The sequence below is a fragment of the Wolbachia pipientis genome, assembly GCA_023052945.1.
In the GTDB taxonomy this organism is placed as follows: domain Bacteria; phylum Pseudomonadota; class Alphaproteobacteria; order Rickettsiales; family Anaplasmataceae; genus Wolbachia.
In genome coordinates this window covers 230,686-346,028 of record CP095495.1, presented here as the reverse complement: position 1 = coordinate 346,028, position 115,343 = coordinate 230,686, and the positions used below count along the sequence as shown (strand labels likewise).

Annotated in this window: 94 protein-coding genes, 4 tRNA genes, 1 other RNA gene and 15 pseudogenes (2 of these 114 only partly in view); 65 read left to right on the top strand and 49 right to left on the bottom strand. The window is 34.8% G+C overall.

Translation table 11 applies throughout. From position 1 onward, the window contains the following. Window positions 1-51, bottom strand: the start of a protein-coding gene (locus tag MWH06_01620; GenBank protein ID UPA55368.1) for a transposase. Its footprint begins 765 nt before the window's first position; the window shows 51 of its 816 coding nt (coding positions 1-51); it begins with the start codon at window positions 49-51; its stop codon lies off the left edge, out of view. A 176-nt stretch (window positions 52-227) separates the two neighbouring features. Between MWH06_01620 and topA the strand changes: the two genes are divergently transcribed. Next, window positions 228-2,678 carry a type I DNA topoisomerase gene (gene topA / locus MWH06_01615; GenBank protein UPA55367.1) on the top strand — a complete coding sequence of 817 codons (2,451 nt, stop codon included), beginning with the start codon at window positions 228-230 and terminating at the stop codon, window positions 2,676-2,678. 834 nt (window positions 2,679-3,512) lie between these two features. Continuing rightward, window positions 3,513-4,784 carry a terminase gene (locus MWH06_01610; protein UPA55366.1) on the top strand — a complete coding sequence of 424 codons (1,272 nt, stop codon included), beginning with the start codon at window positions 3,513-3,515 and terminating at the stop codon, window positions 4,782-4,784. A gap of 16 nt (window positions 4,785-4,800) precedes the next feature. On the opposite strand, the pseudogene MWH06_01605 reads toward MWH06_01610, so the two are convergent. Both MWH06_01605 and MWH06_01600 read right to left on the bottom strand, forming a co-directional pair. Continuing rightward, a pseudogene (locus MWH06_01605) lies at window positions 4,801-5,615 on the bottom strand (transposase family protein). 41 nt (window positions 5,616-5,656) lie between these two features. Further along, window positions 5,657-6,181: an IS982 family transposase gene (locus MWH06_01600; GenBank protein ID UPA55365.1), complete on the bottom strand. Its 525-nt coding sequence runs from the start codon at window positions 6,179-6,181 to the stop codon at window positions 5,657-5,659. Window positions 6,182-6,784: 603 nt separating this feature from the next. Between MWH06_01600 and MWH06_01595 the strand changes: the two genes are divergently transcribed. The 5 genes and pseudogenes from MWH06_01595 to MWH06_01575 all read left to right on the top strand — a co-directional run bounded on the left by MWH06_01595 (window position 6,785) and on the right by MWH06_01575 (window position 9,535). Continuing rightward, entirely contained in the window at window positions 6,785-7,009 is a 225-nt protein-coding gene (locus MWH06_01595; GenBank protein UPA55364.1) for a hypothetical protein, read from the top strand. A gap of 29 nt (window positions 7,010-7,038) precedes the next feature. Continuing rightward, a complete protein-coding gene (locus MWH06_01590) occupies window positions 7,039-7,299 on the top strand; it encodes a transposase (GenBank protein ID UPA55363.1) in 261 nt (86 codons plus the stop codon). Between the two features lie 14 nt (window positions 7,300-7,313). Continuing rightward, window positions 7,314-8,195 (top strand): IS3 family transposase, encoded by an 882-nt coding sequence (locus MWH06_01585; protein UPA55716.1) that lies wholly within the window; start codon window positions 7,314-7,316, stop codon window positions 8,193-8,195. A gap of 83 nt (window positions 8,196-8,278) precedes the next feature. Next, window positions 8,279-8,931: pseudogene (locus MWH06_01580) on the top strand (transposase). 163 nt (window positions 8,932-9,094) lie between these two features. After that, complete coding sequence (locus MWH06_01575; protein ID UPA55362.1) at window positions 9,095-9,535, top strand: Hsp20/alpha crystallin family protein; 441 nt, start codon at window positions 9,095-9,097, stop codon at window positions 9,533-9,535. Window positions 9,536-9,581: 46 nt separating this feature from the next. Here MWH06_01575 and MWH06_01570 read toward each other — a convergent pair. Then, a pseudogene (locus MWH06_01570) lies at window positions 9,582-9,812 on the bottom strand (exopolysaccharide biosynthesis protein). A 322-nt stretch (window positions 9,813-10,134) separates the two neighbouring features. Here MWH06_01570 and MWH06_01565 point away from each other — a divergent pair. Continuing rightward, window positions 10,135-11,712, top strand: coding sequence for a hypothetical protein (locus tag MWH06_01565; protein UPA55361.1), 1,578 nt, complete (start codon window positions 10,135-10,137; stop codon window positions 11,710-11,712). A gap of 471 nt (window positions 11,713-12,183) precedes the next feature. Continuing rightward, window positions 12,184-15,027, top strand: coding sequence for an ankyrin repeat domain-containing protein (locus tag MWH06_01560; GenBank protein ID UPA55360.1), 2,844 nt, complete (start codon window positions 12,184-12,186; stop codon window positions 15,025-15,027). A gap of 281 nt (window positions 15,028-15,308) precedes the next feature. Here MWH06_01560 and MWH06_01555 read toward each other — a convergent pair. The 4 genes and pseudogenes from MWH06_01555 to MWH06_01540 all read right to left on the bottom strand — a co-directional run bounded on the left by MWH06_01555 (window position 15,309) and on the right by MWH06_01540 (window position 18,249). Then, window positions 15,309-15,503, bottom strand: a pseudogene (locus MWH06_01555) (recombinase family protein). 40 nt (window positions 15,504-15,543) lie between these two features. Beyond that, the gene (locus MWH06_01550) at window positions 15,544-16,425 is read right to left on the bottom strand and encodes an IS3 family transposase (GenBank protein UPA55715.1); all 882 of its coding nucleotides are present in this window, start codon (window positions 16,423-16,425) and stop codon (window positions 15,544-15,546) included. Window positions 16,426-16,439: 14 nt separating this feature from the next. Then, window positions 16,440-16,700, bottom strand: coding sequence for a transposase (locus MWH06_01545; GenBank protein ID UPA55359.1), 261 nt, complete (start codon window positions 16,698-16,700; stop codon window positions 16,440-16,442). A gap of 175 nt (window positions 16,701-16,875) precedes the next feature. Next, the gene (locus MWH06_01540; protein UPA55358.1) at window positions 16,876-18,249 is read right to left on the bottom strand and encodes a hypothetical protein; all 1,374 of its coding nucleotides are present in this window, start codon (window positions 18,247-18,249) and stop codon (window positions 16,876-16,878) included. Window positions 18,250-18,674: 425 nt separating this feature from the next. On the opposite strand from MWH06_01540, the gene MWH06_01535 reads away from it, so the two are divergent. The 9 genes and pseudogenes from MWH06_01535 to MWH06_01495 all read left to right on the top strand — a co-directional run bounded on the left by MWH06_01535 (window position 18,675) and on the right by MWH06_01495 (window position 26,126). Then, window positions 18,675-18,932, top strand: a complete 258-nt coding sequence (locus tag MWH06_01535) for a hypothetical protein (GenBank protein UPA55357.1) — start codon at window positions 18,675-18,677, stop codon at window positions 18,930-18,932. Next, complete coding sequence (gene ltrA / locus MWH06_01530; GenBank protein UPA55356.1) at window positions 18,871-19,929, top strand: group II intron reverse transcriptase/maturase; 1,059 nt, start codon at window positions 18,871-18,873, stop codon at window positions 19,927-19,929. The genes MWH06_01535 and ltrA overlap by 62 nt, the downstream gene beginning before the upstream one ends. 361 nt (window positions 19,930-20,290) lie before the next feature. Next, window positions 20,291-21,612, top strand: a pseudogene (locus MWH06_01525) (IS110 family transposase). Beyond that, entirely contained in the window at window positions 21,605-22,150 is a 546-nt protein-coding gene (locus MWH06_01520; protein UPA55355.1) for an ATP-binding protein, read from the top strand. The pseudogene MWH06_01525 and the gene MWH06_01520 overlap by 8 nt, the downstream one beginning before the upstream one ends. Before the next feature lie 84 nt (window positions 22,151-22,234). Beyond that, on the top strand, window positions 22,235-22,795 hold the full coding sequence (locus MWH06_01515; protein UPA55354.1) for a hypothetical protein: 561 nt from the start codon (window positions 22,235-22,237) through the stop codon (window positions 22,793-22,795). 240 nt (window positions 22,796-23,035) lie between these two features. Continuing rightward, window positions 23,036-24,232 (top strand): cell division protein FtsZ, encoded by a 1,197-nt coding sequence (gene ftsZ, locus MWH06_01510; GenBank protein ID UPA55353.1) that lies wholly within the window; start codon window positions 23,036-23,038, stop codon window positions 24,230-24,232. Further along, window positions 24,232-24,630, top strand: a complete 399-nt coding sequence (locus MWH06_01505) for an EVE domain-containing protein (protein UPA55352.1) — start codon at window positions 24,232-24,234, stop codon at window positions 24,628-24,630. The genes ftsZ and MWH06_01505 overlap by 1 nt, the downstream gene beginning before the upstream one ends. A gap of 168 nt (window positions 24,631-24,798) precedes the next feature. Then, window positions 24,799-25,251, top strand: coding sequence for an rRNA maturation RNase YbeY (gene ybeY, locus MWH06_01500; GenBank protein ID UPA55351.1), 453 nt, complete (start codon window positions 24,799-24,801; stop codon window positions 25,249-25,251). A gap of 86 nt (window positions 25,252-25,337) precedes the next feature. Then, the gene (locus tag MWH06_01495) at window positions 25,338-26,126 is read left to right on the top strand and encodes a succinate dehydrogenase iron-sulfur subunit (GenBank protein ID UPA55350.1); all 789 of its coding nucleotides are present in this window, start codon (window positions 25,338-25,340) and stop codon (window positions 26,124-26,126) included. Window positions 26,127-26,129: 3 nt separating this feature from the next. On the opposite strand, the gene MWH06_01490 is transcribed toward MWH06_01495, so the two are convergent. The 4 genes and pseudogenes from MWH06_01490 to MWH06_01475 all read right to left on the bottom strand — a co-directional run bounded on the left by MWH06_01490 (window position 26,130) and on the right by MWH06_01475 (window position 29,556). After that, window positions 26,130-27,266 carry a hypothetical protein gene (locus MWH06_01490; protein ID UPA55349.1) on the bottom strand — a complete coding sequence of 379 codons (1,137 nt, stop codon included), beginning with the start codon at window positions 27,264-27,266 and terminating at the stop codon, window positions 26,130-26,132. Between the two features lie 42 nt (window positions 27,267-27,308). Beyond that, a complete protein-coding gene (locus MWH06_01485) occupies window positions 27,309-28,088 on the bottom strand; it encodes a GNAT family N-acetyltransferase (protein ID UPA55348.1) in 780 nt (259 codons plus the stop codon). 82 nt (window positions 28,089-28,170) lie between these two features. Further along, window positions 28,171-28,502: pseudogene (locus MWH06_01480) on the bottom strand (phosphatidylglycerophosphatase A). Between the two features lie 76 nt (window positions 28,503-28,578). Next, window positions 28,579-29,556, bottom strand: coding sequence for an NAD(P)H-dependent glycerol-3-phosphate dehydrogenase (locus MWH06_01475; protein UPA55347.1), 978 nt, complete (start codon window positions 29,554-29,556; stop codon window positions 28,579-28,581). 325 nt (window positions 29,557-29,881) lie between these two features. On the opposite strand from MWH06_01475, the gene MWH06_01470 reads away from it, so the two are divergent. Then, on the top strand, window positions 29,882-30,652 hold the full coding sequence (locus tag MWH06_01470) for a response regulator transcription factor (protein UPA55346.1): 771 nt from the start codon (window positions 29,882-29,884) through the stop codon (window positions 30,650-30,652). Between the two features lie 48 nt (window positions 30,653-30,700). On the opposite strand, the gene rnpB is transcribed toward MWH06_01470, so the two are convergent. The 3 genes from rnpB to MWH06_01455 form a co-directional block, all read right to left on the bottom strand. Next, window positions 30,701-31,049: RNase P RNA component class A (rnpB, locus tag MWH06_01465), an RNA gene on the bottom strand. Between the two features lie 157 nt (window positions 31,050-31,206). Beyond that, window positions 31,207-31,479, bottom strand: a complete 273-nt coding sequence (locus tag MWH06_01460; GenBank protein UPA55345.1) for a hypothetical protein — start codon at window positions 31,477-31,479, stop codon at window positions 31,207-31,209. A gap of 174 nt (window positions 31,480-31,653) precedes the next feature. Then, a complete protein-coding gene (locus MWH06_01455; protein ID UPA55344.1) occupies window positions 31,654-32,469 on the bottom strand; it encodes a transposase in 816 nt (271 codons plus the stop codon). Between the two features lie 181 nt (window positions 32,470-32,650). Here MWH06_01455 and nuoE point away from each other — a divergent pair, with 181 nt between their 5' ends. The 3 genes from nuoE (at window position 32,651) to MWH06_01440 (ending at window position 36,075) form a co-directional block, all read left to right on the top strand. Continuing rightward, entirely contained in the window at window positions 32,651-33,151 is a 501-nt protein-coding gene (gene nuoE, locus MWH06_01450) for an NADH-quinone oxidoreductase subunit NuoE (protein UPA55343.1), read from the top strand. After that, window positions 33,152-34,369: a tRNA guanosine(34) transglycosylase Tgt gene (gene tgt, locus MWH06_01445; protein UPA55342.1), complete on the top strand. Its 1,218-nt coding sequence runs from the start codon at window positions 33,152-33,154 to the stop codon at window positions 34,367-34,369. A 143-nt stretch (window positions 34,370-34,512) separates the two neighbouring features. Continuing rightward, window positions 34,513-36,075: a hypothetical protein gene (locus MWH06_01440; GenBank protein UPA55341.1), complete on the top strand. Its 1,563-nt coding sequence runs from the start codon at window positions 34,513-34,515 to the stop codon at window positions 36,073-36,075. 103 nt (window positions 36,076-36,178) lie between these two features. On the opposite strand, the gene MWH06_01435 is transcribed toward MWH06_01440, so the two are convergent. From MWH06_01435 to MWH06_01425, 3 genes are all read right to left on the bottom strand, one after another. Next, complete coding sequence (locus MWH06_01435; protein ID UPA55340.1) at window positions 36,179-37,450, bottom strand: insulinase family protein; 1,272 nt, start codon at window positions 37,448-37,450, stop codon at window positions 36,179-36,181. Window position 37,451: 1 nt separating this feature from the next. Further along, window positions 37,452-38,060, bottom strand: a complete 609-nt coding sequence (locus MWH06_01430; GenBank protein ID UPA55339.1) for a superoxide dismutase — start codon at window positions 38,058-38,060, stop codon at window positions 37,452-37,454. Between the two features lie 186 nt (window positions 38,061-38,246). Next, window positions 38,247-39,062 (bottom strand): transposase, encoded by an 816-nt coding sequence (locus MWH06_01425; protein ID UPA55338.1) that lies wholly within the window; start codon window positions 39,060-39,062, stop codon window positions 38,247-38,249. A gap of 726 nt (window positions 39,063-39,788) precedes the next feature. Between MWH06_01425 and MWH06_01420 the strand changes: the two genes are divergently transcribed. From MWH06_01420 to priA, 4 genes are all read left to right on the top strand, one after another. Next, window positions 39,789-40,103, top strand: coding sequence for an IS630 transposase-related protein (locus MWH06_01420; protein UPA55337.1), 315 nt, complete (start codon window positions 39,789-39,791; stop codon window positions 40,101-40,103). A 52-nt stretch (window positions 40,104-40,155) separates the two neighbouring features. Beyond that, window positions 40,156-40,320, top strand: coding sequence for a transposase (locus tag MWH06_01415; GenBank protein UPA55336.1), 165 nt, complete (start codon window positions 40,156-40,158; stop codon window positions 40,318-40,320). Next, window positions 40,289-40,630, top strand: coding sequence for a transposase (locus MWH06_01410; protein ID UPA55335.1), 342 nt, complete (start codon window positions 40,289-40,291; stop codon window positions 40,628-40,630). Before MWH06_01415 ends, MWH06_01410 begins: the two co-directional genes overlap by 32 nt. Before the next feature lie 87 nt (window positions 40,631-40,717). Beyond that, entirely contained in the window at window positions 40,718-43,042 is a 2,325-nt protein-coding gene (priA, locus tag MWH06_01405; GenBank protein UPA55334.1) for a primosomal protein N', read from the top strand. Window positions 43,043-43,059: 17 nt separating this feature from the next. Here the strand turns inward: priA and petA are convergent, their stop codons facing one another. The 6 genes and pseudogenes from petA to MWH06_01375 all read right to left on the bottom strand — a co-directional run bounded on the left by petA (window position 43,060) and on the right by MWH06_01375 (window position 48,624). Beyond that, a complete protein-coding gene (gene petA, locus MWH06_01400) occupies window positions 43,060-43,659 on the bottom strand; it encodes a ubiquinol-cytochrome c reductase iron-sulfur subunit (GenBank protein ID UPA55333.1) in 600 nt (199 codons plus the stop codon). Between the two features lie 92 nt (window positions 43,660-43,751). Further along, window positions 43,752-46,454 (bottom strand): DNA gyrase subunit A, encoded by a 2,703-nt coding sequence (gene gyrA, locus MWH06_01395; GenBank protein UPA55332.1) that lies wholly within the window; start codon window positions 46,452-46,454, stop codon window positions 43,752-43,754. Window positions 46,455-46,506: 52 nt separating this feature from the next. Beyond that, window positions 46,507-46,579, bottom strand: a tRNA-Val gene (locus MWH06_01390). Window positions 46,580-46,660: 81 nt separating this feature from the next. Further along, a pseudogene (locus tag MWH06_01385) lies at window positions 46,661-47,537 on the bottom strand (tetratricopeptide repeat protein). A gap of 164 nt (window positions 47,538-47,701) precedes the next feature. Next, complete coding sequence (locus tag MWH06_01380; GenBank protein ID UPA55331.1) at window positions 47,702-48,076, bottom strand: DUF1284 domain-containing protein; 375 nt, start codon at window positions 48,074-48,076, stop codon at window positions 47,702-47,704. Between the two features lie 23 nt (window positions 48,077-48,099). Continuing rightward, entirely contained in the window at window positions 48,100-48,624 is a 525-nt protein-coding gene (locus tag MWH06_01375) for a biotin transporter BioY (protein ID UPA55330.1), read from the bottom strand. An 85-nt stretch (window positions 48,625-48,709) separates the two neighbouring features. Between MWH06_01375 and MWH06_01370 the strand changes: the two genes are divergently transcribed. From MWH06_01370 to dnaN, 5 genes are all read left to right on the top strand, one after another. Further along, entirely contained in the window at window positions 48,710-49,297 is a 588-nt protein-coding gene (locus MWH06_01370; GenBank protein ID UPA55714.1) for a nitroreductase family protein, read from the top strand. After that, entirely contained in the window at window positions 49,278-50,066 is a 789-nt protein-coding gene (dapF, locus tag MWH06_01365) for a diaminopimelate epimerase (GenBank protein UPA55329.1), read from the top strand. Before MWH06_01370 ends, dapF begins: the two co-directional genes overlap by 20 nt. Window positions 50,067-50,945: 879 nt before the next feature. Further along, window positions 50,946-51,839, top strand: a complete 894-nt coding sequence (locus MWH06_01360; protein UPA55328.1) for an RNA polymerase factor sigma-32 — start codon at window positions 50,946-50,948, stop codon at window positions 51,837-51,839. 186 nt (window positions 51,840-52,025) lie between these two features. Then, entirely contained in the window at window positions 52,026-52,328 is a 303-nt protein-coding gene (locus tag MWH06_01355; protein ID UPA55327.1) for a hypothetical protein, read from the top strand. A 123-nt stretch (window positions 52,329-52,451) separates the two neighbouring features. Beyond that, entirely contained in the window at window positions 52,452-53,609 is a 1,158-nt protein-coding gene (dnaN, locus tag MWH06_01350) for a DNA polymerase III subunit beta (protein UPA55326.1), read from the top strand. Between the two features lie 88 nt (window positions 53,610-53,697). Here the strand turns inward: dnaN and truA are convergent, their stop codons facing one another. Continuing rightward, window positions 53,698-54,435, bottom strand: coding sequence for a tRNA pseudouridine(38-40) synthase TruA (truA, locus tag MWH06_01345; GenBank protein UPA55325.1), 738 nt, complete (start codon window positions 54,433-54,435; stop codon window positions 53,698-53,700). Between the two features lie 141 nt (window positions 54,436-54,576). Here truA and recA point away from each other — a divergent pair, with 141 nt between their 5' ends. From recA to MWH06_01325, 4 genes and pseudogenes are all read left to right on the top strand, one after another. After that, window positions 54,577-55,644 (top strand): recombinase RecA, encoded by a 1,068-nt coding sequence (recA, locus tag MWH06_01340; GenBank protein UPA55324.1) that lies wholly within the window; start codon window positions 54,577-54,579, stop codon window positions 55,642-55,644. 164 nt (window positions 55,645-55,808) lie between these two features. Beyond that, on the top strand, window positions 55,809-56,501 hold the full coding sequence (locus MWH06_01335; protein ID UPA55323.1) for a phosphatidylserine decarboxylase: 693 nt from the start codon (window positions 55,809-55,811) through the stop codon (window positions 56,499-56,501). After that, window positions 56,498-57,268, top strand: coding sequence for a CDP-alcohol phosphatidyltransferase family protein (locus tag MWH06_01330; protein ID UPA55322.1), 771 nt, complete (start codon window positions 56,498-56,500; stop codon window positions 57,266-57,268). Before MWH06_01335 ends, MWH06_01330 begins: the two co-directional genes overlap by 4 nt. A gap of 31 nt (window positions 57,269-57,299) precedes the next feature. Further along, window positions 57,300-57,488 (top strand): annotated as a pseudogene (locus MWH06_01325) (hypothetical protein). Between the two features lie 61 nt (window positions 57,489-57,549). Here MWH06_01325 and MWH06_01320 read toward each other — a convergent pair. Next, a pseudogene (locus MWH06_01320) lies at window positions 57,550-58,364 on the bottom strand (transposase). A 76-nt stretch (window positions 58,365-58,440) separates the two neighbouring features. Between MWH06_01320 and MWH06_01315 the strand changes: the two are divergent. The 3 genes and pseudogenes from MWH06_01315 (at window position 58,441) to plsY (ending at window position 61,928) form a co-directional block, all read left to right on the top strand. After that, window positions 58,441-59,602, top strand: a pseudogene (locus MWH06_01315) (alanine:cation symporter family protein). A 1-nt stretch (window position 59,603) separates the two neighbouring features. After that, window positions 59,604-61,070 carry an alanine:cation symporter family protein gene (locus MWH06_01310; protein UPA55321.1) on the top strand — a complete coding sequence of 489 codons (1,467 nt, stop codon included), beginning with the start codon at window positions 59,604-59,606 and terminating at the stop codon, window positions 61,068-61,070. A 279-nt stretch (window positions 61,071-61,349) separates the two neighbouring features. Beyond that, window positions 61,350-61,928 carry a glycerol-3-phosphate 1-O-acyltransferase PlsY gene (gene plsY / locus MWH06_01305; protein UPA55713.1) on the top strand — a complete coding sequence of 193 codons (579 nt, stop codon included), beginning with the start codon at window positions 61,350-61,352 and terminating at the stop codon, window positions 61,926-61,928. Here plsY and MWH06_01300 read toward each other — a convergent pair. The 3 genes from MWH06_01300 to MWH06_01290 all read right to left on the bottom strand — a co-directional run bounded on the left by MWH06_01300 (window position 61,919) and on the right by MWH06_01290 (window position 64,844). After that, window positions 61,919-63,796, bottom strand: coding sequence for a hypothetical protein (locus MWH06_01300; GenBank protein ID UPA55320.1), 1,878 nt, complete (start codon window positions 63,794-63,796; stop codon window positions 61,919-61,921). The two genes, plsY and MWH06_01300, sit on opposite strands and share 10 nt — an antisense overlap. A 52-nt stretch (window positions 63,797-63,848) precedes the next feature. Continuing rightward, a complete protein-coding gene (locus MWH06_01295; GenBank protein UPA55319.1) occupies window positions 63,849-64,760 on the bottom strand; it encodes a cation diffusion facilitator family transporter in 912 nt (303 codons plus the stop codon). 11 nt (window positions 64,761-64,771) lie between these two features. Further along, window positions 64,772-64,844 (bottom strand) — tRNA-Val (locus MWH06_01290). 267 nt (window positions 64,845-65,111) lie between these two features. Between MWH06_01290 and MWH06_01285 the strand changes: the two genes are divergently transcribed. Then, entirely contained in the window at window positions 65,112-67,553 is a 2,442-nt protein-coding gene (locus MWH06_01285; protein ID UPA55318.1) for a hypothetical protein, read from the top strand. A gap of 261 nt (window positions 67,554-67,814) precedes the next feature. Then, window positions 67,815-69,038: a hypothetical protein gene (locus MWH06_01280; protein UPA55317.1), complete on the top strand. Its 1,224-nt coding sequence runs from the start codon at window positions 67,815-67,817 to the stop codon at window positions 69,036-69,038. A gap of 272 nt (window positions 69,039-69,310) precedes the next feature. On the opposite strand, the gene MWH06_01275 is transcribed toward MWH06_01280, so the two are convergent. Beyond that, a complete protein-coding gene (locus tag MWH06_01275) occupies window positions 69,311-70,306 on the bottom strand; it encodes an IS481 family transposase (protein UPA55316.1) in 996 nt (331 codons plus the stop codon). Window positions 70,307-70,471: 165 nt separating this feature from the next. On the opposite strand from MWH06_01275, the pseudogene MWH06_01270 reads away from it, so the two are divergent. Further along, window positions 70,472-70,756 (top strand): annotated as a pseudogene (locus MWH06_01270) (integrase core domain-containing protein). Window positions 70,757-71,020: 264 nt separating this feature from the next. On the opposite strand, the gene MWH06_01265 reads toward MWH06_01270, so the two are convergent. The 3 genes and pseudogenes from MWH06_01265 to MWH06_01255 all read right to left on the bottom strand — a co-directional run bounded on the left by MWH06_01265 (window position 71,021) and on the right by MWH06_01255 (window position 73,634). Beyond that, window positions 71,021-71,257: a transposase gene (locus MWH06_01265; GenBank protein ID UPA55712.1), complete on the bottom strand. Its 237-nt coding sequence runs from the start codon at window positions 71,255-71,257 to the stop codon at window positions 71,021-71,023. Between the two features lie 54 nt (window positions 71,258-71,311). Continuing rightward, window positions 71,312-72,640: an IS4 family transposase gene (locus MWH06_01260; GenBank protein ID UPA55315.1), complete on the bottom strand. Its 1,329-nt coding sequence runs from the start codon at window positions 72,638-72,640 to the stop codon at window positions 71,312-71,314. A gap of 179 nt (window positions 72,641-72,819) precedes the next feature. After that, window positions 72,820-73,634, bottom strand: a pseudogene (locus MWH06_01255) (transposase). 77 nt (window positions 73,635-73,711) lie between these two features. On the opposite strand from MWH06_01255, the pseudogene MWH06_01250 reads away from it, so the two are divergent. Then, window positions 73,712-74,879 (top strand): annotated as a pseudogene (locus tag MWH06_01250) (IS4 family transposase). Between the two features lie 50 nt (window positions 74,880-74,929). Here the strand turns inward: MWH06_01250 and MWH06_01245 are convergent. Further along, a complete protein-coding gene (locus MWH06_01245) occupies window positions 74,930-75,433 on the bottom strand; it encodes a hypothetical protein (GenBank protein ID UPA55314.1) in 504 nt (167 codons plus the stop codon). A gap of 115 nt (window positions 75,434-75,548) precedes the next feature. Here MWH06_01245 and rimM point away from each other — a divergent pair, with 115 nt between their 5' ends. From rimM to MWH06_01230, 3 genes are all read left to right on the top strand, one after another. Continuing rightward, a complete protein-coding gene (gene rimM, locus MWH06_01240; protein ID UPA55313.1) occupies window positions 75,549-76,055 on the top strand; it encodes a ribosome maturation factor RimM in 507 nt (168 codons plus the stop codon). A gap of 62 nt (window positions 76,056-76,117) precedes the next feature. Beyond that, on the top strand, window positions 76,118-76,684 hold the full coding sequence (efp, locus tag MWH06_01235) for an elongation factor P (GenBank protein ID UPA55312.1): 567 nt from the start codon (window positions 76,118-76,120) through the stop codon (window positions 76,682-76,684). Between the two features lie 8 nt (window positions 76,685-76,692). Then, complete coding sequence (locus MWH06_01230) at window positions 76,693-77,391, top strand: inositol monophosphatase family protein (protein UPA55311.1); 699 nt, start codon at window positions 76,693-76,695, stop codon at window positions 77,389-77,391. Here the strand turns inward: MWH06_01230 and hemA are convergent. The 3 genes from hemA to htpG form a co-directional block, all read right to left on the bottom strand. After that, window positions 77,383-78,585 (bottom strand): 5-aminolevulinate synthase, encoded by a 1,203-nt coding sequence (gene hemA, locus MWH06_01225; protein UPA55310.1) that lies wholly within the window; start codon window positions 78,583-78,585, stop codon window positions 77,383-77,385. The genes MWH06_01230 and hemA overlap by 9 nt on opposite strands. Before the next feature lie 68 nt (window positions 78,586-78,653). Continuing rightward, window positions 78,654-81,722, bottom strand: coding sequence for a hypothetical protein (locus MWH06_01220; protein UPA55309.1), 3,069 nt, complete (start codon window positions 81,720-81,722; stop codon window positions 78,654-78,656). A 37-nt stretch (window positions 81,723-81,759) separates the two neighbouring features. After that, complete coding sequence (gene htpG, locus MWH06_01215) at window positions 81,760-83,664, bottom strand: molecular chaperone HtpG (GenBank protein UPA55308.1); 1,905 nt, start codon at window positions 83,662-83,664, stop codon at window positions 81,760-81,762. A 1,082-nt stretch (window positions 83,665-84,746) separates the two neighbouring features. On the opposite strand from htpG, the gene MWH06_01210 reads away from it, so the two are divergent. The 3 genes from MWH06_01210 to MWH06_01200 are packed head-to-tail and all read left to right on the top strand — an operon-like array spanning window position 84,747 to window position 88,313. Continuing rightward, window positions 84,747-85,856 (top strand): PQQ-binding-like beta-propeller repeat protein, encoded by a 1,110-nt coding sequence (locus MWH06_01210; GenBank protein UPA55307.1) that lies wholly within the window; start codon window positions 84,747-84,749, stop codon window positions 85,854-85,856. Beyond that, window positions 85,849-87,237: a dihydrolipoyl dehydrogenase gene (gene lpdA / locus MWH06_01205; protein ID UPA55306.1), complete on the top strand. Its 1,389-nt coding sequence runs from the start codon at window positions 85,849-85,851 to the stop codon at window positions 87,235-87,237. Before MWH06_01210 ends, lpdA begins: the two co-directional genes overlap by 8 nt. A 2-nt stretch (window positions 87,238-87,239) precedes the next feature. Continuing rightward, complete coding sequence (locus tag MWH06_01200; protein UPA55305.1) at window positions 87,240-88,313, top strand: tyrosine-type recombinase/integrase; 1,074 nt, start codon at window positions 87,240-87,242, stop codon at window positions 88,311-88,313. A gap of 43 nt (window positions 88,314-88,356) precedes the next feature. On the opposite strand, the pseudogene MWH06_01195 reads toward MWH06_01200, so the two are convergent. After that, window positions 88,357-88,524 (bottom strand): annotated as a pseudogene (locus tag MWH06_01195) (IS66 family transposase). A gap of 76 nt (window positions 88,525-88,600) precedes the next feature. Here MWH06_01195 and MWH06_01190 point away from each other — a divergent pair. Beyond that, complete coding sequence (locus tag MWH06_01190) at window positions 88,601-89,383, top strand: transposase (GenBank protein ID UPA55304.1); 783 nt, start codon at window positions 88,601-88,603, stop codon at window positions 89,381-89,383. 61 nt (window positions 89,384-89,444) lie between these two features. Further along, window positions 89,445-90,533 (top strand): IS481 family transposase, encoded by a 1,089-nt coding sequence (locus tag MWH06_01185; GenBank protein UPA55303.1) that lies wholly within the window; start codon window positions 89,445-89,447, stop codon window positions 90,531-90,533. A 560-nt stretch (window positions 90,534-91,093) separates the two neighbouring features. On the opposite strand, the pseudogene MWH06_01180 reads toward MWH06_01185, so the two are convergent. The 3 genes and pseudogenes from MWH06_01180 to MWH06_01170 all read right to left on the bottom strand — a co-directional run bounded on the left by MWH06_01180 (window position 91,094) and on the right by MWH06_01170 (window position 94,203). Then, window positions 91,094-91,639: pseudogene (locus tag MWH06_01180) on the bottom strand (Rpn family recombination-promoting nuclease/putative transposase). Between the two features lie 200 nt (window positions 91,640-91,839). After that, window positions 91,840-93,753: a UvrD-helicase domain-containing protein gene (locus MWH06_01175; protein UPA55302.1), complete on the bottom strand. Its 1,914-nt coding sequence runs from the start codon at window positions 93,751-93,753 to the stop codon at window positions 91,840-91,842. 129 nt (window positions 93,754-93,882) lie between these two features. Next, window positions 93,883-94,203 carry a hypothetical protein gene (locus tag MWH06_01170; protein ID UPA55301.1) on the bottom strand — a complete coding sequence of 107 codons (321 nt, stop codon included), beginning with the start codon at window positions 94,201-94,203 and terminating at the stop codon, window positions 93,883-93,885. 296 nt (window positions 94,204-94,499) lie between these two features. Here MWH06_01170 and MWH06_01165 point away from each other — a divergent pair, with 296 nt between their 5' ends. From MWH06_01165 to ccmE, 7 genes are all read left to right on the top strand, one after another. After that, window positions 94,500-95,087 (top strand): NADH-quinone oxidoreductase subunit J, encoded by a 588-nt coding sequence (locus MWH06_01165; protein ID UPA55300.1) that lies wholly within the window; start codon window positions 94,500-94,502, stop codon window positions 95,085-95,087. After that, entirely contained in the window at window positions 95,078-95,386 is a 309-nt protein-coding gene (gene nuoK, locus MWH06_01160) for an NADH-quinone oxidoreductase subunit NuoK (GenBank protein UPA55299.1), read from the top strand. The genes MWH06_01165 and nuoK overlap by 10 nt, the downstream gene beginning before the upstream one ends. Before the next feature lie 4 nt (window positions 95,387-95,390). After that, window positions 95,391-97,238, top strand: a complete 1,848-nt coding sequence (nuoL, locus tag MWH06_01155; protein UPA55298.1) for an NADH-quinone oxidoreductase subunit L — start codon at window positions 95,391-95,393, stop codon at window positions 97,236-97,238. 3 nt (window positions 97,239-97,241) lie between these two features. Next, the gene (locus tag MWH06_01150; protein ID UPA55297.1) at window positions 97,242-98,684 is read left to right on the top strand and encodes an NADH-quinone oxidoreductase subunit M; all 1,443 of its coding nucleotides are present in this window, start codon (window positions 97,242-97,244) and stop codon (window positions 98,682-98,684) included. After that, the gene (locus MWH06_01145; GenBank protein ID UPA55296.1) at window positions 98,681-100,066 is read left to right on the top strand and encodes an NADH-quinone oxidoreductase subunit N; all 1,386 of its coding nucleotides are present in this window, start codon (window positions 98,681-98,683) and stop codon (window positions 100,064-100,066) included. Before MWH06_01150 ends, MWH06_01145 begins: the two co-directional genes overlap by 4 nt. Before the next feature lie 4 nt (window positions 100,067-100,070). Then, complete coding sequence (locus MWH06_01140; GenBank protein ID UPA55295.1) at window positions 100,071-100,940, top strand: biotin--[acetyl-CoA-carboxylase] ligase; 870 nt, start codon at window positions 100,071-100,073, stop codon at window positions 100,938-100,940. 117 nt (window positions 100,941-101,057) lie between these two features. Then, window positions 101,058-101,450, top strand: a complete 393-nt coding sequence (gene ccmE, locus MWH06_01135) for a cytochrome c maturation protein CcmE (GenBank protein UPA55294.1) — start codon at window positions 101,058-101,060, stop codon at window positions 101,448-101,450. 147 nt (window positions 101,451-101,597) lie between these two features. On the opposite strand, the gene MWH06_01130 is transcribed toward ccmE, so the two are convergent. The 3 genes from MWH06_01130 to MWH06_01120 all read right to left on the bottom strand — a co-directional run bounded on the left by MWH06_01130 (window position 101,598) and on the right by MWH06_01120 (window position 103,764). Further along, window positions 101,598-101,897 carry a hypothetical protein gene (locus tag MWH06_01130; GenBank protein ID UPA55293.1) on the bottom strand — a complete coding sequence of 100 codons (300 nt, stop codon included), beginning with the start codon at window positions 101,895-101,897 and terminating at the stop codon, window positions 101,598-101,600. 109 nt (window positions 101,898-102,006) lie between these two features. Further along, a complete protein-coding gene (locus MWH06_01125) occupies window positions 102,007-103,464 on the bottom strand; it encodes an MgtE intracellular N domain protein (protein UPA55292.1) in 1,458 nt (485 codons plus the stop codon). Window positions 103,465-103,688: 224 nt separating this feature from the next. Then, window positions 103,689-103,764 (bottom strand) — tRNA-Ala (locus tag MWH06_01120). Between the two features lie 435 nt (window positions 103,765-104,199). On the opposite strand from MWH06_01120, the gene MWH06_01115 reads away from it, so the two are divergent. From MWH06_01115 to MWH06_01095, 5 genes are all read left to right on the top strand, one after another. Beyond that, window positions 104,200-104,275: transfer RNA gene (locus tag MWH06_01115), tRNA-Lys, on the top strand. Window positions 104,276-104,569: 294 nt separating this feature from the next. Further along, on the top strand, window positions 104,570-104,854 hold the full coding sequence (locus tag MWH06_01110) for a transposase (protein UPA55291.1): 285 nt from the start codon (window positions 104,570-104,572) through the stop codon (window positions 104,852-104,854). A 443-nt stretch (window positions 104,855-105,297) separates the two neighbouring features. Then, window positions 105,298-106,113, top strand: coding sequence for a transposase (locus tag MWH06_01105; protein ID UPA55290.1), 816 nt, complete (start codon window positions 105,298-105,300; stop codon window positions 106,111-106,113). A gap of 290 nt (window positions 106,114-106,403) precedes the next feature. Continuing rightward, complete coding sequence (gene mraY / locus MWH06_01100; GenBank protein UPA55289.1) at window positions 106,404-107,384, top strand: phospho-N-acetylmuramoyl-pentapeptide-transferase; 981 nt, start codon at window positions 106,404-106,406, stop codon at window positions 107,382-107,384. A gap of 6 nt (window positions 107,385-107,390) precedes the next feature. Next, window positions 107,391-107,987, top strand: a complete 597-nt coding sequence (locus MWH06_01095; GenBank protein ID UPA55288.1) for a ribonuclease HII — start codon at window positions 107,391-107,393, stop codon at window positions 107,985-107,987. Window positions 107,988-107,994: 7 nt separating this feature from the next. Here MWH06_01095 and virB9 read toward each other — a convergent pair whose 3' ends face one another. The 3 genes from virB9 to MWH06_01080 form a co-directional block, all read right to left on the bottom strand. Then, window positions 107,995-108,780, bottom strand: coding sequence for a P-type conjugative transfer protein VirB9 (virB9, locus tag MWH06_01090; protein ID UPA55287.1), 786 nt, complete (start codon window positions 108,778-108,780; stop codon window positions 107,995-107,997). Window positions 108,781-108,967: 187 nt separating this feature from the next. Further along, window positions 108,968-109,423, bottom strand: coding sequence for an outer membrane lipid asymmetry maintenance protein MlaD (locus MWH06_01085; GenBank protein ID UPA55286.1), 456 nt, complete (start codon window positions 109,421-109,423; stop codon window positions 108,968-108,970). Window positions 109,424-109,425: 2 nt separating this feature from the next. Then, window positions 109,426-109,740 carry an NADH-ubiquinone oxidoreductase subunit NDUFA12 family protein gene (locus MWH06_01080; GenBank protein UPA55285.1) on the bottom strand — a complete coding sequence of 105 codons (315 nt, stop codon included), beginning with the start codon at window positions 109,738-109,740 and terminating at the stop codon, window positions 109,426-109,428. Between the two features lie 64 nt (window positions 109,741-109,804). Here MWH06_01080 and MWH06_01075 point away from each other — a divergent pair, with 64 nt between their 5' ends. Genes MWH06_01075 through purF form a run of 3 tightly spaced genes read left to right on the top strand, consistent with a single transcriptional unit; the run spans window position 109,805 to window position 113,831 of the window. Continuing rightward, a complete protein-coding gene (locus MWH06_01075) occupies window positions 109,805-111,271 on the top strand; it encodes a cation:proton antiporter (protein UPA55284.1) in 1,467 nt (488 codons plus the stop codon). Window positions 111,272-111,316: 45 nt separating this feature from the next. Next, window positions 111,317-112,420: a rod shape-determining protein RodA gene (gene rodA, locus MWH06_01070; GenBank protein UPA55283.1), complete on the top strand. Its 1,104-nt coding sequence runs from the start codon at window positions 111,317-111,319 to the stop codon at window positions 112,418-112,420. A 25-nt stretch (window positions 112,421-112,445) separates the two neighbouring features. Beyond that, on the top strand, window positions 112,446-113,831 hold the full coding sequence (gene purF, locus MWH06_01065; GenBank protein UPA55282.1) for an amidophosphoribosyltransferase: 1,386 nt from the start codon (window positions 112,446-112,448) through the stop codon (window positions 113,829-113,831). Here the strand turns inward: purF and MWH06_01060 are convergent. Together MWH06_01060 and ruvB are read right to left on the bottom strand one after the other, a co-directional pair. After that, window positions 113,813-114,352 (bottom strand): DNA-3-methyladenine glycosylase, encoded by a 540-nt coding sequence (locus tag MWH06_01060; GenBank protein ID UPA55281.1) that lies wholly within the window; start codon window positions 114,350-114,352, stop codon window positions 113,813-113,815. The genes purF and MWH06_01060 overlap by 19 nt on opposite strands. A 391-nt stretch (window positions 114,353-114,743) precedes the next feature. After that, on the bottom strand, window positions 114,744-115,343 hold the 3' portion of the coding sequence (gene ruvB / locus MWH06_01055) for a Holliday junction branch migration DNA helicase RuvB (protein ID UPA55280.1). The gene runs 381 nt beyond the window's last position; the window shows 600 of its 981 coding nt (coding positions 382-981); its start codon lies beyond the right edge, outside the window; the stop codon is at window positions 114,744-114,746.

Here is a 115,343-nt window from a genome sequence, read left to right as displayed (position 1 = left end):
ATTACGAAAGTTTCTTGGGTATTTTTTCATATTATAGTAACTAAAGCTCATTTTTTTCCTTACTTGATCTGCTTATTCTTCTTCTACCTCTCTCACATCATTTTTTCAATCACCTTTTTCAGCAGGTCTCTACTCTGTAAAATTCACAAGACCTATTAAAATATTTTTTTACTTTTCATCGTATATTTCTCAACATATTATCTTTAAATACTAAAATAATTAACAATATGGCATTATTAATAGTTGAATCACCTGCGAAAGCAAAGACAATAGGTAAATATTTGAGTAAAGAGTTCAAAGTAGCTGCATCTTTTGGCCATGTGAGAGATCTTCCAGTGAAGAACGGTTCTGTTGATCCGGATAACGATTTCGCCATAAAGTATGAGATTATTGAAAGGGCAGAAAAATATGTAAAAGAGTTGGCAAAGGAAGCAAGTAAAACATCAGACATATACCTTGCAACAGATCCAGATAGAGAAGGAGAAGCAATAGCTTGGAATGTGATAGAGGCACTAAAGGAAAGGAAAGCAATCAATGATGAAAGTAACATTCATAGAGTAGTCTTTAACGAAATAACAAAAAGAGCAGTGCAAGAAGCTATAAAAAATCCACGTGGAATAAACATGGACTTAGTGCGCGCACAGCAAGCACGCAGAGCTTTGGATTATCTAGTTGGATTTAGCTTGTCACCGCTGTTGTGGACAAAATTGTCGGGAAGTAAGTCTGCAGGGCGAGTGCAGTCTGTTGCATTAAAGCTTATATGCGAACGAGAAGATGAAATCAGTAAGTTTATAACACAGGAGTATTGGAGCATAAAGGCAGAAATGCAAAATAGCAAAGATGAGGCTTTTTTTGCTATGCTAAGCCACTATGACAATAAAAAGCTAGAAAAATTTGATATTAAGAATGAAGAAGAGGCAAAGAACCTAGTTGAGGAGATCGAGTCAAGGCAGTATGCTGTAAGTACAGTAGAACGCAAGCAAGTTAAGAGAAACCCGCTTCCTCCATTTATCACCTCAAGTCTTCAGCAAGATGCAGTGAATAAACTGTATTTTAATGTGAAAAATGTTATGCGAGTAGCGCAAAATTTATATGAAGGTATCAATATTGGTGGTGAAACCGTAGGGTTGATAACTTACATGCGTACAGATGGGTTTCATATTGCAGATGAGGCTATAAACTCAATTAGAGGGTCAATTAAGTCGTTATATGGTGATAAATATTTACCGCAGTCTCCTCGTAAATATGTAAAAAAGGTCAAAAATGCTCAAGAAGCACATGAAGCAATCCGGCCAACTGATATTAATAGAACGCCGGGTAGTATTAAGGATTACTTAACGCCAGAGCAATTTAAATTGTACGATTTAATCTGGAAAAGAACCATTGCAAGTCAAATGGAATCGGCGATTCTTGATCAAGTGGTAGTTGAAATTAGTTCTATTGACCAGAAAGTGATTCTGCGAGCAAGTGGATCAAGTATATTCTTTGATGGTTTTTATAAAGTCTATCAAGATAACATGGAAGCCGAAAATGAAGGTCTGCTACCTGCCATGAAGGAAGGGGAAGCGTGTAAGCTGATTTTAGTTGAGCCAAAACAGCATTTCACTCAACCGCCACCTCGTTATAGTGAAGCAAGTATCGTTAAAAAAATGGAAGAAATCGGTATAGGTCGCCCGTCAACTTATGCAACAATTATTTCGGTATTACAAGATCGTGAGTATGTTTCATTGGATAACAAAAGATTTATTCCAAGCAGCCGCGGTAAAATCGTTACTATATTTTTAGAAACTTTTTTTCAGCGTTGTGTAGAGTATGATTTCACAGCACAAATGGAAGAAAAGCTTGATTTAATCTCAAATGGACATGCAGATTGGAAAAAAGAATTGAGCCATTTTTGGGTGCCATTTTTTGGTCATGTAAACTCTGTCAAGCAAATGACGCATGATGAAGTTTTCAGCGGCATTCACGATTTGGTAATCGATTGGTTTTGTTCAGAAGAAGGAAAAAAAGAGGTGAATACGAAATGTCCTGATTGCTTAGGTGGCATATTGAAATTGAACTTTGGGCGAACAGGAGTGTTCCTTGGATGTTCTAACTATCCTGAATGCAACCATACAAAAGAAATTACGGGCAGTAATGACAATTCAGAATATCCAAAAAGTTTAGGTATAGATGATATAACAGGACAAGAGGTAGTAATTAAAAAAGGTCCTTTTGGGCTTTACCTGGAGTTTAATAGTGAGCCTGGAAAGAAAAAAACGGTTTCTATACCAAAAGATATAAATGTTAATGACATTGATCTAAATACCGCTACTCAGTTGCTCTCCTTGCCAAAAATAATTGGAGAACACCCAGAAACCGGAAAGGAAGTAAAAATAGGCCTTGGACGATTCGGGTACTATATTTTCTATGATGGTAGATACTTTTCTCTTAAGAAAAGCTCCAAAGAGGTGCTGAATACAGAATTGAGCGAAGTTGTACAAATTATTGCAAACAGTCCACGCAAAGAGTTAAAGTCTCTCGGGGTTAATGAAAAAGGAAAAGAAATCTTTATCTGCAAAGGCAGGTACGGGTTCTATATAAAATGCGATAGAACAAACGTTGCTTTGGGTAAGAATGCAGATATTGAAAGCATAGATTTGAAGAAGGCTTTAGAGTTGATTAAGAATAAAAAGTAGACTTCCTGCATAACCAATAACGAACTTTTATTGGGAATAGAGACGAAAAAACTTCCTTGACAAACTCCGCCAGCCCCCTTATCATGAAAGTGAAGCTATTAACGAACTTTTATTGGGAATAGAGACGAAAAAACTTCCTTGACAAACTCCGCCAGCCCCCTTATCATGAAAGTGAAGCTATTAACGAACTTTTATTGGGAATAGAGACGAAAAAACTTCCTTGACAAACTCCGCCAGCCCCCTTATCATGAAAGTGAAGCTATTTTATTTAACTTCGCAATCTCTGCAGCAGATTAAAATGACAAGAAAGCTTGTATTTGGCGTACTATTGTTTAATTTTTTGCACTATGTGCACCGTATGTCTTTATAAAATTTCTAGGTTTTTACCTACATAAGCTGAAACGCGCTTATAAAGCGTTCAAGACATCACCCAACGTCAAATTTTAAAATAGAGAGTGCAATAACTAGCTACCACGGGTTTTCTATGTCTTTTTTTCTGCCTAGTAAATTTCTTAAATATTAAAGCTAAGGTTAGTTGCCGTTTAAAAGCAGCTAAATTGCAGCGTTTAAGACTTAAAAAACGCCAATACTGAAAATAGACAATGACTAGGGCTTCTTTTGCCTTTTTTTTCGTTTGGTGAATTTCTTAAATATTTATGGCTAAAGTAATTTAGGCCTACCGACAACCGTCATCCCGCTGCTTGTTAGCGGGATCTATGTGAGATACCGTGAATAAATCATGGTATGACGTCTCGCTTGCAACCTATAGCCTTGTCATTCCAGTGCTCCTTTTTTTGTCATTCCAGCGTCACGCGCTGGTTTCAACATTATATCATGAACAAAATCAACTTTTTAAAATTCATTGAACTGTGCTTTCAAACGGTGGTACCGGGGTGTGAGTATAATAATTATCGGTACATAAAAGTCATAGCAGATAGGCTAGAAGCAGCGAGTACTGGTGAAGTGAGACGAATAATATTCAATATGCCTCCGCGTTCAATGAAATCTATGTGTGTGAGTGTTGCGTGGCCCGCGTGGATACTGGGAAATCAGCCAACTGCAAGAATAATAGTTGCAAGTTACTCTCGGCTGCTCAGCGAAAAGCACTCGCTCGATACGAGGTGTATAATGCAGTCTAGTTGGTATAGAGAGCTGTTTCCAGAGGTAGAACTATCCAAAGATCAGAATACCAAATACAAATTTCAAACAGTGCAGAGAGGATACAGAATCGCAACATCAGTTGGAGGGACATTGACCGGTGAGGGTGGAGATTTTATCATCGTGGATGATCCGCTCAGTTCTGCTCAAGCTTTGAATGAAATGTTTAGAAAGCGTGCTACAAACTGGTTCGATCAGACTTTAGTAACCAGGCTCAACAATAGAAAAAAAGGAGTCATCATTCTTGTGATGCACAGGCTCCACCAGGAAGACCTAACGTGGCATCTTCTCTCCAAACTAAAAAACATATGGAACCATACTTGTTTACCGATGATATCTGAAAATAAGGAGATTATCTATTCAATCAAAAAACCAGCGCCTCCTGTTCCTGTCATCCAAGTAACTATAAATGAGCGCATCGGGTGGCTGTATAATAAACCAGCATCACGCATTGCACCTGCAAGGATTTTATACTCAAGAGAAGAAGGTCAGTTGCTATATCCCCTAGATGGAGGAAAAGAAGAAATTGAGATGATAAAGGTTGAACTTGGGAGCTATGCTTTTGCTGCTCAATATCAACAAAACCCTCTGCCACTTTCAAGTGGTATAATTAAACGAGAGTGGCTGAAGCGCTATAGAAATTTTCCTGATAGTCTCTCATATGTCACTCAGAGCTGGGACACTGCAGTTTCAACAAGCAGCATGAGCAACTTTAGCGTCTGCACTACCTGGGCAAAAACAGACAACAAATTCTATTTACTTGATGTATATCGCGCAAAGCTTGAGTATCCAAAGCTTAAAGAGCAAGTTTTGTCACTAGCTGCAAGATGGACACCACACGCAATTTTAATCGAAGCAAAAACAAGTGGTCAGCAATTGGTGCAAGAGCTAAAAACAAACAGTAGACCTGCTGCGAATCAAGCGATAAAAAAAAGGAAAGGAAGGTGACTAAAATCAAGGTTAACTAAAAGGCGTGCTTAAGATTTACAATACCAGCAATAATATTGAACCTCAGGTTATATTTTTTCTGAAAATTGCGATAAACATTCGACATAATCTTAAATATCTTTATCTCTCGGATCTTGTTTTCTACTCTCATTCTAAATGATGCTAATCTTCTATTATGCTCTGGAGTTAATGGCTTTTTACGATACTTTTTATATGGAATTATAACATTGCTTTGCAATTTTTGCCAACCTTGATATCCAGAATCGGCATGTTTTATGCTATCAAGTGGTAAATATTTTTCTTGTTTCCTTATGCGGAAATCACTAATTCTACCACGGTATGACTTTGACACTGATAAAATTCTTCCTCCTTCTTCGATAATAATCTCAGTTTTCATAGTGTTGGTTCTTTTTTTCTTGAATATGATTTCTTCCGTTTTTTACTATCTTCTGGTCTCTGTATTTGCTGTTCTGTAACATCAGCCAAAATCTTCAGTATTTTTTCTGGCGTCATACTTCTATCTTTTGTTATAGTCACTTTTTTGGCGAGTAATGGCTCTATTCTCTTAAGTAACCTACATACATTTGCGTTGTGTACATTGAATAGGCATCCTAAAAATCTATGTGTTATGTAAGTGCGATAGTACAAAATTACGCAAAACAACTTATCTTCCAGAGTTGGTAGTTTTGATCTTCTACCATGACACTTTTTCTGTTTTTCCCATCCAGACCTCACTTTTTCCACTACTTTTTCGAACTCCTCTATAGTTAAACCTGTTATATTACGAAAGTTTCTTGGGTGTTTTTTCATATTATAGTAACTAAAGCTCATTTTTTTCCTTACTTGATCTGCTTATTCTTCTTCTACCTCTCTCACATCATTTTTTCAATCACCTTTTTCAGCAGGTCTATAGAAATAGAGGGCTTTTTCGATTGCATAGAATAGGAAATCAGAACAGAAAAAACATGAATTAGGAAATTTGTTGGCGATCTGTGTCTTGTGTGCTCAATCTCAAATTTGTTTTTCAAGGAGTCAAAAACAGTCTCAATAATCGATCTTTCCCTTAGTAAAATCTTCTCTTGAAGTGAAATGAGAACGTTTTTCATACCTTTTTTTACTTTAGTGACGAGTTTTAGGCCTCTATCAAAGAGTTTCTCAAAGAGCTCTTTCTTTATATAGCCCTTATCTCCAAACAAAAGTCCGGTCAGTCTTTTAGTGAGAGTTGGCAAAGGTTTTCTGTCATCAACGTTACCTTTGGTTAGAGTAAGTGCTTGAATTTCTCCAATTTCATTAATTACCAAGTGCAATTTAAAGCCAAAAAACCAACCGTATGTGCTCTTACTAATTTCTGCCAAACCATCAAAACTTTGTTTTTGGAGATCCTTTTTTTGTGACAAACAGCGATTGTAGAAGTGTCTATGTAGGAAATACCTGTCATTTTTGCTTGTTTGCAGAACCATTGCAAAAGTAATGCTAAATACCATAAAACCCGTGATTTAAGAGCGATAAATCGGTCATATGTTGGCAATTTAGAAAACTCAGATTTATAAAGTGGCAGATAAAGTAGGTAAAAAGCTTTGAAACTTTTGCAAGGGGATTGATGGTATAATAGAATTACGGTGAGAATTTCCGGAGTGGTAATTCCTGGTATTCTAGTGGGTTTTCTGCCTTTTGATAGGAGCATATTGGCAAAATTATCATCGACTGTGCGACAAAAATCCTCGACGCAACAGTAAAGTTCTGTAATATCTTTCTTCATGGGTAACCTCTTAATTATTGCTAAAATACCCGAGCTTACCCTATTTCTCTCTTCTTAGCTGCACTTTTATCTCTTTCTTTAATCCATAGTTGGGGTTATTACAGAAACTAAAACACTGCAAGATAGTAAAAATATTATGTTTAAACTAGTTTGACTTATATTATATACTGTGGATAATATATCATCTATTTATGATTATATTAATATAAGGAAAATGTTATAATCTGGAGGGTAAGTAGTTATGCTAGGCAATGATAATACAAGCTACAGTTTAATTTCTGCAGTTCGTGAAGGAAGACTAGAAAGAGCAAGGGAGTTAATTAATTCTTTTGGGCTGTCTTACTCACAAGCATGGTCAGAAGGATATGTTTTACTTCGTGATGCTATTGAGAATAAACATACAGCGGTTACTAAACTACTGACCTTACCCAGGAAAAGTGGAGAGAAAGTTGAGACGTTTTTATAGTAAAAAATGTTTTCATAAAGAGGTGCAATATGACAAATGGAAGAGAGTATACAGCAGAGTTCAAAGAAGAAGCTGTAAAACTTTTCAGAGAAAGGGGAGAAACAATTTCACAAATAGCAAGGGATCTAGGTATAAATCCCGGTATATTAGGTAAGTGGATAAAGAAGTATAACGAGAAAAAGTCAGCAGTAAATGCATTTCCGGGCAGGGGTAACGTAGCGCCTTATGATAAAGAGAGATTTGACTTAAAGAGAGAGTTAGCAAGAGTAACAAGGGAAAGAGACATTTAAAAAAAAGCCCTGGGATATTTTGCCAGTCAAAAAGAGTAAAATATCTTTTTATAAAAGAGCATAGCAATTGCTATAAAGTACAAGAATTATGTAGAATTTCTGGTGTATCTGCTAGTGGTTATTACAAATGGCTTGCTAAAAAAATAAGCAATAGGGAATTGGCAAAAAAAGATCTATTAGCAGATATTCAAAAAATACATCAAGTTTCTAAATGCAGATATGGTGCCCCTAAAATTCATGTTGAATTGAAAGCTTTAGGTAAAAATTACAACATCAAAACAGTGCAAAATGTTATGAAAGAAAATGGCATTAAGGCTATACTTAAAAGAAAATTTAAAACCAAGAAACGGCAAACTGACAATAGAGTCATAGTTCCCAATATATTAGATCAAAATTTTATTACCGATCAACCAAATAAAGTGTGGGTGACTGATATTACTTATATAAGAACCAAGAAAGGATGGCTATATTTGGCAGTAGTAATCGATCTATATTCACGTATGGTAGTTGGCTGGTCGATGAGTAGCTCAATAAATAAACAGTTGGTTATTGACTCTTTGTTAATGGCCATTTACAAGCGTAACCATCCCAAGAATCTACTATTACATAGCGATCAAGGTTCACAATATACTTCAAAAAATTACCAAAATCTACTAGCTATAAAGAACATAGTTCCTAGCATGAGTCACAAAGGCTATTGTTACGACAATTCCGTTGTAGAAAGTTTCTTTAGTTCTCTGAAAAGAGAGTTATTAATAAATACTGCTAAGTACTCCAAACAGTCTATTAAAACTGCTATATTTGAATATATAGAAATTTTTTATAACAAACAACGCAGACATTCTACTATTAACTATTGCATCCCTGAGCTTTTTGATTCATCATTCTCTTTGTAAAAACATTCCCAACTTTCTCTCCACTTTTCCTGGGTAAGGTCAGTAATTAGTGTTATAAAGAATTGAGTTGTTTACTCCTTTAAAATAAGTTGTTTTGCGTAATTTTGTACTATCGCACTTACATAACACATAGATTTTTAGGATGCCTATTCAATGTACACAACGCAAATGTATGTAGGTTACTTAAGAGAATAGAGCCATTACTCGCCAAAAAAGTGACTATAACAAAAGATAGAAGTATGACGCCAGAAAAAATACTGAAGATTTTGGCTGATGTTACAGAACAGCAAATACAGAGACCAGAAGATAGTAAAAAACGGAAGAAATCATATTCAGGAAAAAAAGAACCAACACTATGAAAACTGAGATTATTATCGAAGAAGGAGGAAGAATTTTATCAGTGTCAAAGTCATACCGTGGTAGAATTAGTGATTTCCGCATAAGGAAACAAGAAAAATATTTACCACTTGATAGCATAAAACATGCCGATTCTGGATATCAAGGTTGGCAAAAATTGCAAAGCAATGTTATAATTCCATATAAAAAGTATCGTAAAAAGCCATTAACTCCAGAGCATAATAGAAGATTAGCATCATTTAGAATGAGAGTAGAAAACAAGATCCGAGAGATAAAGATATTTAAGATTATGTCGAATGTTTATCGCAATTTTCAGAAAAAATATAACCTGAGGTTCAATATTATTGCTGGTATTGTAAATCTTAAGCACGCCTTTTAGTTAACCTTGATTTTAGTCACCCTCCTTTCCTTTTTTTTATCGCTTGATTCGCAGCAGGTCTATAGTAAGACAGCTTTTCATATCTAACAAACTTTAGATTTAGGATTGAAATTAGTAAGTGGAATTATTATGTAATGCATATATTAGTAAAAGGAGGTACAACGTGAGTAATATAGTTCATTTAAATAAAAACAATAACCGTGATGGTGTAAGAGGATTACAAAGAGCTGTTGATAACATATTTGATAGCTTCTTTACAGGATGGGACTCAGAGCTTTCCAGAAGAGGTAGACCAGCTTGCGATTTTTATGAAACAAATGAAAGCTATTGTCTGTCACTAGAGTTACCTGGTATTTCCAAAGAAAGCATAGACATTAGTATATCTGGCGATAGCTTAATAGTGAAGGGTGAAAAGACGTGTGATAATGAGTCAAAAGATAAGCAATTTTATCATCGAGAAAGATACTATGGCTCTTTCTATAGGTCTATTCAGCTTCCAGTAAATGTAGAGCAAGATAAGGTATCTGCTAATTTCTCAGATGGGGTATTGCATGTAACCATACCTAAGTCAGAGAAACACATTAAGAAAATTGATGTAAAGTAAATAATAGCAGGCTTCTAGTTCGAGGCTTAATTTATTATAGATGGAGTAAGATTAAAGGTATGGAAAGTATAGTTGTATAGCCAAGTGGAACTGGTATGGGTACAGACAGTGGCAAGGAGAAAATAATTATTAAAATACCAAAACCACATTCTTGTAGAGCTGTTTTAATTTCAAACAACGTCACTTTATCACTATTAGTATTACCAGTATCTGCAACTTCTTGTAGAATATCAGATGCTAATTTTTTATCCTCAGTCAAATTCTCACTTTTTTGCACAATCACTCTTTAACAAAATCATTTCTAATGAATAGCATAATTACTCTTATATTCCAATATTGTTCTTGATTTGATACTATTCTTAGAATAACTCACTGACATTTTGTATATAGCCTTATCAGCTGTGCATTTACGTTGACAAAGTCTCTTGAGACATTTACACTTATTACGCTCAAGAGTCATAAATCTCAGTTTCTAAAGTCCTAAAAATCATGTCAAGCCAAATTGTTTTAAGATATATCAATACTAGCAATTAAATTAATACTAACTTAATAATCAAAGATGTACAATCTAATATATTTGATTAATAGTGAGGTTAAAAATGTTATCCAATCAAACAAATTCAGATTATATTACAACTCAACAAGAAAATGATCTTGGTCTAAATAAAATTATTGAAGATCAATCAAATGTAGAGATTGTTAATAATCACAAAAAGCTAAAGGAAAGAATCACTGACCTGTTAAAAGGAGATACAGAATTCTCTCGAATGAAACAAGGAGATAAGGCTCTTGTAATAGGTGCAGCAAGTGGGTTATTTACAGCAATGCTACCACTTTTGGTGGTTGGTACAATACTTGCCATACCAGGTGCTATAGTTGGTCTTACTTTATATTTTGCTGTAAAAGTTGCTATAAAAGCAGTTCAATCTGGATATAAGGGTCTCAAATGGTCATCTGAAAAAACGGTTGAAGGGGCGAAGCATATTGGCGAGAAAATTAAAGATGGTGCTATGTACGCTAAGAATTCGCTGAAAGAAGCTGCAAGTTCTGTAGGACAGGCAACAAGAGAAGGAACTAGTTCTGCATTAAAAACAATGGGGAATAGCGTTCAAAAACTTGGGAGAAAGATGAGTAATAGTGGTGCAAGCGTATCTAGTTTAGATGGCATCCCATATTCAATAGACAATGAAGATCAAACTGTTGTTTTAAAAACAGAAGAAAAAACGAAAAACTTCAATAGTGTGAAGGAGATGCTTGTTAATGAAATTTTGAAAGATAAGACTGTAAATAAATCTGCTTTAACTAAGGAAATATTCTCCCAATTGAAGGAAAAAATATTGGAAAAAGCTTATTCTATTAATGGTCAACAAAGTTTCAAAAAGGACCAGTTAATCAATGAATTGAAACAGCAAGCAGATTTTGTCAATAAACTGGACGATAAGAAGTTGCAAAATTTATTGGCTCAAAATGATAACAATCTCTATGAAATTTTCTCTGAATATCATGATGAATTTAAGAGAATTATAGGAGAATGTAAAATAGAGCATAAACTCTCTAACTCCATAGAGAACCTTAATAAAGTAGCAAGAAAGTATGGTGAAAGCAAAGAAGCAACAAAAGATACTAATGTTAAATATCAAATTTTAGGTGCAACACCAGCTGCAACAACTGAAGGTAGAACAGGAGCAACGCGACGTAATAGCACTGGTAACCTTACTAATGATGCATTCACTTCAGAATTACCAACTATAAGTGCCTCACTAACTAATTTAAATAAGCTTAAGTACTCATTGCTACAAAATTCTCTAAGTGAAGATGTTTTCAATCATCCTATTGCAAAACAAAGTCTTGATAGTAGAGCTCCAATTCGTAGTAATTCTGATAGTAGCTTAGGTCCTGATAGTAGCTACTTAAGTACTAGTAGTAAGTTGAGTGATATGGATGACAGTATTGCATCTAAAAGCAGTTCTTTTATTTACCGTAGTGGTTCTGATAGTGGATTCAATTCACCCAATTCTTCTCCACAACATGTAATATTCACTGAGAAAAATGGCAAATTAAAAACCCAAGCTAATTTAAGAAATACAGGTTCTTTGGAGAAATTGGTGGGACCTTCTTCAGAAATAACTGGTGACATTGATTTGGAACATCAAGCTTCAAAAATAAATGGGAAGTAAACAATTCATCTTCTTCAAAAGGATGTTACTTATTTAGTAATGTCCTTTTATTTCTTACATTCACTTTACAATGCAGGTTTTGGATCCTATAGCACTTCTTATAATAATGATCTGAACGGAGATGAAAACATCTTTATAGCTATTGTAAGCAAGGATTGTATTATTATAATCTGCTCGGATTATTTCAGAAAGAGCTATAGTTAGCAAGCCATAAAGTAGGTAGCCTATCAATTTTTGGTTATGCTTACGTGCAAGCTGTATATTATAAATAATCGACTCTATACTTTCACTAAAGTTATTCTTCCAAAAAGACTGCGCATTGCTTTAACCGTATCATAATATTTTGCATATAAATCTATTCCTAAGAATTCAAAATATAAATGAGTTAATAGATTATGCTTAAATCAGTTGTACCTATGACATATAGTACGTATAATATATCATATGTTTGTTTTAGTAGGGGGTATAGGTATGTTTAATTCAAAGCAGGTAGTACAACATAGCTTATTTGGCAGTAATGGTTTTAAAAATACTCTATCTTGTGAATTTGAAGGTTTGCCCGAAGAAGTATCTGAGGTTATCAATGAAAAAAGTCAAGCAATAGATAGTTTAGAAAGTGAGAGAGAAAAGCTACTACAAGAAAATTGTGATCTTAAAAGGAGTATAGATTCACAGAAACACTATCAGGAAATAGCGCAAGAGTACGATGAAGAAGTAAGTTTACTTACCAAGGAAAAGCAAATCATAGAAAGGAAAATTAAAGATAGTGAAGTCAAAATGGAAAAATTGCAAAACGAAATATATAAAGTCCAAGAAGAAAATGAAGAATTAAAACAACAGGTAAAGAAATTAGATGCAGAACTACAAATTAGGAATTTTCAGATTCATCTCTTAAATCAGGAACTAAAAGATAAAAAAGATGAAATTTATTTCATGAATACAGCAAATGAAAAGCTAAACAAAGATTTAGATCAAGATGAGGTTTTAATGAATCAGTTAAAAAAGAAGAAAAAGCAGTTGGAAGATTTAGTAGAGAATTTTACAAAGGAATTCTCAGATGGTAATAAGGATTTATCAGAAATTGAACACCTAAGAAGTTATCTAAATAAAAAGACATTAGAAAATCAGAATTTGATTAGAGAGTTGAGTATATTACAAAAAGAAAATGATGATTTAAAATCTAAGCTTCTATATCTTCAGCAAAAAAGGTCATTATTGGATGAGCTAAGTGAGTCAAATATTAAGGTAGACAGATTCAATCAGAAGGAGAATGGCTATGATAAAAGTGGGTATAATCAGAAAGAAATTTACAAAGAAGATGAATTACTAGATAAAGGTTATGATTCTTTTGACCAAAGGATAGAATCAGAGTTGAGTACTAGGCAAGAGTATTCAGAAATAGGTAATCCGGAAACAGAAACAACTGAATCACCAGTAGATAGTTATTATGAATTCATTAAGGAAGGTTTACTTTGGGCTGATAGAAGTTTGATAGATGATAAAAAGTATCTGGAAGATCTAGTAGACGAGTGGTTTATTCATTCACCTAACTTAAAACTGGAAGAGAGTCAAAAAAAGCTAAATCAAGCATTACTAAATAGTATTCTAAAAGATTTCAATCTGAAGAATTATTACTCATTTTCAAATCTTAAGCACTTTTTAGAAAGTAATGAGAAAAATGAAGACCTTAGGCACGTTCTTAATCTAAAAAGAGGACATCTAGGAACAACAATATTGAACGTGTTTCTCGAATACGACGAAGTTATTCCTTCTCTTCTCAAAGCTGGTGCTGATCTAAATATGCAGGATAATAAAGGTAAAACACTTTTGCATGATACTGCTATTTATTCTAGTGGATATGAAGATCTTGGGTATCTCTTAGATGCAAAAGCTGATCCAAATATACAAGATGAAAAAGGTAACACACCTTTACACTATTATGCTGCTAAGTGTAGTGATCAAAGCAGAAAAACTATGGATTTGCTCATAAGCAAAGGAGCTGATTTAAGCATAAAAAATAACGATGGAAAAACTCCACTGCAAGTTGCAATTGATAATGACAACATTATAGGATGTTTATTAACTAATAGTCAAAAAAAATTAAGAGAGCAACTAGGTAAAATGCTTCTCGCTACAAGTTCTGATGAAGATTGGGATAATGCTTATGATCCAGAGGTTGAAAATCTAAGAAAGTTTTTAAATCAATATGAAAATGACAACGACTTAAAGATAGTTTTAAATGTTAAGGATGATAGTTCAGTACTTCTTGATTCGCCATCTCGTCAATTTCCTAATGTAAAAGCCTTGCTCTTAAAAGCAGGAGCAGCTGATTTTATAGGTAAAAAACAAGACAATTATGAAAAATGCGATAGTTTTTTATCAGAGATTTATCAAATAAATTACCTTGCTAAACGCAATGAGTTTTTAAGTAAGGTAGTAAAAGCTAAAAGCATGATTGAATTACAAGAAGTTGTAAATGAAGTCATATCTTCTGGAATAAGACTAAATCTGGCCAAGGATGAAGAGTATTATTGCACAGATGAAATACTAGAAAAAATTGTTCAACTAGGAGAAAATTATGAAATTGCTAGTAATATAGTATGTACATTAATATCAAGAGGAGCAAAGTTAAAAAGGTTAGAAAGTTTAAAAGTCATTGATACAATAGAATTAAAGTTCAAAGCTCATAAGGCTAATATGATCAGTGCTCATTTAGAGTATGTTAGTAATACTGAGGAATTTTTTAGAATTGCAAAGGCTGCTACCAGCGGTCAACTATATGATGGAAAAATCGATAATAATGTATCTTACTTAGAATACTCAGAGGATAGTATAATAGATGTCGCAAGAATCACAGATAGAACAAGAAATCTGGAACTAATTCAGGAATCATATAGAAGGGATATAATAAAAATTGGCAAAAGTGAGGTGGAAATTATAACCGAAAACGGCATAAGGTATTACACAGATCTTACAGAAGGCAGCAGTATAGTATTAACTTTCTATACCAGTTTGGGAAATATAGACGTTAGACTGTATCCTGACGTACAAGATAAAAGCAAAATTATAGTAGAAGTGAGTAATAGAGAGGAAATATTAGAAAAATTCAAAGGTCGCGAAGAAGAGTTAGGCAATGATTGCGGGCTCGGTGAGTATTGGGTCTACTATGCTATTAAGCGAGGATATTTTGAAAGATCTGGAAAATTAATGCATTCTGAATCAATAAGTCAATCTAATGAAAAAACGCCTTTGACAAAGCTTGACAAAATAATAGGAGTTTCAAGTTTCAAAGAAACAGTAAGTCGTTGTATATAGTAAGAACAGTAAATTCCATCTACCAATAGCAGGCTACCAGCCAGACTTTGTAGCATTAGCGGTTTTTCTTTTTCACCTGTAGTATTTTCTTTGCCAGATTTACTATCAAAATATGATTTGGAAGAAAGTTTATTAGAAGGGTTTTGTCTTGCACAGTGATTTCTATTTTAGCTTTTTTACACACGAATTAAAGATCTTTACTATTTTCATTATATAATTAAGTTTTTAACTGATTTACCAAAATTTTTAAAGTGTCAGTTTTCTGGCGCATACTGTTGCTTTTATAAATTAAGACCATGGAATTTCTTCAATTGCTCACTCCACAACATCGGTATTTCCTTCAAATCAGCTAACCTCAAACTCCTTGGTTGCCTCCCATTTACTATATCTTCTTTAATCTTTGGTGCTAAATAATTCAGCCTTAAAATTTGTTGCACACGTCTTGTACCTATATTAATTTTGGCACTCAGCTCTTGACCTTACCCAGGAAAAGTGGAGAGAAAGTTGGGAATGTTTTTACAAAGAGAATGATGAATCAAAAAGCTCAGGGATGCAATAGTTAATAGTAGAATGTCTGCGTTGTTTGTTATAAAAAATTTCTATATATTCAAATATAGCAGTTTTAATAGACTGTTTGGAGTACTTAGCAGTATTTATTAATAACTCTCTTTTCAGAGAACTAAAGAAACTTTCTACAACGGAATTGTCGTAACAATAGCCTTTGTGACTCATGCTAGGAACTATGTTCTTTATAGCTAGTAGATTTTGGTAATTTTTTGAAGTATATTGTGAACCTTGATCGCTATGTAATAGTAGATTCTTGGGATGGTTACGCTTGTAAATGGCCATTAACAAAGAGTCAATAACCAACTGTTTATTTATTGAGCTACTCATCGACCAGCCAACTACCATACGTGAATATAGATCGATTACTACTGCCAAATATAGCCATCCTTTCTTGGTTCTTATATAAGTAATATCAGTCACCCACACTTTATTTGGTTGATCGGTAATAAAATTTTGATCTAATATATTGGGAACTATGACTCTATTGTCAGTTTGCCGTTTCTTGGTTTTAAATTTTCTTTTAAGTATAGCCTTAATGCCATTTTCTTTCATAACATTTTGCACTGTTTTGATGTTGTAATTTTTACCTAAAGCTTTCAATTCAGCATGAATTTTAGGGGCACCATATCTGCATTTAGAAACTTGATGTATTTTTTGAATATCTGCTAATAGATCTTTTTTTGCCAATTCCCTATTGCTTATTTTTTTAGCAAGCCATTTGTAATAACCACTAGCAGATACACCAGAAATTCTACATAATTCTTGTACTTTATAGCAATTGCTATGCTCTTTTATAAAAAGATATTTTACTCTTTTTGACTGGCAAAATATCCCAGGGCTTTTTTTTAAATGTCTCTTTCCCTTGTTACTCTTGCTAACTCTCTCTTTAAGTCAAATCTCTCTTTATCATAAGGCGCTACGTTACCCCTGCCCGGAAATGCATTTACTGCTGACTTTTTCTCGTTATACTTCTTTATCCACTTACCTAATATACCGGGATTTATACCTAGATCCCTTGCTATTTGTGAAATTGTTTCTCCCCTTTCTCTGAAAAGTTTTACAGCTTCTTCTTTGAACTCTGCTGTATACTCTCTTCCATTTGTCATATTGCACCTCTTTATGAAAACATTTTTTACTATAAAAACGTCTCAACTTTCTCTCCACTTTTCCTGGGTAAGGTCAGTTTATACTTGCCAATGTTTTAGAGATATTTTACTAACATAAAGCGAAGTACTCCGGTTTATAGCTGCTTTCTTTTTATATAGTGAAATTTGGCTATTTTCAACTAATACTATAAATTACATCTTTGTAGTTATGAGATTCAACCACTACTTGCTCTAGCGTTAAACTGCTGCATTTAGCATCTTTACTATGGTTTTCTTCAAGCACTTTTGTCCTTGCTTCCTTTATTTCCTCAATGAACTTTCCATTAACTTTTTCTGGTTCAATTCTTTCCTCACAATATACAAGATTTGTGCAATTTGTTTTTCTGTAATAATGTACTCCAAGGAATATCAATGATAGTACAAGTATACTTGAGCCTACAAGTAGTGATAGCCCTACGTTATTAATCAAAGCGTTCTGGTAAAACTTCTGTACACTACTAATACCACCTTCTACATACAGTAATAAAGGCAATACTATATTTGCAGCAACCAAACTGCTTAATAATGCTGTAAATAATGGCCTATCTTTGATTACTGATTCTACTTTATTTCTTCTACTAATGACTTTGTCGTCAATATTAATGAAGTTGTTCTTACCTTTCCAAGCGTTAAGTGTAAAATGTGAATGAGTACCATTGCTGTATTCCAGTTTGACTGATTTTATTACTTTATCTTTTGGTTGATACTTTAGCACCTGATTCAAAGTTTCATTCGCATTCTTTCCCCCTATTTGACACTCTTCAGTATCTCTAAATTGCTTTATTCCACAAAATATTGTGCTAATTGCAAGCAATGAAGTAATCGCTATCATCGGCATAGTAATGTAGAGAGGGCTGTTTGCAAAAAACGTGACAAATTTTGCTTTGTCTTGTACACCTGCAGATGCGCTAAGTAAAATCACAGTTACACCGAAAATTAGAAATTCCTTCTGCTGCACTGCATATTTTACTCTTGGCAAAACTCTATTTGTTTTCTTTTCTTTTTTAATTAACGGAGTTTCTTCATTATCATTTTTTTCTGGTGAGCTAGTTGAAAGTGTAACTATACTATCATGATTTAATGATATATCCTCACATCCTTGAACACCACAAGACTCACTCATTTCTGTTACTTGAGAGTTTGATCTTGTCATCTCTGCACTTCTATTGTCTATTCCACTATCACTTCCTTCCAAACTATTTTTTAAAAATTTTGTATTCAGATCTCTAGGTTCATCAATTATATCTTCTGATCCTTTCTTAATTGGTGTTTCTTCAGAATTTGACTTTTCCATCTCCGGACTTTGATCGTTTATTTCACCATCTAAACCTCTTTTCAAGAATTTTTTACTTTTGTCTATAGTTGCATACATAGGTTCTCCTATAGCTTCTTGCTCATCACATTTTTCTCCATTTAATTGGAAAGAAGAATGTGGTAGCTTTGGTGGTGCAATATTCTGAATAATACTCAACTGATGATTTTCTGCTGTTCTAGGTGAAGGTGGAGCCACACTCCTACTATTGTCCTGCCGTACGATTTTAGGAATGGAAAAGGCATAATTATATGTCATGTAAGGAATGGAGAGATGAACGAAAGTGAACCACTGATGAAGTGTCGAAACCTTTTAAATGACGTCAAAACCAGGGGGTTGTCTGTAACCTGGGATAAATCTATCGGGAGCTTGTTTACTGGATAGATGGCGTCTGGCATAAAGGTGGCATGAATCTATTTCAGGCTATTGTGTGGAACTACGGGAACCTGTCGTTTCGATGATAAGGGAGAAATCCAAGGAGCTAAACTCTAAGGATGAGAGTACCGATGCGAAAAACAGGGGCGGATCAGCTCGTAGTAGTGAAGAAGTTTCTGTAATGGAAATGGAGAGAAGGGGCTGAGTTATTTAGTTTTAATTATTTATCAACCGAAAGGGAGGAGTTAATGAGTAAAACAAAGTCTTTTGATATATCAAAGCAACTTATTTGGAGAGCTTATAAACAAGTATCGAAAAATAAAGGTGCTGCTGGTGTGGATGAGGTTTCGATAACAAAGTTTGAAGAAAATCTAAAAGATAATCTGTACAAACTATGGAATAGGATGTCATCCGGAAGTTATTTTCCAGAAGCTATAAAAGCTGTTGCAATACCTAAAGATACAGGAGGAGGACAAAGCAATCTTAGGTGTTCCTTCAGTATTTGACAGGATAGGGCAAACGGCTGCTGCTATGTATCTGGAGCCGCTAGTAGAACCAAAATTCCATGATGATTCATATGGTTATAGACCAAATAAATCTGCACTGGATGCGGTAGATACTGCGCGTAAAAGATGCTGGAGGTACAATTGGTCAATAGATCTTGATATATCTGGATTTTTCGACAATTTGGACCACGAGTTAGCATTGCAAGCTATCAAAAAGCACACAGACTGCAAATGGGTCATACTGTATGCTGAAAGATGGATGAAAGCTCCAATTCAGCAAGCAGATGGCAGTAAGGTAGTTAGGGATAAAGGAGTTCCACAAGGAGGTTCAATAAGTCCGATGATCTCAAACATATTTATGCATCATGTATTTGATGAGTGGATGAGACAAAAGCACCCGACAATACCATTTGAGAGATATGTAGATGATGCGATAGTGCACTGCAGAACTAAGAAGCAAGCGGATTTTATGCGAGACGTAATTGAAGAAAGACAGGCCAAGTATAAGCTAAAGCTACATCCGGAAAAGACACAAATAGTGTATTGTAAGGATAACAGAAGGAAAGATGAGTATACTATACAAAGTTATGATTTTCTAGGTTTTACATTCAGACCTAGACTAGCGAAGAACAGTAAAGTAGGGAATTATTTTCTTTCATTCATACCTGCAATTAGTAATAAGGCCAAGAAGAAGATTAGTCAAACCATAAGGTCATGGAAAATACACAGACAAACATCTACAACTCTGGAGGGGATATCAAAGAAAGTAAATCCAATAGTCAGAGGCTGGTATCAGTACTATGGCAGGTTTTACAGGACAGAGATATACAAACCTCTGAAGAACATAGAGCGGCAACTTGAAAAGTGGGCAAGAAGAAAGTACAAGAAACTTCAAACTCGTGGAGGACTAGCAAGGCAACTTCTAGGAAAAATGAGAAAAGAAGGACCAGACACTTTCTACCACTGGACATTAGGTTTGGGACAAAAGGCTGAATAATGGGAGCTGTGTGAGTCGCGAGGTTCATGCACAGTTCTGCGAGAGACTGGTGGGGAAGGTCCGCCGGTCTACTCTCCTTTACAGATTAATGCAAGCATCGAACAGACGAAATCTGTCAAATCAGAAAGAAACACACAAATTTAAGTTTTTAGTAGTTTTCAAGTATAGTTGTACAGGGAGCGCCTTTGCAGTTATGACCGACATTTTCAATGGTGCCTAAGTGCCCGTATGCAAGCATGGTTTTGGAAGGAACGGTCAAATCATTGATGGAGTCATTTAGACTACCTCGGTTAGGAGATTGTACTATCAACCGTTCCAAGCTGAAGCGTTTCCCTATTACAAATTATATGTAGGGGTTACCATGAAAAAAGCAAAAAGTAAATTAGAAATAGTGAATCCTAATGCAGCAGGAATAGACATTGGTTCAGCTGTACACTATGTGTGTGTACCTGAAGGAAGAACGCGTTCAGAAATTTGGCTGCTTTACTGAAGACCTTCATAACTTAGCACAGTGGTTGAAAAAGTGTAAAGTTACAACAGTAGCTATGGAATCAACAGGAGTATATTGGATTCCTTTATTTCAAATACTTGAGTCATACAAATTCGAGGTAAAATGCACGGCATGTAAAGAATGTACCTGGTAGGAAGTCTGACGTTCAAGATTGCCAATGGCTCCAACAACTGCATAGCTACGGACTGCTTCATGGATCGTTTAGGCCAGATAATCAGATGTGTGTATTGCGCAGTTACGTGCGGCAACGCAAAAATCTCACTGAAAGTGCATCTACACATATTCTGCGTATGCAGAAGGCATTAATTCAAATGAATATACAATTACACAAGGTTATTAGTCATATTACTGGGATAACTGGTATGAAAATCATTGAAACTATAATTGAAGGCGAAAGAGATTCTGAAAAATTGGCAGAATTCAGGGACGTGCGAATGAAAAATGATCAGTCTACTATTGCAAAAGCGTTAGCTGGTGACTATAGAGAGGAACACTTATTCACGCTAAAGCAAGAATTTGAACTATATAATATTTATCAAGAAAAAATAGCAGAATGTGATAGAAATATTGAAGCCTATTATAAAACGTTTGAAACAAAGTCTTGTGAAAGCAAACAGCTAAGTAAGCAAAAGAATAAAAATAGCAAAAGTAAGCCAAGCTTTGCTTTGTATGAGGAACTGCACCGAATAACTGGTATGGATTTCACTAAAATTCCTGGATTTGATGTATTAAGTATACAAACCATAATTTCAGAAGTTGGTATAAACCATAGTAAATGGCCAACAGAAAAGCACTTTTCATCGTGGTTGGGACTCAGTCCTGCTAATAAAGTTACAGGGGAAAAAGTGTTTAACACAAGAACACGTAAAGTCATTAACCGTGCTGCAAATGCTTTGCGAATAGCTGCTCATTCTGTAGGAAATAGTAAAAGTGCGTTGGGTGCATACTACAGAAGATTGAGAAAACGACTAGGAGCACCAAAAGCAATAACAGCTACTGCAAGAAAAATGGCATGCATATTTTATAGTATGCTCAAATACGGACAGGAATATGTAGAAAAAGGAATGGAATACTATGAAACACGCTATAAAGATAGAACTGTAAAAAATTTGATCAAAAAAGCGAGCGAATTTGGCTACATATTAGTTCAACAAGAAGAGTTAGTTGAGTGAGTTTCTTAGGAGGGCAAATGCTCACATAACCTACCCTGCAAATTTTCAACTGATTGCTGCAATGAACCCTTGCAGATGTGGTTACTTGGGGGATGCAAGTAGGTCGTGCAACAAAGCTCCAAAGTGTGGCACAGATTACAAAAACAAAATATCAGGCCCATTGCTTGATAGAATAGACATATGCATTGAAATGCCAAACGTTAGCATACTCTCTCCTGAAATCTCTGTGGAGGGAGAAAGTACTAAAATCATAAGAGAAAGAGTGATAGCAGCAAGAAAAGTTCAAACTGAGCACTATAGTGAATTAAATATTCGTTGCAATTCAGAAGTAAGCGGTGAAGCATTTAATAAATTTACTGAACCAGATCAGGCAGGGTTAGAATTGCTAAAATACGTACTGAAAGAAAATTACATTTCCAACCGAGGCTACACACGCGTATTAAAAGTTGCAAGAACCATTGCAGATCTTGCAAAAAGTGAAGAAGTAAAAAGAGCACACATTGCTGAAGCACTGAATTATAGAATAAGGGTATATTAAAAAATTAGTTTACTTGACAGATAATTTATTTCACTATATACTGTCCTTAATGAAATTTTAACATTCTATTTAAGGAGTAGAGTTATGACAGTAAATATTTTAAAAAATGATTCTCTAATTGGAGCTAATAAAAAAGGATACAACGATTCTGAGGAAGGGTTTTGGGATACAACTAAGGGAGTTGCTGGTGCAAATTGGCAATACGTATGTCACCATCCATACAAAACAGCCGCGACTTTTGTAGCAATTGCAGCAGCAATTTCGCTTACAGCAGCTTATTTCTTAAGTCCAGCTTATGCGGCTTTCGTTGGTACAGTTGGAATCAAAGCTGCAACACTCGTTAGTCCTGCTATTACTGCAGTATCTGCATTTTTAGTTGCTCATCCACTATTTGCTAGTTTGATAGTTGTTGCTGTGGTGGCAGCTTTAATAGCTGTACCTGTGCTTGCATATAAGAATAATAGTAAGGCAGATCAAATTAATAAAGTGGAAGAAGAGATTCTTAAGGTCTGTGAAAAAGACGGTGATAAGCCTAAGGTTAATGATGGTAAACTTAAAATAAATGGTGATGCATCAACGTTCTTGATTAACATTGCAAAAGTGGTTGAACTGGTACCAAAAGAAGCAGCAAAAACAGCACAATAAAGTAGCTTAAACAGAATAAAAAGGGATAGGTCTCTGTCCCTTTTTATAAACATTTTTTATTTTTTTGAAGTAATATCATCCAAAAATCTAGTAATTATAAAATAGCACTTATTAGTATAAATGTTAAGAATAAGTAAATCCCGTTTACTGTTTACGCCTATAGAAGTGAAAAGTATTTGCATATTATTAAAAAAGCGGTAACTTACTATCAAGTGAATTCGCTAAATTTGAGTAATTTAAATGTCTATTGATCTTAGTCTGCCGGAGTTACCTATATTACACCCAAGGATTACCGTTGTGGGAGTGGGTGGTGCTGGTGGAAATGCTGTGAATAACATGATCCAATCCAACTTGCAAGGAGTAAGTTTTGTTGTAGCAAACACTGATGCTCAAGCGCTGGAAAAGTCATTATGTGATAAAAAAATTCAGCTTGGCATTAATTTAACTAAGGGCCTTGGTGCTGGTGCTTTACCTGATGTTGGCAAAGGTGCAGCCGAAGAATCAATCGATGAAATTATGGAGCATATAAAAGATAGTCATATGCTTTTCATCACAGCAGGAATGGGTGGTGGCACTGGAACAGGTGCAGCACCGGTAATTGCAAAAGCAGCCAGAGAAGCAAGAGCTGCAGTTAAGGATAGAGCGCCAAAAGAAAAAAAGATATTGACTGTTGGAGTTGTAACTAAACCGTTCGGTTTTGAAGGTGTGCGCCGCATGCGCATTGCAGAGCTTGGGCTTGAAGAACTGCAAAAATACGTGGATACACTTATTGTCATTCCAAATCAGAATTTATTTAGAATTGCAAATGAAAAAACTACATTTTCTGATGCATTTAAACTTGCTGATAATGTTCTGCATATTGGCATCAGAGGCGTAACTGACTTGATGGTCATGCCAGGGCTTATTAATCTTGACTTCGCTGATATAGAAACAGTAATGAGCGAGATGGGCAAAGCGATGATCGGCACCGGAGAAGCAGAAGGAGAAGATAGAGCAATTAGTGCTGCGGAAGCTGCAATATCCAATCCATTGCTTGACAATGTATCAATGAAAGGTGCGCAAGGAATATTAATTAACATTACTGGTGGCGGAGATATGACTCTGTTTGAAGTTGATGCTGCAGCCAATAGAGTGCGTGAAGAAGTAGATGAAAATGCAAATATAATATTTGGTGCTACTTTTGATCAAGCGATGGAAGGAAGAGTTAGAGTTTCTGTTCTTGCAACTGGCATTGATGGTCGCAATAATAAATCAGAAACTTCACCTATAAGTCAGAGCGAAGACTCAGAGAAAGAGAAATTTAAGTGGCCCTATAGTCACAGTGAAAGTATGCAAGACAAAACACTGGAAACAAAACCAACTGAACAGGTAAGCGAAGGAGCTAAATGGGGCAGCAATGTTTATGATATACCGGCTTATTTAAGAAGAAAAAAATAATGCAACTTTGGCTACTCAAGTCAGAGCCAAGTGAATATTCATGGCAAAAAATGGAAAAGGAGCAGGTAGTTGAGTGGGATGGCGTGCGCAATTATCAAGCTCAAAATTACATGAAAATTATGAAAGTAAGCGATCTTGCGTTTTTTTATCATACAGGTAAAGAGAAAGCAATACTTGGAATCGTTGAAGTATTTAAAGAGTATTATCATGTTAATGATCACAAGTTCGGATTAGTGAATGTAAAGTTTTTGAAACCTTTAAATAACCAAGTAACGTTAAATAATATAAAACAAAACCCACTTTTGGAAAATATGGTTATATTAAAACAACCACGTTTATCAATTGCCCCAGTTTCGGAAATCGAATGGAATGAAATAATAAGCATGAGTGATGTGTAATACCCTGTCATCCCAGTGCTTGACACTGGAATCTGTAGTTCTCCTTTTATGGTCACGCACACAACTGTACAAATGTTGCGATTTGAAAGTAGTTTCTGCTAGGAAGGATAATAAAAACTGGATTCCAGTGTCAGCTACTTGCATGACACCCTTACTGGTGCGTTACTCATGTTAGAAGTAAATGTTCTTGATGAGAGATGGCGCAGCATTACAGATGATCCAGAGGGTTTTGTATTAAATATTATAAACACTTCTCTAAAAGAATTAAAAATAGATCACTATAAACCAAATATATCAATAGCTCTGGCTGATGATGACTTGCTACATCAACTTAATTTAAAATTTAGAGAAATGGATAAGCCAACTAACGTACTATCATTTCCGTGTGAACAATTGTCTAATGAGTGCGATTTAGGAGACATAGCAATTTCAATAGACACAATAAAAAGAGAATTGCATGAGTATTGTATACCCATTCTTGCTCACATTGCACACATGTTAGTGCATGGATTACTGCATTTACTTGGTTATGATCACAAAAAAAAAGATGAAGAAATTATAATGCAAAATCTAGAAAGAGAGATTTTAGCTTCGCTTGGCTACAATATGTGCGCGATTTAAAAGGAATTTAATAAAAATATAGTAGATGATAATAAAATATGTTATCTACAAAGGGTTTTAGCTATAAACAATAAAAGGTAAGTGATATGGTTCAGTTTTCTTTGCCAAAGAACTCTAAAGTTAATCAAAAAGGCAAAATTTATCCTATTCCTGCTAGAGCAAAAAACATCAGAAGATTTCAAATTTACCGTTGGTCTGCTGATGACGAGAAAAACCCTAGAATAGACACATTTTTTATTGATATGGGTAGTTGTGGCCCTATGGTACTTGATGCATTAATAAAAATAAAGGATGAAATAGATTCGACTTTAACTTTCAGACGTTCTTGTAGAGAAGGCATATGTGGATCTTGTGCCATGAATATTGACGGGACCAATACTCTTGCATGTACTAGATCTATACACGATATAAAAGGTGATGTAAAAATATATCCATTACCTCACATGTATGTGATAAAGGACCTAGTCTCGGACTTGAGCCAATTTTATGAGCAATACAAATCAATTAAACCTTGGTTACAAGCAGATAAGCCTGCCCTATCAAATAAAGAATACTCTCAATCTCCTGAAGATAGGAAAAAATTAGATGGCTTGTCCGACTGTATATTATGTGCTTGCTGTTCGACTGGTTGTCCAAGCTACTGGTGGAATAGTGATAAATTTTTAGGACCAGCAATACTATTACAAGCCTACAGATGGATTGCTGACAGCCGTGATAATAAGACAGGTGAAAGACTTGATGTTTTAAACGACCCATTCAAGTTGTATCGTTGTCATACAATAATGAATTGCACAAAAACTTGTCCTAAAGGACTTAATCCAGCAAGAGCAATAGCGAAAGTAAAACAGCTCATGGTAGGGAAAGAAGGAGTTTAAATATCATCTTTTGCATTCTTCGTAAGAGAACAGCAAACCTTCCGAAGCGTAGGGTATTGTTAATACCCTGAACGCTTTTCCATTCGTGAAATGCACCGTATCATCATACGATGCAAATAATTTTTTGAATAACTCATGTCTTTGGTTACTAATAGTTTGAAAATCCTCTTTTTCTAAAAGCTTTTTAGATTCGAAGAGGTAAAGCATAACTTCATGATAAGTTGGATAAGATGCCAAAAATTTTGGGTCAAATTGAAAGGTTTTTATGAAAGCATTATTATAAAATTTTAGCTTTTGATTCTTACTATATATTACTATAGCAACCGGCAACCTCTCAAGCAAATTTTTCTGTGTAGCTAAATAACTGTTTAATTCAGTATATAATTTCTCTGCATCACTAACATCTTTCCCATACATTACTATGCTACCAGAACCTTGTATTGGAATTTTAACAAAATCGATAACCTTAGGTTCGTTCTTGTAAGTTACGACATGCCTTCCTGGTTTTGTGCTATGAGCACTGCTGGTAATAGCAAATTTCTTAGAGCCATCTACATATTTATCATAAAACAAATTATAAAATTCTACCTTTCTATTCTTGTTATATTTTAGTATTGGAAATGGTAAAGAGTTGAAAACATTTTTATAGCTCTCCACTTCTTGTGTAAGCTTACTATTTTCTAGCTCAAGCCCGTGAGCTTTTATTTTACAGTCTGAGACATTCCTTATCCATAACAGCACACCAATCACATTGTTAGAATCATCTATTATGCTTCTACCATAACATATGCAATAAACCTCACTGTCTTTTGACTTTAAATCTAGAGTAAAAGATTTATTTATTTCCTTTGCCTCAGCAAAATTTTTAATTAAACTTTCTGATTGCTCAAAAAAATTCACAAACTCATTAAATGAGTAAAAAACAGTATTAAGCAAAATTAGTAAGTTGGGAGAGAACTTTTCTATACGCTTTTTTGCATCCCAAATATAAAACCCATCATTCACAGTATCAATTAAATTATTTATGATAACATTTTGATGTTGTAAGTTCTTAATCTTATTACTAATTTTTAATTTAGAATAAGAGAGAAAGAATAATATTAGAATCAATATTAAAACCACTTCATACAAAAAAAACATAGCACTTCTAAAACAGATGTAAAAACTTGTAACCGCTCAGAATTATGCTGAAGAGTTATATAAGTAAAGATTGCCTAACACCTGAAAGCCCAATCTCTTATAAAGGTTTACAGAAGGTTTCATACAATGTGCTACTATATATTTGCATTCAAGCTGCTTAGCTATCTTTATTCTTTCTAAAACCATTTGGGTACCTATTCCACGATTCCTGTAAATTGGTAAAACTCCATCACTATAAAAACCAGCTACACTGTCTTGAACATAAAGACCGCATGTCCCAATAATTTCACTATTTAGTGTTACAAGAAAGAATCTTAATCTTGAGTTTTTATCATCATAATTTGATAATCCACGAAAAAATGTGCTGACAATTCCAACGCCATGATAAAAAATTTTAGAAGTGTGTAAATCTAACTGTTCTAAGAGGTCGCTACCATTTACAGCATTTAACCTCAAGTTTGGAATAACATCAGCAGGTAAAAAGTAATTTTTCATATTAAGTAAAGCTTTTTTTGGTGTGCTAACGTGTTTTATTTCACACTTTTCTAAAATATCTCTTATTTTCATATGTGAATTTATTACCCATGTTGCTTCTATATCTCTTGTTCTGAGATAATCTAGAGTTTTTTGTATAGAAAGCTCGGTACATTGATCTCCACAGAACACAAAATTAAATAATGACTCCCTAGTACCATTTATTGTAAATGTAACATTATCAAATTCATCGTGTACTTCCCACTCAGATAAATTCGCTGTGTACAGTATATAATCCTTTAAATTTTGAACAATTAAGCTTGAATAATAAATTTTTTTATCCTGCATACATCAACAATAAACAATAAAAGGCTCCTATAAGAACACAGGCTAAAATTGCAGCTATAATGTCATCTAGCATAACGCCGAAAGGACCTTTGGTATTTTTATCGATCAAATTTATAGGCCACGTTTTTATTATATCAAAAAACCTAAAAGAAAAAAGCACAACAACAATGAAGAGCAATTCATCTCTTGGCTTAACAATATCGAAACTAAAAGTATTGTCAGCAATTGACCAACTACTTCGTCAATTACTACCTCTTTTGGATCACATGAAGTCTTGTAATGTTTTATATAATTGCCTATAGACCATAATCCAATCAAGAATAATAAAAAAATAATTGCTGCACCTAAAATTCTGTTACTCAGTATTACAGGAACAATTGGATAAGAAGCTAAGCTGCCTACAGTACCTGGCATTTTTTTTACTGTGCCAGACAGCCACCATGTTGATATCAATTTATATAAAAATTTCACAATATACCAAAGTACAAAACTAATTTACAAGAACAGAAATAGTATCCTCTATAGAGGCGCTTTCATACAATAATCTATAGATCGCTTCACATATAGGCATTTTAGCTCCTAACTTTTGTGTTAAATCAAAAGTAGACTTAACAGTACTGACACCTTCGATTAGCAACTTGCCTCCAATTAGGATTTGTTGAATATCATACTCCTCATGACTACTACCTAAATTGAATCCAAAAGATAGGTTTCTTGAATTTAAGGATGTGCATGTCATGACTAAATCACCTAAACATGAAGGCTCGAGCAAAGTATCTATATTGTTGTTACCAATTTTTGCTAAGTACAAAGTTTTAATTTCATTCATACTTTTTGTAATCAATGCTGCATGAGCATTAAACCCGAGTTTTCTACCAAAAATAATTCCACATGCTATAGCAAAAACATTTTTTAATGCTGCACAAATCTGTACTCCTATAATGTCGTTACTAAACTCCAACTTAACATTTTTTTGTTGCAGCTCTGATACTAGCTTTGAACCTAATGTGTTATTTTGGCACGCAAGAACCATTGAATAGGGCAATTTTTTTGCAACTTCTATAGCAAAACTGGGGCCTGAAAAAATAGCAATAGGATTGTTAGGTAAAACTTCATTTACTATTTCACTAGGTAATTTTAATGTAGACTTTTCTATTCCCTTACAAGCTAAAATTATTGCTACATCTTTTTTCAGATTACAATTACGCAATTGCTGACATACTTCCCTTAGAGACTGAGTGGGAACAGCGAGGATTGTTACTGAAACCTTAACTGCGTCTTCAATAGCTAATTTTACTGACACATTATCAGAAATTCGACAACCAGGTAGCTTGTCACTTTCTCTTTTCCCGTTGATTGATTCAAATGTAGTTTCATTGCGAGTCCACAAAATCACATCTTTCTTACTACTGAGTGAAATTGCGATTGCTGTACCCCATGCACCAGCACCTAAAATTGATATTGCCACACAATATTCCTGAAAGTATTACTTATACTTTAAAACAGTAGGATAAGTAAATTAAAAATATAACACAGACATATAGAATAGTTAAATATTTATTAACCAAAGTATTCTTTTAATAATAGTAACTTTAATTCAATATTTACTAAAAATATTATTACTACCATGGTATATCTATTATATTTTAGATCTATTTATATAACTTTGGAACAATATATTTACTATTAATTAATAAGTGTAATTTTGATCATTTGTTAATAAAAATTTGATTTATTACTTTCCTTAGTTATATATATTACTAAAATTATAAGTTATTTATGGGGTGTAAAATATGCGTATATTATTAATTGAAGATGATCAAGTAAGTGCAAAGACTGTGGTTAATGCCTTAACTTCTGATGGACACTTCTGTGACGTTGTTACTTCTGCACAAGATTATAACAATAATATGGTTTCCTCAAACGGAGATTACTATGACCTAGTTATTTTAGATATACACTTGCCTGGTGATATTGACGGATATGATATATTGTTAAGACTAAGAAGTGCAAAAATCAAAGTTCCTGTCTTAATACTTTCATGTATATCCGCTGTCAATCACAAAGCTAAAGGGCTTGGGTATGGTGCCGATGATTATTTAACCAAGCCATTTCATAAAAGCGAGTTATTAGCTCGAATTAAGGCCATAGTGCGTCGTACTAAAGGCCATCCTGAATCGGTGATAAAGATTGGTAATATAAATATCAATTTTGATCACAGGATTGTTGGGGTGAAAGGTAAAACGGTTCACCTTACTAATAAAGAGTATTCTATGATAGAATTGCTAGCACTGCGTAAAGGAACAGTACTAACAAAAGAAATGTTCTTAAATCATCTTTACAATGGCTTGGATGAACCTTCAGATAACAAGATAGTTGATGTTTTTATGTGCAAATTACGTAAGAAACTTGAAAGTGCAAATGATGGAAAAAGCCACATAGAAACCGTTTGGGGCAGAGGGTATGTTCTGAAAGAGTATATTGATGATGAAGAATATTCTAATGTTAATGTAGGTGAAAGTAGTGATGGCTATCAAGCAGAACAAGTGAAGGACAACGCATGAAATGCCTACACTTAAATATAGCATGGCTTATATCGCGCGTATCATGTGACGCCTAGGTGAAATATAAGCCAAGTTCTGTTTATGTAGCTATTTATCTGGAGTAAATGTTACCATTTACCTCATGCGATTTACCCGAGTAGATATGAGAAAAACATAAAATCTACTTCTATTTAATCTTGCTCCTAGTGTTGGTTACTCGACTACCAATGTTGCCATTGCCATGGTGTGCCCTTACCACACCTTTTCACCCTTACCTAAAATATTTTAGGCGGTAATTTTCTGTAGCCCTATAACTGGAGTTGCCTCCGGCGGGCGTTACCCGTCACTATTTTTCCTTGGAGCCCGGACTTTCCTCTGCTATGTTTATCACACAACAGCAGCTACTTATTTCACCTAGGAATTATACTTTAACATGAAAATCACAAAAGCAAAAGACAATTTCCTAACAGTCTACATATTAAAAACATTCAGACAAATAGCTAAAGGTGATATTCCGGCACATCATCGCTATCCCAAGATAAGCTTTTTTCACTTTTAGACTCCGCTTCAGTCAGTCAAGAGCTTGGTCCGCTGCTCGAAGACGATGAGCTACTTCTTGATCGACTACTATTTTCTACTGATATACTGTCTAGTACTGTTCCACTACCATAACTACTCATTCTATTGTTAGCGACAAAAATTTCTTCATCGCTATTGCCACTTGAAGATGATCGCCTTCTATCATTGAAATCAGTTAGTTCTAACACAGGAGCAGCATTACGACCCTTAACATATTTGTATGCTATGAATCCTATAATTCCGGCAATACTTATTATCACTCCAACCAAAGCCCCCCCCTATTACTCCTGCCCTATTAGACCCTATAGCAAGTTGAGTAGGCTGTGGTGAAGAAGTAGTTTGAGGAAGTAAAGTCGTGGTAAATATAGGAGTTGTTGACTCTAGACCTGCTGCGAATCAAGCGATAAAAAAAAGGAAAGGAGGGTGACTAAAATCAAGGTTAACTAAAAGGCGTGCTTAAGATTTACAATACCAGCAATAATATTGAACCTCAGGTTATATTTTTTCTGAAAATTGCGATAAACATTCGACATAATCTTAAATATCTTTATCTCTCGGATCTTGTTTTCTACTCTCATTCTAAATGATGCTAATCTTCTATTATGCTCTGGAGTTAATGGCTTTTTACGATACTTTTTATATGGAATTATAACATTGCTTTGCAATTTTTGCCAACCTTGATATCCAGAATCGGCATGTTTTATGCTATCAAGTGGTAAATATTTTTCTTGTTTCCTTATGCGGAAATCACTAATTCTACCACGGTATGACTTTGACACTGATAAAATTCTTCCTCCTTCTTCGATAATAATCTCAGTTTTCATAGTGTTGGTTCTTTTTTTTCCTGAATATGATTTCTTCCGTTTTTTACTATCTTCTGGTCTCTGTATTTGCTGTTCTGTAACATCAGCCAAAATCTTCAGTATTTTTTCTGGCGTCATACTTCTATCTTTTGTTATAGTCACTTTTTTGGCGAGTAATGGCTCTATTCTCTTAAGTAACCTACATACATTTGCGTTGTGTACATTGAATAGGCATCCTAAAAATCTATGTGTTATGTAAGTGCGATAGTACAAAATTACGCAAAACAACTTATCTTCCAGAGTTGGTAGTTTTGATCTTCTACCATGACACTTTTTCTGTTTTTCCCATCCAGACCTCACTTTTTCCACTACTTTTTCGAACTTCTCTATAGTTAAACCTGTTATATTACGAAAGTTTCTTGGGTATTTTTTCATATTATAGTAACTAAAGCTCATTTTTTTTCCTTACTTGATCTGCTTATTCTTCTTCTACCTCTCTCACATCATTTTTTCAATCACCTTTTTCAGCAGGTCTTTAGATAGTATGATACTGCAAAACGCTATTTCTCAAAAAACCAACAATTGCAATTATTAGCCCTTCAGATATAATCTGTTGAAATTTGCACGAGTTTCACGAATGACAGAAAAAGAAAAGCAGTTTAGTTTTATATCAGAAAACCTCAAGAAAGCAGAAAAGTTTATAGAGATGTATCCCAAAGGTAAAGAAGGAAGCGCTGTCATGCCTTTACTATACCTGGTTCAAGAGCAATGCGGATGGGTTTCTGAATCTGCTATGCGTTATGTTGCTGATATGCTGCATATTCCACATATTCGTGTATATGAAGTGGCAAATTTTTACACCCTGTATAATTTAAAACCAGTAGGCAAATATCTAATACAAATTTGTAGAACAACTCCTTGCTGGTTGTGCAATAGTGAAGAAGTTTTAAATACCTTTAAAAAAAAACTTGGAATCAATATCGGTGAGACTACTAAAGATAATTTGTTCACTTTAAAAGAAGTTGAATGCCTAGGTGCATGCGTTAATGCTCCCGTTGTGCAGATCAATAATGACTTCTATGAAAATCTCACTCCTGAGAAAGTAGAAAACATCATAACAGAACTTTCAGGCAAATAGATGAAAGAAGAATTTGCATTTAAGATAATCAAGCAATCAGGTTCTGCAAAAGTTGGAACAATTAAAACTCCAAATGGAAGCGTAGAAACACCAGCTTTTATATTCTGTGCAACAAAAGCTGCAATTAAAGCTGCAGATATCGAGAGAATTAGTGAAGCAGGTACTCAGATAATACTTTCCAACACCTATCACCTAATGCTTCAACCAGGAGAGAATACTGTTGCAAAACTTGGTGGTTTGCACAAGATGATGGGATGGAATGGGCCAATGCTAACTGACTCAGGTGGATATCAGATATTTAGCTTAGGGCACGGATCAGTTTCGGAAGAGATAAAAGGAATAAGAAAAAAACAAAAAACTCTGATCAAAATTAATGAGGATGGGGCAATTTTTCGTTCTTACATTAATGGTAAAACTTATTGCTTGACTCCTGAAAATTCTATACAAATTCAACAAAAACTAGGTGCAGATTTAATCTTAGTCTTAGATGAATGTACTCCATTTCACATAAGCAAAGAATACACAGCAAAATCAATGCTCATGAGCCACAAATGGGCTGAACGTTCTTTAAATGAATTTGAAAAAAACAATAATGGCAAGCAGGCACTGTATGGAATTAGTCAAGGCGGAGTATATCAAGATTTACGTAGAGAAAGTTGTAATTTTATTAACGATTTGCCATTTTTTGGTCAAGCAATAGGTGGGTCACTTGGTCAAAGTAAAGAGCAGATGCATGATGTAGTTTCTTTCACTATGGACCATCTGAAAAAAGATAGGCCTACTCATTTGCTTGGTATTGGTGGAATTGTGGACATCTTTCGCGGAGTTAGTCTTGGAATTGATACGTTTGATTGCGTGCATCCAACCCGTTTAGCAAGGCATGGTGGTGCGCTTATTAAAGTAAAAAATAGAGATTCTATTTCTTCAAAGTGCAAAGAGCATATTAATTTGCGAAATCAACAATTCGAACTGGACAATAACCCAATTGAAAGTGACTGCTTATGTTTTACCTGCAGAAAGCATTCAAGAGCTTATATACACCATTTACTGAAAGCTAAAGAGCTCCTGGCTTACACACTCGTTACCATTCATAACGTTTTCTTCATGAATAAGTTAATGGCATCTATAAGGCAGGCAATATTGGATGATAGGCTAGATCAAGAGAAAAATAATTGGATTAGTGAAATACCATTGCACTTTGATTTGGCCTCTCTTTAAGTCTTTTCTTTATGCCGTTGATTTTTACTTCTTGTTATATTTACTTTATTTATCACACTATTAATTAGAAAGGTTATAATAAATAATTAATCTACTAATGTTAGTCTCTACCCATATGATTTGTAAGGATTAGAGGTGAAGATATGGCTAAAGGAAATAATACCCTATTAATATTTGATTTTGATAACACTATCACTAATGGACACATGCATAATACTTTTTCTAGGTTAGGAAAAAGTGATTTTAATTCTGCTGCGGAAGGTGCAGTGACTGATCACAATATAAAAGATTTTCTAGAAAACACAGACGGAATAAAAAATGAAGAGGGGCTAAAGTCTGCACTGCAATCTGCGCTTTCAAGCAGAATGGAAGTTAATATTGCATCCTACACAGGATATTCAGATGCTGTGAGAAGGGTTGTAGAGAATCATTTGGGTTTATCTAAAGAACAAGCAGGCGGTATTTCTGTATTTGGTGGGTTTCCAGGAGATTATGATAATGAGCTTCCAAAAGATCTCAAAGAACAAAAAAATCAAGTTGGAAAAAATTTACACATCTGTAAGGCAATTGTGGAGTATAAGGATAAACATGGTGAGTTGCCAAAAACTGTCATGCTAGTTGATGATGATGTAAAAAATATTCAAAAGATTAATGAGTTTGTTGCATCAATGAGTAAAAGAGAGGAATGGCTTGAAAAAAATGGGCTGAGTATTGAAGAGATACAAAAAATCAAATTTGAAGGTGCGCGAGTGCCTAAAGAGGGTAAAAATGTTGGTTATCTAGAAAGAGTACAGGAGTTTGTCAATGCTAACTTAGTGCAAGAACCAATTTATGAAAATTTGAAGAAGGAAGAACCTATATACCAAAATCTTCAAGATATTCAGAGATCATTGTCTGAAACGGTACCAAAAGAACCTATATATCAGAACAATGAAAATCGACCACCATTGCCTCCTAAAAAAAGGAAATCAAGTGATGGTATGGTTGCTGATGGTGAGAATAAAAAACAAGATATTAAGGACATGTCATCATCCGAAACACAAGCAAACCCAACACACTCAAAACGTCATGCAATGATGCTTGACCCTCAGCAAATAGAATCTATACACCAGAATGCTGAAGAGTTATCACCAGGTAAAAAATACGCACATATTCAAATCGTTTCCTTAGCACAAGAATTCAAGGCAATCAAAGCTTTTTTTCAAGATTGTATTCGAGAGGTAATAAATGCTATTTGCAATTTATTTAGAAGAGAAGTGGCAACAAAAATTGAAGGGCAGGGCTATAATGTAAGTAGTAAGCAAAGAAGTAGTGAAATTACTGTCAAAGGAAGTAAGCCAATAGATGCTTCAAGAATAAACAAAGATATTATTGTCGAGTCCTTAGCTCAAATAATCGAGAAAAGAGAGAAAATCAAAGATCTTAACAATAATTATAAAGGTGATCAGCTAGAGCGAGAGATATCGAAATTATTGAACGCTGGTTCGCAAAAGGAAAATATAAACTCAAACTATAATGATGGAGAGTCTATATTTCAGACCGTTCAAGAAGCACGGAACTATCATCGGCAAAAGAAAGGTACAGACTCAAACCCTGTAAGCAAAAAACCACTTGCACCACCAGTACCTCCTAAAAATTATACGGAAAAAGTTACGCAAAATAGAAATAATAATATTATTGAAAGAGGAGGTCGAAGATTCGTATAATTTCTTGCATATCCGGTTCATGGCACATTGTTTCAACTTACACTTCTTTAATCACTGTGCTAAATTATATTGTAAAGCAGCCAAATCAATATAATAGAATGCGCTAAGCTTTAAGCATAGAAACCACTTTATCGTAACTTGGCAATGATTTAATTTCTCCAATTGCAGCTAGAGTGGTTTTTTCATGCTGAGATAACAATTCTTTTGCTGCTTTTTTTACGTTAGCAGTGGTAACTGCACTAATTTTTTCTATTAATTCATTTTTACTGATGTACCTATTATAGTTACCATAGTAGTGCCCCAATGTTTCAGCGCGTGAGCTAACACTTTCGCGTGACATTAAAATTTGGGATTTTATTCGCTCTTTCACTCTATTTACTTCTTCTTCCCTTAGATTATCTGTAGACAGCTTCTTCAACTCTGTCGTCATAGATTTTAAAAGCTTACCTAAATTACTACTATCTGTGCTAGCAAAAATGGAAAACATCCCTGTATCAGTGTAGCTGGAATTAAATGAATAAACAGAGTAAGCTAATCCCTGCTTTTCCCTTACTTTCTGGAACAGGCATGATGACATTCCGCTCCCTAATATAGAATCAAGCACTTGAAACGTGTGATATTTATCGTCATAACGAGAAACACTAGGTAGACCAATTAGCAAGTGTACCTGATCTAATTTACGATGTTCTAAATACTCACCACCAGTACAGCTCGCATTTTGGCTGTTTTTCAGCTTTTTAGAATGAATCTTTGAGAGAAAATCTTTGGTTAATGCAACAACTTCTTCATGTTCAACATTTCCTGCAACGGTAAATAGCATATTCTCGCCAAAGTAATGTTCATTTATGTAATTATCTAGATCTCCTCGAGTAAAAGATTTTACAGTATCTTGCGTGCCTAAGATTGACCTGCCAAAAGGTTGATCTTTATAAGCTGCCTCAAAATATTTATCGAAAACAATGTCACTTGGTGAATCATTAGTCTGAAAAATCTCTTGTATTACAACGCCCTTCTCACGTTCCAATTCATCTTCTGGAAACGTAGAATTTATCAATATATCTATTAGTATATCAATACCAGTTTTGATGTCTTTCTTGAGGACTTTTGCATAGTAGGTGGTACTTTCCCTACCGGTGCTGGCGTTGAAAACCCCACCTATGTCGTCAAAAGCTTTTGCAATTTCAAACGCAGTTCTTGTCTTCGTTCCTTTGAAAGCCATGTGTTCTAGAAAATGGGATATTCCATTTTGATTTGCACTTTCCGCTCTACTGCCAACACCAACTCGTATGCTTAAAGCTACGGAATCAACATCACGCACCTGCTCAGTTATTATGCGCAGACCATTATCTAATTTTGTTACCTGAGGTATATTCATCTTATGTATTCTTTTTTAAATTTTCTTCTGCAAAATCCCAATTAATCAAATGGTCAAGGAAAACTTTTATGTAGTCAATTCTACGATTTTGACAATCTAAATAATAGGCGTGTTCCCAGACATCCATAGTGAGTAGTGGCACTTGGCCATAAATTAATGGCAAATCTGCATTTGGAGTTTTGGTGATTTTGAGCTTTCCTTTTTCGAGCACTAACCATACCCATCCACTACCAAATTGGCTTACTCCATGATTGGCAAATTCCCCACAAAACTTATCAAAACCACCGATATCATCTTGAATTTTTTTTGCCAGAAAACCATCATCTTTAGGTTTACCACCACCACTCTTCTTCATTGAATTCCAATAAAAAGTGTGGTTCCAAACTTGCGCTGCGTTATTAAATATGGGAACTTTATCGCTATTACCATGCACTTTTGTTATTATTTCCTCAATTTTCACATGTTGATAATCTGTATTTTCAACCAGCTCGTTGAGTTTATTTAAATATCCTTTATGGTGCTTATCATAATGAAAATCTAAGGTTTTTGCAGATATGTAAGGCTCTAAAGCTGTTTTATCATATGGTAATTCAGGTAAAGTAAAACTCATGACAATCTCCTTATTTTTGACCTACTTGGATGGTAGGGCAATATATGCTTTTATGCAACATATAATTAACAGTTAAACATAGTGCACTTTTCTTGCCAACGTGTGGCGATGAAATCTAAGCCATAAGACCTGCTGCGAATCAAGCGATAAAAAAAAGGAAAGGAGGGTGACTAAAATCAAGGTTAACTAAAAGGCGTGCTTAAGATTTACAATACCAGCAATAATATTGAACCTCAGGTTATATTTTTTCTGAAAATTGCGATAAACATTCGACATAATCTTAAATATCTTTATCTCTCGGATCTTGTTTTCTACTCTCATTCTAAATGATGCTAATCTTCTATTATGCTCTGGAGTTAATGGCTTTTTACGATACTTTTTATATGGAATTATAACATTGCTTTGCAATTTTTGCCAACCTTGATATCCAGAATCGGCATGTTTTATGCTATCAAGTGGTAAATATTTTTCTTGTTTCCTTATGCGGAAATCACTAATTCTACCACGGTATGACTTTGACACTGATAAAATTCTTCCTCCTTCTTCGATAATAATCTCAGTTTTCATAGTGTTGGTTCTTTTTTTTCCTGAATATGATTTCTTCCGTTTTTTACTATCTTCTGGTCTCTGTATTTGCTGTTCTGTAACATCAGCCAAAATCTTCAGTATTTTTTCTGGCGTCATACTTCTATCTTTTGTTATAGTCACTTTTTTGGCGAGTAATGGCTCTATTCTCTTAAGTAACCTACATACATTTGCGTTGTGTACATTGAATAGGCATCCTAAAAATCTATGTGTTATGTAAGTGCGATAGTACAAAATTACGCAAAACAACTTATCTTCCAGAGTTGGTAGTTTTGATCTTCTACCATGACACTTTTTCTGTTTTTCCCATCCAGACCTCACTTTTTCCACTACTTTTTCGAACTTCTCTATAGTTAAACCTGTTATATTACGAAAGTTTCTTGGGTATTTTTTCATATTATAGTAACTAAAGCTCATTTTTTTTCCTTACTTGATCTGCTTATTCTTCTTCTACCTCTCTCACATCATTTTTTCAATCACCTTTTTCAGCAGGTCTATAGAAACCTAAAATTAAATGCAAAAAATAGCTTGACACCCTCTGCCAGCCCCCTTATCATGAAAGTGAAGCTATTTTATTTAACTTCGCAATCTCTGCAGCAGATTAAAATGACAAGAAAGCTTGTATTTGGCGTACTATTGTTTAATTTTTTGCACTATGTGCACCGTATGTCTTTATAAAATTTCTAGGTTTTTACCTACATAAGCTGAAACGCGCTTATAAAGCGTTCAAGACATCACCCAACGTCAAATTTTAAAATAGAGAGTGTAATAACTAGCTACCACGGGTTTTCTATGCCTTTTTTTTCTGCCTAGTAAATTTCTTAAATATTAAAGCTAAGGTTAGTTGCCGTTTAAAAGCAGCTAAATTGCAGCGTTTAAGACTTAAAAAACGCCAATACTGAAAATAGACAATGACTAGGGCTTCTTTTGCCTTTTTTTTGTTTGGTGAATTTCTTAAATATTTATGGCTAAAGTAATTTAGGCCTACCGACAACCGTCATCCCGCTACGTGTTAGCGCCGCGGCGGTATAGCTATAGCTAACCAAAATAAGGTTTCCTCAAAGGAGTGTAAAAAGGTATAATACTGCTTTAATTAAGGTAAAATGATGCCAAAGTGAGGATCTGAGGGAACGAGTTTTAAAAGTGGTTGAGGAGAAAAAAATGACTATGGAAGAAGTAGGCAAGATGTTCAAAATTGATAGAAAAACTATATACTGGTGGAGGAAAAGAAGAGAAGAAACAGGAAGTATAAAACCGTCTTCAGGCTACCAAAAGGGACATAGTCATAAAATTAAAGACTTAGATGGCTTTGTCAAATTTCTGGATGAAAACCGAGATATTACGGTTAAGAAAATAATTGAAAAATTTGGCAACATGTGTAAAGACACAGTCTACAATTATCTTAAAAAAGTAAACTATACATATAAAAAAAACTTTTCTTTATCAGGAAAGGAATGAGGAAAAACGCAAGGAGTTCATAAAAAAAATAGAAGGAATAGAAAAAGAAAACTTGATATTCATAGATGAGTCTGGAGTAGAAGACAACAGATTTTATGAATATGGGTGGTCTCAAAAAGGCAAGAGGTTATTTGCCGATAAACCAGGGTTTAAAAGAAAGAGGGTAAGCATAATAGGAGCCCTAAATGAAGGAAAAGAAAGCACCCTGGGTAATTGAGGGCTACTGCAACAGCGAGATTTTTGATGCTTATGTAGAAAATATACTTGTTCCTATATTAAAACCTGGGCAGACTATTGTTCTCGATAATGCAAGCTTTCATAAATCTGCAAGAACGAAAAATTTGATAGAAAATGTTGGGTGTAAAATTTTGTTCTTGCCGGCATACTCACCGGATTTAAATCCGATTGAGAAGTTCTGGTTTGCTATTAAGCATATCATAAGAAAAGTGCTGCCAAGCTTTTGGCCCAATATTAATTCGGCTATTGATTTTGTCTTTCAGCGCTCGGGGAAATCTTACTTTGGTTAGCTATAGAAGGCATAATAAACTCTGACCCTGATTTGAAGGAAAAAATCAAAACGAATATTTTCAAAACAGTGCTAAACTTAGGCTGCTATGACAAGAACAGTTGATGTATTACTACCACTTCCAATTGATCAGTTATTTTCATATGCAATTGAGGAAAATACTGAAGTTTCCGTTGGAGATTACATAGTGGTGCCATTTGGCAAAAAACGCTTAATAGGGATAGTTTGGAAATATAGTGACAAGAGCGATCGGAAATTAAAATTTGTTGAGCAAAAAATCGATTTACCAAATATTAGACCAAGATTGATTGCATTTGCAGAGTGGGTTGCGCAGTATAACTTAATACCTATTGGTATGCTTGCAAAAGTGATAATGGGAGGAGTATTAAAAGTAAACCACATAGACAAATTGGTTTGTGCTAAGCAGAAGCAGGAAATAAGTGAAATAAGTTGCCAATTAAACCCTGAACAGCAGATAGCTAGCGATAAAATAATAAGCAGCTTGAATGAGTATTCAGTAACTTTACTTGACGGTGAGACAGGATCTGGAAAAACGGAAGTTTATCTCTCTGTGATTGCACAATTGATTAAGAATTACACTGCCGTTCCAAATGCTGCTCAGACTTTACCATCCCAGTGCCCAGAGACACAACTGTACGAACATTGTGATTTGGGTCTACCAAGAGGATGTCATCCCAGTGCCCAGACACTGGGATCCAGTTTTTCATATAACCTCATTACAAATGTTTATTTTAACTTAAAACCAATACCTAATTTACAATCAAAATTCCTGGATTCCAGTGTCAAGCACTGGAATGACACCTTTATACTCAAGGCAAAACCCACTGTAACATTTAGCATACCGTCTTTGCCACGTACTAGTATGACACCAGAATATGTTGAAATGACACCAGGAGAGGGTAATGCACAAATTTTAATCCTCCTACCTGAAATTGTTTTAACTTCACAATTGGTAAATCGTGTTCGCGGTCAGATATCAAAAAACCTAGTTGAATGGCACTCAGGGCTCACTCCAAAAACTCGCCGGAATAATTGGCTCAATATAGCAAGTGGAAATGCGCAGATAATTATTGGTGCACGGTCAGCACTTTTTTTGCCTTATAAAAACCTAAAATTGATTATCATTGATGAAGAGCACGACTCATCTTTTAAACAAGAACAGGGAATTATATATAATGCTCGAGATATGGCAATAATCTTGGCCAAAATTGAAAACATTCCAGTAATTTTATCGTCAGCAACTCCACTGCTTGAAACGATTCATCATGTTAAAAGCGGGAATTACAATCATGTAAAGCTAACCAAGCGATTCGGTGGTGCAGAATTGCCACTCATTAAAGTAGTGGATATGAGGAACAACAAGCAATGGATCTCCTCTGAGCTTTTTGAAGGTATAAAAAGAACCATAGAGAAAAAACAGCAGGTTATGCTTTTTCTAAACCGCAGAGGGTATGCACAACTGGCAGTTTGTAAAAAGTGTGGATATAAAATTTCCTGCTTAAATTGTGCTATTTGGCTTACATATCACAAGAAAAAAAATGCTCTTTTGTGCCATCATTGCTCTTATCAATTAAAACTCCCAGAAAAATGTTCTAATTGCCAAAGTGAACAGCCATTGTCCCTCTACGGCATAGGAATTGAAAGGTTACTTGAAGAAATGGTGAAATTAATACCAAACGCAAAAACTGCGATGATAAGTAGCGATCAGAAGTCGGTTAGTAACGTAATTGACTTGGTACTGAAAGAAGAGGTGAACATTATAATCGGCACACAAATAATTGCTAAGGGGCACAATTTTCCTAAATTAACTTTGGTTGGAGTAATAAATGCAGATTTGAGCCTCGAAAATTCTGATTTAAGAGCAGCGGAAAAGACGTATCAATTATTGCACCAAGTTGCAGGCAGGTCAGGAAGGTTCAATGAAAAAGGAATGGTAATAGTGCAAACCAATAATCCTGAAAGTTCAATAATAAAAGCATTGCTACATCAAAAAAGGGACTCATTTTATGAAATTGAACTTAAGTCAAGACGTGAAGCCAAAATGCCACCATTTAGCAGATTAATAGCGCTTATAATTTGTGGTAAGAATCAGATTGCGACACAAAAAGCAGCGAATGAAATAGTAAAATCTCTTCTCCGTCATCCAAGTAGCTCAACTACTTGCATCCAGGAAAAAAATGTAGGTGTAGACAAAAAGGAATTTGAAATTCTTGGTCCATCACCAGCAGCAATAAATTTCTTAAATAATAAGTATCGGTATAGGGTGTTGCTAAAAATACACAATAAGCACAGTCTATCTATACAAAAAAAGCTGAAATATTGGATTAAAAATTGTAACTTGAATTCGAGTATTGCAGTGATAATAGATGTTGATCCTGTGAGTTTCTTTTAACGAGTTTATTGTATCAGTTAAGCCTTCTTGCCAATTACCACAACATTCTCACTGGGAAAAAAATAATCAGGTACAACCATATTTTTTGGTGCAGGCCCCCCAATTACTCGGCCTGATGTATCATAATATGAACCGTGGCAAGGACAGAACCAACCATTACCATCTCTTGTAGCATGGTCAACCGGTACACACCCAAGATGTGTACATATTCCGATCATGATTAACCATTCATCTTTTCCTTCACGTACTCTCTGTTCATCTGACTCAGGGTCTCTCAAGTTCTTTACATTCACAGCTCTTGCAACCTCAATTTCTTGCTTTGTGCGTCTACGAATGAATACTGGTTTACCTTGCCACTTTACTTTTACTCCGCGTCCTTCCTGGATTCCAGACAAATTCACCTCCACTGTGGAAGTTGCTAGAACTTCAGCAGAAGGATTCATAGACTTAACCAGTGGCCAAAGTCCACTTGCAGCTCCTATACCCGCCATAGCGCATGTAGTTAATGTTATAAAATCTCTCCTACCCTTATTTTTAGTAAGATCTTTAACGGGAGGTGTTTTTTTATCCTCTTTGTTTGCCAGTGGTTTTTTATTTTTAGTTAAATTTTTATCCATTGATCTCTACTTAGCCATAAGTATATATTTTAAATTAAATACTGCGTATTAATCAACAAAAACTTGCGCTTTTTGTTTAACCTATACTACGGTTAAGAAGCGATAGAGTTTTCAACTTCAAAAATACTATCTTCAGTGGAATCAGGATCTTCAATTTTCGCTACTGACACCACTTTTTCTCTACTTTCTGTTTTAAACAGAGTGACTCCTTGAGTGCTGCGTCCTGCAATTCTAATCTCATTGACCGAAATGCGAATTAACTTTCCTTTATCTGTAATAAGCATTATATTATCACCCTGCTCAACTGGAAAACTAGCAACAACATTACCGTTTCTGCTAGTAGTAAGAATATTGGTGATACCAACACCACCCCTGTTAGTTACTCTATACTCATACGCAGAAGTTCTTTTACCAAAGCCATTTTCAGTAATAGTTAATATAAACTCCTCATTCACTGCAAGTTTTAAGAATAATTCGTTATCTATTCCTAAATCATTCAAAGTCTTTTCCAATTTAGAATCAATGGAGTTATTAATTGCAGTCCCCAGTCTTTTTGCAAGTGGAACTTTTAAGTAAAGTTCTTTTGTTTCTGTTGCTACACCTATCCCATTTAATATGGTCATGGATATCACGCTGTCATTCTTTACAAGTTTGATACCTCTTACGCCATCTGAATTGCGACTCTTAAATTGACGCACATCACTTACAACAAATCTGATACTTTTTCCAAGCGTTGTTGAAAGTAAAACATGGTCAATTTCATTACATACCTTAACCGATACTAATTTGTCTCCTTCATCGAGCTTTATTGCTATTTTTCCATTGCTTGGAATATAGTGAAAGTCCGCTAAGGAGTTACGCCTTATGTTTCCATAGGCAGTAGCAAAAACTATGTTTTGATTTTCATCATTTTCACTTGGTAACGGCATGATATTAGTTATAGTTTCACCATCGCTAAGCGGAAATATGTTAACAAGCGCTCTTCCACGTGCAGTTGGTTCTGCAAGAGGCAACTTATAAACCTTTAATCTATAGACTCGGCCAATATTAGAAAAGAATAAGAGGCTAGTGTGGGTATTCCCAACAAACAATTTTGTGGTTACATCCTCTTCTTTTAATCCTTGTCCTAGCTTTCCTTTTCCACCACGACGCTGAGTTCTATAATGAGAAAGCTTCACACGCTTGATATAACCATTCATAGTTACGGTTATCACCATATCCTCTTGTGGAATTAGATCTTCAGCTTCAATGTCCGTATCTGATTCCTCTATTGCAGTCTTTCGTGGTACGGCAAATCTGTTCTTTATTTCTTGTAAATTGTTTTTTATTTCTTTCATCAACTTCTCTTCTGAGCCAAGAAAAGCGATATATTCTTTTATCAGGTTGATCATTGAACTTAGCTCAGCTTCTAATTTGTCTTTTTCAAGGCCTGTTAAACGCTGCAGTTTCATATCAAGGATAGCCTTAATTTGTAGCTCAGTTAATCTATACACTCCATCTTTCAAAAAGCTTGCGCTATCTGAAATCAACTCGATAATAGTGTTGATTTCATTCGAAGTTTTCCATTCTTTATTTAAAAGTTCTCTACTTGCTTCCGCAGGATCTTTTGCACCGCGGATGATTTTTATCACTTCATCTATGCTGAGGACCGCAATGTAGAGCCCTATATATATATGAGCTTTTTCCCTCGTTTTTCTTAGACGAAATTCTGTTCTTCGAATTAGTACTTCTTTTCTAAAATCAACAAAAGCAGCTATGATTTCTTTTAACGACATCAAAGCAGGCCTGTTGTTGTTGAGGACTAAAGTGTTAACACTAAAACTACTTCTTAGTGGAGTTAGTCCCAATATTTGATTAAGTATAAAACTTGCTTCAGCATTTCTTCTGAGGTCAATTACTACTCTAATACCAGACTTATCAGACTCATCCCTAATTTCTGTTATGCCATCAATTCTTTTTTCTTTTACAAGCTCACCTATCTTCTCAATTAATTTTACTTTATTTACCTGGTAAGGTATTTCATCAATCACTATTGCTTGCCTATCTTGTGGCAGGTCTTCCATGTGAGTCTTGCCTTGCACAACAATTGATCCACGACCCGTTGCAAATGCTGATCTTATTCCAGACCTTCCAAGAATCGTTCCCCCAGTTGGGAAATCCGGCCCTGGCATCACTTCAAGTAACTCATCCAAAGTAACTTCAGGATTATCTATATATAACATACAAGCATCTATTATTTCTCCAAGGTTGTGAGAAGGAATATTGGTTGCCATACCAACTGCAACACCGCTTGCACCATTTACCAATAGATTCGGAAATTCTGCAGGCAGTACAACAGGCTCTGTTTCATTTCCATCATAGTTTGGCCTAAAATCAACTGTATCTTCGTCAATATCATTTAGTAAAAAGTGTGACACCTTCTGAAGCCTTGCTTCTGTGTATCGCATCGAAGCGGGTGGATCTCCATCTATCGAACCAAAGTTACCTTGTCCATCAACAAGTGGTAAAAGAAGAGAGAAATCTTGGGCCATTCTAACCAAGGAATCGTAAATAGCTGCATCACCATGTGGGTGATATTTCCCCATTACATCCCCTACTATACGAGCCGCCTTTTTATATGGCTTACCAGCATCGTATCCAGCCCTTGACATTGCATATAATATGCGCCTATGAACAGGTTTAAATCCATCTCGCACGTCAGGTATAGCCCGGCTTATGATAACGCTCATTGCGTAGGAGAGATAAGAATCTTCCAGCTCTTTTACTATTGAGATTGGTACTATATTATCCTGCATTTTCTATATTTTGATTGAAGTAATTAATAATATTAACATTCAGTTAAGCAAATGGGCAATGACAGACTTGAACTGCCGACCTCCTCGGTGTAAACGAGATGCTCTACCAGCTGAGCTAATTGCCCCTTTAGATGTAATTCTATAGCTCAATATTATTATTGTAAACAAAAATAGCGATAAATTAGATTTAGGTAAGCTATAAGCTTTTATGGAATCTTTGGGTGCATGCTGTGGAGTTTTATAAATTTTAGTCTTGCTGTCACTTTGTATAAAGGTATTTTTTCACTCACATCTTTCGAAGTTGTAGCCATGTTCAACAACTTTAAGTAGAATATTGTAGCATTTTTAAAATCTGAAAGTTTATCTAGAATAACAGCTAAATTATAGGTATAAAAAATATTGTTTTCATCAAGGGAAATAGCAGTTGTCATATACTCTTTACCTTTTACATAATCCTCCTTTTTCATATAAATCAGACCTAAATTTGCTAATAAAGGAGCATAATTTTTATGTATATCATACAATTTCAACATTTCACTCAACGCCAGATCAGGATCATATTGTGAGATTATCGTCAGAAAATTTTTTAATATGTAAGGGTTACTAGGGTATTCTTTTAACAGTCTTGTGTAAATCTCTACAGCTTTTTTGTATTCTTTATTAGCGTAATAAATATTTCCCAATCCAATTAAAGCATTTTTATGATAAGGAAACTTTGTGATGATCTGATTAAGGAGAGAAGTAGCTGTCTCATTATTTCCTAACTCAAAGGAATCTTTTGCTTTTTTTAAAATAGAGTATATGTCAAAATTCTTGCCAGAATTCTGCGAAATTTTGATATTAAATTTGTCACTTTTTCTCTCGATAACATCAAGATCTTTATATTTTTTATCAGCTTTTATATGCTTGACAACACTATCAAAGGCCCTTCTGTATCTCCAAATTTTCACTAGCATAGGTAACAGAAGACCTCCATAAAATCACAACGCAAATTAACATGCAGACAAACATAGATCCTAGTGTTGTGGCATTCGCTGCAGCGTGTAACCAGTAAACCTTATTTCTTTGAGCTATGCGTAACACATTACAAATTCATAAATGCTAAATTACCTATCTCATACAATAATAAAGATATTATTAATTAGCGGGACGAACATGCTGTGTAGCTTTTCAGAATGCATTTATCTTTTGTCTTCCATATTTCGCTTTATTTCCACAAAAATGCTTCAATTTATCTTAACATTTTGTCAACTACCTTTGTAGGCATGACAATTTAAAAGGGCACCTTTACATATTCCATATGGCTGCCAGTTGCACCCCTCACATGCGTAATCAAATTTCTTTAAAGACATTTTCTCCCTAATCTTTTCTACCGCTTCACTCCAGGTCAAAGTCTCGCCAATTTTAATTCCTAAAATTTCCATATGCCTTCTATCTAGCTCTAAAACTTTAGCTTGTTCGGTGCATTTACCTTGTTTAGTCTGGTTTGGGCAAGCACTACAAATACTATCAAGGTTACCAACTACTTCGATTTGAGTACTAATTACTTTGCTTGCTATCTTTTTATAATTTTCTATAAAATCCCGAGAATACCCATATCCCCGAAACGCGAGGGTGCACATAAAATGATGAGGGCGAAATTTTATCATTTTTTCAAATATTGCAAAGCTGCTACAAGTAGAAAAATTTTTACCAAACCAGGAAGGATGAATGGTAAAATACCTACCATTATTGCTTGTTCCAGACCTACGTAAATAGCGAGCCAACCAACACCACAAATAAAGATTACAACTGTACCAGCCAGACAACTTGAAGAATCACACACAAATGATTTATATTCAGAGTTCAGTAATTCATTTACTTTGCTCATTACCATAACAGCAGCTAAACAGCCAATTAAATATCCACCTGTTGGCCCGAGAAAAATGTGATAACCACAAAAATTCGCAAAAACAGGAAATCCTGCTGCACCAAGTGATAGATATGTAAGCATAGAATAGAATGCTGTTCTGCGATTAAATTTAAGCCCAATAAGCATTACTCCTAAAGTTTGCAATGTGATAGGCACAGGCTGCAACGGTACGCTTATTTGAGCCATCAAGAATAAAAGTAAAACGCAAGACAATATTTCAGCCAGTGTTGATCTGCTGCTAGATTGTGTTATAAACATATCTTCCCAACAAAAATAACTTATTAAATATAATATATGTGTATAAGAGGTTTTGCAATTTAAATTTTGCTCATATTGTGCTACAATGAATTATTTATGCACTATTAAATTAAAAATGATGAGTAAACAAGATCTATTATTGTTGATGAAAGCAAGACACAGCGGACGTTCATACAATACTACAAGAGCAATATCTCAGGAAGAAATGGATATTTTAATGGAAGCTGTAAGGCTGACTCCCTCATGTTTTGGCGATGAACCTTGGAGATATGTGATATGCAACAAACAGAACAATCAAAGCGCATGGGAAAAGCTGCTAAATTGTCTTGATGAATCTAATCAAAAATGGGCAAAAGATGCACAAGTGTTAATCATATCTTTAAGTGCTAAAAACTTCCGTAAACGAGGTAAAGGAGAAAATCTTTGGGCTAATCACGATACTGGTGCAGCAAATTATGCACTTATGCTACAGGCTGCAGCTATGAATTTAATGGCTCATCAAATGGGTGGATTTGATAGAGATAAAATAGTAGAAAAATTCAACATATCCGATGATTTTAATGTAATGTCAGTGATAGCGGTTGGTTACGAAGAAGAGGGCGCTGAAACAAGTAAGAAAAAAAGAAGACCAATAGAAGAAATATTTTTTTATGATGAGTGGCCAAGGTCCTAAAAATTTTATCAAGATGCACGGTACTGGCAATAATTTTGTTATCATAGACTCACGTTCAACAAACAATTTAGACTGGAACTATAGACAAATTGATGATCAAAGCAATTGTGATCAAGTGATAATTATAACAATGTCTAATGCTGCAGACTGCTTTATGCATATCTATAATGCTGATGGTAGTCGAGCTGAAATGTGCGGAAACGCAGCACGCTGTGTTGGATATTTGATAATGTCAGAAAAAGGTACTGAGTATATCACTATTGAGCTGGTAAACAAACGCATTTTAGAGTGTTTTAAAGTTGGTGATAAATCCATAAAGGTTAACATGGGTAAACCTTTGCTAAAATGGCATGAAATTCCCTTGTCTACTGAGTGTGACACTCTTCACTTACCTATAGAGCTTGAAATGCTAAAAGATCCTGTTGCAGTAAATATTGGTAACCCTCATATAGTTTTTTTTGTTGATAACATAAGTGAAATACCATTGCGAAATTTAGGACCAAAGCTAGAAAATCACGTACTATTTCCTCAGAAAATTAATATTAGTATTGCACAAGTTGAAAAGTCTGGAGAAATAGCTTTAAGAGTTTGGGAAAGAGGTACAGGCATTACTGCATCATGCGGTAGTGCAGCCTGTGCAGCACTTGTTGCATCCACACTACGTGGATATCTGACTGCCCAACAGACTTCAGTAGATTTACCAGGAGGTAAGTTATTAATCGAATGGGCAAATAACGTATTCATGACCGGTGATATAGGATTTTTGTGATAATTGTTTTCACAATGCAAAACTACTTGACAAACTCCACCAGCCCTCTTATCATGAAAGTGAAGCTATTTTATTTAACTTCGCAATCTCTGCAGCAGATTAAAATGACAAGAAAGCTTGTATTTGGCGTACTATTGTTTAATTTTTTGCACTATGTGCACCGTATGTCTTTATAAAATTTCTAGGTTTTTACCTACATAAGCTGAAACGCGCTTATAAAGCGTTCAAGACATCACCCAACGTCAAATTTTAAAATAGAGAGTGTAATAACTAGCTACCACGGGTTTTCTATGCCTTTTTTTTTCTGCCTAGTAAATTTCTTAAATATTAAAGCTAAGGTTAGTTGCCGTTTAAAAGCAGCTAAATTGCAGCGTTTAAGACTTAAAAAACGCCAATACTGAAAATAGACAATGACTAGGGCTTCTTTTGCCTTTTTTTTGTTTGGTGAATTTCTTAAATATTTATGGCTAAAGTAATTTAGGCCTACCGACAACCGTCATCCCTGTAAAGGTCAAGTATCCCGCTACTTGTTAGCGGATGAGATACCGCGAATGAATCGCGGTATGACGGTTCGTGGTGGCATGACGATAATCTCGTCATCCCGCTACGTGTTAGCGGGATCTATGCTTTGAGATACCGCGGCGGTATGACGCAGAAGCAAGGCACTGGAATAACACCACTTACTATGTATTTAAATTATAATGTTCATCATTACACGCTGGCAGGATGTCATATATAGTGTTCAGGTAGCTGATGTTGGGGCTTATCGTCTTTAAGATCCCAATTAGATAGAAGGTTTGTACTTTTTTTCAAATCAAAGCTTGAATTTTTGCTGGAAAATCAATATATTATATATATGAAGTTTTAATTTAAGTTGTTATGTTGACCCCAATGGCAAGCTTATGTGTTGATAACAGAACCAATCTCATGCAATATATTGCTAGAGTGCAAAAATTTCCTATGCTGTCTCAAGAGGAAGAGGTACGATTAGCAAAAAATTGGAACCAATATAAGGATATTTCTTCTGCTCATAAATTGATTACCAGCCATTTGAATTTGGTAGTGAAAATTGCAATGAAATTCAAAAATTATGGACTATTGTTGATGGACCTGGTCATGGAAGGGAATATGGGTTTAATGCATGCAGTAAAAAAGTTTAATCCTGATTTAGGATTTCGTTTTTCAACTTATGCAGTGTGGTGGATTGAAGCTTCAATAAAAGACTTTATATTGAAATCTTGGTCGTTCGTGAAAATAGGCACAACGCAAGCACAAAGAAGACTATTTTTTAGTTTACGTAAAATAAAAAAAAGAATTTTACAGTATACAAACAGAGAAACTTTAAATAATGAAGAAATAAAAGCAATATCTAATGAGCTTTCTGTATCCGAAGGAGACGTTATACAGATGAATTACCGTTTGGCTTGTAAGGATCAGTCGCTAAATGATTGCATAAAAATAGGTGATGACTCTAAAAGGGAGTTGCAAGATATGGTCCCATGTAACTTGGTCAGTCAAGAAGTAACCTATCAGAATCATGAAGAGAAAGAATTAAAAGAAACAATTTTAAACAATGCACTAGCGAGCCTTAACGAAAGGGCAAGAGACATTTTTATTAGTAGATACTTGCGCGAAAACACTCAAACTCTGGATGAACTTAGTAAAAAATATTGTGTTTCAAGAGAAAGAATAAGACAGTTGGCTGAGCAGGCGATGGCTAAGGTAAAACAATATATACAATCAGAAAGTTTGAAATTTGGTTTGCATGCGTAGTTTTTTTATATTTCTAATATTTTTTTCAATAGGCGCTTTTGCATCAGTTAGTGATGTGCAATTGAAGGAAAAATATAAAGATTGGCTTGTATATACTGCATCAGAAGATGGAGAGAAAGTATGTTATATTGTATCCTATCCTAAAAAAAAAGCGAGCATTATACAACCAATCGCAAGCCGTATGTAATGGTCAGTTATGTTGATACAAAAACAGATGAGGTAAGCGTTACCTCTGGTTTTCAGTATGATAAGGAGCCTGTAGCTCTCAATATCGACAAAAAAATTAAATATACACTGCCTATAATACAGGGAAGTTTTGCGTGGGCAGAGCATACAAAAATAGATCAAGATCTCATTCTAAAAATGAAGCAGGGATTATCAATGGTAGTGAATGGAAAAGCAAAAACAGTAACCATTGATGATACTTATTCCCTACTTGGTTTTCAAAAAGCGTATCAAAAAATGCATGATTTATGCCATACAAAGTAAATCATTGTAACAGAATACCCAGCTATAGTATAAACTAGACTACTCTTTCAATGGAAATATAAATAGCACTTTACTTTATATGGGATGTGGATATCATTTAAAATATATTTTTGAGAGTTAGCAATGTCAGAGGTTGCAGGTGTAGATACAGAAATCAAAAAGCAAAATTCTGTGTGCGAGCAGATGCGTTTTAGCGTGAGCCGCACAAGTCTTTTAAATATATTATCCAGAGTAAGTGGAGTGGTTGAAAGGCGCAATGCAATAGATGTTTTGGCATGTATAAATATCAAAGCACAACACGGCAGCATAAAATTAATGGCAACTGATCTTGACATTTCAATGTTTGCCTCACTTGCTGCAACCGTATTAACAGAAGGAGAAGTAAAAATTTCAGCGCATACTTTACATGACATAGTGAAGAAGTTACCCGCTGATTTGGATGTTAATTTTGAAGTAAACAACCAAGGAAAATTATTGATGTCTTGCGGAAATGCAAACTTTTCTTTACCGAATGTAGTTTCAAGCAGCTTTCCTGCTCTTGAAGAAGACAATTATAAACATGATTTTATTCTACTAAATACGGACCTGATAGACTTATTAACTAAAACAAAATTTGCTGTATCGCTAGATGATACAAGGTATAATTTAAATGGAATATATCTACATACAGACGAGCAGTTTCTGTACTGCGTTGCAACTGATGGTCACCGTTTATCATGTATAAAGAGACCAAAGCCTGGGAACATCAATGGCGAATTTGGTGTGATCATTCCACGTAAAACTGTTATGGAGCTGTTAAAAATATTGGACGATTGTAATGAAATTAATGTAAAACTCTCAGACAGAAAAATCAAGTTTACATGCGGTGAATATATTCTAATATCAAAATTAATAGATGGGACTTTTCCAAATTATGAAGCAGTTATTCCAGCATCTCAAGACAAGCATATGATTATTGAAAGTAAAAAACTTTCAGACGTTATAGATCGGGTTTCCGTTGTTGTATCTGATAAAGTAAAATCCATTAAATTCTCACTACAAGAAAAGCTGCTGACTCTGCATTCAAACTCTCAAGAGTGCAGTGATGCAACTGAATCCATAGAAGTGGACTACAATGAAGCTCCTATAGAAATAGGGTTTAACTCGCGTTATTTGCTTGATGTTCTATCCTGCATAAAAAATAAATGTAAGTTTAGCTTAGCCGATGGTAATAGTGCTACAATTATCACTGATGAAGACGATTCAAGTGTATTATATATAGTGATGCCAATGAGAACTTAAACTTGTCATCCCGCTTCTTGTTAGCAGGATCTGGAGATACCGTGGCGGTATGACACTTATTTCACTAAGCATGTTACTTTTTATTAAATTAGTAATCTATCTTTACCAAATATAAGCCAAAAGGTGGTGCAGTAACTCCAGCTGCATTTCTTTTGCATTGGTTTAATATATTTAGCATTTCTTGCGGATTGGTTCTATTTTTTCCAAATTCAACCAAAGTGCCTACAATAATCCTCACTTGGTTATGTAAAAAGGAAATAGCAGATATTTTGATGTGTATATGGCTCCCGTTTTGTATTACATCGATATCATCAATTGTTCTTATCGGATTTGCAGCTTGACAATCTTTTGAACGAAAACTTGAAAGGTCATGTTTTCCAAGTAGATGTTTAGCAGCTTCACGCATAATATTTACATCAAGTGGATTAAACACTTGCCATACATAACCTGTCTCCAGAGCGGCAGGAGCATAGCGATTAACTATTCTGTATTCGTAATATCTTCTTTTTGCTGAAAACCGTGCGTGAAACGCATCATCTACAACTTCTGCATTAAGCACGACTATGGGAATTGATTTTAAATGATAATTTATTGCGTTTCTTATTCTATAAAGCTCAAATTCCTTTTCCATATCAAAATGAGCAACTTGTCCTAAAGCATGAACCCCTGCATCAGTCCTGCCACCGCAGTACAAAGTAACTTTCTCACCACTAAAATTAAATATAGCATTTTCTATGGCTTCCTGGATTGAATTAGCAGAATATTGCTGCTTCTGCCAGCCAGAGAAACTACTACCATTGTATTCTATCGTTATTTTGTATCGCACTGCAGAGTCTATCTAACTTTCTATCTTAATATAATTTAGGTAGCTAATTTTTCTACGATAACGTTCTTCGTTATTAAAAAACCCTTGGCAGGTTGTTCACGTTCGATTATCATGAAAGTTATACAAGTTAATAAATGATCCATGGCAAACAACTCAGAAGAAAGAAGTAATGATAAGCAAAAAGCATTAGATAATGCAATAAGCCAAATTGAAAAAGCATTTGGTAAAGGTGCAATAATGAAGTTGAAGCAAAACCCTGTAGAGAAAATAGACACAATATCCACAGGATCAATTGCGCTTGATTCGGTTCTAGGTGTTGGAGGACTGCCAAAAGGACGTATAATTGAAATATTTGGGCCCGAGAGTTCTGGTAAAACCACTCTTGCCTTGCATGTAATTGCTGAAGCACAAAAAAAAGGAGGATCATGCGCATTTATCGATGCAGAACATGCATTGGATGTCTTATATGCTCGTAAACTTGGGGTAAGCACTGATGATTTAGTGATTTCACAACCAGATACTGGAGAGCAGGCGTTGCATATTGTTGAGTATTTAGTGTGTTCTGGTGCGGTTGATGTGATAGTTATTGACTCTGTTGCAGCATTAACTCCAAGAGCTGAAATTGAAGGTGATATGGGTGATCAACATATGGGGCTGCAAGCAAGGCTTCTAAGTCACGGACTACGAAAGCTAACCTCTGCCGTTTCAAAAGCGAACTGTATATTGATATTTATTAATCAAATTCGTATGAAAATAGGAGTAGTGTATGGAAATCCTGAAACTACCACGGGTGGAAATGCATTAAAATTCTATACTTCTGTAAGGCTTGACATAAGAAAAGTTGGTGTAATAAAAGACAAAGAAAATATTACAGGCAATGAAACAAGAGTTAAAGTTGTAAAAAATAAAGTTGCTCCTCCATTTAGAGAAGCGAAATTTGATATAATGTACAATGAAGGTATATCAAAATTCGGAGAAATAATAGATATGGGAGCAAAGCTTGGTGTGCTTGAAAAAGCAGGTGCTTACTATTCATATAACAACACACGCCTTGGACAAGGAAGAGAGAATGTAAAAACTTACCTAAAAACAAACAAAGAAGTCGCAAATGAAATAGAAACAAAAATCAGAGATTTACTCAGAAGTCATGATAATTCTATTATAATAGACGAGGATAGTGAGCAACTTTTAGAAGAATCCGTGTTCTGATCTAAACTTAGTTTGTGTTGGATGGGTTGTTACAGTATGACGGTGTGTGCTAATCTGTAATGTTACCTTGTATCAAGAGGACTTTGCTGAAGCAGTTAAAAAAAGCTTTTCATGAAGAGTGATAGATGATAAGTTGTTAATAGTAGATTATTGTTAATAAGATTATGTGTTTTGGTTTACCTAATATAAATAGGGAAGGTTATTCATTTATAGTAGTTTCCTTTATAGTAACGTGTATAGCATTCTCTATATCTTGGGGGTTTGGTGTTACATGCTTGTTTTCGACATTATTGTGTACTTATTTCTTTCGCGATCCAGCAAGAGCTGTGCCAAACAATAAGGATCTTATATTAAGTCCTGCTGATGGTGTGGTTTCAAAAATTGAAGAAGTTAATTATCCTTTATCGGCAGAAAATGGAGAAGAGAAGAAGTTCACGCTTGTTAGCATATTTTTAAGTGTTTTGAACGTCCATGTGAACCGTATACCAATATCTGGTATGATAAAGGAAATGAATTATAAAAAAGGCAAGTTTGTATCCGCAATGAACAATAGGTCTAGTAATGAAAATGAAAAGCAGGTTATTGTGATTGAATACGAAAAGGGGAAAGAAATTATTGTGGAGCAAATAGCTGGATTAATTGCACGTCGTATCGTTTGTAATTTAGAAGTATCCCAGAATGTGCAAGCAGGTGAAAGGTTTGGAATTATAAGATTTGGTAGTAGAGTGAATATTTATGTTCCTGCTGATACAGAAGTCAGAGTTTCAAAAGGGCAAACTGTTATTGGTGGTGAAACAATTATAGCAAACTTAAATAAGGAAAACGTTCAAGAGAAGCTTACTTTTGACGTCATATGAATAACGATGGAAGTAACAGTAGATTCTTACCTATTACTAAATTATTCCCAAACTTTATAACTTTATTGGGTTTATGTTCTGGTCTCACTTCACTTAAATTTACATTTAATGAACAATGGGAATTCTCAGTAATTTTTATCATCATTGCAGCAATAATAGATGGAATGGATGGCAGAATAGCTAGAATTCTAAAATCAACTAGCGATTTTGGAGCCCAGCTTGATTCTTTTGCAGATTTTCTAAATTTTGGTGCAGCGCCTGCATTTCTTTTGTATTTTTGGAAGCTAAACGAAATCAAAGTCATAGGTTGGATTTTAGTAATGATATACGTAATCTGCATATCAATAAGACTTGCAAGATTTAATGTTTCGCTACACTCAGAACAATCACACTGGGAAAAATTTTTCTTTTCTGGTGTTCCAGCTCCAGTGTGTGCTTTACTTTCTTTGTTACCAATAATTATTACCTTTCAATCTCATGAGAGTGAATACTTACTTCTCATAGAGCGATTTTTTAACACAAGAAACGTAGCTTGTTACTTTCTGGCCATTTCATTTTTTTCGATAAGTCACATTCCAACTTTCTCTGCAAAATATATTTATGTTCCCAAAAGCTTATCCTATATATTTGTGTCATTTTTTGGAGTACTTATTATATTTTTCATCAGTAAGCCCTGGATGACGCTACCAATTTTAGGTGTAGTGTATGTACTTACTATTCCAGTAAGCACTGGGCTTTATATATATTACTCGTATAAAGCTCGTTAGCTATAAGTTGTAATAAAAAGTAGTGAGCAGCATGATTGTAAAAATAAGTGAACTGTTAAATTCATTTCTGTACATAAAGATATTCAACATTCCATTTATAATTATTTGGGTAATTGCAACTGGAGTTTTTTGTACCATCCAATTCAAATTCACTAACTTTAGATTGTTCAAGCATGGAATACAGACGCTATTCAATCTAAAGTGTAATCGCAATAACAATAGACCTGCTGCGAATCAAGCGATAAAAAAAAGGAAAGGAGGGTGACTAAAATCAAGGTTAACTAAAAGGCGTGCTTAAGATTTACAATACCAGCAATAATATTGAACCTCAGGTTATATTTTTTCTGAAAATTGCGATAAACATTCGACATAATCTTAAATATCTTTATCTCTCGGATCTTGTTTTCTACTCTCATTCTAAATGATGCTAATCTTCTATTATGCTCTGGAGTTAATGGCTTTTTACGATACTTTTTATATGGAATTATAACATTGCTTTGCAATTTTTGCCAACCTTGATATCCAGAATCGGCATGTTTTATGCTATCAAGTGGTAAATATTTTTCTTGTTTCCTTATGCGGAAATCACTAATTCTACCACGGTATGACTTTGACACTGATAAAATTCTTCCTCCTTCTTCGATAATAATCTCAGTTTTCATAGTGTTGGTTCTTTTTTTCCTGAATATGATTTCTTCCGTTTTTTACTATCTTCTGGTCTCTGTATTTGCTGTTCTGTAACATCAGCCAAAATCTTCAGTATTTTTTCTGGCGTCATACTTCTATCTTTTGTTATAGTCACTTTTTTGGCGAGTAATGGCTCTATTCTCTTAAGTAACCTACATACATTTGCGTTGTGTACATTGAATAGGCATCCTAAAAATCTATGTGTTATGTAAGTGCGATAGTACAAAATTACGCAAAACAACTTATCTTCCAGAGTTGGTAGTTTTGATCTTCTACCATGACACTTTTTCTGTTTTTCGCATCCAGACCTCACTTTTTCCACTACTTTTTCGAACTCCTCTATAGTTAAACCTGTTATATTACGAAAGTTTCTTGGGTGTTTTTTCATATTATAGTAACTAAAGCTCATTTTTTTTCCTTACTTGATCTGCTTATTCTTCTTCTACCTCTCTCACATCATTTTTTCAATCACCTTTTTCAGCAGGTCTAATGGCATAATCACTCATATTCAAGCGTTTGCAACAGTAATTTCAGGAACAGTTGGTCTTGGAACAATATCAGGAGTTGCAATAGCTATCACAATAGGGGGGGCCAAGTGCAGTTTTTTGGATGGTAATTACCGGAATACTTGGTATGTCGATAAAGTTTGCCGAGGTGGTGCTTGCATTCACCTATCGCTCTGAAAATGCAACTGGCGGGGCTTTTTATTACATGAAGTACGGGCTTGCAAAAATTGGATTTGCAAAAACTGGTAGATTCCTTGCCTTCACTTATGCGATTATGCTACTTATTGCAATGATTTTGGGCGGTATACCATTTCAAGCGAATCAGATAGCAGCATTGTCAAATAACCTCTTCGAATACAACGCGTCCATTATTATATCCCTACTTGTCTTCATTGTAATATTGGGAGGAATAAAGCGCATTGCTTTCGTTTCAACAAGCTTAGCACCAACTATGATAGTGCTATATGTGGGTATGTGTATATATTTAATTTGTATGAACGGAAGTAATTTGCTGGATGCTTTATCCATAATATTCCAAGACATCTTTAACAAATCAGCTATAGGAGGCGGAGTATTGAGCGGATTAATAGCCGGAGTGAGAAGATCAGTGTTTGCTAACGAAGCAGGTACTGGAACAGCAGCTATAGCACATTCATCTGTAAAAGAAGAAGATCCAATTAAAGTTGGGTGCGTTGCAATGATTGCACCACTTATAGATACAATATTAATCTCATTTTTGACTGGTATTGTGATAATTATCACTGGTATGCATAGCACTGATAACGTGGGTGATATTACATTAATTAGTTCGGTATTTTCAACAGCTTTGCCCTTGTTCAGCAAATTAGTTTTTCCGCTAATGATGTTTTCCTTTGCATTTTCTACAATAATAGCTTATTGTTACTACTGTGAAGTTGCTCTGCTGTATTTATTTGGTAATAAAAAAATACTGATACCGTTCCAAATTCTTATAGTGGCTTCAGTGTATATCAGTTGTATGTCAAATGATATAGAATTTATATCTTATCTAGGTGATAGTTTGTTTATGTGCCTTATGGTTCCAAATGCTGTTGCAATATATCTACTAAGAAGGGAAGTTTTGAATACAATAGATTCTTATTACAATTCTAAAGGGTATTAACATGATTTATAGATTACTTTGTATGGTGCTATTTTGCCTATTGTTTAATGATGTGTACGCTGCTTCAGGTTTTTATGAAAGTTATGATGCTGTGTTGAATGGAATAAATAACTTCATGAATGAAGTGCTGTTTTTCAAAATCTTTTATATACCGTTCATACTTCTTCTACTATCCTTTGGTTATGTATTTTTAACCTTACGCTTTAAGTTTCTCAACATAAGAATGTTTAAGCATGCGTTTGCTATTTTATGTGGAAAATATGACACGGATCACCATGATGGTCATATTACGCATTTTCAGGCATTTATGACTGCACTTTCAAGCACAGTAGGCCTTGGAACTGTTGCTGGAGTCGCAATTGCAGTTTCAATGGGAGGTCCAGGAGCGGTGCCTTGGATGATGATTACAGGTTTTTTTGGTATGTCAGCAAAATTTGCCGAAGTGACTTTAGCATTTAGACATAGAACAGAAGATCAGGAGCAATTGTTTAGTGGTCCCTTTCAGTATATAAAGAATGGTCTGGAGGAATTTGGATTTAAAAAACTTGGTATTGTTTTAGCTGCAATATATGCAGTATTCTTTGTATTATCAGGTCTTGGTGGAAGTGTAGCGTTTCAAACCAACCAAATGGTTTCAATATTATCTGGCTATTCAAGTTGGGTAGATGGTCACTCTTGGTTTCTTTCTTCCATAATCTCTGCGCTGCTTGCTCTAGTGATTATTGGCGGAATTAAAAGGATAGCTAGAGTATCTTCTGCACTAGTGCCTATTATGTCACTCATATATATATGTAGCTGCCTTGTTATTATTGGATTTAATATCCACAATCTTGGTCACACATTTAAGATATTATTTTCCAGCATGATAGATTTTAATGCTGTTGGCGGAGGGATGGTAGGAGCATTTGTTGCTGGAATTCAAAGAGCAATTTTTGCCAGCGAAGCTGGTGTCGGCTCTGCTGCAATTACTCATGCAACAACTAAAGATGAAGAACCAGTAAGAACTGGGCTTGTTGCTATGATAGAACCGTGTTTTGATACAATGCTCACTTGCTGTTTAACTGGAATAACGATAGTAATAACAGGTGCATACCAGACTAGTGTTGGTGAAGGGATATTAATCACTCAAAAGGCATTTGGAACTGTTTCTTCATGGTTTCCTATACTTTTAACCATAGCTGCACCTTTGTTTGCATTTTCTTCAGTAATTTCGTTTGTATATTGTTGTGAAATGGGGTGGCTATATTTATTCGGTGCAAAAAGTATAGTGATATACCGCATAGCAGTAATAATTGTAGCGTTTTTTTCTGGTCTTTCTAAAGATATAATGGCTATTGCCAATATCGGTGGAACTTTGTTCTCTTGTTTAGCTCTCATCAACATGACAGCGCTTATACTGTTTAGTAATCAGATTAACGATGAAGTTCAGTGCTACCTAAAAAGGCTGAGGAATAATAAAATTAATTAAATTTTGGCATATGAAGGTACAACAACAGATGTCATTCCAGTACCACCTTCTTGTTACCTCAGAACTCTCTCTTGTCATCCCAAAACTCTTTCTTGTCATCCCAAAATTCCCTCTTGTCATCCGAGTAGCTGACACTGGGATCTATTTTGCATATAGTTCCACCATAGTGCTATGTTTTAATGTAAAATTTTATATTTATCTACTAGATTCGTTTGCGAACAAAGCTCGCTGGATCCCAGTGTCACGCACTGGAATGACAAGAGAGAGGATGCTAGAATGATGGAGAGGTACGTAATCCTTATACTATCCTACATATTAGGTTCAATACCGTTTAGCTTAATCATTACAAGAATAAAAGGGATAAACTTAAGAGAAGTAGGTTCAGGAAACATTGGCGCTACAAATGTTGCAAGAACAGGAAATAAATGTCTTGCTGCTCTGGCATTATTTCTGGATTCCTTGAAAGGATTCATCGCCGTTTATATAGCACAACAATTTTGTGATAATAACGATTTTTATACATATGTATCTGCAATTTTAGCAGTTTTAGGGCACATGTTTCCTATTTGGCTAAAGTTCAGTGGAGGCAAAGGAGTTGCAACAACTCTGGGAGTGTTGATAGCGTTTAACATACCTGTGGCATTAGTGTTCATATTTGTTTGGCTAGCAGTGTTTTTTACCTTTCGATATTCTTCCCTTGCTTCACTCAGTGCTACTTCAACGGCTGTAGCATGGTCCTTTTTTTTTCAGAGGAATTTGTTCTTAACATTACTAATTATAGGAGCACTGGTCTTCCTAAAACACCACAGAAATATTGTGAATCTTCTGCAAGGTAAAGAGTATAAATTTTATAGATAATGTACTGCCAAATTATTGACACTTAAACTACGAGACAAATTGCTTGACGGTATGATTTTGTCCTCTTTGTTTAAGTCTATGATTTTTGCTTTTGTTATATTCTCTACTTCTTGAGGTGTTAAAAGCCCATCTTCAATAAATCCTTGCTTCGCTTCCTTTATTTTTTCATAAAGCATGGCTATATTGTTTTTATTCTGACTATAAACATTTTCAATTTCTAGCTCTAGTTTACATGAAGCTTCTTTTATTACTGCTTCCGTTATTGCTAATTTTTCTTGCAAAATTTTCTTTATTTTTCCCTTATTATCTTCGTTATTTCGATTGAGTTCTGAATATACTCTATAACACCTTTTCTCTAGTGGTAGCATCTTTAACTGATCTAACATTCTAAGTACTTGACCTTCAACAGTCTTCTCAACTTTTAACTCAAACTTCTCTGCTTCTTCTTTCACTATCTTACTAGCTATTCTCTCAGCTTCATCCAGAGATGAATCCTTGAGAGAAAAATCTGTCTTGAGTAAATTTTGCTTTAAAAGCTCTAAAAAGACTTTTTCTTCGATGTTTTTAAGTAAACTTTCTTGATTATCTAAGTCATGCTTCTTCAGTTCATTTCTCGTGTGCTGACCCAGTTCAAAACATTCTAATTTATTTAACTTTATAGAACTAATATTTTTTATTAACGTTAGCACAGCTTGTTCGGTATAGCCTGAAGTAAAACTAAGCAATTTTCTCATTAATGGAATTCTTGCTTCTTGAATGAAGTCATCAACTATCTTTTGACTTTCATTATCACCGGGGTTATCTTGAGCCTTATACCAAGCGTTAAAGATTTCTTTGTTATTTTTCTTATTCTTTAACCTGTCTAACATAAACTCACGTGCTTCATTTTTTGCTTCTGAAAGTAATATTTGCCTAGGAGGAGTAAATCTAATTTCCGGATCAGGATGAGTACCTTCTAATGTACTTAACATCCTATAAACAATACCGGTAAAGCAGGTGTTAGGAATACGCTCTTTTCTAGAGAAAGTTTGGCTATCAAGCAAGTTTGTAATTAACGCGTCTTTTTTATTTTTTACAGCTTCTCTATCTCCATCATTGCAGGCTCTCAGAACTAGAAGTAAAATTTGCCCACCTGTGAAACCAGAGCTATGCTTTTGATCATCTTTGCAAAAATCCCCTAAAAATTCGATTATTCTTCCTTTATCTTCATCACTAAATTGACGATAATTAAGTTCACATAAATCATTTATATATTCAACAAATTGCTTAAATTCTCTATCATTAATAACGTCTTCAGATACTTGTTTACTATACTTATCTTTTAATTTATCAATATTTTTAATGATATCATCATTTAATTGGTGAGGGAGTAAATGTTCATAAGCATTATCAAGCTTATTAACGCTAGCTCGTACATTTTCTTTTACGCCTTCCAAAAAGAAATTTATGGAAGCTTTAAGCAGCGTAAATGGGTTAAAATCTTTTGGCCTTAGTTCACTCTGCAATAAAATTAATAGCATTGTAAGTGGTATAGTCCCCAGCAACAAAATTAGTAAGAAAGTAGTTGTAAAAGTGAGATATGTTATGAAAGCAGAAAACAAGAGGAAGGCTGTTACCTTGATTGCATTGTTCTTAAAAAATATTTCCCAATATTCCCTTTTGCTCATTTTTTGCTGTTTTGCCGTTTTTATTTCTTTGTAGATATAAAGAGTTTTAATTTCAGACCTGAAGAATATAGTACCAAGAGAAAAAAGAACACTAACGGGATTAGTGATAATGCTTAAAGAAACAAAAGTTGCAAAATAACTAACAAACTTTAGCCTGCTAGATCCCTTTGAAGGAAATTGTAATTGAGAAATACCTATCATAGCCTACCTTCAACATCATTACACTCTAGTAATAGCATAATAATTTAAAACGTCAATGTTTAAGTATTTTATTATCCGCACACTCATCGTATTCAATCTCGATTGTAGAGTGTGCTATCTCGAACTTATCTAGTAATATTTTTTTTATTTCATATAAAACATTGGTGTGCTGCACATTTTGCTTTATTTTAGCATGCATGGTAATTATAAAATAATTATCAGACAGTGACCATGCATGTATGTGGTGCACATCTATCACTTCAGGTAATTCTGATGTGATCTTACTTTTTACCTCTTCAGCAGATATACCCTCAGGCGTACCTTCAAGGAGTATATGGCAAGAATTCTTTAGAATTTTATAGCCACTGTTTAGGATTATTACACTAACAAACACTGATAAGATAGGATCCACTATTTGCCATCCGGTAAGCATGATAATTATGGATGCAAGTATAGCAGCTACAGAACCTAAAATATCTCCTATAACGTGTAGTACAGCACTTTTTATGTTTATATTGCTCTCGCATTTACTATGTAATATAAAAAAGACTATGATATTAGAGATCAGGCCAAGTGTAGCAATTACTAACATTACTTTCCACTCAACATTGATTGGAAAAATAAACCTCTTTATTGATTCAATTATAATGATTATTGCAATGAAGAATAAAGTTAAACCATTAACAAATGCTGCAATTATCTGCAACCGATGGTATCCGTATGATCTTTGCAAATCAGACTTCTTAGCTGAAAGTTTGTGTGCTATCCAGCTTAAAACTAAGGCAAAGAGGTCAGTAAACATATGCCCTGCATCCGACAGTAGAGCAAGCGAGTGTGAAACTATTCCACCTACTATTTCCATAAACATTGTTATTGCAACTATGATTATGGAATAGATTAAGCGCTTGGACTGTGCTGCTGAGTGTTTGCCGTTATGCACTGCTGTCATATAAAATCTTTTCATGAACAAAAACGTGGGTAACACTGGGTTCGAACCAGCGACCGCTTGCACGTCAAACAAGTGCTCTACCAACTGAGCTAATTACCCATCGCGGTTTTAGTATAGTGCTTTGATGGAATGAAAGTCAATAAACCACTTTGCTTTTACCCTTGTCCAATGTGATTCCGGAATATAGCTGTATAGAACTTCAGCTATACCCTATATTTTTCACATAAAATTAACAACTTATATTTTTTTACTAAGATATAGATTATGTTAATATGAAAATTCACACTTTTTTAGTAGAGATCATATTAATATTGAAACATATATTTGAAAATTAAATATGAAATGGAGGGTAAAATGCCTAATTATATGTCAATACAAAATAGTAAAACTAGAGTTATAAAGAACGAGTTACAAACAACAGGTAGGGTTAGAGCAAACGATCAATCTGTTGAAGACGTAAAGATCACAAATGATCATGCTTTTTACAAACTGATTTGTGAAAAACAAGCTCACAGGGATGTTTCAGTGGAGCAATTTAAGTTATTGTATAATGAAATTTCTGAGAAGATGATAAAAAAACCTTTTACCATTAAGGAAATAAATGACTTCTGCAAGGAAAAAGGTATTCCTTTGTTTACAACGGATGAATTGCTTACTCTTGTACCAAAGGAAGACACAAAATGTTATGTAAATTACGAAACAAATTCAGTAAAAACCCATGATCACGGATATATGGCTGATCAGATTAATATTAAAGCTTCATATATAAGGGCAGATTCAGTCAACCATCAAGATTGCCAAAATTACGTTGTGGATTCAGATGCGTATTATAAATTCATATACAAAAAGATGGTGGAAGGATCTATAAGAAGCTGGGTTCTTGAAAATCTTGATGGATCAAAGTCAAGCGAAGACAGTATGAGAGAATATTTGAAAAATAGTTCTTACGATCAGGAGCTTAAAGCTTGGCTAAGAGATAATCCAGAGGGAGATCTCAAGGGATGGCTAAGCGACCCGGCAAATAAAGGATATACAGATGTAGAATATCATGTGTTATATGAGAAAATCTCTGAAGAACTTGTGCATACTAGTATGAATATAGATCAAATTAAGGAGATATATAATAAATATAGTATAACACCTCCAACAGACAGTGAACTTGAAGGGATGAAAAAAGTTCAGGAAGAAACAAGGTCGAGTGAGCATTATGAACAAAAAACAGGTTTAACATTCCAAGGTAGAATAAATCTAAACGTTACAGATGATAGTGCTGAAAATGAGTTTAATTTAAACATTGATCTATTTCAGGACAAAAATTTTGAAGATTTTATTGATCAGAACAACGATGGTGTTATCAACAATGAAGGTCTTCTAAAATCATTGGAAGACACTGTCAAAACATTCAATGAAGTCTTCGGAATAAAAAAAGATAACAATCCGCTATTGATGCATGGAAACGTTGCTAATTTTAGATTGTTTCTGTTTGAAAATAAGGAGAGCTATCAGAAATATTTAAGTGGCGGTCATGACGTTCACATACCAGGTGGTGGTGCAGCAGAATCCTCTGACAATAACTATATCAGTAATATGTACTCTCATGCTGAAAACGCTAGGAATAATGGTGACTTCACCCATGATGGAAAAATCGATCATAACGATTATAATTATGTTATTAAGCATGAGTTTGTTCATGCGTTAACGTTCTATTTAACTTCTAAGCTCGATCTTGGCAAGGTTTTAATGGAAGGGTTAGCAGAATATGTTACACACCTAACAGAAGGAGAAAAACCGGCTGATTTTGCAAAACTTGTTAGTGAGGAATACAAGGAACATACTCTAGAGGAAATAGTTAAAGGAGCCATTGATCCTTATCAAACAGGTGCAGCAGTTATTGCATATATCGAAGAAACTTATCCAAATTTCATTGATAATTTGCTTTATGCAGCAACAGAAGATAGGAAAACTCTGAATGGTCGCTTTTATTTTAAGGAAATGATGCAGAAGATCTACCAAAGCGAAGCAGAAAAAATTCAAAACGGGAAAGGTTTTTCCAATTGGGTAAAAACTAACTCAAGCACTGAGGATAACACTATTGAGTCTGATCATATTCAATCTGATCAACCAGTAGTAGATCACGAAGAAGATGAAGTGCAGTCAAAAGAGCAAGTAAATGAAGACAGAGCTACCACTGGTTCATTTCGTGGTTTGGAAGCACCTAAAAAACCAGTAATACATGAGCACAATGAAGAAAAAATTATTCTAAAAGACACAATCTTGAAAATAGAAAAGAGCTATGATCAAGGTTCAGAAGGAAAGCACAAGGCAAATGTAGTCATAGATTATCATGATGTAAAAGACTTGTATGATAGAGCGGAAGGAGCAGAGCAGCAATCTGTATTAAAATTTTGGCACAAATTGGCTGAATCAAATTATAAGGTTGGTGCTTTGCCCGAAGACAAATATTACTTTAAAGATGGCAAATTTGTAATTCGCGATAGTGATGCGGGAAAATGTATATTATTACCTGCGGATAAGGTATCTATTAAGATAGTGAAGGATGGCAATCATTATGATCTAGCTATATCTAATAATGATAATGGTAAAGTGATAAGTAGCATTAGTAAGATAGGTGACTTAAACTATGGGTTGCTGTCAGGTACAAATGAGGTCAGCCTAGAAACACAAGATAGCACTATATTTTTAGGTCAACATAATGAATATAACTCTTATCTGGAAAATGGCTTTGTGAAAATGTTCGATTGCGCAAGCGACCACATTTATCACGACCACAACTCGGCCTACATCTAATACAGGGAAGCAAGTATAGCTGACCCAAGCAACACGTCATACCGCGATTCATTCGCGGTATCTCTTAGCCGCTAACAAGTAGCGGGATGACGATTGTCAGGGTGTCATTCCAGTTCCCTCTCCTGTCATCCCAGTGTCAAGCACTGGGATGACAGGAGAGGGAACTGGAATGACAAGAGAAGAATTCTGAAACGACAAACCTCAAAAAAAACTTATGTAAAATCTAGCATTAACGAAAATTATACTTTTTTCATGCATATTATGGTTTTTATAATTAACGGAGAGTGTGATATGGCGTTAAGTGATTCTTTGAAGAATAAGACAGAACAACAGCTCGTAGACGACGATGCTTTTATAAATGCTCTAGTAGGAAAGCTTAAAGCAGGGGCTGATGATAATGGTGTTTATACTAAAAAAGGTGTGAATGATGAGTTAGGAAAGAAAGCTGATACAACTGCTCTAGCTACTAAAGTTGAAAAGACTTACGTCGATACTGAGTTAGGAAAGAAAGCTGATACAACTGCTCTAGCTACTAAAGTTGAAAAGACTTACGTCGACACTGAGCTAGGAAAGAAAGCTGATACAACTGCTCTAGCTACTAAAGCTGATAAGACTTACGTCGATACTGAGTTAGGAAAGAAAGCTAATTCAGCTGACTTAGCAGCTAAAGCTAATACTGCTGATGTTTACACTAAAAAAAATGTAGATGATGAGTTGGCAAAAAAAGCTGACACAGCCGCTCTAGCTGACAAAGCTGATAAGACTTACGTCGATACTGAGTTAGGAAAGAAAGCTAATTCAGCTGATTTAGCAGCCAAAGCTAATGCTGCGGATGTTTATACTAAAGCAACTGCAGATATTGCGTTTGCTAAAATTGATGGTTCCAATGCAACTGATCCTGGTGTAACTGCTATGTTAGGCAAACTTATAGATGCAAATAAAGTTCTTAAGGTTGATGGCTCTAATGCAACTGATCCTGGTGTAACTGCTATGTTAGGCAAACTCACAGACAAAGTTGTTAAAACTTCAGAACTTTCAGCAAAAGCAGCAGAAAAAGAGGTTGTTGAAGCCATATTTGATGCAATAGATGGCGGTAACAAAATCTCTGAAACCAAAATAGGTACTACTTTTGCTAAGAAAAATGCTTCCAACCTTACAGATGCAGCAAACAAAAAAGCTTTCGCGGAAGCTATACTTCCTGCAAAAGATGGCAACAAATCAATTCTAGTGGATAAATTAGAAGGATTTCTTGCTGAAAATGCCAAAGCGTATAGTAATACTACAAAGACAGCAAAGGAGTTATTAGTCCCATCAGCTGCTGATTTATTACAAGATCATGATTTTAAACAGGGTATTGATCAAAGTATAAAAGAGATGGCTGTCTCAAGTAATTCAGATTCCCAAAAAAACGTGAGAGAAGTAATGTCACAACCGCATTTTGATATTCCAGCAAGTGATGATGCTGCACTTAATTGGACTTGGTAATACAGCAAGTAGTCACGCTACTTGGATGACGTCATACGGTCCTCGGATGACAAAAAAAGGAGCACTGGAATGACACCTGTAGCCCTACGTCATACCGCGAATGAATCGCGGTATCTCTTAACATAAGACCTGCTGCGAATCAAGCGATAAAAAAAAGGAAAGGAGGGTGACTAAAATCAAGGTTAACTAAAAGGCGTGCTTAAGATTTACAATACCAGCAATAATATTGAACCTCAGGTGTAAAAGATAAGACTTAATCTGACAGACAAGAATTAACTGACAGAAGAATTGAGGTAGTTAAAACTAATATCAGTCTCTTGTTTAATGCTACTAATATTTTTCTGAAAAGCAATATGTTTGCTATCAAGAAAAGTCTGCATAGGTGTTTTTCCATAGCAGTACTTACCAGAGTGAGGTCTTGTATCATTATAAGAATGCAACCAACAATCAACATCAATCTGTAGATCTTCCAAAGAATTGTAGATTTTCTTTCTAAAGATAATATTGTAACACTCATCTTGCATAGTTCTATGAAATCTTTCACATATGCCATTAGTTTGTGGAGAGTTGGCTTTGGTTCTAGAATGGTCGATATTTTCGATTCCCAAATATAGCTGATAAGCGTGATTTTCTGGCTTGCCACAATATTCCGTACCCCTATCAGTTAGAATGCGTAATAATGGAATTTTCTGCTCATCAAAAAATGGAATAACCCTATCATTGAGAAGATCTTCAGCTGTAATAGCTGTTCTGTCCGTGTAAAGTTTAACCATTGCAACCCTGGAATAAGTGTCAACAAAAGTCTGCTGATAAATTCGCCCTATACCTTTGATATTGCCCACATAATAGGTATCTTGAGAACCCAAATAACCTGGATGTTGCGTCTCAATTTCACCATGAGCTTCCTTTTGTTCTTTCATTTTTTCTAAAGCTGCAAGTTGTTCTTCAGTTAAAATGATTCCGTCTTGAGCTACTTTTGTCTCTAGTGCTTTAAGTCTCTTTTTGAGAGTTTCAAGGTCATTTCTTAGCCATACAGACCTTACTCCTCCCTGAGAAATTATTATACCTCTTTTTCTCAGTTCATTTGCAGCTCTTTCTTGCCCATATGCTGGAAATTCTGTTGCTATACCAATCACTGTTCTTTCTATATTATCGGAAACTCTGTTCGCTAATAGCGGTTTTTTCTTACTTATTTCATGTAATGCTCCCTCTCCTCCATTTTCATATAACTCCTTAAATCGATAAAATGTATCTCTTGAGTATCCCATCACTTTACATGCTTGAGATACATTTCCTAGTTGTTTTGCTAGTTCTAATAACCCTAGCTTTGGTTTAGTATTTTTGTTTGTATTGTACTCATTTCTAACACTCCTTTCTTTTATTATTTTATAACTTGCTTTTTTAAAGTGTCAGATCAAGTCTTATTTAATACAACTAATGGCATATGTGAAAGATTTCATAGAACTATGCAAGATGAGTGTTACAATATTATCTTTAGAAAGAAAATCTACAATTCTTTGGAAGATCTACAGATTGATGTTGATTGTTGGTTGCATTCTTATAATGATACAAGACCTCACTCTGGTAAGTACTGCTATGGAAAAACACCTATGCAGACTTTTCTTGATAGCAAACATATTGCTTTTCAGAAAAATATTAGTAGCATTAAACAAGAGACTGATATTAGTTTTAACTACCTCAATTCTTCTGTCAGTTAATTCTTGTCTATCAGATTAAGTCTTATCTTTTACACCTGAGGTTCAATATTATTGCTGGTATTGTAAATCTTAAGCACGCCTTTTAGTTAACCTTGATTTTAGTCACCCTCCTTTCCTTTTTTTTATCGCTTGATTCGCAGCAGGTCTATGGTTATTCGTTAATGCCTGGGTCATCCAAAAATGTCCACATCATTGGCTCGGATTTTATAATACCCTTTACCGTTCGTGAAGCTCCTTTTGCTTCAAGTATATAAGATATTTTTATCATGCAGTACTGTTCGTAATTCTTTGGCTTAACTTTGAAATACTAATTTCATTTTCTGATAAAGCGTTTTTTAATGCAAACAATCCATTAGCTGCATCTTTTAAACAATGGCCAAGTCTCATTACTTCACTATTCCAACTATGAGATAACCTCTCGAAATTTCTCAATAAGTGAGCCCAACAAATTTGTCGTTTTTCATCACTGAAGTGGTTGTAAACTGCATATCTGTCGGTAATTACCAGGTTTTTGTAATCACAAAAGGGAGTGTTAAATAAACTATACGCGTCAAGTTAAGAAGTTGTAAGCAAGTTTAGGGAAGTTAAAGTAGATAACCTGGTCTTCCTATACCTGTCCTTTATAGAAAATTGTGACCAGTCTGTGGTAAGTTTTTTCAGAAAAATTCTCAGGTTATTAATTTTACTATTTAACGCTAAAAACAACTCCCTAATCCTTCTTTTTAGTTCAATGAAGGCCTTTGTTAAACTCAGCTCTGTATTCTCTTTCAGCTTTGTACAGCCAAATATTCCATGAAATATAAGAATTGCACACAATTTAGCATATAGCCCACATAATACTCTGTATGACTTTCCTTTAAGTTCATCAAGCCTGATGTGACTCTTATACAATTTAAATAATAATTCAATCTGCCACCTTACTCTGTAAATTGTTAAGACCTGCTCAGCGCTAATTTTACTTTCTGGAACATTAGTTATGAATATCGACCAATCCAGCAATTTTTGATTCTTTTGAGAAGATGTGTATCCATGTGACTTTGCTAACTTATTAGCCCTTCTTCTTCTGATTATAGACTGTTCTTCAGTTAATTTTTGACATATAATTCTGGCTTTAATTTTTACTTCTTTCCCTAATAGCACTTCCCTTTCTAGAAAGGATTGACCTTCTAAACATTCCAATAACTCTATTTTTTGATTTGTTTCGATGTCATATGTGTTTGTATCAGATTTATAACGGCTAACAAAATAAGCTCCAGCTTCATCAATTTGTTTAAAAGAAGCTGGCACGAAGTAGCCCAGGTCTGATATTAACAGATCATTAGTTGATATATTGCTTAAATGGCTTCTATAGCCCTGATCTGACCTTATTCCTTCCGTAAGATTAAGTTGATCCAGCGTCTGGTTTAAGTAGTCAAAAAGTATCTGTAATTTTATTCTAGACTTAGCATTGCTTTCATAATCACTATAGCTAGTGCCGTATCCTTTGTACATATTTTCCATATTATTAGGCAAGCTAATGTAGCTACTGTCCAATAATTTGACGCTTTTGAATTGCTTTAAAATTTTACAATCAATTTGTAAGCTATTCCTAAATATTAATAAGGATTCATTATACATTCTTCTCATAAATTCTACTGCTTCTTCAGCAAATCTCCAATCTAAACCCTGTTTTGTTATTTTTATTGAGTCTTCGTTGAGTAACTGACACATCGTTTCTATGCTGCAATTATCAACTCCTATATTACCAAAAACTATTGCTTTTATAAACGACGATCCTCTAAGCTTTCTTTTCCTTTTTATAAAACCTACCTCATCTGATATTTCATCTGCCTTTTCATTGAAGAATTCTTTGAGTTTTTTTGACAAGCACGCTATTCTGTCCATTGTAAGTTCTCTCTATTAAGCTATCCAAGAGAACTTATACCCTATTTTTCCTTCTCTCTGCTAATTTTCCTCTCACTTTTCCTTAACTTGACGCGTATGGGCATTAACGAATAACCATAGACCTGCTGCGAATCAAGCGATAAAAAAAAGGAAAGGAGGGTGACTAAAATCAAGGTTAACTAAAAGGCGTGCTTAAGATTTACAATACCAGCAATAATATTGAACCTCAGGTTATATTTTTTCTGAAAATTGCGATAAACATTCGACATAATCTTAAATATCTTTATCTCTCGGATCTTGTTTTCTACTCTCATTCTAAATGATGCTAATCTTCTATTATGCTCTGGAGTTAATGGCTTTTTACGATACTTTTTATATGGAATTATAACATTGCTTTGCAATTTTTGCCAACCTTGATATCCAGAATCGGCATGTTTTATGCTATCAAGTGGTAAATATTTTTCTTGTTTCCTTATGCGGAAATCACTAATTCTACCACGGTATGACTTTGACACTGATAAAATTCTTCCTCCTTCTTCGATAATAATCTCAGTTTTCATAGTGTTGGTTCTTTTTTTCCTGAATATGATTTCTTCCGTTTTTTACTATCTTCTGGTCTCTGTATTTGCTGTTCTGTAACATCAGCCAAAATCTTCAGTATTTTTTCTGGCGTCATACTTCTATCTTTTGTTATAGTCACTTTTTTGGCGAGTAATGGCTCTATTCTCTTAAGTAACCTACATACATTTGCGTTGTGTACATTGAATAGGCATCCTAAAAATCTATGTGTTATGTAAGTGCGATAGTACAAAATTACGCAAAACAACTTATCTTCCAGAGTTGGTAGTTTTGATCTTCTACCATGACACTTTTTCTGTTTTTCCCATCCAGACCTCACTTTTTCCACTACTTTTTCGAACTTCTCTATAGTTAAACCTGTTATATTACGAAAGTTTCTTGGGTATTTTTTCATATTATAGTAACTAAAGCTCATTTTTTTTCCTTACTTGATCTGCTTATTCTTCTTCTACCTCTCTCACATCATTTTTTCAATCACCTTTTTCAGCAGGTCTATACTCGAAAACTTTTCAGAAACTCCACTGTATTGGAAAAAATAGTTTCACACGAACAAGAAAACTTCCTTTTACGACAGTATTTTCTATGATTTTAAAGTTAATTAAGAAAAGTTTAGGAATAGAATGTGAGCTTATGGATCCATTGACTTGTACCCTCAAAGCAAGCTTTTTCTAAAGCAAGATATAAGATTTGTCATATAGGTTTTAAAGAATTTAAGCATCCAAACAGCCTATCAAGATGAGCCTGAGTTGGAGAGGCTATAGGCTTATTGCAGCAGATGGTTCTGGTATTCGATTACCGAGCTCTGAAGAAATTGTATCCGAGTTTGAACCAAATGGAACAACAGGTATAATGCCACCATTAGCAATTTGTTTGTTGATTTATGTACTTCGCTGATTTGCAGTGCTCGCCTTGCGGCTTGGAATGTGGGTGAGCAAACGTTAGCAGAAGAACAATTACCTGAAGTCGTTACTCAAATGCGTTCATTAAATCAAGATAGATTATTATTTATCTACGACCGTCTTCATTAAAATTCATTCAGCAGCATTATGAATTGAAAGTAGACTTTATTTTTCGCTTGCAAAAAAGAAATTATAGCAAGCTATGGAAACGAATTTCATCTGATGAATTAGATTTTGATTTTATACTAGAAAATAAAAAGCTAGAAAATAAAATGAAAGGACAAAAAGTCAGGGCTTACATTAGCCAATAGAGAAACAGAAGTGCTGATTACCTCACTTTTTGACCGAGAAAAATTTACTTTGGAAGATATCAGCAAAGCTTATGTATTAAGGTGGCACATAGGGGAAACGACTCAAAATAGGTGCAGAATTAGAGAATTTTTCTGGAGTAAATTTAGAGGCTGTATTACAAGAATTTTGGGCGAACTTAGTTATGTGCAATATATTGTCGCTTCATATGTGTGATGCACAAGGGCCTTGGAACCCAGATCAAATCGCTGAATATCGTTTAAATTTTTCAGTTTTATTTGGTGTAATGAGACAGAAACTCTATCAAGTGCTGGTCGGAAATTGTTCGCCAAAAGATTTTCAAGCTCTTTTTGATAGAGCAAGTATACGTGCTAAAGTTAACAGGAAGATTGTATAGCCGCAATAAAGTAGATAAGCCTAAACGCCATCATGTCTTTAGGAGAGTTTGCTGATGGAGGCTCTTAAGTTGACGCCATTGCCTGAACGGATACATGTTATCAGTTTAGAATGAAGTTAAGGTTTTGGCTTCTTCTCCAAACTCTGCTGAAAATTTTCGATAATTCTCTTGCTGTAAAAGCAGATCATGTGTTACTATAATTGTTGTAGGTTTAGTGACTTTCAGCGTATCTTCAATTTCTTGCACAGTTTTAGGTGTTTTAACATCTACAGTAAATGCACCATCTATCATTTTCTTAGCTTGTTCAACTAAATTACCATTTGGCACTGCAACTAAATGGTGATATCCTGCTTGAGCTAGCGTATGACTCCACAATCCAATATCATAAGTCTTGCCAAACCCAGTTTCTGCATCAATCATAGTATTACAGTTAGTGATGGAAGAACTTTCTAGATGCTTTAGCATCTCTTCAACAACAGGTTTACGACGTTCTACTATTATAGATTCTTTGTCACTGAAGAGCTTTATAGATTCACCTTGTAGTTTACTATTGACTTTCTTTAAATGAGGGATAAGCTCTTTTGCTTGATCAATAATACATTGATTCATGTCTTTCCACTATTGATGTATTCCATAATACATTATATTAATAGAATTACAACAAATATTTTTAGGTGTTTTATGCCTTATAGACAAAAAAGTCAACATTAGTTATCATCTTAATATGAACGACAATCTGGTATGCCTCGGAATGATTACCTCTCCTCACGGAATTAAAGGAGCTGTTAAATTAAAAACTTTTACCGAAAAACCTGAAAATATCTCCTTATATGGTGAGCTAATAAGTGGTGATGAGAATTATAAAATAGACTTAGTATCCGTCATAGGTGATAATCTAGTAATAGCTACAATCAGCGGAGTAAATTCCCGTAATGAAGCAGAGCTTTTAAGGAATAAGAAGCTGTATATAGAAAGAAGTAAGCTACCGAAGCTAAATGATGAGAATGAATTTTATCAAAGTGACCTTGTAGATATGGAAGTAAGGCTGGAAAGTAATGAATTATATGGCCATGTAAAATCTATATATAATTTCGGCTCAGGGGATATATTAGAAATTTTGGTTATCAGCACAAAAAAACGCATTATGCTATCTTTCACTAAAGAGATATTTCCACATATAAATATAAGGGGAAGGTATATAGTATTAAATATGCCGAAATTTATTGACTAATAAAGGCTTTGATATTTATATAAAGTTATTTATAATTGTAAGATCGAGCTGAAAATGTAATTATGGCAGAAAGAGCTAACGATATCAGACCAGGTCAGGTGTTGGAACATAACGGCGGATTGTTTTTGGTTGTAGGTATTATGCATACTCAACCTGGTAAAGGTGGTGCATACATACAAGCCGAAATGAAAAACATTAAAACCGGAGCAAAACACTATGAAAGATTTCGCTCTGACGCAACAATCAGAAGGGCAATTTTAGATGAAGAGGAGTATGTTTACCTTTTCACTGAAGGAAACATTGTAAATCTTATGCATCCAAGTAATTACGAGCAAATCACTATAAATTTGGACTTATTGGGAGAAAAAAAGATTTATCTACAGGATAATATGAAAGTTAAAATAGTAACTTATCAAGACAAAATAATTTCTGCGCATGTGCCTGACTACGTCACATTAATTGTAAAAGAAACAGAGTCCGTTATTAAAGGCCAAACTGCCACTGCTTCTTATAAGCCTGCAATTTTAGAAAACGGAATGCGCGTTAACGTACCTCAGTTTATAAAAGAAGAGGATAAAATTGTAGTATATACTCCAGATGACAGCTATTATGAAAGAGTGAAAGAGTAAAAGGAAGAATGTCCATCTCATCACCACGAATTAATGTGATGCTTGATTCTGTGCGTAGTGCTTCCAGGCAGCTTATGCGCGATTTTAATGAATTGCAAATTTCTAATGTTAAATCAGCAGACTTCATTAATAAAACTTATTCAAAATCCAAGCAAACCATATACGATTGCTTGCACGACTACAAACGAGACTATGGGTTTATTTCCGAAGATGATACTGACCAAGAAATAAAAGATAACGGTTACACTTGGTTTATTATGCCTATAGAGGGCAGGGAGAACTTTTCTAGTTGCATGGTTTATTTTGCAGTATCAGTCTGTCTCATTCATCAAAATAAAGTTGTGGCAGCTGTAATTGATGCTCCGGCTCTTAGAGAAACTTTTTGGGCAGAAGAAAGGAAAGGTGCTTTTCTTGAGGATTTTAGATCTCGTCATATAAAAATGCGGGTGAAAAGCCGTGAAGGGGGTCTAATAGATGTAAGTGGTAATTTATTAAATAAATTGCTGCCTGGCAATAGTAATATACGCTCCATCGGTTCAACAATTTTAGGCTTTGCGTACCTTGCAGCAGGAAGGCACAGAGGAGCAGTTTACTCTGGAGTTAACAAATATAAAGCCTTGCTCGGTAGACTTTTTCTGCAAGAAAGCGGTGGAAGGCTAACGGAAGACAACGGATTGATTATTGCTGGCGATATTAAATTAGGATAAACAGGCTACAGAGATAGACAACTTTTCGAAAACTTTTACAAGAGATTCTGTTAAATGTTTTATCATTTCATCAGTATGATAAGGTGTAGGGGTAATACGGAAACGCTCAGTTCCTCTTGGCACTGTTGGATAATTTATATGTTGAACATATATTCCATACTCATCAAATAATAATTTTGATGCTTTTTTGGATAACTCTGGGTCGCCAATTATTATTGGAATTATATGAGTTTCTGTTGGAATGAAGTTAATTCCTGTATTTCTCAGTGAGTTTTTTACTTTTTCAACGACTTGCTTTTGCTTTTCCCTTTCAATATTGCTCGACTTTAGATGTTCAACGCTTGCCTTTGCTGCCGCTGCTAAAACAGGCGACATAGCAGTGGTAAAAATAAATCCTGGAGCGGAACTTCTTATTACATCTACCAAGCTCTTTGAAGACGCGATATACCCACCCATAACTCCAAAAGCCTTCGATAGTGTACCTTGAATGACGGTTATTCTATCCATCAGGCCTTCTCTTTCTGCAATTCCGCCACCATGTGAACCATACATGCCAACTGCATGCACCTCATCCAAATAGGTGATTGCATTATGTTGATCTGCAAGATCGCATATCGCTTCAAGTGGCGCTATATCGCCATCCATTGAATATACGGATTCAAGTGCTATTATCTTTGGTGTTTTTGTGTCTATGGACTTTAACAACTGCTCTAAGTGATCAACATCATTGTGTTTAAATATATGTTTTGGTCTTTTTCCTGATTTTATGCCTTCTATCATTGAAGAATGGTTCTTCTCGTCTGAAAAAATTACTACATTTGGGATAATAGACGATAAAGTGCTAAGTGTTGTCTGGTTAGCGAGGTAGCCACAAGCAAAAGTTAAAGCAGCCTCTTTTTTATGTAAACAAGCTAAGGATTTTTCAAGTTCGACAACCTCTTTTGTTGTACCAGATATATTTCTCGTTCCTCCAGCACCAACTGATGAATTTTGAATAGCGGCAATGACGCTCTCATTCTGCGACATTCTCAGATAATTATTACTGCACCAAACAATTACTTCTCTATTTCTTTCGTAGTCCATAATGTGGGGGAGCCTACCTGGCAATGACGCAAAGTGCGTAAATTCACGGTAGCGCCCCTCATCTTTTATATCTTTGATTTTGTTTAAGAATATTTCTTCGTAGTTTACCAAGTTTTTATTCGCTAATAATTAATACAATTATAATAAATTATTAAATGGTAAACTACAATATTTATTCCTTAGTTTACTGTTTGTTGTGCAGCAAACTCATCACCTGTAAGCTTAGTAACATTCTTACTTTCAACCGAGCTTTTAGGTGTGCAGCAGTATATAACTGCAGCAGCAACCAGACAACAAGCTCCAACTGCTATTCCCACTGCTAACATTTCCAAGTAAACTGCAACAGCCACCCCTAAAATAATACCAGCTATTGCAAGTGCAGAAGCAGCTACAACATACCTCTTTGTATTTTGTGTTGCAGTAATACTTCCATTTCCTGGATTATTAGGCAGCTTGCCATTGGTTTGAGTATCATCTTCTTGTTCAGGGATTTCGTTAGTTGATGTAGGTACTGGATCTCCTAGAAGACTATTGTCATCATCACTTGAAAAATCTATTAAATCTTTTTCTAGCGCATCATCTTGGTGCTCTTCAGGCACGGCTTTATCATGTTCACCATCATTTTGGCTGCCTTGTGTAATTACTACAGACTCTTCTTCATCACTTCTAGATGTTAAAACATCCCCACTTACAGGACTTGATACTGGAGTTAGATCATCGCCATTTATATTATCAGACTGCTCATCATTGACTTTAGCTTCCTTAGTGGCAATTGAAGACACTTCTTCAAATGGAGAGCCGCTACCTGAAGAAGCCCCAGCAGACTTATCACTTTCAAGCCTAGAATAATCATCATCCTCAGAACTCAGTGAATTTGGTTGATTGCCTTCACTTTCTTTAGGCTCTATTACAGGAGCTTCGTGACTGCTTGTAGTAGCACCAATACTTTCTACACTATTGTCCACTGGTGATGCAGCAATGCTCTTGAACTCTTTTGCAAGAAATTCTCTAATTTTTTTAATCTTATCTAGAGACTTTTTATCTTTCTTCCCAACTTTCGTCTTGTTAGCTTTCTTCAAAGCCCTATTAATGATTCGTTCTACATCATTGTCCTCTTGCTTTACCTGTTCTACTAAAGACTCTACTTTTTCATAATCAAGATCGAAGATAGCATGAGACAACGCTTCTTCTATGGTTTTTGTATTTTGGTCACTACTGTGCATTTTACCCTCCTCACAATCATTACCTATAGCTTCTTCTATTGAAGCCTTTTCATTATTCATAATATTTTCTCGTCTGTCCACATTTTCTTGTGGTTGTTGATTTTTAGGTGCTGGATTTTGTGATTGATTGTTATTTTCTTCATCCACCACCTGATTTGAAGTTGCAGTTTCACCTATCATAGCTGAGGTATCTTCTACATTCACAATAGGTGATACTACATTATCACTGTTGCTTCCTTTATTAACTTGTGTATCTGTTTGTGTCTGTATATTTGCTTTACTGGAAGTATTGATTAATTTACTACTTTCTAACAAACTTCTAATTAGATATAGATTATTCAAAGTATCCCTATTTTTTTGATACTCATTACGAGTCATACTTGGAAAAAGTTCCATACTTGTTTTTTCAAGCTGCTCTTCAACTACTGGCAAAGCTTTCTCAAATTCTTCCTTGCATATTGCCTGAAGAGCTGCAAATTTTAGGTCAACATGCTGACATAAGAGTACAACAACTTCATAACTAGCTTCTTTTATCGCATTTCTCAGTATATTTTGTACGATTTGCCTGAATACTTGCTGTTTATTATTGAGTATGCTTTGATAAATTTGAACATTGACTATAATGTCTTGACTTCCAGTATTAGACAACGCAATGAGAGTTGGTTCGTATGTGTTATCAAATTCGTTATTTTTAAGTTTATGATCAAGATAATTAATAACATCATTGCTGCACTCAGCACATTCTTTGCATAGGTGCTCAATAAATGCAATATTGCCAGCACCCAAAGCAGTTTTCAGAACTAAATCATAAATTTCTTTTCTGCCACGAGCTCCTATGTTTTTCAGGATTTGTTGCCTTAGTATTGTAATAACTTTATCACCTGCAAATGCTTGTTCATATACATCGTAAATGGCGTGATCTGCACTATTAGTGTATCGTTTGCACAAGTATTCAATGACAGATATGTGTTCTTGGCTTATCGCAGTTTCTAACAAGGTAGCAAAGCTCTTTTTTAATAATTCTTCTGTTGAGGCTTTTTTAGTTGGCTCATTAATATATCTTTCAAATGCACCTAGCACTATCGTGATGAATTCTTCATTTTTGATCAGAGACGCTGTTTCAAGCACACCATACAAAGGATCAGGTTTACTTGTTTTTAACACCTGTCCAAAATCTCTTAAAATGTATTCAACAAAAATTGCATTTAATAATTCTTGCTCTTTTCTTAGTGCTATAACTGAGAAAAAGTTAATCTTATTAGGTTCGACAAGTTGTATAGCTTGATTTTTTAATTTATCATAAACCCCATCGATACCATGGAATTTTTTTATAAAAGCTTCAATATATTTTTGACCACCAACAAGGAGAGGTAAAAGACTTAAATTTCCTTCAGTAAAAAATACATCCTGGTATTTTTCTGTCAGTTTGTTATTAGCTGCAATTGCGAGTAGCACAAATTCTTTTACTGAATAATGATAATCGAACTTCTCTTGATCAAATTTATATTGTGATAGTATATTTGAGTATATATGCCGGTTATTTTGTAAATCCAAATTAAGTTGTTGCTCACAAAAATCCTTGAAGTTTACAGTGTCTAGCGTAATAGACCTGCCTTTATAACCTTCAATATTTTGTATAATCTCGTCTAACCTTTCATAATTATCTTCTTTTACAGCTTGATTTAAGATATTTATTATTTCAGCAAAAGTTAAACTTTTAGGAATGATACCATATGAATCTTCATCTTTCGACTCTACAGTAAACGACCTGTCACAACCATCAGGAAAGTTTGCAAGTATTGCATTCTCTAAACTTAGATTTTCAGGGGGTGTGCTACATGGAGTAGCTGGTATCTCTTGACTTTCGCTATCTAAAACTTCAAACTCTTCCTCTCCTTCAATACCTGAATCTTCAGAATCTGGTTTTTCAAAACCATGCCAACTTTTGATTAATCTTTCAGAATTTGATTGGCCCTGTGAAGTTGCATCCTGTGATACAAAGTCTCTAAAATTGGAACCAAACATGTTTTACCCCTAATTAATAGCTAAGCTAAGTATAGCATTAAACAGAAATTTTGCCAAGCAAATTATTAAGTCTCTTAGCAAACAGACTTGCATCATCCATCTCTTCGCCCTCCACTATACAAGCTTGATAGAACAATAAGTGAATCATGTCCTCCAATGTTGGGTTTTCACCATTTTCAGCATGAGATTTCATTATATTTTTTATTACAGGATGTTTAGTGTTGATTTCCAGCACCTTTGGCGTGCGGTAATTTAGCTGCTTTTGTTCGCGCAAGAAACGCTCCATGCGAAGATCCATAGCACCTTCATCAACCGCTAGGCATACGGGACTATCAGTCAATTTTTTGGAGATTTTTACGCTTTTTACTGAATCTCCGAGCACTGTGGTGAAATATTGCATTATAGAATCTGTATTTTCCCCAGTCTTTTCTTCATCTTGCTTATTTTCTTCATCTTTTTTATCTTCTTCTGAAGAGAATTTTTCCAGATCAACATCAGCGCGAGTCACAGACTTGAATTTTTGATCTTTATATTCATGAATTACACTGGTCCAGAAATCATCAACTGGATCAACAAATAGGAGCACTTCTAGTCCTTTACTGACGAACCCCTCAAGTTGCGGACTGTTTTTCACTGAATCAAGGCTATTTCCGGTGAGATAATAGATATGTTCCTGTTCAGGCTTCATTATGCTTATATAGTCATCAATGCTGATCAACTTCTCATCACCGGTGCTATTAAATCTGCAAATTGAAAGCAGCGCTTCCCTCTCATCAGTTGGCATAGCTTCACAAAGACCTTCCTTTAAAACTGCACCAAAATTGGTCCAGAATTTTGTATATTCCTCTAAATTCTCTTTTGCTTTTTTACCAAGCTCTGATACCGCACGCTTAGTTAAAGATTTCCTAATCTGCTCAACAACGCGATTATTCTGCAGTGTTTCTCTGCTGATGTTGAGAGGCAAATCTGGTGAATCAACCACGCCTTTTAGAAAACGTAAATATTGTGGTATGATTTGTACATTATCTTCAGTGATAAACACTTTATTTACATATAACTTCACAGAGCAACGTCTATCTGGATGAAATAAATCAAAAGGTTTAATAGAGGGAACATAAAGCAAATTCGTATATTCTATTGCACCTTCATTTTTATTATGCAATATCATCCAAGGCTCACCACCAACATGCGCAACACTGCGGAAAAAATCGTTGTGCTCCTCCTGAGTAACGTCATTTTTTGGCTTAGTCCAAATTGCAGCCTTACTGTTTAACTTTTCACTTTTTCCTTCTTCGTCTATGAATTCAACAGGAAAATTTATATGATCAGAGTAAGTAGTGACAATGTTTTCAACACGAAATTTATCTAAAAACTCATTTTCTTCAGGATGTATAATGAGTGTAATTTTGGTTCCGCGAGGGACTTGATCATCTGATTTACTTATTGAATATTCTCCATCTCCCTTGGATTTCCAGACCCAAGACTCCTCCTCTCCAGCTTTTCTTGATTCTACTATTACTTCCGATGCAACCATAAAGCTTGAATAAAAACCAACACCAAACTTCCCAATCAGCTCCACAGCTTGGCTTGAATCCTTGCTATTTTTAATCGCATCTAAGAACTTTTGCGTACCAGAGCTTGCAATTGTACCAAGGTTATCTATTAAATCTTGTCTGTTCATTCCGATGCCATTATCAGTGATATATAGCTCGTTCTTATCTTTATTGGAGCTAATAGTGATTTTTAATTCATCACTCAAATCTAGCAAATTAGGATTTAGTTGAGATTCATAGCGCAATTTATCACATGCATCCGATGCATTTGATATTAATTCACGCAGAAAAATGTCTTTATTAGTATAAAGTGAATGAATCACTATATTCAGTACTTTCCCTACTTCAGCATCAAATTTTAAATTTTCAGTTTCTTGTACATTATGCATTTTGAGCTCCATTATTTGCCTACTACCCTAATAATTTAAGTATTGAATTACGATCTTTCAAGGTCACGTACACCAAAATTAATGTGGGTGTAGTTATTATGACATCCAATTTATGAGATCTCTTGCATAACAAACTTTTGGCAGCGCGTTGGATGAAACGAAAAAACTTACTTGACAAACCTTGCCAGCCCCCTTATCATGAAAGTGAAGCTATTTTATTTAACTTCGCAATCTCTGCAGCAGATTAAAATGACAAGAAAACTTGTATTTGGCGTACTATTGTTTAATTTTTTGCACTATGTGCACCGTATGTCTTTATAAAATTTCTAGGTTTTTACCTACATAAGCTGAAACGCGCTTATAAAGCGTTCAAGACATCACCCAACGTCAAATTTTAAAATAGAGAGTGTAATAACTAGCTACCACGGGTTTTCTATGCCTTTTTTTTCTGCCTAGTAAATTTCTTAAATATTAAAGCTAAGGTTAGTTGCCGTTTAAAAGCAGCTAAATTGCAGCGTTTAAGACTTAAAAAACGCCAATACTGAAAATAGACAATGACTAGGGCTTCTTTTGCCTTTTTTTTGTTTGGTGAATTTCTTAAATATTTATGGCTAAAGTAATTTAGACCTACCGACAACCGTCATCCCGCTACGTGTTAGCGGAATCTATGTTAAGAGATACCGCGGCGGTATGACGGTTAAGTAGGGTGTCATCCCAGTGCCCAGACACTGGGATCTCATTTCGTAACTTCATAGTATAAATTATTTCAAATTGTATCTATTTGCAAGTATATAAATATAATAATTTTGCATAAAAAATTAAATCCCAGTGTCACGCACTGGGATGACAAGAAAGAGGCTACTTAGATGACATCTTTCTTCTTGGTATAAATTACTTTTATATCTCAATGTTCATACAGCTATGCACGTTGCCGCATAGTGGATGAGCTCTAAGAGCATAGTTTTTACATAATAATATAACATTCTGTTCATAAATCAATGTTTCAACGTACAACAAGAACATTTTCATTGTGATTAAGATTTCTAGTATGTATATTAATAAATCTTGTTCTCAACTAAGTAATGAAAGTAATAATTGTTATAATAATGTTATTGTGTAGCAGTTACACAATGGCAAGCGAGCGAATAAGTCTAGTGGGTAAAAAACTATCTCAAGGATATGTAGCTCCAGTGCTTACAGAAGATAGCGTTATTTTATCAGACAAGCACGGCGCTTTATATTCCTTTGATATTGATAACTCAAAGGCTATGAATTGGAAATTACACCTCTCACATAGGAAAAAAATTGGTAACATGAGCCTATCGCATTATGAAAAAAATGTTTTCTTTATAGTGGATAACACTTTACACGCAATAGATGCAAAAACTGGCAAGATTGAGTGGGAAAAAGAATTGAGAGCTCCAGTAAGAGGGAAAGCAGCAGTAATAAATAATAAATTGGTAGTATTGACTATTGATAATTATCTGTACGTGTTTGATATAAAAGATGGCAGCTCCGTTTGGGCTTATCAAAACGGTATCAATGAGGTTCGAGGTTTGTATTCCATATCGCCAACAACTTCTAACGATAAAATAATAGCACCATTTTCAAATGGTGAGTTAATAGCTTTTAATGAAGACGGTAAAAAATTGTGGAGCCAAAAATTGGCTACAAACCTTTTGGATACACAGCTCACAGATGTAACTACTACACCGAGAGTGCTTGGCGATACTTTAATAGCTACAAACAATTCTTATATTTATGGTATTGACGTGAAATCAGGAAATATTTTATGGTCAAAGTCACTGCAAGTAAAAAGTGTATCAGACATTGAGTCATATTATAGTCCTCTTATTCCTGCAGAGAAACAAAAAGAAGGCGGAAGAATTTTTATAGTAACTGAAGATAATAAAATAATCGGCCTGGATATAAAAAATGGAAAAACAGTCTGGTCATCTGATTTAATAGAAAATACGCAATTGTTTGCTCCAATTGTGCATGCCCATACACTGTGGGTGACAAGCAATAAAGGTTCAATGCTTGCTTTTCCTGGATCTAAAAGTGCAGGAAAGGTAGTCAAAGTACCTGGTAATGTGTTTCACACTCCAGTGTTTACTCACGATAAAATATATGTAACAACTGAGGGAAATGGTGTTTATTCTTTAGAAAATAGGTTTGTTCTTTATGATTGATTATGATCTGATTGTTATAGGTGGTGGTCCAGGCGGTTATAAGTGTGCTATCGCTGCTGCAAAACTTGGATTGAAAGTTGCCTGCATAGATAAAAATAGCATTTTTGGTGGTACATGCTTGCGGGTTGGATGCATACCTTCCAAAGCACTACTTCATTCTTCCTATCAGTATGCTCACACGAAAAATGATCTGTCGAAGCTTGGCATAAAAATTAAGGATGCAAGTTTCGATTTAAAAGAAATGCTAGGCTATAAGGACGCCAGAGTTCAGGAGCTTGGAAAAGGTATAGAATATCTGTTTAACCTTCACAAAATCACTAAAATCAATGGACTTGGGAAAATTACTTCTTTTGACCAAGGTAATCTTGAAGTTTCAGTTGAAGATAAGGTGCTGAAGACAAAAAATATAGTAATTGCAACCGGTTCTGACGTTATTTCTTTGCCAGGAATTAATATCGATGAGAAAAGTATTATTTCATCAACTGGTGCATTGTCTTTAACTGAAGTACCAAAAAAACTTGTCGTAATCGGAGCCGGGGCAATAGGGCTTGAAATGTCTTCTGTATGGAGGAGGCTAGGGTCTGAAGTCACTGTAGTAGAATTTTTTGACAGAATCGCTGCAGCAATGGATGGAGAATTAAGTAAGTCTCTACTTTCTAGTCTACAAAAACAAGGAATAAAATTTTTACTTAGTACTAAAGTTGAGGGAATAAAACAAAGTAGTAACTCTTTGAGTGTGAAAGTTTGCTCTGTAAAAGATAATCAAACAAACACTATAGAGGCGGATAAGGTATTGGTGGCAGCAGGACGCAAACCATGTACTGATGGTCTTGGTATTGATGAAAAAATAGAAAAAGATAATCGCGGTTTCGTTCAAGTTAACAACAGATATGAAACTAATGTGAAAGGAATATTTGCTATTGGTGATGTGATTGGTGGAGCAATGCTTGCTCATAAAGCAGAGGAAGAAGGAGTGGCAGTTGCAGAGATAATAGCAGGACAGTCACCTCACGTTGATTATGAAATTATACCATCTGTCATTTACACTCACCCTGCGGTTTCTTCGATCGGTAAAGCCGAAGAGGAACTCAAAAATGCTGGCTATAAGTACAAAGTTGGTAAATGTCAATTTGCTGCAAACGGCAGAGCAAAAATCACTGATGATGCTGAAGGATTCGTGAAAGTGCTGACTTGTAGCAGAGCAGATACAATACTAGGTGTGCATATCATAGGAGCATACGCTGATACGCTAATCAACGAAGCAGCGGTTGCAATGGCATATGGCGCAGCAGCAGAGGATATATACAGAATTTGTCACTCTCATCCTGATATAAATGAAGCCTTTCGAGATGCGTGCATCGATGCTTTCTTTAAAAAATAATTGTGGACCTCAGTTCAATCATTGAAAAATGGTATGAGTGGCTGAGGTGCAACAGATCTTATTCACCAAACACTTTAGAGTCATACATGAGGGACTTGAAGGATCTTATAAGTTTCCTAAATACTCACATTGGTGGAGAAGTAAATGTCGGCACTTTGGAAAAATTGAGCGTACCTGAGTTAAGAAGTTGGCTTACCTCTCGTTACGCAAGAGGTGTGAATGCAAGATCTAACGCTCGTGCATTGTCAGTAATCAGAAATTTTTTCAAGTACATAAAAAACAACTACAATATAGACAATGAAGCTGTATTTTCCTTATCAAGGCCAATTCAGAGAAGAACTCTGCCAAAAGCATTATCAATACCTGATATAAAAACTTTAGTAGACTTTTTCTTACATAACCACTATTTACACGGGGCTCACTCTTCTTTGTCATTCCAGTGCTTGACACTGGAATCCAGAAAAAAAGAAGAATGGATCCCAGTGTCAAGCACTGGGATGACAGGAGGCAACGCAAAAACTTTAGTGAAAGAAACGGAATTATCTGACCTGGGTGAACCTTGGGTGGTCAAAAGAGAGATTGCAATTATTGTCCTGCTGTATGGCACAGGTTTAAGGATTAGTGAGGCGCTAAGTCTTAAGGTTAGTGATGTCAGCAGCGAAAACCTAATAATTACAGGTAAGGGAGGTAAACAAAGGCAGGTATTTATTCTTCCGGTAGTAAAAAAGTGCATACAAGAATATATAAAAGCTTGTCCTTACCTTGGCATTGACGATGAAGCACAATATCTCTTTGTGGGAGTAAGAGGAAAAAAGTTGGGAAGAACTTACGTCGCTAATCGCTTGCAGAAAATAAGGAGAACGTTAAACTTGCCAGAAATTTTATCTCCACACGCATTCCGTCACAGTTTCGCCACTCATTTGCTTCAAGAAAATGTTGACATAAGGTCTATACAACAACTGCTTGGTCATTCGAGTCTTGAGACCACTCAAGTTTACACTCACCTCAATTATCAAGATGTTTTTAACATGTACAAAAATTTTCAGCAGAGTTTGGAGAAGAAGCCAAAACCTTAACTTCATTCTAAACTGATAACATGTATCCGTTCAGGGGTGTGGCTTAAGAGACAATAGATAGGAGATTTTGAGAAGGGTTGAGCTTCTTTTGCCTCCAGGTTAGGTACAATGAGATCACCCGTTCAAGAAACATGTTTCCTTGTACCGACTGTGTAAAATACGAATTCTTACGATAGACTACATAATGCCGTATCTGTCGCTCAACATGAGACCTGCTGAAAAAGGTGATTGAAAAAATGATGTGAGAGAGGTAGAAGAAGAATAAGCAGATCAAGTAAGGAAAAAAAATGAGCTTTAGTTACTATAATATGAAAAAACACCCAAGAAACTTTCGTAATATAACAGGTTTAACTATAGAGGAGTTCGAAAAAGTAGTGGAAAAAGTGAGGTCTGGATGGGAAAAACAGAAAAAGTGTCATGGTAGAAGATCAAAACTACCAACTCTGGAAGATAAGTTGTTTTGCGTAATTTTGTACTATCGCACTTACATAACACATAGATTTTTAGGATGCCTATTCAATGTACACAACGCAAATGTATGTAGGTTACTTAAGAGAATAGAGCCATTACTCGCCAAAAAAGTGACTATAACAAAAGATAGAAGTATGACGCCAGAAAAAATACTGAAGATTTTGGCTGATGTTACAGAACAGCAAATACAGAGACCAGAAGATAGTAAAAAACGGAAGAAATCATATTCAGGAAAAAAAAGAACCAACACTATGAAAACTGAGATTATTATCGAAGAAGGAGGAAGAATTTTATCAGTGTCAAAGTCATACCGTGGTAGAATTAGTGATTTCTGCATAAGGAAACAAGAAAAATATTTACCACTTGATAGCATAAAACATGCCGATTCTGGATATCAAGGTTGGCAAAAATTGCAAAGCAATGTTATAATTCCATATAAAAAGTATCGTAAAAAGCCATTAACTCCAGAGCATAATAGAAGATTAGCATCATTTAGAATGAGAGTAGAAAACAAGATCCGAGAGATAAAGATATTTAAGATTATGTCGAATGTTTATCGCAATTTTCAGAAAAAATATAACCTGAGGTGTATTAAATAAGACTTGATCTGACACTTTAAAAAAGCAAGTTATAAAATAATAAAAGAAAGGAGTGTTAGAAATGAGTACAATACAAACAAAAATACTAAAACCAAAGCTAGGGTTATTAGAACTAGCAAAACAACTAGGAAATGTATCTCAAGCATGTAAAGTGATGGGATACTCAAGAGATACATTTTATCGATTTAAGGAGTTATATGAAAATGGAGGAGAGGGAGCATTACATGAAATAAGTAAGAAAAAACCGCTATTAGCGAACAGAGTTTCCGATAATATAGAAAGAACAGTGATTGGTATAGCAACAGAATTTCCAGCATATGGGCAAGAAAGAGCTGCAAATGAACTGAGAAAAAGAGGTATAATAATTTCTCAGGGAGGAGTAAGGTCTGTATGGCTAAGAAATGACCTTGAAACTCTCAAAAAGAGACTTAAAGCACTAGAGACAAAAGTAGCTCAAGACGGAATCATTTTAACTGAAGAACAACTTGCAGCTTTAGAAAAAATGAAAGAACAAAAGGAAGCTCATGGTGAAATTGAGACGCAACATCCAGGTTATTTGGGTTCTCAAGATACCTATTATGTGGGCAATATCAAAGGTATAGGGCGAATTTATCAGCAGACTTTTGTTGACACTTATTCCAGGGTTGCAATGGTTAAACTTTACACGGACAGAACAGCTATTACAGCTGAAGATCTTCTCAATGATAGGGTTATTCCATTTTTTGATGAGCAGAAAATTCCATTATTACGCATTCTAACTGATAGGGGTACGGAATATTGTGGCAAGCCAGAAAATCACGCTTATCAGCTATATTTGGGAATCGAAAATATCGACCATTCTAGAACCAAAGCCAACTCTCCACAAACTAATGGCATATGTGAAAGATTTCATAGAACTATGCAAGATGAGTGTTACAATATTATCTTTAGAAAGAAAATCTACAATTCTTTGGAAGATCTACAGATTGATGTTGATTGTTGGTTGCATTCTTATAATGATACAAGACCTCACTCTGGTAAGTACTGCTATGGAAAAACACCTATGCAGACTTTTCTTGATAGCAAACATATTGCTTTTCAGAAAAATATTAGTAGCATTAAACAAGAGACTGATATTAGTTTTAACTACCTCAATTCTTCTGTCAGTTAATTCTTGCCTGTCAGATTAAGTCTTATCTTTTACACAACCACTACTCACAACTTTACCTTCCAAATTACAGTGTTTACGTCTGCATATCCCAAATATTACTTTGGGCATTAGCTTCTTAAACAATCCCTCCAACATAAGTGCTTGCAGTTGGCTACCTACTTATATTTATATAAATATAAGAGCATTTATGTGGTTACTCCGTTCCATGATCTTGTTTCACGTTGGACTTAGATTCCTACTGTTTGCCGGAAGCTGAGAACATCAGTAACTAAAGTTTTCAATCTTTAGTTCCCCTTTGTGCTTCGTACCGTTTTGGTCTATGCTTAGTCCAACCTCTTTTCGCATATTGTGCTTTGACGACAATTCAGACGTAAGTTTCTCTCGTAATCATATCCAACTCTGTTTGCAGGGATTCACCACGAGGTTTAGTGTTACCTGCTTTTATCTCATGCTTGCATCCCAAAGGTTGCCACTCTTTGATATGTGAGATATACATTATCCCTGATGTCTGGGAAGATGGAATTTAACCACCACAAAACCATGACCTTCCGGGTCGCACTAAAAAAGTAACACCATTTTTCGAATATATTTTCTAATTGATCCTCTTTTGTTTTTGTAAACTTTGGCAATTCAATAAAGACAAATTTAAAATCTTTTAAGTAATGGCCGTTAGTTTTTATATCACGTATATTATAAGTAGAGATATAATCAACTTCTTCAGGAAGTAAGTTACAATTTGATATAGCAATAAAGAAGACTTTCTTTAAATCAATGTAGTTGCCAGATTTATCTAATTGTCTTGAGTAGGCTTTAGCGGCATATAATTGAGCGCGTTTTTTGAAGCCCTTGTCTCTAGCGAGCTGCATTTCTGCTATATATCTATTTCCATGAGAATCCTTGCAGAGAACATCAACAATACTTTGTTTATCAGAGGCAACTTCGGAATCCATAATAGTGCTAAGAAACTCAACTTCTTGTATTGCATTTATCTCAGTAAACCCTAGAATATCGTTCAAAAAGTGGATCAGGATATTCTTATTTTTTTCCGTTCCAAAGATTTTTTTGAAACACAAATCATTGCGAGGATCGAGAAATTTTGATGGCAAAAATGCTTGAAAATATTAATAATTATACACACAATTATTCAATCATATTTTTGAAGATAGCTAATTTCTGTATTTATTTTAAATTGAAGAAAACTCAAATGAAAGATCGTGCTTTGCTAAAAATCACAGAATGCAGTCTGGTTACACATATAGTTGAAGTAATTCAGATTTATAAGATATGTTTATCTGCAGTTATAGCTTCAACAGTAGGCGTTACTCTTGATTACCTCAACATTTTCTCTTGGCAATTCTTTAATGAATCGAGAAGTGCGCATCGGTTGCCACTGGTTGTTAATTTCCCTCTTATCTGCACATGAAATGATTAACCTTTCCTTTGCCCTGGTTATGCCAACATATGCAAGTCTCCTTTCTTCTTCTAAAGCTTTACCACTTTTATCTTCAAAAGATCTTTGATGAGGAAATAATCCCTCTTCCCAACCAGGTAGAAACACGCACGGGAATTCAAGTCCTTTGGCTGCATGAAGAGTCATAACATATACGGTGTCATCGTTATTCATATTATCCACTTCCATCACTAGACTTATATGCTCCAAGAAAGTTGTGGCATTATCGAAATTTTTTAAAGATGAGATGAGCTCCTTGACGTTTTCTATTCGTGCTAAGCCTGTTACCTCCTCATTTTCAAGCATTTCAATATACCCTGATTGGTTTGCTACGATTTTAACGAATTCATGCAGTGGTTTTACGCTTACTATTTCTTCCCAAGCTTTAATTTTATTTAAAAAATCATTTAGTGAGAGTTTAATTCTTTCGGTTACTTGATTACTATTAACTAATATTTTTGCTGCCTCAAAAAAAGAAATTTTGTTATCCTGAGCAGTCGTGTATATTTTCTTTAGAGTTGTAGCTCCTATGCTTCTTTTTGGCCGATTTACGATCCTTTCGAAAGCTAAGTCATCGTTATTGTTTGTAACGAGTCTTAAATATGCAATTATATCCCTGACTTCCTGACGTTCGTAGAATTTTACACCACTTATAATCTTGTAGGGAATTGAATATTTTATAAAATACTCTTCCAGAACTCTAGTCTGAAAAGTCGCCCTTACCAGCACTGCAATGTCACTAAATCTGTATTTATTGAGCTTTAATATCTGTTCGCTTATGAACCTTGCTTCAGCTTTTCCGTCCCATAATTTTATTAGATTTACCTTTTCCCCTTCAACGTTTGTTGTCCACAATTTTTTTTCTAAGCGAGTCTTATTGTGATTGATAACATATGACGCAGTTGCAAGTATGTGGGATGTTGACCTGTAGTTACACTCTAGTTTAACGGTTTTTGCATTTTTAAAATCATCGGAAAATTTCAAAATATTTTCAACTTCTGCACCACGCCAACTATATATCGACTGGTCATCATCTCCTACACAGCAAATATTTGAGTGCTCTTTTGCAAGGTATTTTAGCCAAAGATACTGTATTGCATTTGTATCTTGATACTCATCTACCATGACATATTTAAACTTGTTTTGGTAGTAGGACAGAACTTCAGTCTTTTTATTAAAGAGTTGTATGTTATGTAGCAATAAGTCACCAAAATCGACAGAGTTAAGGAATTTTAACCTTTCCTGATACTGGTGATAGACTTTGAGTGCAGTTACGTACACTGGACTAAATGATTGAATATCTTCCACTTCAGATGGCAATAAGCACTTCTCTTTCCATTGCTGAATAATATTCATAATGGTCTTACATTTTTCTGGTAGGTAATCAGGGCTTATTTCATTAATAATATTTTTTATTACCTGTAATTGGTCATCCACACCAATGATTGTAAAATTGGAATTTAGCCCCACGACTTCAGCATGATGACGTAGAATTTTTGCTGCAATTGCATGGAAAGTGCCAAGCCATGGTATGTTTGTGCCTGTTAGCTCAAGTACCCTTGATACCATCTCATTTGCTGCTTTGTTTGTGAATGTAACAGCTAATATTTCATCAGAATAAGCATGACCGTTTCTAATTATGTGCGCTATTCTTGAAGTAATCGTTCTTGTTTTTCCCGTTCCGGCTCCTGCCAATATTAAAACCGGTCCATCTATGTTAGTTGCAGCTGATTGTTGTTCTGGATTTAGCAGTGAGAGATAATCGTTCATTTGCAGCCCTATAGATTATAACTTCGTAAAGTTAAACCTATGATCGAAATATTGTAAAGGTTTTATTGAATAGAACAGTTAAAGAATGCTTCACTCAAGTACTACATATTTAAATGTAAGGTTTTGCATCTATCTTGTTGGGGTAGTTTCAGGTGTATGCTGAGTAACAACAACTTGATTTGAGGTGTTGGCACCAGTTGTTGGGTGGATAGGTGGAGTTTGGAATGGCTTATATGTACAATTTAGTTCCTTCATTTCTATTTCTTCAACTTCAACAAGGGATTTTTCTTTTGGGGTATAGTGATTATGCATTGCAGGTCGTTCAGTGAGACTTTCATATATTTCTTTCAACCAAGTTCCGATATCATACATAAATCCATACGCTTTTTCTTTAAATTCTCTCAATGATCTACTGAAACTTGCTAGTGTATTATTGAAGTAAATTGTCACATAATCTCTTGTGGTGTATTGATAACTCCCTCTATTTAATTTTTCACTTTGCTTGTCACAAGTTTTGAAGTAACCAAATATGTTATACATTTTGAGCTATCACCAACTATTAACATACATATATTATACGTTAATAAATTAAAGTTGTCAAGAGTGTTTATTGCATTACTGATAAAATACTCTATATAATAATTTAAAATGGCTTTGTAGTACAGTGTTTTAAATGTTTAATATAATATTGACTTTACAACGATAGTCACTTTAAATTAGTAATTGTTGTTGCAGTTAAAGTATCGATGCCTTTTTTCTTTTATTTTTTTGCAATTCTTAGTATTTTATCTGCTGTTTGTGTGATTAGTGTAAGAAATCCTGTGCATGCAGTGTTATTTTTAATTTTCACCTTCGTTAACTCTGCAGTGCTTTTCATTCTCCTTGGAGCTGAATTCATTGCTATGATGGTACTGATAGTATACATCGGTGCGGTTGCAGTGTTATTCCTCTTTGTAGTTATGATGCTCGATATTGACTACATAAGGTTGCGCCAGGGTTTTGCAAAGCATTTCACTCTTGGTGCTATATTATGTGTTGTGTTTTTTCTAGTCATCAGCTTTGTAATCCGCAGCTCAGCACCAAATATAAGCAATGTTATAAACTATAATACTAATAACGTGAAAGCTATCGGTAATTTGCTCTACACTGACTACATGTACGCTTTTCATCTCTCTGGTATTCTGCTGCTTGTTGCAATTGTTGGTGCAATTGCTCTTACTTTGCAGGACAAGAAAAAAGGAGTTAAAAAACAGAATGTATTAAAGCAATTGACACAATCTTCATCTGTAAAATTGGTTAAGGCTAAATTTGGAAAAGGAGTAGAATGGAAATAGGATTAAATTATTTTTTGATAGTTGCTGCTGTTTTGTTCACTATTGGGGTGTGCGGTATTTTCATTAACCGTAAGAGCATAATCAACATACTGTTATCAATAGAAATATTATTGCTGGCGATTAACATCAATTTAGTTGCTTTTTCTGCCTTTATGAATGATATAGTTGGGCAAATTTTTGTGATGTTTGTGTTGACTGTTGCGGCAGCAGAGTCAGGAGTTGGACTTGCAATATTGGTTGTATATTATAGAAGCCGTGGCAATATAGACGTTGAACAAGCAAATTTAATGAAAGAATGAAAGTATGATGGATATACTGAAATTAATAGTATTTTTGCCACTCTTTGGTTCGCTATTTGCAGCACTTTTTAGAAAAAGTCAGTTAGTTACAACGGCAGGGATTGGAATATCTGCAGTTTTATCTTGGTATGTTTTTCTCACCTTCTCTGAAAATTATCACTTGAGTTTATTTCCTCTATTTTCATTAAGTGTATTAAAAGTAAATTGGGCAATTAGTGTGGATGCTCTCTCATCCTTAATGCTTATTGTTATTACCACCGTTTCACTAGTAGTCCACCTCTATTCTATCGGTTATATGGAGCATGACAAAGGGAAGTCGAGGTTTTTTTCTTACCTATCGCTGTTTACGTTTTGCATGATTGTGCTGGTTGTAAGCGATAATTTCGTGCAGCTTTTTTTTGGCTGGGAAGGGGTTGGCCTATGTTCTTATTTACTCATAGGATTTTGGTTCCAAAAATATTCTGCAAATAATGCAGCAATTAAAGCATTTGTTGTAAATAGGGTAGGAGACTTTGCACTATTGATTGGGATCTTTCTCATTTATTATACATTTCACTCTTTGAAATTTACTGAAGTTTTTGACACAGCTGATCTTCTTGGCGCGCAGAACATTAGAGTATTCTGCTGTGAATTTAAAATAATTCACATAATATGCATATTACTTTTTATTGGCTGTATGGGTAAATCTGCACAGCTTGGTTTACATGTTTGGTTGCCAGATGCAATGGAAGGGCCAACCCCTGTTTCTGCACTCATTCATGCAGCAACAATGGTAACAGCAGGTATATTTTTAATAGCAAAATGTTCACCACTTTTTGAATTATCAAGTATTGCAAGGGAATTAATAGTTATTGTTGGTGCACTCACTGCTTTTTTTGCAGCTACTGTTGCGATTACTCAGAACGATATAAAAAAAATAATTGCTTATTCAACCTGTAGTCAACTTGGTTATATGTTCATGGCATGTGGGCTTTCTGCTTACAATGTTGCTATTTTTCACTTAATGACACACGCTTTTTTTAAAGCTCTACTATTTCTCGGTGCTGGCAATGTAATTCATGCAATGCATCATGAGCAAAACATTCAGAAAATGGGAAATTGCTGGAAGAAAATCCCTTGCACTTACGCTCTCATGTGGATTGGGTCTCTTGCGCTTTCTGGAATATTTCCATTTGCAGGTTTTTACTCAAAGGATTTGATAATTGAACATGCTTATAGCACGGATAGCTTTGCTTTTGTAATAAGCTTAGTTGTTGCATTCTTCACAGCGTTTTACTCTTGGAGGTTATTGCTTCTTGTGTTCCATAGCCAAAAACAAAGTAAAATTAATATACATGAGGCACCAAAGATTATGCTTATACCATTACTGATACTTGCTTTTGGATCGGTATTTTCTGGAGTGTGGGGAGCAAATATTTTGAACATAACTAGTAATGCGTTTTGGAAATCAAGTTTAATGGTGATTGATGAGCATGGAGTTCATAATTTCTTTATAAAACTGCTGCCAACCTTAGCGAGCCTAAGTGGAATAGCTCTTGCGTACCTGATTTACCAATATCAAGTAATTAGGCAAATTAAGAGTAAATTTTTACTTAAGTTTTTGCAGAATAAATGGTACTTTGATGAGGTGTATGAGTTTGTTATAATTGCACCGATAAGGTTTATATCTAGGCTTCTATGGAAGTTTGATGTTAAGGCTATTGATTCATTTGGACCAAATGGTGTTGTAAGGTTGGTTAATGAATGTTCAAAAAGTTCTATAAAGTTACAAACTGGTTATATATTTGATTATGCATTTATTATGTTTGTTACTTTAATAATCGGTGCTTTATATATTATTGGAATTAAATAGAAGGTGTTGTTACTTAGTATATTCTTGCTTCCACTGATAGGAGCGTTGATTTTATCCTCGATCAGGATTAATCATCAATCTATACACCTAAGATTCCTTGCCCTATTTTTTGCTATACTTCCATTTTTGCTTAGCATTGTAGCTTGTATAGAATTTGATTATAACAATGCGGACTTTCAGTTTGTCAGCTATCCAATCAAGAATGTAGGAATAGGGATAGATGGTATATCGTTGCTTTTCCTTCTGCTTACAACTTTCTTGTTTGTAATTTGTATACTCTATAACTGCAAAATGAGTTATACGACCCTAAAAGCCTATATGGCATTATTTCTACTGCTTGAGAGTTTTGTAGTCGGGTTTTTCGTTTCACTGAATGCTATAAGCTTTTATGTGTTTTTTGAAGCTGTTTTAATACCAATGTTCTTTATTATTGGCATTTGGGGAGGGAAGCAAAGGATATATGCGACGTTTAAGTTATTTCTTTATACATTAACTGGCTCATTATTATTTCTGCTTGGCTTGGTGTATATCTATAGTACTTTTGGGACGTTTAATATACAAAAATTAGCTACATTAGTGCCAAGCCTTGATCTTGAAGTGCAGTCATTGCTGTGGATTACATTTTTTATTTCTTTTGCAATAAAAGTACCTATGTTTCCATTTCACACTTGGCTTCCTGATGCGCATGTGCAATCACCAACTTCTGGATCTGTGATTTTAGCTGGCTTGCTTATTAAAATGGGGGGATATGGATTTTTAAGGTTTTCTATTCCAATGCTTCCTCAGGCAAGTTTATATTTTTCAAATTTCATTGTTGTGCTGAGCATTATTGCGGTGATATATGCTTCTCTAGTTGCGTTTGCTCAAGATGATATAAAGAAGTTAATAGCTTATTCTTCAATAGCACATATGGGGATCGTTACTGCTGGCTCTTTTTCATTTTGTGAGGAAGGAGTACTGGGTAGCATATTTCAAATGATCAGTCATGGCCTTATCTCTGCTGCTTTATTTTTATGTGTTGGAATGCTATATACTCGAACTGGAACTTTGGAGATTGCAAAGTATTTTGGCATAGTAAACACAATGCCAAAATTTGGTTTTATGTTCATTTTGTTTTCAATGGCTTCAATAGGGCTACCTGGAACATCTGGGTTCGCAGGTGAGTTTTTGGCTATGGTTGGGATGTTTAAAAGCATAGGGTTTTTTACAGGATTTATCGCACTTGGCACTATTTTAAGCGCAGCTTATATGCTGAATTTATGTAAGCAAATAATATGGGGGGTTAGCTATTCTAAATTATTAAATAATCGCTTGGATAGCATAGAATTTTCTGTCTTGATTCTGCTTGCAGTGTTTGTTATTTTGCTTGGATTCTACCCAACCCTTGCACTGAATTATTTGAAGCCATGTATGGCAAATTTGTTAGTCAAATATAATGCGCTATGAATTATATACAGATATTGCCGGAAACGTTCTCTATTATTTCCTCGTTAGTGTTGCTACTGCTTGGAATTATATTTAACCGCCAAACTATCAACTTATTAGCACTTGGCTGCATAGTGATAACTTTGATTATTTTAATTATTTCGGCAGAAAACAATGAAATTTTTCTCTTTAATTCGTTGTTAAAACTCAATTTATACATCAGATTAGCTCAAGGATTGATTCTTACCACAGGAATTTTAATACTTTTGCTGCTGAATTTATCAAAATATGACTATAAATATGAATTTTCAATACTGATTCTTTTTGCGCTATTTGGCATGATAACTTTGGTTTCAGCAAATAGCTTGATTTCTTTCTATTTAGCTTTTGAGTTGATGAGTATATCTTTGTATGTTCTTGCGAGCTTTAATAAAGATTCAGCTTATTCATGTGAAGCAGGAGTGAAATATTTTACACTTAGTGCACTATCTTCCTGCATTATGCTATATGGAATGTCGCTGCTTTATGGATATACAGGACAAGTCAATTTCTCTGAGCTCAGTTCATTCTTACAAAACCATCAGATAACTTATGGAATAGTTTTTGGGTTAGTCTTTGTCCTAATTGGTTTGTGTTTCAAGCTTGCTATTGTTCCTTTTCATATGTGGGCTCCAGATGTCTATCAAGGTGCACCTACCATAGTAACTGCGTTTTTTTCTACAGCTCCAAAAGCTGCACTTGTAACATTTTTAATTCGATTGATGAATGAAGAGTTAGTAAATGTAAAAAGTTATGTTCAGCCTATTTTCTTATACGTTTCAGCATTGTCTGTGCTTATCTCAGCTTTTGGGGCCTTGTGTCAGCAAAACTTAAAAAGGCTGCTTGCTTACAGTTCAATTGGTCACATTGGTTTTATATTTGCTTCACTTTCTATTTTTACACAAGCAGGAACAGATAGTGCCTTAATGTATTTGGTGATATATATCATCACAAGCATAGGACTATTCTCATATCTCGTACAAATTGACGATGACGATTGTGATATTGCAAATTTATCTGGTATAGGGAAGAAACACCCAATTGTAGCATTTCATCTTTCTGTACTGTTACTCTCGATGTCGGGAATACCTCCACTTGCAGGTTTTATCGCTAAATTTTTTATATTCAAAAGTTTAATAAATTCTGGCTTTATCAGCCTGTCTTTGATCCTTGTAATAGCGAGTGTGATATCATGCTACTATTATTTAAATATCATGAAAGTTATGTATTTTGATAAAGCTAGTGGTAATAAGGTTGCTTATTCTAAGGGTCTATTCATTATCACTTCAGTGGCTTCACTGATCAACCTCGTTCTTTTCTTGTACGCAGAAGATCTTTACTCACTCATTGAACTAAAGGGTTGACAAGGTGATCCCTGAGGGCTTTCATATTCATCACTATAAAGAAGTTTCAAGCACTAATACAGAAGCGTTGGATTTGATTGATAAAGGAATATCAAATGAAACCGTCATTATTGCCGACAAACAAACAGAGGGTAGAGGGCGCACTAGAAAAAGCTGGATTTCTCCCGAGGGTAATTTTTATGCAAGTTTGGTAGTAAACCTCTTTAAAAATTATCTCGATAAAAGCCCGCTTTCGGTGTCATTCCAGCGCATGACGCTGGAATCTAGGAATCAAGAAGCATGGATCCCAGTGTCAAGCACTGGGATGACATCGGATGGTACTGGGATAACAGTAGGCTTAACGAGTCAAGTTAAAGACATCAGCAAATTAACAGAATTGACTTTTGTGACTGCTCTTGCTGTAGGGAATACTTTACTGTCATTTATGAATGATAGTAACATTCAATATAAATGGCCAAATGATGTCCTAGTTGATAGTAAAAAAATCAGTGGAATATTGCTTGAAAGAAAGTCCAATTCGAATTGGCTCATTATAGGAATTGGAATTAATGTCAATCATGCACCACTTCCAGGAACAACGTGCATTAGCAATTACGGTGAATCTGTGTCTAACATGGATCTGTTAAAGGAATTAATAATAAATTTTAATAAGCTAAGGAAGCAATGGCTATTTGATGGGTTTTATGCTATAAGAGAAATGTGGTTAAAAAAAGCATTCAAAATGAATGAGCAAATCAGTGTAAAGTTAGCTGACAAATTGTATGAAGGAATTTTTGCTGATATAGATAAAAGTGGTAAATTGGTGTTGCAGCAAAAGGATGGAAGCTTAATTTATTTTGATGCAGGTGAGTTATTTATTGATAATGCATTATGAATACATATGTAATTTTTGCTTACCTTATTAGTTTTACGTTGATTACCGGAGAACTGATTCTTACCATTTCTTGCTATATTAAAAGTAAAAAAATTCTAGAAAGCCTGAAAGATAATAATGAAGAAGAAACATAAGCGATTACTTATAACTTCAGGAATTTTCTGCTTTTTAAGTTGTGCAGTTTTTTTTATTTTAACAACGCTCAAAGAAAATATCTCATTTTTCTATACAGTAAGTGAGGCAATAGTTTTACCAAATAATCAAAAGCCAATCCGTGTTGGTGGAATGGTTGTTGAAAATAGCGTGATACGGAGCGAAAGCGAAGTAGTTTTTCAAATGACAGATTTTAATAAAAGCGTCACGGTAAAATATCAAGGGATACTTCCACCAATGTTTTCAGAAAAAAGTGGTATTGTTGTGCAAGGTAAAATGTTTGATAATAGTACCTTTCTTGCAGATACGGTGTTTGCAAAACATGATGAGAACTATATGTCGAAAGTTTTAAAATAGATTCCCTAATCCAGCTGTATTGAAACGATATATGTAGAGAGAGTAACAGCCTGCTAGCAAGCTGTTACTTTCCTAACTACTAGAGTATATCAGGATGGGTTGGTGCCTCCTCAGGTAACATATTATTTACCTTACCTGCTAACTCAATTAGATTTTTTTTAATCCTGCATCATCGTTGCCTATAATATCTTCCAAACTTTTAACTTTAGCTTGCTCTTCTCCTAACTTAGTATTCAAGCTACCAATAAGTTGTGTGTTTATATTCAGAACTAATTCATCAACTGCTTTTTTAACAGTATCACCACTTACCGTTTTTTTAAGGTCTTGTATATCCTTATCAGTACCTGTCTTAAGTTTAATAAGATTAAGATCGCTTATAAGCTTTTCTTCATTACCAGCAGTAAAATTATCCTCATTTTGTACAAAGTTTTGCGAGTTCTTACTCATATGAATTACCTCCATAAATTATTAAAGTTTAAATTATTTTTTAGTTTCACATACAAACTGTTTTTTCTTTTAACTTATAAACATTAATTTATAGGTATCCAAGTTTGCACTAAACATCTATTACTGTAAATTCAGTGTTAGTATCTTGAAAGACGTAAGGTGATAGATGTGCATTATCCCAATTTGCTTCACTTTGCTCAGGAAGCATCTGGTCAATCTTATCCATAAGATCTCCTATCTTTTCATTTTGTTCTTCAAGTTTCCCTTTTAATGCATCAATAATAGCTTTAGACTGATCTTTATTGCTAAGATCACCAATCACAGATATGACTTTCTCATGAGGCAGTTTGTGAATAATATCTTTCAGCTCTTCTGCATCTACGTTATCCAAAAGTTCTTTAAACTGCTTATTAGACATACTGTGAGCAAAAGCTTGAAGTTTTTCTGGGTTATTCGCTAAAGCCTCAATAATCGTCTGAATCTTATTAAGATCAGTTAAATCTCGAGCTACTATTGCAAGTTTATCGTGGTCTAGCTTCTTAACTAAATTATGTAATGTATCTTCTTCTAAAGTGTCTACTAGGATTGGAAGTCGATTTTTCAACGCTTCGTCCAAAATAGTGTTTATACTTTTCTCATCTGCATTTCTTATGAGTTCTACAAACTGATCATTGCTTGTTGTCTTGATAACCTCCATGAACAGATCCATTTTAAGGTGAGGGAAAATTTCTCTTACTTGATCTAGGTTAAAGTCTTTTACTAAGTTCGTAACCTGATCCTTATTTAATAAGGGGACTATTATTTTTAACTTTTCTTGATTTAATTCATGAACAAGAATGTGTAATTGGTGGTTGGTAAAATGACTCACCAAAGCTTTCCATTGATTATCTGTTAAGTGCTCTACTAAATCCTCTATTTGGCCTGGACGAAGAGTATTGGCAAGAGTTTCTAACTGATCTTCTGTTAGTTCCTCAACAAAAATTTTAGCAAACATCTTTGATAGTATTATATTCTCTGGTATTTTAGATAATATATCTTTTATTGTTTCTTCACTGACATCCAGTCCAATATATTGTAATGCCTGATTGTCAGGTGAATTAATAATATTTCCTTGATAATCTGAGAAATAATATTTGTAAGTATCAGACAACTCTTCCTGTGTTACATAATTGTGTTCAGATCTCTCAGATTTAACATCATTACGCAAAGCACCAGCAGTACCTTCTCTGCTTACAAAGTACGATTTCATTGACAGTTTGGCTAACATATCATCATAATATACAAATGCACAACTGTTTTCTGTATAACCTGGTTTATCTCTAGAAAGAATACTTTTCAGGGTATTCCCCTCTTCGTTCCTTATGCAATAAAACCCATCTCTAGCGATGTTATTGCCGCATAATCTTATTGGTAATTCTATTGCTTCATCTCCTTTTCCCAGTTGCACAAGCTTAACTTTTTTAACAGATTGAAAACGAAAAAAGTCAGGCCAATAGACGCTGCTACCAAATTCTTTTGATAATTCCTCTCCGGGTACCATCTTAAAGACATGTTTTTTTCCATTCATGAGTATTACCTAATAAATTTAATTATAGTTATTCTAACATTCATTGATTAATTTATTGTTAAGTTGATATATATTAGAATTATAATAATAAGCATTACTTGTGTAGAGAAAAGTTACGAAAAGAAATAAGGATTTTTTTGAAACCTAGTATAAAATACCCTATGTGTTATGGACTAAAAAGGCTGTTTTTGCAGGTTTTGTAGCATGCTAGAGCTAATATAGACTGGTGGAGGCAAGCGGGATCGAACCGCTGACCTTCTGCGTGCAAAACAGATGCTCTACCAGCTGAGCTATGCCCCCAATTCTTGCTTAAAGCATAAATCACTCAGGCTGAAATGCAAGAAATATTTATCTGTTATAGCTAGACCGACTTAGATTTACCGACAATTTGAAAAACCGTCATTCCGCTACCCGTTAGCGCCGCGGCGGTATGACGTGTTAGCTATAGGCTATTGCTAAGCATTATAATAGTACACAAATTCTGCAGGGTATATACAGTTTTCTATTTTTCTTATCTCCTTAGCGTTATACTTCACACCATCCAAATAAATCTGTGAACTGAAAATTAACAAGAAGTTTTCCTTTAAAAATTTTTTTAAATTATCCATAGATTTTTTAACTAAATTATCACTAACGCAGTATATTATATAATTTATTTAATCACACATGAAAATTTTAGTTTGATTAAAACGGATAAAAACTATATTACTGTTTAGTATGGCTGAAAAATGAAATGATCCCGTAGCTCAGCCGGTAGAGCAACTGACTTTTAATCAGTGGGTCACGCGTTCGAATCGCGTCGGGATCACCAGTCGTGTTTTACGAACTTCTCTCTATAGTAATTTACCACAACATAAAACCCGCCACAGTAGCCTGTTTTAACTACCTATACGTACAGCCTTTTTGTCTAATTATTTGCCCCAAAATTCCTGTTTTCTTTCCGTAATCTGTTAATTTTCTACTACTTTTCTCAAAAAGGTAGGTACTTTTTTGAGAAAAGTAAATGAGTAAATAAATAAATTTCGCGTGACGCTGAAGAGTGACCTTACCCAGAAAAAGTGGAGAGAAAGAAAGGAGTTTTTTCGGGTAAAATAAAATTTTGGAGATGGCAAGAGAATATACGGCAGAATTCAAATTGGAAGCTGTTAAGCTGGCAAATGAACAAAGAAAGGTAGGTCAACCAGTTGCAAAAGTAACAAGAGATTTAGGAATAAGGGATAGTGTATTAGGAAAATGGATGAAGAAATATAACGAAAAAAAGTCAGCGACAAATGCATTTCCAGATGTAGTACCTTATGACAAAGAGAGATTTGATTTACAGAAAGAGTTAGCAAAAGTAACAAGAGAAAGAGACATTTTAAGAAAAGCCCTAGCCAGTCAAAAAGAATAAAATATTTTTTTATATAGTAAACACCATAAAGTGCAGGTAGGGTTTTGAATGTATCTGCTAGTTGCTACTATAAGTGGACTACAAGGAAAATAAGCAGTAGAGAATCAGCAAATAAAAGCAGACATTCAAAAAAAGCTTCTAAATGTAGATATGGAGCTCCTAAAATTCATGCTGAATTGAATGATGATTGTAAATTAACGTTTGTAATTTTTTAGGTAATGAATTCTTTGAATACAAAAAATACGATCCACAGTATTCGAACGTTTCAGATGAATATAAATTCATAAGTTTAAATTGTGTAAAAAAAGAATACAATCCAAATCTCAGCGAGTTATTTAGTCATCGGCCATCGTTTTTTATTACAAGACCTGCTGAAAAAGGTGATTGAAAAAATGATGTGAGAGAGGTAGAAGAAGAATAAGCAGATCAAGTAAGGAAAAAAAATGAGCTTTAGTTACTATAATATGAAAAAATACCCAAGAAACTTTCGTAATATAACAGGTTTAACTATAGAGAAGTTCGAAAAAGTAGTGGAAAAAGTGAGGTCTGGATGCGAAAAACAGAAAAAGTGTCATGGTAGAAGATCAAAACTACCAACTCTGGAAGATAAGTTGTTTTGCGTAATTTTGTACTATCGCACTTACATAACACATAGATTTTTAGGATGCCTATTCAATGTACACAACGCAAATGTATGTAGGTTACTTAAGAGAATAGAGCCATTACTCGCCAAAAAAGTGACTATAACAAAAGATAGAAGTATGACGCCAGAAAAAATACTGAAGATTTTGGCTGATGTTACAGAACAGCAAATACAGAGACCAGAAGATAGTAAAAAACGGAAGAAATCATATTCAGGAAAAAAAAGAACCAACACTATGAAAACTGAGATTATTATCGAAGAAGGAGGAAGAATTTTATCAGTGTCAAAGTCATACCGTGGTAGAATTAGTGATTTCCGCATAAGGAAACAAGAAAAATATTTACCACTTGATAGCATAAAACATGCCGATTCTGGATATCAAGGTTGGCAAAAATTGCAAAGCAATGTTATAATTCCATATAAAAAGTATCGTAAAAAGCCATTAACTCCAGAGCATAATAGAAGATTAGCATCATTTAGAATGAGAGTAGAAAACAAGATCCGAGAGATAAAGATATTTAAGATTATGTCGAATGTTTATCGCAATTTTCAGAAAAAATATAACCTGAGGTTCAATATTATTGCTGGTATTGTAAATCTTAAGCACGCCTTTTAGTTAACCTTGATTTTAGTCACCCTCCTTTCCTTTTTTTTATCGCTTGATTCGCAGCAGGTCTTGAGATTAATCTAAAAGAAATGTATATATGGACAGATGCAAATAGCGAATTTTGTTTTGCAGAAGATGACAATATAACTCTTCATACTATTCCAGAGTTATTGTAATTATACGCACCAAATTAGGAAAGAATGAAGTGAAAAAGGAATAATATGGTCAGGTTATAGGATGACAGAAGTTGGCTTTATTAGCTATAGGTGGTATGATACTTAGTCAATTTAAGTAAGCAGATGATCTTAGCTACAAAAGTATTTTTTACCTCATTTGTTTTTGGATTTATTCTTTTTCCCTATTTTATAAAGCTTCTAAAAAAAATAAGTAAAGATGGGCAACCAATTAGATCATGTGGACCAGAAAGTCATTTAATAACAAAAAAGAATGTACCACCTATGGGCGGAATAATAATACTGATTTCTTCTTTATTACCAATTTTACTCTGGGCTCAGTTAACACCAGAAATTTTGCTGCTGATATTGATAACTCTATTTTTTGCCCTACTTGGATTTATTGATGATTATTTAAAATTGAAGACAAATCACTATCGAGGTTTAAGTGCAAAAACCAAAATACTTATTCAGTTTATTGTAACTCTGGTTAGTATGTCTATACTTAAGCTATACTCTGCTGAAGGTTTTACAAAAATATCCCTATTTAAAGGAGTAATAATCGACTTTGGCTATCTATGTGTCCCATTCGCTGCGTTTGTAATTGTCGGCTCTGCTAATGCTGTGAATCTCACAGATGGTTTGGATGGCCTTGCTGCAACTCAAGTTATCACTTCCTTTGCTTTTTTGGGGCTAATTGCATATATAACTCAAGCAGATATGAATATTACTTTATTCTGCATTGCATTTATAGGAGCTATTTTAAGTTTCTTGTGGTTTAACACACATCCGGCAAAAATATTTATGGGTGATGTTGGTAGCTTGTCGGTAGGTGCAGCTTTAGGGTTAACTAGTGTCCTAATTAAAAGAGAAATGCTTTTTGCCGTTATTGGAATAATCTTTGTAATAGAGACTCTATCTGTGATTATTCAGATATCATATTTTAAATATACAAAGTTTAAATATGGAGAAGGAAAAAGAGTTTTTCTTATGGCACCAATACATCATCACTTTGAGAAGAAGGGATGGTCAGAAAATGTAATCGTTATGAAATTTTGGATAATTTCTATTATCTGTTCAGTTTTTACTATAACTTTCTTATTATAAAAACCTATGAAATACCCAGACTTTACATTAGAAAATAAATTATCAGGAGTGATAGCAGGAGTGGATGAAGTTGGAAGAGGTCCGCTAGCTGGTCCAGTAATATCCGCAGCCGTAGTGTTTATTGATAGAAATACAATTATTGATGGAATCAACGACTCGAAAAAGTTGACTCCTCAATGTAGGCAAGTCCTATATGAAAAAATAACATCCGTTGCAAAATTTGGTATAGGAATGGCAAGCGTAGAAGAAATAAATTCATACAATATCTTGCAAGCAACAAAACTTTCAATGAAACGTGCGTTGATAGACCTGGACCTAGAATTAGATTATGTGCTAGTTGATGGTAATCAACCACCTGAAGTGAAATGGCAAGTGAAATCCATAGTAAATGGTGATAATTTGAGTACATCAATTGCAGCAGCTTCAATCGTTGCAAAAGTTACGAGAGATCGGCTTATGCAAGAATTGCACAATAAGCATCCTGAATATAATTGGTATAAAAATAAAGGATATGGGACAAAAGAGCACCTTAACGCTATTGGTCTTTATGGAATTACAGAACATCATAGAAAAAACTTTGCACCCATATCTCGGGCATTATAGCCTTTAATCACTTACCTTTTTTGAAAGGCATGTTTTCATTAAATAGGCAAACTGTACTTGATCCATTCCTTAAGGTAAACACTGAACTCACCCTTTCGATTATCAGGTAGTTGTCAGCTGTACGGAAATTTACTAAAGACTCATACCCTGCAGAATCAACCATAAAAACTGCCGGGAAATCAGAGTTTATTTTATTGAATTGTAAATATGTAAATTTTCCGTCATCAAAAACCTTAATTGGTATTATTGACTGACTGCCTTTAACGTGCGAGATGGAATAATTAAAATTTAAGCCCTTCTTTACAATTTCAATGTCGTTTATATCAGGAATAATGGTATGACTAGCTTGTTCGAAGATATCGCCGTTATTTGTTGTGTAAATCTCATCACTGCTAAATAGTGGATAAAGAAACCTTACTTCATATGCTAATTTTGGATCATCTAGTCCAGTTGCTTCTTCAGCATGAAGTTCAAAGTAATAAACTCTTTTATTGGTAATTATAGTTGCGTTAGTATCGGCAATATCATCTATAGGCTTAATAAACAATCTGTTACCTTGAGGAAGGAGTTGCCAACCAGTTGAATCACCCATTGAAAGGTTTTGTATTACCTCCCCTGGTTCAAACAATATGCTGGATTGATAACCATAAAAACCCGTATACTTATGTATAGCTTGTGGGTTATAATTTATTACCTTTATGTGATTATCTCCAGCTATTGAACGTGGCTCCTGTTTTGCAAGTGCATCACTACCACAAAAAAACAACAGTACGGCAACCAGTAAACCAATCATAATATCAAAATAAATTAATCTTCATTTTATCATTGATAGACATGCACTGCAACTGTTAAGCTGTACTATAAACCCCAATTATAGGTTAGCAAGGGGTAGAAAAGGCAAGAAATAAGGCAAACTCCTTAAATACTTTAGAACTACAGGAGGCTTCACCTGAACGGATATACTTGGAATCCTGCCATTTTCACTTCGTAAACATACCAAGAATTCTGTCCATTATTCCACCCATATTTGCTTCAGCTTGAGTATATTCTATTTTACCACCGTGCAAGATTAGTTTAATATCTGATCCAGGTGATATATTAACAAATTTACTGCCAACAACTCCACTGCTAGTGATCAGAGCTGAGCTATCAACTGGCAACTTTATATCTCGGCTTACGCACATATCGATTCGTGCTATGTAGGTAGCTTTGTCAAGTGACACACCAGTTATGCTTCCAACGTCCACACCAGAGATCTTGATACTATCACCAACTCCTATACCGTTAGCATTAGCAAAGAGACCATATATTTTATAGCAATCCTCATAGTTTTTCTTTATGTAAGATAGCTTATCAATAGCAAAGAAAATCAGAAAAATAGTGAAAATCAATACAAATAATCCAGCGGTTATTTCAAGTATATTTGACCTTCGCATCTTTAGTTATCAGGACTCCAGCTTTTATAGTAATTTTTCACTTTTTGGTTTGGATAGTATGCATCTTTTGTACCCGTTAAATTAGGAGTATGTTTTACTTTTCTTTTTTTATTATTAACTGGTACTACATTATCAGTATAGTGAAGCCATACATGCCACTGTGGAGGCACTGTTGTAGGCTCAGAGACACTGCTATACATAATCCACCTTTTCCCTTTACTTGATTCATAGTAAGAATTTCCATTTTCATCTCTTCCTACAAATTTATCTTCTCTTCGTAATAGGCGTTTTATTGCGTTACAAATTTTAGATGACATAAGAGTATTAAAACAAAAAGTATTATATATACTAATACTTTAACGATATATTAACAACAATTTAATGCAATTACCAATTTTACAAGTTATTATACCAATAATTGCATCAATGTTTTGCTTTCTTACCAAGAAACACAAGGTATCTTGGTTTATTTCTTTTATTGCAACAACAATCACTCTTATCATTTCATCGATACTACTCGTAAAAACATATAAAGGCGAGATTATAACTTATCACCTTGGAAATTGGGCTCCTCCGCATGGAATAGAGTTAAGAATCGACGTGTTAAACTCCTTGATTCTAACTTTGGTGAATTTTATAGCGCTGATTAGCGTGCTTTATAGCTTTTATATTAACGAAAAAGAAATTAGCAAAAACAAAATCACTGGTTTTTACTCTCTATTTCTACTGTGCTTAAGCGGACTGCTCGGGATTCTAGTAACAAACGACATATTCAATCTTTATGTTTTTTTGGAAATTTCATCTCTTTCTTCTTATGTATTAGTTTCAATGGGAAGGGATAAAAAAGCCTTGGTTGCAGCATTTGAATATCTAATTAGTGGCACTATAGGGGCAACGTTTTACTTGTTTGGTGTTGGGCTTTTGTACTCCATGACAGGAACGCTCAATATGTCTGACATGGCTGAAAGAATAGTTCCATTATACGATAACAACATCATAAAATTTGGCACATTGTTCATTTTTGTTGGTCTCTCAATTAAAATGGCACTGTTTCCATTAAGCAGGTGGCTGATTAATGCATATAGTGAGGTGCCAAGTTTCATTAGCATATTCTTTTCAGGCACAGTGACAAAAGTGATGATATATGTTTTCATTAGGATCTTCTATACTGTTTTCCATCAGAATTTCTTCTTATTTAAACCATCACTAAGCAACGTGATAATTATCCTTGCACTTTGCGCTATTATATTTGGGTCAATATCTGCAATAACTGCAAAAGATATAAGAAGATTGCTTGCTAATTCTAGTGTCAGCCAAATTGGTTATATAATTTTAGCACTGAGTTTTAACTCAAAAACAGGTGTATTTGCAGCAATTCTTCACATAGTAAACCACAGCATAATAAAAACATCTTTATTCATGGCTGCAGGATGTATTTCTTACAAATTTGATACAACAAAAATAGAGAATTTATCGGGACTCAAGAAATCAATGCCTTATACAGCACTTGCGTTTACTCTACTTAGTTTAGCATTAGTCGGTGTGCCGCTAACAAATGGCTTTGTAAGCAAATGGTATATAATGAAAGCAGTTATAGAATCTCGCGCGTGGATTTCCCTGATAGCTTTTGCTGCCGGTTCTTTTCTTGCACTAATATACATGTGGAAGATGGTAGAGAAAATGTATTTTGAAAATAGTGCAGCATCAAGCGCTGGAATGACACTAGGCAAAATTAATGATGTGCCATTTCCTATGCTTTTCTGTCTATTGTTTATGGCAGCTTTAACAATAGTAACTGGAATATATAGCACTCCAATTCGGTTAGTAGTTGAGAAGTTGGTTTTTTGATTTTTATCTTTGTTTCATATTTTACTATACTTTAAGGTTATAAGTGTGGATAGGCTGAAGAAGATTCATTGGTTATTAGTCATTAACGTGATAGTGCTGTTTTGCATTGGCATTGCTGTTCAATACTCTTCTGCTGGAGGAAAGTGGGTACCATTTGCAATTCACCAAATAGTCATATTTTCCTTCTTTTTCCTACTCGCTATAGCTATGTCATTCATAGAGCTAGATTTTTATTTGGAGCACGCCTACTTTTTTTATATAGCAGCAGCGATTTCGCTATTAGCAGTAAATTTTTTTGGCTCGCACATAATGGGTGCGACGAGGTGGATAAGAATTGGATCAATTAGTTTGCAACCATCAGAATTTGCAAAGGTAGGCTTAATACTTGCACTTGCTCGTTATTTCAATAAACAAAGTGTGTATAAAATGATGGAATTTAAAAGATTGCTTAAGGCGGTAATAATTATTTTCTTGCCTGTATTCTTGGTGTTAAAGCAACCTAATTTAGGCACAGCTGTGATAATGTTGTTTATAGGAGCATCAATTATATTCACAGCAGTAATAAAAAGAGCTCATTTAGTAATTTGTGGGACGCTTGGCATTTTTGCAGTACCTGCTATTTGGCCTTTTTTACGTCCTTATCACAAGCAAAGGATATTGTCGTTTTTGGATTCATCAGTGGATCCACTTGGAATAGGTTATAATGCGCAGCAATCTCAGATAGCTATTGGTTCAGGAGGTTTGCTTGGTAAGGGCTTTGTTAACGGAAGTCAAACTCAACTTGGATTTTTGCCGGAAAAGCGTACAGATTTTGCTTTTGCAGTGCTGAGTGAGGAGTGGGGCTTTTTAGGTAGCATGGCTTTAATTTTGCTTTATACCTTATTACTTGGCATAATTTTCTCTATCGCTTATAGGTCGAAAAATTATTTTTCTAAGTTAGTATCTATCGGGATTTTTGCTTTTTTTGGCGCTCATTTTTTTATAAACATTGGAATGTCAATAGGCCTCTTGCCTGTTATAGGCGATCCACTGCTATTTCTTTCCTATGGAGGAAGTACAACTGCTGCAAGCTTGATATGCATAGGATTATTGCTGGCAATAAAAGCAGATGAACAACAAAATGCTTGTATTTTACCTATGCTAAAGTAAAATTAAACTTTACTTAATAGTTTTTATGCTAGATGAAATGCGTGAGGAGTGTGGGGTATTTGGCATAAGTTGCAACCAAAGTGCTGCTTTTAACTCTATACTTGCTCTCCACGCTTTGCAGCATAGAGGTCAAGAGTCTTTTGGCGTAGTAACCAGTAACAACGATAAGCTGCACTCTTATCACTTTCAAGGTCAAGTGAGCAGTGTATTTGATGATATAGATGAAATAAAGAAATCCTTACCTGGAGATTGTGCAATAGGTCATGTTCGATACTCAACAAGTGGTAGTAAATTTGGAGTGCAGCCCATGTTTGGCAAAAGTGGCAAATTTGGGGATTTTGCCATAGCACATAATGGTAATTTAATTAATATTTCTCCGATACGCGAACAATTAATTAAACAAGAATGCGTTTTTCAGTCAGATATTGATACAGAAGTAGTAGTGCATCTGACAGCAAGCGGTGAAAAAGATAGCTTTTTAGAGAGTTTTATATATGCATTAAAGCAAATACAAGGTGCTTATTCTTTTGTGGCAATCAATCAAGAAGTAGTTATTGGAGTACGTGATCCATCTGGAATCAGGCCTCTTGTTTTAGGAAAGTTAAACGGTTCTTACGTTCTTGCATCTGAAACTTGTGCTCTTGATATAATAAATGCAGAGTTTATTAGAGAAATAGAACCAGGCGAATTAGTTACCATCAGTTCGGATAGTAAGCTAGCCTCAATGTTTCCTTTCCCACAGCAAAAATCAAGTTTTTGTACTTTTGAATACGTTTACTTTTCGAGACCAGACAGCATAATGGAGAATAGGTCCATATATGATATAAGAAAAGAAGTAGGAAGAATACTTGCAGAAGAGAGCCCACCAAAAAACAATGTAAATATGGTTGTACCAATACCTGATTCTGGAATACCTGCAGCTATTGGATATGCAAAGCATTCAGGATTACCTATGGAACTGGGGATAATTCGTAATCATTACATAGGAAGAACTTTTATACAACCAACCGCTGAAGTACGTAAAGTTAGAATAAAATTAAAATTCAATGCTAATAAGCACACTTTGAAAGGTAAAAACATAATTTTAATAGATGATAGTATAGTGCGTGGTAGTACGTTAACAAATATAATAGTTATGCTAAAGGATGCAGGAGTAAAAGAGATTCACCTCAAAATTTCAAGCCCACCAATTAAGCATTCTTGTTTTTATGGAATAGATACGCCAGAGTGCAAAGATTTAATTGCTGCAAATAAATCTGTAGAGGAAATTAAGGAAGTTATAGGAGTAGATAGCCTAGCCTTCTTGAGTATTGATGGACTATATCAGGCTGTTAAAGGAGAGGTGCGTAACAATGCTACACCACAATATTGCGATGCTTGTTTCACTGGTGATTATCCAATTGGCAAATAGTCTACGCAAGATCTTAAGTTTTTAAACCGCCAAAATTTCTCTTGGCCTTTACTAATTCCGATTCTCGGAGTGCAAATATAATCTGGTTTGAGGTGAGATTCATAAACACAAAATTTGTGGCTTATAGTAAGGTCTTGCTTATTATGTTCTTTTGTAATGTTTAATCTTTTGCACAATATTCCTGGTCCGCCTAAGTTTGCTTCAAGCGGTTCAATGAGCTTTAATCCCCGTATTAACACTGCTGCTGGGAACCCTTCTGCTTCTGTTACAATATTTAAACAGTAATACATTCCATATATAAAATACACGTACGAAAACCCCGGCATACCAAACATTACTGAGGTTCGGTTAGTATAGCCTCTTGCCGCGTGACAAGCTGGGTCATTCATTCCTATATAGGCTTCAACTTCGGTTATTATTCCACTAAAGTTAGAAAATTTGAGGACTTTTCCCAATAACTCTCCAGCTACAGTTAAGGTCGGCCGCTCGTAGAAATTTCTTGGTAGTATTGTGCTACCCATTTTTATTTTTGTTCTAAGGTTCTATATAGAATTCAGTTTAAGAATTTCTGGATCCCAGTGTCAAGCACTGGGATGACAAGAGGGGAGCTACTTGAATGACAAGAAAATGGTACTGGCATAATAAGAAAGAAACACTGAGATGGTGAAAGAGAGAATATACGCGAGCAGCATCCATAGGGTAGCGCGTGACGCTGGAACCCAGTTTTTTTCTATTACCACAAACCATAGCTTAATTAGCTAGAATAGTATAACTAGCGAGTACGAAATGGAGAAGTTTCAATTAAAGATACAGTTTCAGTGCTATTAGTTAACATATATGCCTCCATTATTCTTGATATATAAATGTTAGTATATAGATACCATGCTAATTAGTCAATATAAATTATGATGTTTAATGTTGAAAGCTCAAATACTCCTTTGCTTGGTCGGTTAGAACGCGTCCTCTTGGTGTGCGCTTTACAAAACTAATTTTGATTAAATAAGGTTCTACTGTTTCTTCAATATTGCCAACATCCTCAGATAGCGCAATAGATATGGTGTCAATTCCAACAGGGCCTGAAGTGTTGAATAAAAATCTTAGATAATGCATATCAAGTTTATTGAGTCCCATTTTGTCTACACCCAATTTTAGTAATACAGAATCAGCGACTTCATAAGTGATTTTTTTATCATCTTTCACTTCAACAAAATCCCTTATTCTCCTCAGTAATCTCAAAGCAATTCTTGGAGTGCCACGTGCACGGCAGGCAATTTCCCGTGCTGCATTTTCTTCAATTTCAGTAGAAAGAACTCTTGCGCCTCTTTTTATAATATTAACCAGTTCTTCAAAAGAATAAAACTCAAGATGCAAGGGAATGCCAAAACGATCTCTGAGTGGCGCAGAAAGTAATCCAAGCCGTGTAGTTGCTCCAATTAACGTAAATGGTGGTAGATCTATCCTTAAAGTGCGAGTAGATGGCCCTTCACCTACTAATATGTCCAAGCAAAAATC

Excerpts from the sequence above, each read along its gene's own strand:
- topA (UPA55367.1), top strand. The coding sequence starts at position 228 with ATGGCATTATTAATAGTTGAATCACCTGCGAAAGCAAAGACAATAGGT.
- MWH06_01610 (UPA55366.1), top strand. The coding sequence starts at position 3,513 with ATGAACAAAATCAACTTTTTAAAATTCATTGAACTGTGCTTTCAAACG.
- MWH06_01595 (UPA55364.1), top strand. The coding sequence starts at position 6,785 with ATGCTAGGCAATGATAATACAAGCTACAGTTTAATTTCTGCAGTTCGT.
- MWH06_01590 (UPA55363.1), top strand. The coding sequence starts at position 7,039 with ATGACAAATGGAAGAGAGTATACAGCAGAGTTCAAAGAAGAAGCTGTA.
- MWH06_01565 (UPA55361.1), top strand. The coding sequence starts at position 10,135 with ATGTTATCCAATCAAACAAATTCAGATTATATTACAACTCAACAAGAA.
- MWH06_01560 (UPA55360.1), top strand. The coding sequence starts at position 12,184 with ATGTTTAATTCAAAGCAGGTAGTACAACATAGCTTATTTGGCAGTAAT.
- MWH06_01545 (UPA55359.1), bottom strand. The coding sequence starts at position 16,700 with ATGACAAATGGAAGAGAGTATACAGCAGAGTTCAAAGAAGAAGCTGTA.
- MWH06_01535 (UPA55357.1), top strand. The coding sequence starts at position 18,675 with ATGAGTAAAACAAAGTCTTTTGATATATCAAAGCAACTTATTTGGAGA.
- MWH06_01515 (UPA55354.1), top strand. The coding sequence starts at position 22,235 with ATGACAGTAAATATTTTAAAAAATGATTCTCTAATTGGAGCTAATAAA.
- ftsZ (UPA55353.1), top strand. The coding sequence starts at position 23,036 with ATGTCTATTGATCTTAGTCTGCCGGAGTTACCTATATTACACCCAAGG.
- MWH06_01505 (UPA55352.1), top strand. The coding sequence starts at position 24,232 with ATGCAACTTTGGCTACTCAAGTCAGAGCCAAGTGAATATTCATGGCAA.
- ybeY (UPA55351.1), top strand. The coding sequence starts at position 24,799 with ATGTTAGAAGTAAATGTTCTTGATGAGAGATGGCGCAGCATTACAGAT.
- MWH06_01495 (UPA55350.1), top strand. The coding sequence starts at position 25,338 with ATGGTTCAGTTTTCTTTGCCAAAGAACTCTAAAGTTAATCAAAAAGGC.
- MWH06_01490 (UPA55349.1), bottom strand. The coding sequence starts at position 27,266 with ATGTTTTTTTTGTATGAAGTGGTTTTAATATTGATTCTAATATTATTC.
- MWH06_01485 (UPA55348.1), bottom strand. The coding sequence starts at position 28,088 with ATGCAGGATAAAAAAATTTATTATTCAAGCTTAATTGTTCAAAATTTA.
- MWH06_01470 (UPA55346.1), top strand. The coding sequence starts at position 29,882 with ATGCGTATATTATTAATTGAAGATGATCAAGTAAGTGCAAAGACTGTG.
- MWH06_01455 (UPA55344.1), bottom strand. The coding sequence starts at position 32,469 with ATGAGCTTTAGTTACTATAATATGAAAAAATACCCAAGAAACTTTCGT.
- nuoE (UPA55343.1), top strand. The coding sequence starts at position 32,651 with ATGACAGAAAAAGAAAAGCAGTTTAGTTTTATATCAGAAAACCTCAAG.
- tgt (UPA55342.1), top strand. The coding sequence starts at position 33,152 with ATGAAAGAAGAATTTGCATTTAAGATAATCAAGCAATCAGGTTCTGCA.
- MWH06_01440 (UPA55341.1), top strand. The coding sequence starts at position 34,513 with ATGGCTAAAGGAAATAATACCCTATTAATATTTGATTTTGATAACACT.
- MWH06_01435 (UPA55340.1), bottom strand. The coding sequence starts at position 37,450 with ATGAATATACCTCAGGTAACAAAATTAGATAATGGTCTGCGCATAATA.
- MWH06_01430 (UPA55339.1), bottom strand. The coding sequence starts at position 38,060 with ATGAGTTTTACTTTACCTGAATTACCATATGATAAAACAGCTTTAGAG.
- MWH06_01425 (UPA55338.1), bottom strand. The coding sequence starts at position 39,062 with ATGAGCTTTAGTTACTATAATATGAAAAAATACCCAAGAAACTTTCGT.
- MWH06_01410 (UPA55335.1), top strand. The coding sequence starts at position 40,289 with ATGAAGGAAAAGAAAGCACCCTGGGTAATTGAGGGCTACTGCAACAGC.
- priA (UPA55334.1), top strand. The coding sequence starts at position 40,718 with ATGACAAGAACAGTTGATGTATTACTACCACTTCCAATTGATCAGTTA.
- petA (UPA55333.1), bottom strand. The coding sequence starts at position 43,659 with ATGGATAAAAATTTAACTAAAAATAAAAAACCACTGGCAAACAAAGAG.
- gyrA (UPA55332.1), bottom strand. The coding sequence starts at position 46,454 with ATGCAGGATAATATAGTACCAATCTCAATAGTAAAAGAGCTGGAAGAT.
- MWH06_01380 (UPA55331.1), bottom strand. The coding sequence starts at position 48,076 with ATGTGCACCCTCGCGTTTCGGGGATATGGGTATTCTCGGGATTTTATA.
- MWH06_01375 (UPA55330.1), bottom strand. The coding sequence starts at position 48,624 with ATGTTTATAACACAATCTAGCAGCAGATCAACACTGGCTGAAATATTG.
- MWH06_01370 (UPA55714.1), top strand. The coding sequence starts at position 48,710 with ATGAATTATTTATGCACTATTAAATTAAAAATGATGAGTAAACAAGAT.
- dapF (UPA55329.1), top strand. The coding sequence starts at position 49,278 with ATGAGTGGCCAAGGTCCTAAAAATTTTATCAAGATGCACGGTACTGGC.
- MWH06_01360 (UPA55328.1), top strand. The coding sequence starts at position 50,946 with ATGTTGACCCCAATGGCAAGCTTATGTGTTGATAACAGAACCAATCTC.
- MWH06_01355 (UPA55327.1), top strand. The coding sequence starts at position 52,026 with ATGGTCAGTTATGTTGATACAAAAACAGATGAGGTAAGCGTTACCTCT.
- dnaN (UPA55326.1), top strand. The coding sequence starts at position 52,452 with ATGTCAGAGGTTGCAGGTGTAGATACAGAAATCAAAAAGCAAAATTCT.
- recA (UPA55324.1), top strand. The coding sequence starts at position 54,577 with ATGGCAAACAACTCAGAAGAAAGAAGTAATGATAAGCAAAAAGCATTA.
- MWH06_01335 (UPA55323.1), top strand. The coding sequence starts at position 55,809 with ATGTGTTTTGGTTTACCTAATATAAATAGGGAAGGTTATTCATTTATA.
- MWH06_01330 (UPA55322.1), top strand. The coding sequence starts at position 56,498 with ATGAATAACGATGGAAGTAACAGTAGATTCTTACCTATTACTAAATTA.
- MWH06_01310 (UPA55321.1), top strand. The coding sequence starts at position 59,604 with ATGATTTATAGATTACTTTGTATGGTGCTATTTTGCCTATTGTTTAAT.
- plsY (UPA55713.1), top strand. The coding sequence starts at position 61,350 with ATGGAGAGGTACGTAATCCTTATACTATCCTACATATTAGGTTCAATA.
- MWH06_01300 (UPA55320.1), bottom strand. The coding sequence starts at position 63,796 with ATGATAGGTATTTCTCAATTACAATTTCCTTCAAAGGGATCTAGCAGG.
- MWH06_01295 (UPA55319.1), bottom strand. The coding sequence starts at position 64,760 with ATGAAAAGATTTTATATGACAGCAGTGCATAACGGCAAACACTCAGCA.
- MWH06_01285 (UPA55318.1), top strand. The coding sequence starts at position 65,112 with ATGTCAATACAAAATAGTAAAACTAGAGTTATAAAGAACGAGTTACAA.
- MWH06_01280 (UPA55317.1), top strand. The coding sequence starts at position 67,815 with ATGGTTTTTATAATTAACGGAGAGTGTGATATGGCGTTAAGTGATTCT.
- MWH06_01275 (UPA55316.1), bottom strand. The coding sequence starts at position 70,306 with ATGGGATACTCAAGAGATACATTTTATCGATTTAAGGAGTTATATGAA.
- MWH06_01260 (UPA55315.1), bottom strand. The coding sequence starts at position 72,640 with ATGGACAGAATAGCGTGCTTGTCAAAAAAACTCAAAGAATTCTTCAAT.
- MWH06_01245 (UPA55314.1), bottom strand. The coding sequence starts at position 75,433 with ATGAATCAATGTATTATTGATCAAGCAAAAGAGCTTATCCCTCATTTA.
- rimM (UPA55313.1), top strand. The coding sequence starts at position 75,549 with ATGAACGACAATCTGGTATGCCTCGGAATGATTACCTCTCCTCACGGA.
- efp (UPA55312.1), top strand. The coding sequence starts at position 76,118 with ATGGCAGAAAGAGCTAACGATATCAGACCAGGTCAGGTGTTGGAACAT.
- MWH06_01230 (UPA55311.1), top strand. The coding sequence starts at position 76,693 with ATGTCCATCTCATCACCACGAATTAATGTGATGCTTGATTCTGTGCGT.
- MWH06_01220 (UPA55309.1), bottom strand. The coding sequence starts at position 81,722 with ATGTTTGGTTCCAATTTTAGAGACTTTGTATCACAGGATGCAACTTCA.
- htpG (UPA55308.1), bottom strand. The coding sequence starts at position 83,664 with ATGCATAATGTACAAGAAACTGAAAATTTAAAATTTGATGCTGAAGTA.
- MWH06_01210 (UPA55307.1), top strand. The coding sequence starts at position 84,747 with ATGAAAGTAATAATTGTTATAATAATGTTATTGTGTAGCAGTTACACA.
- lpdA (UPA55306.1), top strand. The coding sequence starts at position 85,849 with ATGATTGATTATGATCTGATTGTTATAGGTGGTGGTCCAGGCGGTTAT.
- MWH06_01190 (UPA55304.1), top strand. The coding sequence starts at position 88,601 with ATGAGCTTTAGTTACTATAATATGAAAAAACACCCAAGAAACTTTCGT.
- MWH06_01185 (UPA55303.1), top strand. The coding sequence starts at position 89,445 with ATGAGTACAATACAAACAAAAATACTAAAACCAAAGCTAGGGTTATTA.
- MWH06_01175 (UPA55302.1), bottom strand. The coding sequence starts at position 93,753 with ATGAACGATTATCTCTCACTGCTAAATCCAGAACAACAATCAGCTGCA.
- MWH06_01165 (UPA55300.1), top strand. The coding sequence starts at position 94,500 with ATGCCTTTTTTCTTTTATTTTTTTGCAATTCTTAGTATTTTATCTGCT.
- nuoK (UPA55299.1), top strand. The coding sequence starts at position 95,078 with ATGGAAATAGGATTAAATTATTTTTTGATAGTTGCTGCTGTTTTGTTC.
- nuoL (UPA55298.1), top strand. The coding sequence starts at position 95,391 with ATGATGGATATACTGAAATTAATAGTATTTTTGCCACTCTTTGGTTCG.
- MWH06_01145 (UPA55296.1), top strand. The coding sequence starts at position 98,681 with ATGAATTATATACAGATATTGCCGGAAACGTTCTCTATTATTTCCTCG.
- ccmE (UPA55294.1), top strand. The coding sequence starts at position 101,058 with ATGAAGAAGAAACATAAGCGATTACTTATAACTTCAGGAATTTTCTGC.
- MWH06_01130 (UPA55293.1), bottom strand. The coding sequence starts at position 101,897 with ATGAGTAAGAACTCGCAAAACTTTGTACAAAATGAGGATAATTTTACT.
- MWH06_01125 (UPA55292.1), bottom strand. The coding sequence starts at position 103,464 with ATGAATGGAAAAAAACATGTCTTTAAGATGGTACCCGGAGAGGAATTA.
- MWH06_01110 (UPA55291.1), top strand. The coding sequence starts at position 104,570 with ATGGCAAGAGAATATACGGCAGAATTCAAATTGGAAGCTGTTAAGCTG.
- MWH06_01105 (UPA55290.1), top strand. The coding sequence starts at position 105,298 with ATGAGCTTTAGTTACTATAATATGAAAAAATACCCAAGAAACTTTCGT.
- mraY (UPA55289.1), top strand. The coding sequence starts at position 106,404 with ATGATCTTAGCTACAAAAGTATTTTTTACCTCATTTGTTTTTGGATTT.
- MWH06_01095 (UPA55288.1), top strand. The coding sequence starts at position 107,391 with ATGAAATACCCAGACTTTACATTAGAAAATAAATTATCAGGAGTGATA.
- virB9 (UPA55287.1), bottom strand. The coding sequence starts at position 108,780 with ATGATTGGTTTACTGGTTGCCGTACTGTTGTTTTTTTGTGGTAGTGAT.
- MWH06_01085 (UPA55286.1), bottom strand. The coding sequence starts at position 109,423 with ATGCGAAGGTCAAATATACTTGAAATAACCGCTGGATTATTTGTATTG.
- MWH06_01080 (UPA55285.1), bottom strand. The coding sequence starts at position 109,740 with ATGTCATCTAAAATTTGTAACGCAATAAAACGCCTATTACGAAGAGAA.
- MWH06_01075 (UPA55284.1), top strand. The coding sequence starts at position 109,805 with ATGCAATTACCAATTTTACAAGTTATTATACCAATAATTGCATCAATG.
- purF (UPA55282.1), top strand. The coding sequence starts at position 112,446 with ATGCTAGATGAAATGCGTGAGGAGTGTGGGGTATTTGGCATAAGTTGC.
- MWH06_01060 (UPA55281.1), bottom strand. The coding sequence starts at position 114,352 with ATGGGTAGCACAATACTACCAAGAAATTTCTACGAGCGGCCGACCTTA.